The following is a 115343-nucleotide window of genomic DNA, read 5'->3' on the forward strand; positions in this document are numbered from 1 at the left end:
TAGATCACCCCACCGCCCAGGCTCAGGCGGATGACGCCCACCACGATCACCAGGCCGTTGAGCAACAGGCCGGTCTTGGCCCGGCCACGGTTGCCGGCCGAGGTGAACAACAAGGCGATGGCCGCGATCAGCGCACCAAAGGCCGCGAACGGGATCAGAAACCAGTTGCCCCAGCCCAGCAGCGGAATGAAGGCCAGGACCATCCACAGCAACGCCACAATGCCCCACAGCAGGCTGATCAATCCCACACATCACCTCGCACGTGTCTCGGAAGGCGCCCAGCTTAGCGGCGCCGGTGCCGGCGCGCCGTAGGCGGGTGGTCACCGTGACCAATGGCGGCTTGGCGGCGGGCTCACATGGGCCGGCCTAGGGTGTGCGCAAAGTCCGGCGCGATTCAGTCCAGGCGCCGGATGATCACTGCCATTACCCACGGGGGGCCAGGTATGAATATGCAGTCACGCATCAGGCAGGTGGCCATCGGTGCCGCCGCAGCGGCCTTGCTGGCTGGCTGTGCGAGTAGTTCCAAGGTGATGCTGGGCCAGCCACGCGCGCCGATCGACCCGGCGCAGGTGCAGGTTTACTCCAACGCGCCAGTGGGCTCGGTCGAGATCGCCCAACTCGAATCCACCAGCGCCGCCGGCTTCGGCACCCAAGGCCAGACCGATGCCGCAGTGCTACGCCTCAAGCGCGAAGCCGCCAAGCTCGGCGCCAACGGCGTGGTGATCGTCGGCGTGGGCTCGGAACGCTCCGGCGGTGGGTTGTCGGTGGGCGGTGGCAGCTACGGCGGCCGCGTCGGCGGCGGCCTGGGCATCGGCATTCCCACCACCCAGAAGCGCGCGGCGGGCATGGCGATCTGGGTGCCGGCCGGGGCCGAGCAACGTGACGCACCGCAGTCAGCGCCGCCTGTGCGCTGACATTCGGCAGCTGTCGAAGCGCATCAGCCGCCTGCAGTAATGCGCGGAAACGATGGACGGTGCAGCGATGCGGTGCTCGCGCGTGGTTCGTAGCATTGATGGCAGCTCGCTACGTTTGTAGCAGCCGCTCTTAGTTTTTACGTGATACGCCAGACCAGGGCGCAGCGCCACACTCAGTTGGACGAAGGCCTGCGGTGCAGACGCGATGCCTGCAGGCTGCAGGCATCGCGTCCCTCCTGACGACTGACTACACGCTGATCAGCGCTTGGACTGCTGCACTGGAATGAACTGCTTCTCCACCGCCTGGGCCAGCTGGTCCGGCGGCAGCAGGCCCTGGTCGAGCAGGAAGTTATTGAAGGCCAGGCGGTCGAACTTCTTGCCCAGGGCCAGTTCGGTGCGCATGCGCAGTTCCAGGATGCGGGTGTAGCCGTAGAAGTAGCTGCCGGCCTGGCCGGGGGCGCGCACGGTGTAGCGGTCCAGTTCCTGGCGGGTCATGGCGGCCGACAGGCCGACGTCGTCTTCGAGCACCTGGCGGGCGCGTTCGCGATCGATCAGGCCCAGGTTGAGCATCGGGTCGAGCATGGCGCGGGCGGCGCGCAGCAGGCGGAACTGCAGGGCGATCAGCTGCCCATCGAGCGGTTCGTACGGCACCATCTCGGCTTCGGCGTACAGCGCCCAGCCTTCGACGTTGACCGAGTTGAAGGCGAACATGCTGCGCGCCAGCGATACGCCGCGCTCCACCATCGCGGTGAACTGCAGTTCGTGCCCCGGGCGGCCTTCATGGGCGCTAAGCGTCCAGGCGGCCGAGCCGAAGTTGAAGTCGTCGTACTGCTCTTTCTTGCCACCCTCCGCGCCGGGGTTGCCCAGCGGCAGCACGAACTGGCCCTGCTGGCCGGTGTTGCCGATCAGCGGTGCGGGCAGGAAGTGCGGTGCGGGCTGCGCAGCGCTTTCGGCAGCACTGCCCAGGCGCATCTGCATCGGCCGCTTGGGCACATCGACGATGCGCTGCTGGCGGATGATCGGGTCGATCTGGTCGATCACGCCGCGGTAGTGGGTTTCCAGCTGGTCATCGGCAATGGTGTTGCGCTTGAGCGCGCGGATCACCTGCACGTAGTCCTCGCCCTGCACGCCTTTGGCCTTAGCCACCAGCGGCGCCAGCTGGCGCATCGCCGAGCGGGTTTCCATGAACTCCAGCTGCGCGCGCTGGATCAGCTGCTGCGGCGCGATGTCGATACCCACCTGCTTGAGCTGATAGGCATACAGCGGCTCGGGCAGGCGGGTGTCCTTGCGCGCCTTTGGCAACACAGTGCTGTGGGTCCAGCTGGCATAGTCCTTGAGCTGGGTGGACATGGCCTTGAGCGCCTCGTCGGCGCCGGCGATCTTGTACTTGGCAAACAACTCGCCGATGCCGGCCACATAGGTGTCCACGTTCGCCAAGGCCTGCTCGACCTCGCGCTCGGTCGGCTGCAGCAAGGTCTTGTTGCCCAGCTGCTCCTCGTAGCGCTGGCGCGCCAGGGTGGTGGTCGGGGTGGTGCCCGGGACCAGACCCACGTAGCGCTTGAGACGGTCCAGCGCCTTGGCGCGGCGATCCGGCGCGGTCTGGTCGGACAACAACCCGTTGAGACCACTGAAGACCAGCTGCGGCGCATCGTTCCATGGCAGCAGGTAGCGCTCGTTGAGCTCGCTGCCTTCGATGTTGTCGGTGGCCGCACCGATCATGATCTGCAGGTCCTGGCGCACGTTGGGATCGCGCTCGCTGGCCAGCTTGGCCTGCAGCGCGGTGCGCGCGGCGGCCATCGCCTCGCGGTAGCGCTTTGCGTTGTTCGGACCCAGATCGACCACCTGATCGTCGTAGCCGGGCACGCCGAAGAAACTGGCGTATTCCGGCTGGAACGGTGCCTGGGCGCTCAGCAGGAGTTGCGCGCAGCCGTTGCTGGTCTTGACCCATGCCGGAGTGGCGGGTTGGGCTGCAGGTGTTTGCGGCCTGTCTTTTGCCGCAGCATATGTCGGCACTGCCAGCACGAGGGAAATCGCAAGTAGAAGTGGCTTCATTGGATGATTCATTTTAAGGATGAGCCGACCCTACCCTGGGCAACAAGCCCCTACAAGAGCTCTGTGCCGCCAGCACTGTAAGGCTCGCTGCCCCCGCCTCCAATGCCGCCCAAGCCTGCAACATCGGACGGGGAACGTTCTTCCTTTTGTGCTCAGTAACCCCGAGAGCTGGCATGAGAACCTCTCATGCCAGGACGCAGCTGCACACAAGCGAGCTTTGCCTTACCATATGTCGCCCGTACACTTCAAGCCTCAGCACTTTTAAGGAATTGTCATGAAACGCTGGATAGGGATGTTTGCACTTCTGCTGTTCACTCAGGTAGCTAGCGCAGCGGGACAAAGTGTCTACCAAGAGCTCGTGTGCCGTAAGAACGATCCTTTCGTGTTTTGCACGCAGGGATGCAAGGACGAAGATAAAAATTGGACGCCGATCGACCCAATTTCAGGCACGTGGGTCGCTGTTCCTGGCTATTGCCCGTGGCCAACAAGCACGGGGCCCTGCTGTGTCGGTAATGTCTGTTTTCAGGTGTGGACGCAGACTGCAGTGACTGCCGTCGGCCAGTACATGAGCATCTGCCCGCAGGCAAAAAAACAAGGCCAGTGGAAAGGCAAAGAAAAACCGGAGAATGTTCCTTTCGACCATTGAGTACCACCATCTAAGTGGTGCCGCGCTTGCCTACCCTGGCGCAGCAATTGCTTGTTGTGAATCAGCAATGCTGCGCCAGGTGAAGGATCGATCGTCACTAAAGCCTGCGAACCTGTGCGCTTGTGGCGCTGTCTGTTTCGAAAGCTGACATGCGCAAGCGCATGCATGCAGGCCCACCGCAGTTGCTAGATCTGACTTCGCTGCGCAAATATCTGGCGTCCAACCTCTCGTTCGCACTGTAGCGCGCACTCGCTCTGCCAAGCCTAGCGTGCTGAGCTGCTCAGGGCTGCAGGCAACGCGCCAGGAACGCTTCTGCCGTCTTGTAGCGATGCAATGCGGTCTTGCCCGACAACCCATGCTTGGCGCCGGGATAGGTCATCAGTTCGAATGGCGTGCCGCGTTGTTGCAACCCGCTCATCAGCGCGGTGGAGTTGGTGAACAGCACATTGTCGTCGGCCATGCCGTGGATCAGCAGCAGCTTGGCGCGCAGGCCATCCAGGTGGGTGGCGATGCGTGCCTCGCGATAACCGGCCGCATTGCCGGCAGGCAGGTCCATGTAGCGCTCGGTGTAATGGGTGTCGTACAGGCCCCAATCGGTGACCGGTGCGCCCGCCACCCCGCAGGCATACGCCTCGCTGTGCTTGGCCAGCAGCATCAAGGTCATGTAACCGCCGTTGGACCAGCCCTGCACGCCGATGCGTGCCGCATCCACCCAGCGTTGCGTCTTAAGCCACGCCACGCCCTGCAACTGGTCGTCTACTTCCACCGTGCCCTGCTTGCCGTACAGCGCGCCACCGAACGCGCGGCCACGCCGCGGGGTGCCGCGGTTGTCCAGCGAAAACACCACGTAGCCACGCTGCGCCAGGTATTGATCGAACAGTGCATCGCTACGACCGGGCCAGTCATCGACCACGGTCTGCGCGGCCGGGCCGCCGTAGACATACACCACAACCGGATAGCGTTTTGACGGGTCGAAACCGGCCGGCTTGATCAGCCGGTAGTGCAGCGGCGTGCTGCCATCGGCGGCAGTGAGCGTGCCGAATTCCACCGGGCGCTGCGCCTGGCGGTATTTGGCATAGGGATGCTGCGGGTCGGCCACATCGTTCTGCAACAAGGTGGCGATCTTTTCGCCATTGGCGCGAAACAGTTCGATCTGCGGCGGGGTGGTGGTGTTGGACCACGTATCGACATACACGCTGGCGTTGTTGGCGAAGCTGGCCGCATGCGTGCCGTTGGATGCCGAGCGTTTTTCGATGGCGCCGCCGCCCAGTGGCACCGCGTAGATGTGGGTTTGCGTCGGCGAGTCCTTGCTGCCGGCGAAGTACACCAGGCCAGCCTGCTCATCGACCGCCAGCAGTGCATCCACCACCCAGGCGCCGGAGGTCAGCGGTGTGAGCGTGGTGCCGTCCTCGGAGGCAACGTACAGGTGCTCATAGCCGCTGCGTTCGGAGTTGCAGAGAAAGCGGCCGTCCTTGAGAAAGCGCAGATCGTTGGTGAGCGGCACCCAGGTCGGCGAGGTCTCGGTGATCAGCACACGCTGCTGACCGCTGGCCAGCGTGGCTTCGATCAGCTGCAGGGTTTTCTGGTCGCGTGACTGGCGCTGAAAGGTCAGCCGCTGCGCATCGCGCCAGTCCACCCGCGCCAGGTAGATGTCCGCTTGCTTGCCGAGGTCGATCCACTGTGGTTTCGCTGACGCGCGCGGGGCGATCACGCCGAGCTGCACGGTGACATTCGGTTGGCCGGCCTGCGGATAGCGCTGGTCGATCACCTCGGTGTGGTCGGCGTAGACCTCCGGGCGCTTCTGGATGGGCACGGCGGATTCGTCGATGCGCGCGAAGGCGATCGCCGAATCGTCCGGTGCCCACCAGTACCCGGTGTGGCGATCCATTTCTTCGTCGGCGACGAATTCGGCCACGCCATTGCCGATGGTGTCGCTGCCATCGCGGGTCAGTTGCAGTTGTTTGCCGCTGGCAAGATCGATCACCCACAGATTGCGCGCCCGCACGAAACTGACAAAGCCACCCCTGGGCGAGAGCTTGGCATCGGTGGCGAAACCTTCGCCATGCGTGAGTTGGCGCACCGCGGCGCTGCCGGTCTTGCGCAGGTCATACAGATACAGCTCGCCGCCCAGCGGGAACAGCAGCGCGTGCGCATCCGGCGCCCATTGGTAATCGACAATGCCGGCGAAGGCCGCGATGCGTTGGCGCTCGCGGCGGGCTTTTTCGGCATCGCTCAGGGTCTCGGTGCCAGGCAGCAGCACCTTGGAATCCACCAGCAGCCGGGTCTGGCCACTGGCGATGTCGTATTCCCACAGGTCCAGCTGGTTGCGGTCGCTGTCCTTACCGCGCAGGAAGGTCACCCGCGAACCATCGGGCGCGACCTTGGGCTTCATCAGCGTCGGGCCAGACAACGGCAACGGGCCGGTGATGGCCTCTAGGGTGAGTTTTTCGGCGTGGGCGGTGGCGACAGTGCTGAGCATGAGGGTAAGGGCGGCGAACAGGGCGCGCATTGAAGATCCTGTCTGGAGACAGCACACAGGATGCGGGCGCGTGGAGTGTTTGAGAAGCGCAGTGGTGGCGCGTGTGTGCGATGAGGGGCGGTGTCTGCGGCGGTGCGCGTGTGCTGCAGCGTGATGCTGGGGTGTTGTGGTTGCGCTGTTTTCCGGCGAGCAGGGGTGCCTGTGGGCTGGTGGTTGCAGTTGGCGCGCTGCGGATGCGGGGTGCGCATTTCAGACGGCGCACGTTGCGGGGGCGGTGGGTCTGGCGCCACTTGCGTACCCTCACCCCAACCCCTCTCCCGGGGGGAGAGGGGCTAGAGCTGCCGGATTGTGTCGTGCGCGGTTGGTGTATGCGCGTGCCGCTGCCAACCCCTGATGCTGCTTGCTGTTGCTGCTTGTCTTTGTTGCGTGCTGATGCGGTTTTGCGGTGGTTCTTGCTGCGCAGTTGCAACAGTCGCCGCTCTCACCGCACGGCCTGTTGCGCGACCGCTGCTACCGCTTTGCCTCAGCGCTTGCCGAACAGGTGCTTGCGCTCTTCCTCGCTCAGCGGCTTGCCGGCATCCGGGTTGACCTTGTCCTTCAACGCGTACGCGCGCTGGGTGGCCGGGCGGGCGGCGATGGCGTCGTGCCAGCGCTTCACATGAGGGAACGCGGCGTAGTCCGGCTTGAGGTCGCCATACACTTCGATCCACGGGTAGCTGGCCATGTCGGCGATGCCGTATTCCGGGCCGGCCAGGAACGCGTGCTCGGCCAGGCGCTTGTCGAGCACGCCATGCAGCCGGCGCACCTCGGCGTTGTAGCGTTCGATCGCGTAGGGAATCTTTTCCGGCGCATAGACAGTGAAGTGGCCCATCTGGCCGCTCATCGGGCCCAGCCCGCCCATCTGCCAGAACAGCCATTCCAGCGCAGCGATGCGGCCGCGTGCGTCGCGCGGCAGAAAGCGCCCGGTCTTCTCGGCCAGGTACAGCAGGATCGCGCCGGACTCGAATACGCTCAGCGCCGCGCCGCCCCCGGCCGGTGCGTGGTCGACGATGGCCGGCATCTTGTTGTTGGGCGAGATCTGCAGGAAGGCGGGCTCGAACTGCTCGCCCTTGCCGATATTGACCGGCTTGAGCGTGTACTCCAGCCCGGCCTCTTCCAGAAACAAGGTGACCTTGTGGCCATTGGGGGTGGGCCAGTAGTACAGGTCGATCATCAGATGCTCCAGTTCGGAAGGAATCCGCACGCAGCGGCGCGCCGGCAACGTCCGATGGTACGGCCAAGCGTAGCCAGGCAACGGTGCCCAATGCCGCGCCGGCTGGAACGATGTGTGACGCGATTGGCTCGCGGCCGATGCTGCAGTGCAAGTTGACTTGTTAAGAGCCGCGCTAACAAATGCACGACTGCTTAATTAACCTTGCCTGTCCAGGTCGGACCGGCGTTTTGTTCATTTGGGGAAGAAACACCGTGAGAGAGCCACGCACCTTGCCGCGTACGCGACGCCTGACGTCTGCCTTGCTGTTTGCACTGTCCGCACCGCTGGCCGCGCAAACCGCGCCGGCGCCGCAGTCGGCCTCGACCGTCCCCGGCTCCAGCCAGGCCGACCCCGCCACGCTCGATACCGTGCAGGTCAGCGGCATCCGCGGCAGCCTCACCTCGTCGATGAACGTCAAGCGCGATGCGCAGGGCATCGTCGACGGCATCGTGGCCGAGGACATCGGCAAGTTCCCCGACACCAACCTGGCCGAGTCGCTGCAGCGCATCAGCGGTGTGTCGATCGATCGCTCGCTGGGCGAAGGCTCGCGTGTCACCGTGCGTGGCGTCGGCCCGGACTTCAACCTGGTGCTGTTGAACGGCCGGCAGATGCCCGGCGCCAGCATCGAAGAATCCAATGCCTCCAACTCGCGCGCGTTCGACTTCGCCAACCTGGCGTCCGAGTCGATCTCCGGCATCGAAGTGTTCAAGACCAGCCGCGCCAGCACGCCCACCGGCGGCATCGGCGCCACCATCAACATCAAGACCGCCCGGCCGCTGGACAACCCGGGCATGCATGCCAATGTGGGGCTGAAGGGCGTGCACGATGCGTCCAACGAGAATCTGCCCGGCCGCCTGCAGGGCGATGCGCTGACGCCGGAAATTTCCGGCATCTTCAGCACTACCTCGGCCGATGGACGCTTCGGCGTGTCGCTGAGCGGCAGCTACCAGGAACGCGACTTCGGCTACAGCCAGGTCGGCGTGCCCAACGGCTGGCGTTCGTTCCGCGGCGATTCCACCGCCTACGGCACCATCCCGCAGCCGGGTGCGCCGGGCTCGGAGAACATCACCAACCGTCCCGGCCCGAACGACATCTACTCGGTGCCGCAGAACCTCAACTACCGCGTGGTTGGCGTCGAACGCCAACGTACCAACGGTCAGCTGGTGCTGCAGTACAAGCCACTGGACAACATCACCACCACGCTGGATTACACGTACTCGGAAAACAAGATCCAGCAGCAGCGTAATGAAATGTCGGTGTGGTTCAACTATGGGCCTTCGGCCAGCGCCTGGACCAATGGTCCGGTCGCCGGCCCGGTGACCTATTCGGAAATCGTCAATCCGGCCACCAGCGATCTGGCCACCGCCGGCTCCAACGCGGCCACGCGCAACCAGAACAAGTCGCTGGGCTTCAACGTGGATTGGGCGGTGAACGATCAGTTCAAGCTCAACTTCGATATCCACCGCTCCACGGCCGAAGCCGGTGCGGACAGCCCGTACGGCTCGAGTAATTCGCTGGGTGTGTCCGGCTTTTACCGCGGCACCTCGGTGGTGGATTTCAGCAAGGATTTCCCGGTGTTGCAGCAGCAGTTGGGCTTTGGCCTGAACGGGCTGGACCCCTCGCGCACGCTGGTCACCGGCTCGGCGTTCCGCAACAGCTACATGAAGTCGGAGATCGACCAGGCGCAGGTCAACGGCGACTTCACCTTCGAAAATTATTCGCAGTTGAAGTTCGGTATCGGCAGCACCGAGGTCAAGAACCGCTCGGCGTTCTCCAACGTGCAGCGCGATACCTGGGGCGGCAACGGCACCGCGGCCGACTACCCGGACGATCTGTGGATTCCCAGTTCGTTTGCGCAGTATTTCGATGCGATCGACGGCAGCGGCAACCCGTCGCAGTTCAACCAGCTATTCCTGTTCGACTTCGAACGCGCACGTCAGGCCGCCGCGCAAGTGGCCGGCGACGATGCGCTGTACCGCATCTCGCCGGTGTTCACCACCGACCGCCGCGTGACCGAAAAATCCAAGAACGCCTACCTGCAGTGGAACAACAGCTGGGACGATCTGCGCGTGCCGATCAGCCTGGCCGCCGGTGTGCGTTACGAAGAAACCAAGGTGGACGCGCAGGCACTGGTGCCGGTGGCAGTGGGCATCGACTGGGTCGCCAACAACGAGTTGCCGATCCGTGTGGCCAACTCGGCGTTTGCCAGCGGCAGCGGCAAGTACGAGTACTGGCTGCCCAGCCTGGACCTGAGCTTCAAACTCACCGACGACCTGGTGCTGCGCGCCAGCTACGGCGAAACCATCGGCCGACCCGGCTGGGGCGATATCCAGGGCGGGCAGACGCTCAGCGAGATCGCGCGCGTAGAAGGCGGCACCGGCCAGGAAGGCAATCCCGGCCTGAAGCCGCTGCTCTCGCACAACATCGATTTCTCGCTGGAGTGGTACTACAGCGATGCCAGCTACGCCTCGGTGGGCTTCTTCCGCAAGAACATCGACAACTACATCGGCGTGACCACGCGCAACGACACCTCGCTGGGATTGAACACCCCGGTGGGTGGCGCGTACTGGAACGAAGCGCTGGGCAACGGCTGCGCCTCGGCCGACCTGACCTGTATCCGCAACTACATCTTCCGCAACCGCGGCGGCGCACCCGGCGTGGTCCGCGGGGCCGACGATGCCAACGGCAACGCCACTGGCGTGATCAGCGGCCAGCCCGGCGACCCGGTGGCAAACTTCGCCATCACCGCGCCGGCCAACCAGCGCTCGGCGTCGCTGGACGGTTGGGAATTCAACCTGCAGCACATGTTCGGCGACAGCGGGTTCGGCGTCTCGGCCAACTACACCATGGTCGACTCGGGCCTGACATACGACAACTATGTGATCGGCGAGCAGTTCGCGCTGGAAGGGCTGAGCGATTCGGCCAACGTGGTCGGCTTCTACGACAGGGACAAGTGGCAGGTGCGTGCGGCCTACAACTGGCGCGACGAGTTCCTGGCCGCGCGCTTCGATGGCAGCGGCCAGCCCAACCCGGTCTATACCGAAGCCTATGGTCAGCTGGATCTGAGCATCGGCTACCAGTGGACCGAGAACCTGTCGCTGAGCCTGGAGGCGATCAACCTCACCGACGAGGTGCAGCGCCAGCACGGCAGGCAGTCGAACCAGATCGTCTATGCCACCCAGACCGGCCCGCGCTACATGCTGGGCGTGCGTTACAAGTTCTGGTGATGCGGTTCTGATGCGATTGCTGTGTTGATCCAATGCGTCTCCCGGCAGCCTGGCTGTCGGGAGACGTACATGGCCGTTGCGGCCGGCCCTGCGGCGTTGCGCCATGGGGCTTGCCGTCGCACGGCGATTCGTTGAAGCATGGGCCACGCGCCCCGCGTGCTGTGCCATTCCCCATGACCGATCCCGTGCTGTTGAACAATCTCGATCACCGCGACCTGCGCGTGATCACCACACACGGCGCCGCCTATGGCGACAACGTGATGTCGGCCGCCACTTTTCCGCTGGAATTTCGCCAACTTCAGGCGCAATACCCAATCGTGTTCCATCGCGATGCCGATGGGCAGTTCCAGCCGCTGGCCCTGCTGGGCCTGCGCATGGGCGAAAACCTGTTCCTGGACGGCGCGCGCTGGGATGCGCCATATGTGCCGCTGGCGATCCAGCGCCAACCGTTTTTGATCGGCCAGCAGCCCGACGGGCCGATGGTGCATGTGGATCTGGACAGCCCGCGCATCAGCACCGCCGAAGGCGAGCCGCTGTTCCGCGAGCACGGTGGCACCACCGAGTTTCTGGAGCGCATCAGCCAGGTGCTGCGTACGCTGCATGACGGGCTGCATGCCACGCGGGACTTCATGGGCCGCGTGCTGGCGCACGACCTGCTGGAACCGTTCGTGTTCGAGGCCACGCTGGACAACGGCGTGGAATGCCGGCTCGCCGGCCTGTATGCGGTGCACGAAGAGCGCCTGCGCGTGCTGGGTGACGAAGCACTGCTCAGCCTGCACAAGCATGGCGATCTGGAACCGCTGTACATGGCGGTGGCCTCGATCGCGCAGTTCCGCCACCTGCTGGACCGCATGAACCGCCGCCATGCCGGCTGAGCCGCGCCCCATCGCCGAACTGCACGGGCTGGATCCACTGCAACTGGATCCGGCACTGCTGCGCTCGACCACGCCGCTGGTGTTGCGCGGGCTGGTGCGCGACTGGCCGCTGGCCCGCGCCGGTGCGCAGTCTGCGCAGGCCGCCGCCCAGTACCTGCGCAGGTTCGACCGCGGCGAGGCGGTGGTGGCGCAGGTCGGGCCACCGGAGATCGCAGGGCGGTTCTTCTACAACGCCGACATGAGCGGCTTCAACTTCCGGCCCGAGCGGGTGCCGCTGGCGGTGGTGCTGGAGACCCTGCTGCGCGATCTGGAGGTAGCGCAGCCGCCGGCGATCTACGTGGGCTCCACCACGCTGGACACCTACCTGCCCGGCCTGCGCGCGGACAACCCCATCGCGCTGCCGCAGGCCGAGCCGCTGGCCAGCATCTGGATCGGCAATCGCACCCGCATTGCCGCCCACCAGGACCTGCCCGACAACCTCGCCTGCGTGGTGGCCGGGCGCCGCCGCTTCACGCTGTTTCCGCCGGAGCAGCTGGCCAATCTCTACATCGGCCCGCTGGATCTGACCCCCGCCGGCCAGCCGGTCAGCCTGGTGGATATCACCGCGCCGGACCTGGAGCGCTTCCCGCGCTATGCGCAGGCGCTGGAACACGCATTGGTGGCCGACCTGGAACCGGGCGATGCGGTGTTCATGCCCAGCATGTGGTGGCACCACATCCAGGCACTGGACGGCTTCAACGTGCTGGTCAATTTCTGGTGGCGGCAAAGTCCGGCCTACATGGATTCGCCAATGAACGCGCTGATGCTGGCGCTGCTCACCATCCGCGACCTGCCGGCCGAACAACGCGCCACCTGGCAGGAAGTGTTCCGCCATTATGTGTTCGACGCCGATGCCGACACCGCCGCACATCTGCCCGAGGCCGCGCGCGGCGTGCTCGCCCCGATGGACGACGCCCGCGCCCGCGCCTTGCGCGCGCGCCTGCTGCAACGCCTGAATCGCTGAGGATCTCCCATGCACGCCCCTGTCCCCTCCGAGTCGCAACGCCTGGTCCGCCGCGTGGTCATCGCCGGTGGCGGTACTGCCGGCTGGATGGCCGCCGCCGCGCTGTCCAAGCTGCTCGGCCGGCAGTTGCAAATCACCCTGGTGGAATCGGACGAGATCGGCACGGTGGGCGTGGGCGAAGCCACCATCCCCAGCCTGGTGACCTTCCACCGGCTGCTGGAGATCGACGAAGCGCAGTTCATGGCCGCCACCCAGGCCACCTTCAAGGTGGGCATCGCCTTCGAACATTGGCGCGATGTGGACCGCCACTACATCCATTCCTTTAGTCACACCGGCACCGACCACTGGAGCGCGGGCTTCCAGCACTTCTGGCTGAAGGCACGCGCACGCGGCGTGGCGCGCGACTTCGGCGATTACTGCCTGGAGCTGCGGGCCGCGCAGGAAGGCCGCTTTGCGCATCTGCCCAACGGCGGCATGAACTACGCCTATCACCTGGACGCCGGGCTGTACGCGCGCTTCCTGCGCCGCTTCAGCGAAGGCTTCGGCGTGCAGCGCATCGAAGGCCGCATCGGCAGCGTGCAGACCGACGCGCACAGCGGCGACATCGCCGCCCTGGTGCTGGACGACGGCACCCGCATCGAGGGCGACCTGTTCCTGGATTGCACCGGCTTCCGCGCGCTGCTGATCGGCCAGACGCTGGGCGTGGGCAGCGAGGACTGGTCGCGCTGGTTGTTCGCCGACAGCGCGCTGGCCGTGCAGACCGAATCGGTGGGCGCGCCAGTGACCTTCACCCGCGCGCGCGCCGATCGCGCCGGCTGGATGTGGCGCATTCCACTGCAGCACCGGGTGGGCAACGGCATCGTGTATTCCAGCCGCTACATGGACCAGGACAGCGCCGCCCAGGTGCTGGAACACAACCTGCAGGGCCGCGCCCTCACCACCCCGCGGGCATTGCGCTTCACCCCCAACCAGCGCCACCGCGTGTGGGAAAAGAACTGCGTGGCGCTGGGCCTGGCCAGCGGCTTTCTGGAGCCAATCGAGTCCACCAACATCCATCTGATCCAGCGCGGCATCGTCCGCCTGCTGCAGACCTTCCCGCAGGTCATCGACCCGGTGGACATCGCCGAATACAACCGGCAGGCGGCCGAGGAGATCGCGCATATCCGCGATTTCGTGATCCTGCATTACCACGCCACCGACCGCCGCGACACGCCGTTCTGGCGCGATTGCGCCGGTATGGACATCCCCGACAGCCTGCGCCATCGCATGGAGCTGTTCCGCCAGAGCGGGCGCGTGTTCCATCAGGGCAATGAGTTGTTCGCAGAGAATTCCTGGATCCAGGTGATGCTGGGCCAGGGCATCGTGCCGCGGCACCATCACCCGGTGGCCGACCTGATGGGCGATGCCGAGCTGAGCCAGTTGCTGGAGGGCATCCGCCAGCGCGTGGAAGCCACGCTGGCCCGCCTGCCGCCGCATGCCGAGTTCCTGCGCCGCTATTGCCCGGCCCCGGCACTGCCCGCGCCCTTGCCACAGCCGGCACCGGGCACGCCGCTGGCCGCACCGGCCGCCTGAATTTCGCGGGCATCTCGGCAACCCTTGGCTTAGACCGCCCCAGCAATGCTAGATTGCGGCATTGCCGACCCTTGCGGGAACAAGGGCCGGCGCTCACCGCAGCAACGTTATCTTTCGCACTCGGGGTAAGGGGGACGCATGTTGGATCTGACACAGGGCCGTATGGCACGCCGGATCGCGCCGGTCATTTTGCTGGTTGGCCTGGCCGCCTGCTCCAAGCAGGAAGAAAAACCTGCCGCCACCGCGGGCACCACGCCAGCGGCACCGGCCACCGCGCCGGCACCTACGGCGGCCACCGCGGTCTCCCCGCAGGTGCAGTCGATGGCAGCCGATCAGCTGCGCGAATCGGCCACCAAGGCGCTGCAGGACAACCGCATGTACGCCCCGGCCGGCGACAACGCGGTGGAGTACTACCTGGCGCTACGCGAGAAGCAGCCGCAGGACGCCACCGTCAACAGCGCGCTGACCGACCTGATGCCGTACACGCTGATCGCCGCCGAACAGGGCATCAGCCGTGAGGAGTTCCCCGAAGCGCAGCGCCTGATCGCGCTGATCGAAAAGGTCGACCCCAAGGCACCGGCGCTGCCGCGTCTGAAGAGCGGCCTGGAAACCGGCATGAAGACCGCCGCCAACCGCACCGAGCAGGACGCCGAACAGGCCAAGAAGCTGGTTGAAGACAAGGCCAAGCAGGCCGCCGAGCAGAAGCGCCTGGCCGAGCAGCAATCGCGCGAGGCCGCTGCGGCCCAGCAGATCGCCGCCCAACAGGAAACAGCGCGCCAGCAGGCGGCCGAAGCCGAACGCCAGGCCGCCGCCAAGCGCCCGGCCGAGCCGGCACCCACGCCCGCCGCACCACGCCCGGCGCCGGCCGCTGCAGCCGCCGCCCCGGCGGCCGCGTCGCTGCGCCCGATCAGCACCCCGGCCCCGCGTTATCCCCCCGAAGCCCTGCGCGCCGGTACCTCCGGCGAAGTGCTGGTGGAGATCACCGTGGGCACCGATGGCTCGATCACCGCCTCGCGCGTGCTGCGTGCCAACCCGCCGCGCGTGTTCGACCGTGAAGCCCTCAACGCCGTGAAGCGCTGGCGCTTCGAACCGGTGGCCGCGCCGGTGACCACCCGCCGCACGCTGTCATTCAACCCGGGCGGCTGAGTGAGTGGTTGGGTGCTTGCAGGGGCTACGCGCGGCTGAGTTGGTACGTTGGTCATTGTTGATGGCCAATGGTTGATGGTTGCTGACGATTGATGCACTGCACTTCTGGCAAATACCAGGCGCCCAACAAAAAACCCGCAGCGATGCGGGCTTTTTGTTGGCTGGCCATCCGTACCCTCATCCGCCCTTCGGGCACCTTCTCCCGAGGGGAGAAGGATTAAAGCCCCTCTCCTGCGGGAGAGGGGTTGGGGTGAGGGTACGGCGGCAGATTGGACATCACGAACTGCATCGGCAACAGCAACGTTCAATCATTCAACATCAACATCTGTAACAGGCATTCGCACCAACAACCCGTACCCGCATCCGGCGCTGCGCGCCGCCTCCTCCCGACGGGAGAAGGACCATTAGCCCGAAATCGCCAGCCGCTCCTGGTGATATCGACGCACGGCGGCGTACCACAGCACCCCCGCCAGACCGAACCCGGCCAGCAGGTACACCGCCCAGGTCTGCGCGTTGATCTGCTCGTGGCGGATCACCTTCAGCAACATCTGGTTCTGCGCCAGGAACGGCACCGCGAAATGCCACAACTGCGTCTTCAGCGGATAGGCCATCAGCGCGTAACCGGGCAGCATTGGCAGCAGCAGCAGCCAGGTCATGTGCGCCTGCGCTTCCTTCATGCTCTTGGCGGCAGCGGCCAGATAGGTCAGCAGCGAGGTCCCGATGAACAGCATCGGCACCAGGATGAAGAGCATCTGCAGGATCGGCACGAAGCCCACGTTGAGCTGGCGCCCCAGGTTGGAGCTGGACAACTGCGCGCTGAGCTTGAAGGCAAGCAACGTCAGCAACAGCGACACCATGCCGATCACGCAGGCTGCGGCGATCTTGCCACTGACGATCGCACTGCGGGGCGCGGGCGTAGCCAGCAGCGGTTCCAGCGACTGCCGTTCGCGTTCGCCGGCGGTGGCGTCCAGGATCAACGACGCGCCGCCCAGGAACGAGGTGATCACCAGCAGCACCGGCAACAGCATCGCCATCATCTGCCCGCGCTTGGCCTCGGCGGTGGCCAGGTCCTGCGCGGCGATCTCCAGCGGCCGCGCCACCTGCGCATCGATCCCGCGTGCGAGCAGACGCAACGCACCCACTTGCTGGCTGTAGCCGCTGAGAGCGGCCTGCAGGCGCATCGCCGGCACGTCGGCTTCGCGGCGCGTGCTGTCCTTGATGATCTCCACCAGCGCCGGCCGCCCGGCACGCCAGTCGTCGGCGTAGTGCGCACTGATGCGCAGCGCCACGTCCACCTCCTGGTCGCGGATGGCGGTGGTCAGATCGGCCGGCGCGTCCACTGCGTTGAGCCCTTGCGCGGCGAGAAAACGCACCAAATTAGGCGCGTGCTCGCGGCCAAGCACCGGGATGTCCAGCGGCTTGTCGATCTGCGTGCGCACGCGGCTTTCGCTGAGCGCGCCCATGCCCAGGATCAGGATCGGATACAGCAAGGGCGACAACAACAACGCCAGTGCCAGGGTGCGGCGGTCGCGGCCGATGTCGCGCAGTTCCTTGCGCAGTACGGTGCCCAACGTGGCGAAAAATGACATCTTGCTCATGCGTGCAGTCCCTCGTCCGAACCGATCGCCTTGACGAAGGCGTCTTCCAGGTTGTCTTCGCCGGTGGCCGCGCGCAGCTCATCGGCGGTGCCGGCAGCCACCACGGTGCCCTTGGCAATGATGACGATGCGATCGCACAGCGCCGCCACCTCCTGCATGATGTGACTGGAGAAGATCACGCAGCGCCCTTCGGCGCGCAGCTGCTGCAGGAAGCCGCGCATCGCGCGCGTGGTCATCACGTCCAGCCCGTTGGTGGGTTCGTCCAGGATGACGTTGCGCGGGTCGTGCACCAGCGCGCGTGCAATGGCGGTCTTGGTGCGCTGGCCCTGGCTGAAACCTTCGGTCTGCCGGTCCAGGATGTCGTCCATGTCCAGTGCATGCGACAGCAGGCGCGTGCGCTCGGCAATCTGCGTGCGCGACATGCCATGCAATTGGCCGAAGTAGGCGATGTTCTCGCGTGCGCTCAAGCGCTTGTACACGCCGCGCGCATCCGGCAACACGCCCAGCGCGCGGCGCACCGCGACCGGGTCGTGCGCAGCATCGACGCCATCCACGCGGACGCTGCCCTGGTCGGGCGTCATCAAGGTGTAGAGCATGCGCAAGGTGGTGGTCTTGCCGGCACCATTGGGGCCGAGCAAGCCGGTGATCTGGCCATCGGCGGCGTTGAAGCTGACCCCGTTGACCGCCTTCACCAGGCCGGTCTTGGTCTTGAAGGATTTGTGCAAGCTGTCGACGACGATCATGCGTGCGCCTCCGTGGCGTGGTCGGTGCGGCTCATGGTTCCCATCCGTTGAACGAGGTAAACGCGGGCACATCGGTCAGGCTGTCCACGCAGCGCGCGTCCAGGCCCTTGGCATCGGCGGTCTGCAGGAATTGCCCCAGCACCTTGGGCATGCAACCCAGCCGGAACACACCGTGGCTCTGCCCGGGCGCGATCAGATGCCGGCCGTTGGGCAGGCCTTGCAGCACACGTGCGGCGTAGCGCGGCGGGGTCACCGGATCGAGCTGGCCGGATAACAGCAGCACCGGCAGCGTGGAGCGGAATGGCGCAAATGCCGCCGCCGGAGTGGGCTTGGACGGCCATGTCTTGCATGCTGCGAAGAACATCTCCGCCACCTGCGCGCCCAGCAAGGTGTCGTCCTGCGCAGCCGGCGCGCGATAGCGCCCCGCATCTTCACTGCACAGCACCGACCACTGCATCGGGCGATTCATCTGGTCGGCCATGTCCGAGCCGCTCATCTGCGCCAGCGCCATCAACGACGCGTAGCGCCCCGCAGCGGCTTCGTCCAGCACCAGCGGCAGCAGCGAGGCGGTTTCCGGCGCATACGAAAACCCGAACGCCAGGGCGGCTACGGTATCGGCGTTGACCTCCTGGTGATGCAGTTCACCGGTGCGTGGGTCGCGGTAATCCACCGGTGCCGGCGCCTGGCGCAGGCGCTCCACCACCTGGCGCAGCTGGGTGCGCGTGTCCACCGGGAAACGCTTGGCGCAGGCTGGCTGCGCCTTGCATTGGGTGGTCTGCAACGCGATCGCGTCTTCAAAGGTGCGCGCAAATTCGCCGCCAATGACCAGATCGTTGGGGGCCACGCCATCGAGCACCACGGTGCGGGTGTGCTGCGGGTAGCGCGCCGCGTACTGCTGCGCGACGCGCGTGCCGTAGGAGCCGCCGATCAGGTTGATCTGTTGCGCGCCCAGCGCCTCACGTACCGCATCCAGATCGCCGATGGCTTCGCTGGTGGTGAAATAGCGCGGGTCGGCATCGTTGCGCAGCCCTGCAGCACAGCGCGCCGCATAGGCGCTCAGCTGCTCGGAGGTGGCGGCACTGTCGTTTTCCAGCACCAGCGGCGTGCCGTCCGCATCGCGGCATTCCAGCGGATGCGAGCCGCCGGTGCCGCGCTGATCGACCAGAAAGATGTCGCGTTGCTTGCGCACTTCGCGCAGGCCCATGTCGACGATCGCCGCCACCTGCGTAGCCGATTGCCCGGGCCCGCCGGCGATGAAGAACACCGGGTCCGGCGCGTGGCTGGCGCCTGCGTCACTTTCCAGCCAGGCGATCTTGAGCGCGAGCTTGCGCCCGTTCGGCGCGGCCGGATTTTCCGGTACCTGCAACTGTGCGCACTGCGCCTCGATGTTGCCGGCGGCGCTGCCGGAGCTGAGCGTGCATGGCGAAAACTGCAGGCGGCCGTAGGCATTGCCCGCCCCCGTGGTGGACGCGGCCTGCCCCTTGCCCGTGGCCGCCACGGCGCCCTCGCCCGCGCGCTGGCAGCCGCCCAGCGCCACTGCCAGCGCAAGCACCAGCGTCATTGTCCTGACGTGCTTTGCCATTCCCGCTGATCTCCGTGTGATCCATGGTCCTGTGACGCTGCATCCGGCCCGACGTGACCGTTGCGGCTACTGCCCGTCTTCAAACAGGAAGACGTGCTCGATCGATTCCCCAAACAGACGCGCGATGCGAAACGCCAATGGCAGGCTGGGATCGTACTTGCCGGTCTCCAGTGCGTTGATCGTTTGCCGCGACACGCCCAGCTGCTCGGCCAACTCCCCTTGCGACCAGCCACTGGCCTCGCGCAGTTCCCGCACGCGGCTGTTCATTGGTAGCGGCGCGCGTTGACGCCCTTGGTGATGCCGTAGGTGGCGCACAGGACCGGGAACACCCACAACATTGCGACCGTGGCCGGGATGTCGATCAACTGCGCCGCCTGCAGGAACCCGCCGGTCATGTACGCAGCACTCACCAGCCCGGCAGCGATGGCGATCGATTCCAGTTCGATCCGCCGCTGCATCTCGTCCGAATCACGCACGAAGCGCGCCACCGCACGAATCACCAGCATCAACAACAGCGCAGGCAACAACGCGATCAGCGTGCGCGCCCAGTGCGGCCCCACGCGCGCAAGAAGCGTTGGCCAGCACAGCATCACCGCCACGTACAACAGCATCGGGATGCCGAATTCACGGTAGTAACGCCGCGCCAGCGCCGGCACTACACTGTCGCGCATGCCGCCGGGTGACAGCCACAGCATCAGCGCCATCAACAGGCCCGCCGCCCCCATACCGACGCACAGGCCAATCAGATACTGGCCCAGCGGCAGCACCCGCCAATACCCAAGTGCACCGCCGCCGAGCAAGCTCAGGCTGATGCCCAACGCCACCAGTGCACTGCGTTTGCAGCCGCTCATGCGCGTTGCGCCTTTCCGGATGTTGCGTGCAATTGCAGTGCATCAGCGTGCGCGTGGTTGCGGCGACGCGGTGCTGCCGGAGGCACTGACGCCCAGTGCGGTGGGAGGTGCTGATGCATGCGACATGCCTGTCAAGTTCACTTGACAGGCACAATGCGCGGCACCGGGCGGACTGTCAAGCGTCCTTTACATGTTGCGCGGCTCGGCAGGCGGCGCATGGGCGTCCTGGCTGCCATGGATCACGGATTGGTGGAGCACGCGCCAGAGCTGAGCGTTGCGGGTCCGGGCATGCACGAATTCGACGTGGGAGCGGCTTCGAGGCGATCGTGACGTCCCGAAGACGAGGGAATATCTCCGGAGCCGCCGAGTCAAAACCTTCTGCCCCAGCGCCGCAGCGCGCGTGCCGGCAGCGATGCGATTGATGAGTCGTTGTTCGCGGCCACGCGATTGCATGCAACGCTTCAATCGGTGCATGCAGCGCGCGCCGCGCTACTTCAAATACGTCTTGAGAATCGCCGCCACCTCGTCCACGGCCTGCTCGCGCGTGCCGCGCGCGTCCGGTGCAGCGACATGGTGCTGCAGGTGCTCGGTCAGCAGCTCCACCATCAGGCCTTGCGCAGCACCGCGGAAGGCGGCGACCTGGGTCAGCAAGGCGGTGCATTCCACATCCTGCGCCAGCGCTTTCTCCAGCGCCTCGACCTGCCCGCGAATCTTGCGGACCCGCGCGAGCAGCTTGGATTTGTCCTGAGTTAGATGCGCCATGCAGATACCCCCCAGGGGTATTTCGGATACCATCGGGGGGTATCTTAGTCAGGCCGCCTCGCCCATGTCGAACACCCCGCCCCTCCCGCACTGTGCGCAACCGCAGGCCTTTGTGGGTGGCAACCCGCTTGCCGAGCGCAGCACCCGCAAGGCGGTCGTGCTGACCGCGCTGATGATGGTGGTGGAGATCGTGGGCGGTTGGGTGCTCAACTCCATGGCCCTGCTTGCCGACGGCTGGCATATGAGCTCGCATGCGCTGGCACTGGGCTTGGCGTTGTTCGCCTACGCATTCGCGCGCCGCCACACCCGCGACGGGCGCTTCGCGTTCGGCACCTGGAAAGTCGAAGTGCTGGGCGGCTACTCCAGCGCAATCCTGCTGTTGGGTGTGGCCGGGTTGATGGCCTTCCAGTCGGTGGAGCGGCTGGTCTCGCCCAAACCGGTGCATTACCCGGAAGCCACCGCGATCGCGGTCGTCGGCCTGCTGGTCAATCTGATCTGTGCGTGGTGGCTGCGCGATTCGCATGGCCATGCGCATCACCATGATCACGCGCATGGGTATGGACATGCGCACGGACATGGACCACATGGCCACGCGCACACGCACGGCCACAGCGATCTGAACCTGCGCGCGGCGTATCTGCACGTGGTGGCGGATGCAGCCACCTCGGTGCTGGCGATCGTGGCGCTGGTGGTCGGCATGCGCTGGGGCGTGACCTGGATGGATCCGCTCATGGGCATCGTTGGTGCGGTGCTGGTCACCGTATGGGCCTGGGGGCTGTTGCGCAGCACCGGCCGGGTGTTGCTGGATGCGGAGATGGATGCGCCGGTGGTGGAGGAAATCCGCGAGGTGATCGCTGCACTGCCCTACGCCGCACGCATTGCCGACCTGCATGTGTGGCGCATCGGCACAGACCGCTACGCCTGTCTGATCAGCCTCGTCACCGAAGCCACCGTCGCCGCAGAAGCCATCCGCGCGGCGCTACAGATCCACGAAGAACTGGTGCACATCACGGTGGAAGTGCAGCGCCCCGAGGGCGCTTCTGCAGCGGTGTAAGACGCGTAATGCGCCGTGCGATCGCGCATGGCAGCAGTGCATCGCCCATCGCCGTGCAACGTGCGCTTGAGCGCGCTTTTCAGCGGGCGCAGCAGTGCGTGCGCAGCCGTCACACGTGCACGAGTGCGCTACGCTTGCGCATCACTCATGCCCGGGAGCCGCGATGCGCTTGACCCTGTTACTGGCCACCACGCTGGCATGTTGCACGGCAACCGCGGCCTCGGCGCAACCTGCCGCGCAACGCGAGATCCAGTTGGACATCGCCAGCGCCGGCGCATCGGTGGATCGGTGGATCGGTTCTATGCGCTGTCGGTCGGCTCGGATTTTCCAGGCACCTTGATCCGCGACGACACCCAGGCGCATCTGCTGCCCGCAGTGCAGGAACTGGGCTTTCGCTACATCCGCTTCCACGACGTGTTCCATGACGTGCTCGGCACGGTCAAGGAGGTCGATGGCACGCTCGTGTACGACTGGACGCAGCTGGACAAACTCTACGACGCACTGCTGGCCAAGAAGATCCGCCCATTCGTCGAACTGGGCTTCACCCCGACCGCCATGAAGACCTCCGAGCAGACCCTGTTCTACTGGAAGGGCAACACCTCGCATCCGGACCCGGCCAAGTGGACGCAGCTGATCGATGCATACGTGCGCCACATTCGCGCACGTTACGGCGCGGATGAAGTCCGCCAGTGGTATTTCGAAGTATGGAACGAGCCCAATCTCAAAGACTTCTGGGAGAACGCCGACCAGCAGGCCTACTTCGATCTGTACGCCAACACCGCGCGCACCATCAAGGCCATCGACCCGCAGCTGCGCGTGGGCGGCCCCTCCACCGCCGGCGCGGCATGGGTGCCGGAGCTGCTGGCCTTCGTGCAGAAAAACAAGCTACCCATCGACTTCGTCACCACCCACACCTATGGCGTGGATGGCGGGTTTCTCGATGAAGACGGCAAGCAGGACACCAAGCTCTCCGCCTCGCCCGAGGCCATTGTGGGCGATGTGCGGCGCGTGCGCGCGCAGATCCAGGCCTCGCCATATCCGGATCTGCCGCTGTTTTTCACCGAGTGGAGCAGCAGCTACACGCCGCGCGATTTCGTCCACGACAGCTACATCAGCGCGCCGTACATCCTGACCAAACTCAAGCAGGTGCAGGGCGTGGTGCAGGGCATGAGCTACTGGACCTATACCGACTTGTTCGAAGAGCCCGGCCCGCCGCCGACGCCCTTCCACGGCGGCTTCGGGCTGATGAACCGCGAAGGCATCCGCAAGCCAGCCTGGTTCGCCTACAAGTATTTGAATGCCCTGCAGGGGCGCAGCCTTGCGGTGGACGATGCGCACACGCTCGCCGCAGTGGACGGCAAGCGCATTGCCGCGGTGGCCTGGGATTGGCAGCAGCCGGTGCAGGCGGTGAGCAATACGCCGTTTTATACCCGCCAGGTGCCGGCAAGCGACAGCAAGGCAATCGTGTTCCGGTTGGCGCATGTGCCGGCGGGTACCTATCGGCTGCAGGTGCGCAAGACCGGCTACCGCCGCAATGACCCGCTGTCGCTCTACATCGACATGGGCATGCCCAAGCAACTTGCTGCAGACCAGCTGACCCAACTGCAGCAGGCCACGCGCGATGTGCCCGAGCAGGACCGCCGCGTGCGCGTGGGCGCCGAGGGTGCGGTTGCGGTCACGGTGCCGATGCGCAGCAACGATGTGGTGCTGCTGACGCTGGAACCGGCAACGCGCTGAGCGTTGCCGCCTCCCTGCCCTGACGCTGCGCCTGCACACATGTTGCAGGCGGCCGCCTCAACGCACCGCGCTCAGGCCGCAGGCTTGGGCGGTGACGCGCTCACGTATTTCTCGCGGCGGATCTGTGCATTCGGCAGGCCTGCCTCGCGCAGCGCCACCGCGCAGGTGTCCACCATGTCCGGGTTGCCGCACAGGTAGGCGATGTCGCCATCGGCCGTCGGCGCGAACTCGGCCAGATGTTGCTGCACGTAGCCATGCCGTACGTCGGCATGCGGCTGTTCGGGCAACTCGCGCGAGAAGCACGGCACGTAGCGGAACTGCGGATGCGCATCGGCAAACGCGCGGAAATCATCGCCGTACAGCAGCTCAGCGGGCGTGCGTGCGCCTTGCAGCAGCACCACCTCCAGCCCACGGCTGGCGATTGCCTCGGCCAGCAGCGGCAGCATCGAGCGATACGGCGTCACCCCGGTGCCGGTGGCGATCAGCAGGTAGCGCCGGTTGTGGTCGCCCGGCAGCAGGCAGAACTTGCCGTAGGGGCCGCTGGCCTGCAGCTGGTCGCCAATCTCCAGGCCCTCGAACAGCGCGGTGGCCGAGCCGCCGGGTACGAAACTCACCGCGATCTCCACCGCCTCGCCCGGTCCCAGCGCGTGGTCGTGGATGGTCGCCAGCGAATAGCTGCGCTTGGCATCGGTGCCATCGGCGTACTGGAAATGGATCTGAATGAACTGCCCGGGCTGGAAATCCAGCGGCTGCCCGTCATCACGCAGGAACTGGCAGTGGGCCACGGTGGGCGCGAGCATGCGCCTGTCGACAAGCTTGAGGGGGAATTGAACGGGCACGAACGGATTTAGGACAGTCTGTGATCGGGGCGAACCCCCACGGGCTTCTATAATAGCGGCTGCAACTCGCTGCGCCGTCACGCTGACGCGAAGGACCATCTTGAATTCCCCATCTCCGACCGCGGCACCCGCCCTGCGCGTGTGCGACCTGCGCAAGACCTACGACAACGGCACCCAGGCGCTCAAGGGCGTGTCGCTGGACGTGGCGCCTGGCGACTTTTTCGCCCTGCTCGGCCCCAACGGGGCGGGCAAGTCCACCCTGATCGGCATCATCAGCTCGCTGGTGAACCTCTCGCAGGGCCAGGTCGAGGTCTTCGGCACCGATCTGGTCCGCCACCGCAGCGATGCGATGCGGCTGATCGGCCTGGTCCCGCAGGAAGTGAACTTCAACCTGTTCGAAAAGCCCTTCGACATCCTGGTCAACTACGCCGGGTTCTACGGCATGCCGCGCGAGCAGGCTGCCGCCCTGGCCGAGGCCGAGCTGCGCCGCGCGCATCTGTGGGAAAAGGCGCAGGTGATGAGCCGCACGCTCTCCGGCGGCATGAAGCGCCGCCTGATGATCGCGCGCGCCATGATGACCCAGCCGCGGCTGCTGATCCTGGACGAGCCCACCGCCGGTGTGGATATCGAGATCCGCCGCGACATGTGGCGCGTGCTCAAGGAGATCAATGCCGCCGGCACCACGATCATCCTGACCACCCACTACCTGGAAGAGGCCGAGCACCTGTGCCGCAACCTGGCCATCATCAACCACGGCCAGATCGTCACCCAGGGCCCGATGCGCGAGCTGCTGGCCAAGCTCGACGTGGAAGGCTTCCTGTTCGATATCGATGGTGAGTTGCCGGCGCAGCTTCCGGTGATCGAAGGCACCACGCTCACCGCGATCGACGGCCATACACTGGATCTGGACATGCCGCGCGCGATGGACCTCAACCGCGTGTTCGCCACCCTGGGCGATGCCGGCATCCGGGTGCGCTCGATGCGCACCAAGAGCAACCGGCTGGAAGAATTGTTCGTCCGTCTGACCGGGCCTGGCGACACCACTGTTGCCACGCCCCCTGCTGCAGCGGCGCCAGCGCGCCCGGCAGGCCACCCATGAGTTCCCCGGAGCCTTCGATGTCTGCTGTCCCCGCTACCTCCCGCCAGCGCAACTGGGTTGCACTGGGCACCATCGTGCGCCGCGAAGTGCAGCGCATCCTGCGCATCTGGGGCCAGACCCTGGTGCCGCCGGCCATCACCATGACGCTGTACTTTTTGATCTTCGGCGGGCTGATCGGCTCGCGCGTGGGCGACATGGGCGGCTACACGTACATGCAGTTCATCGTGCCGGGCCTGGTGATGATGAGCGTGATCCAGAACAGCTACGGCAACATCAGCTCCAGTTTCTTCGGCGCCAAGTTCGGCCGCCACGTGGAAGAACTGCTGGTCAGCCCGATGCCCAACTGGGTGATCCTGTGGGGCTACGTGGCCGGCGCGGTGCTGCGCGGGGTCATGGTGGGCGCGTTGGTACTGATCATCGCCATGTTCTTCACCCCGGTGCGCATCCCGCACCCGCTGGTGACGCTGACCACGGTGCTGCTGGGCGCGACGATCTTCTCGCTGGCCGGCTTCGTCAACGCGGTGTACGCCAAGAAGTTCGACGACGTGGCCATCGTGCCCACCTTCATCCTGACCCCGCTGACCTACCTGGGCGGCGTGTTCTATTCGGTGAAGCTGCTGCCCGGCTGGGCCGAAGCCGCCACCCACGCCAACCCGATCTTCTACATGGTCAACGCGTTCCGCTACGGCCTGCTCGGCAGCTCCGACGTGCCGATCTGGGTGGCCTACGCGCTGATGCTCGGCTTTGTCGCGGTGCTGAGCGCGTTGGCGCTGTGGCTGCTGCGGCGTGGCGTTGGACTGCGGAGCTGATGGCGCAATTCAGCGACTACATCGTCTTTGTCGATGAGAGTGGCGATCACGGGATGGCGAGTATTGATCCTGCCTTCCCATTGTTTGTGCTGTCGTGCTGCCTGATCAGCAAGCGCGATTACATGGCAACCGTTGTGCCTGCGATCCAGCGGATCAAGTTCGCGACGTTTGGCCATGACGCCGTCGTGCTGCATGAGCGCGAGATCCGCAGGGATATCGGGCCGTTCGCAGTGTTGCGTGATCGCGACAAGAAACAGGCACTTCTCGATGCGCTGACAGACGCATTGGCGCTGGCGCCGATGACGATCTTTGCCGCTGTGATCGACAAGCGCCGCCTTCAGGATCGCCAGCGCGGTGAAAACCCGTATGAAATCTCGATGCGCTTCTGCCTTGAGCGGATGTATTACAAACTCAGCAAGCAGGGACAGGTGGCGCAAGCGGGAGAGCCGTTGACCACGCACGTGCTGTGCGAGGCACGTGGGCGCAGCGAAGACCAGGATCTGGAATTGGCGTTTCGCCGGATCTGTGGGGGAGACAATTTCTCTGGCATAGAGCTGCCATTCGATCCGGTGATCTGCGACAAGAAGAGCAATGCGATCGGGCTACAACTTGCGGATCTGATCGCTCGCCCCATTGGCGTGCGGCAGCTGCGACCGGAGCAGCCAAATCGCGCCTGGCAGGTGATTGAGCAGAAACTCGACAAGAATCCGGCAGGTCGTTACCTGGGCTATGGCCTGAAGTGTTTCCCATAAACAAAAGGCCCCAGCGAGTCCGCCAGAGCCTGATGCCGACCGAGAATCCCCGATCCGGCTGAAAGCTTAGCACCGTGTCCGGCATGTACCAAACATCACACTGAACGGAGATCCTATGCGCATTCTGATCCTCGGTGCCGGCGGCACTGGCGGCTACTTTGGCGGGCGGCTGGCGCAGGCTGGCGTGGATGTCACCTTCCTGGTGCGTGACGCCCGTGCGGCGCAGCTGCAGGCGCAGGGCTTGCGCATTCGCAGCCCCCTCGGCGATGCCGATCTGCCGGTGGCCACGGTCACCGCGCAGGCGCTGCCCGCGCTGGTGGCGCAGCAGCCGTTCGATCTGGTGATCCTCAGCTGCAAGGCCTACGACCTGGACAGCGCGCTGGAGGCGATTGCGCCGGCGGTCGGCGAGCACACCACGGTGCTGCCGATCCTCAATGGACTGCGCCATTACGCGGCGCTGGACGAACGCTTCGGTGCGGCCCACGTGCTTGGCGGGCTGTGCTTCATCAGCGCCTCCAAGGGCGCCGATGGCGAGATCCTGCACCTGGGCAAGCCGGCCTCGCTGACGTTTGGCGAGCGCAGCGGCGAGGCGGCCTCTGCACGCGTGCAGGCGTTTGCCGCCGCCTGCGCGCAGGCCGGCATCGACCATGTGGCCAGCACCCAGATCGCGCAGGAGCAGTGGATCAAGTACAGCTTCCTCACTGCGCTGGCGGCGGCGACCTGCCTGATGCGTGCGCCGGTGGGCGCGATTGTGGCCACCGACGACGGCCGCGCCTTGATCAACGGCCTGTACAACGAATGCCTGTGGGCCGCCGATGCCGCCGGCCAGCCGATTCCCGAACCCGCACGCGCCAAGGCGCTGCAGACGCTGCTGCAGGTGGACTCGCCGCTGAAGGCCTCGATGCTGCGCGACCTGGAGGCCGGGCAGGATGTGGAAGCGGCGCAGATTGTCGGCGACATGCTCAAGCGTGTGCGCGAGACCGGGCGCAACGCGCCGCTGCTGATGGCGGCGAATGTGCATCTGCAGGCGTATCAGGTGTTGCGGCATAGCTGAGGTTGTTGGGGTGTGCGGGGCGGTTGTTGGGCTGCGTGTAAACCGTACCCCCATCCGCCCTGCGGGCACCTTCCCCCGATGGGGGAAGGGTTGTAGCGCTCTGGGTCGATGTCGATACGTCGAGGTGGCGTTGCGCATCACTGCACGTGAAGCGCTGCCATGCGCGGCGCGCGCTCAAGATCGGCATTGCCATTGCCTTCGCGCCGTAACGACGCGATGCACACGATGCTCTGCCTCCCTTCGCCCGTGTCGCCTCCGATGAAACTGCTCAGCCACCTGTTCCGTGCCGGTCACTTCGTGATCCTGGCGTTCTTCGTGCTGTGCGCCTGCGGGCTGGTGGGCATGGCCGCGCTGGAGCTGTGGCATGGCTTCACCCCGGGCGGCGACATGGTGGTCCGCGACCGCTTCAACGTGGTGTTGGAAGCCATCGGCCTACTCACCGTGGCCTTGGTGACGCTGGAACTGGGCCAGACCATCTTCGAAGAAGAGATCCTGCGCGACGTCAAGGTGAGTGGCCCCACGCGCGTACGCCGTTACTTGTCGCGCTTCTTCGTGGTGATCGTGATCGCGCTGGCCATCGAAACGCTGGTGTCGATCTTCGAGCTGATGCACGACGACCCCGCCAAGTTGCCGTATGCCGCCTCGGTGGGCTTCTGTGCCGGCCTGCTGCTGATTGCCTGGGGCGTATTCGTCAAACTCAATCGCAGCGCCGAAGAGCTGGAACCCGAAGCGATGGCCGAAACCAAGCGCGAAGACAACGAAGTGCAGGAGTAAGCAAGGCGATTACCGCGGATGCATTCGCCAGATCGGCACGGCTGCTAGGCGTCTAGATCGGCCACGCGTCAGTGCGGTGCTTGCCGGCGTTCCGCACATGTCTTGCGACACCGTGCACATGGTGTTCGTCACGCTGGGCTCCCGGCGCAACAACACGACAGCGTCGCAAGGCATCACCGCACCTCGTTGGTGTTTAAGGTCGCGTAGTTGCAGCGGTGGCCTTTGCTGGCATCAGCAGCCGCATTCCCTCGCTGGATTCATCGCCGCCGCGCGCCAGGGGCGTCTGCCTCAGTACGATCGGTGGGCGGCGCTCGCGAGGCGACAGCAATCTGATCGATCCCGCCTTGAGCGTGGTGATGCTGCCTGCCGCATCGCCACGGCCCACCGGTTGGCCACTGCTGCGGGGCTGGTCGGCAGCAATGGCCTGCGCAACCTCGGCTACCACACCCCAGACCTGCACGCGGTCGCCGCTGCGCACACGGGTGCCCAAGCGCAGGGTGAACTCGCCCTCGCCGGGCATCCCGATGCCGGTGTCGTAGCCCTGGTCGAGCACGAACAGCGCGTCGGAGGTGGCGTCCACGCCATCGCCTTCGTCCTGCACGAACCAACCGATCGGCCTACTGCGGGTGCCCTCGCCCACCGTCTCGGCGACTTCCTGCGCAAGATCGTCCTCATCGCCGGCCAGGCTGCGGGTCACGATGCCTTCGATGCGCACTTCTTGCCCCAGCAGCGGGCTGATGGCACCCGCGCCCTGCACGCGACCGATCAGCACACGGTCCGCGTCCATCGGCACGACGGCCTGGTCACTCTCGCCCGGCAGCGGCAAGCGGCACGCACTCAACACTGTGAGCACCAGCAAGGGTGCTCCCCAGCGCACGCGGTGGCGGTGTTGCATCACTCGACTTCCTTGTGGAGACACTGCAGCGGGCCGTTGGCTGCATCGCCAACGGCGCGTGGTTCGACGCTAGGCTGCTGGCAGCGCCGGCACCGAGGTCGGCTTGCCGTCGTCGCCGAGCGCGATCATCACGAAGTGGCCGCGGGTGCACAGTTCGCGTGCGCCGCTGAGCAGATCTTCGGCGATCAACTCCACTTCCACCTTGATCGAACTGCGCCCCACCGAGACCACGCGCGCGATGGTCTCCACCATCTGCCCCTGGCGGATCGGCAACTTGAAATCCACCTGGTCCGAGCGTGCGGTCACCACGGTGCGGCGCGCATAGCGCGAGGCGGCCAGGAACGCGGCCTTGTCCATCCACGCCAGCGCCTGGCCACCGAACAGCGTGCCCATGTGGTTGGTGTGGTTGGGGAACACGATCTCGGCCATGCGCGCTTCGATCGGTGGAGGGGTCTGCGGGCTGTCGGACATCGTGGGATCCAGGAAGAAGGTGGAACAAACGGTGCGCGGGCGATGCGGCCGCGGCGGCTGTGTGGCATGCACGCATTCGACATGCCTTGCGTGTCGAAGCACAACGATAGCCTGATCCGCGCGATGTGCAGGCGACGGCGCTACGCAATGCGAGGCATTCGTGCTGTCTGGGCTTCGTCACGACTGCGCTGCGGCTGGCGGCTGCGGCTGGAGCACGAACAACCACACGCGCTGCGTGTCACCACATGCCAAGCCGGGGTGTCGGTGCAAAGGTGCAGCGAATGCAGCGAATGCAGCGAATGCAGCGAGAGCGTACGCGGGACAAGCACCCATCGGCTGCCGCGGCCGGGTCCGCTCCTACGAGAGCGGATTCCCCACTAGCGTCGGGTCACGCGTTGCGTGCACAAGCACGCGCCGCACCAGACCTCGCTCAAAGGCTGGTCTTGACCGCGGTTTCCACCTGCGCCGGCGACTGGAAGCCGGGCAGGCGCGCCACCTCGCTGCCGTCGCGGTACAGCGCCAGGGTCGGCGTCTGGCGCAGACCCAGATCGCGGAAGAATTCCTCGCCCACCACTTCCAGCTTGACCTTCAACAAGGCCACGCCGGCAGCGGCATCGCTGGCGGAGAACTTGTCCAGCGACATGTCGAGCATCTTGCAGCCCGGGCAATTGTCCTTGTAGAAATCCACCAGCGCGCGCGGATGCGCGGCGAGGACTTCGGTGTAGTGCTCAGGCGACGTGACGGTAATGGTCTGCATCATGGGGATCGTTCTTGCATTGGGCCAGAACCTCGTCGGTCCAGGCGGCGATAGCGTGCGCATCACGCACGCCGTGGGGCATCTGTTCGATGGTCAAACGCGGAAACGGGCTGGCGAAGAACTGTGCGATGCGATGCACCGCACCGCAAAAATAGTCCTCGCCCCACTGCGTTTCGCCTGTGCCGAACACGGCCACCTGCGGTGGCTTGCCCAGCGTTTCAACCAACTCGACGATAAAACGTTTCATCTCCGACGGCGTACGCCCGCCGTTGTCGGTCCAGCTGCCCAACAGGAACAGGTCGTACTGCCCCGGCGCATGCGGCACCTGTTCCAGCCGCTGCACATCGGTCTCCAGCCAGGTCACCGTGTGCCCGGCCGCCTCGCAGCGCAAGGCCACACTGCGCGCAACATCACGCGTGTTGCCGCTCAACGATGCCAGGGCGAGCAGGATGTTCATCATTCGGGAGTTACTTGTCAGACTACCAATTTCAACTCTTCGAGCCTAATAGCCATAGCCTCATTACTCACGCCAAAAAAATCAGACAAAGAATTAAAATTTCGCCCGTTGAAATTAGAAGCGCTTGCCAGATGCCGAGAAACATGACGAAGTGTTGGGAAAAATTCTTCAGCCTCCCACAAAGGCCGCCCCATCAAAGCAACAGAAGTCTGCTCATTAAGCACGAATGGTCCAAGGAAGCGCCAACCAAATTCTTCACACACAAGCCGTTCTGGCATCAAAAAAATCGTTGCAAACGCGTCGGCTTCGCGCTCGACTGGATTTCGTCCAATCTTCGTCCCCTTGAGCGGACGATCGCGATGAAGCCCAGAAAGATGTGGATGAAGCACAGCGTGCCCAATCTCATGAGCGGCAGTGAAGCGTGCGACACTAGGCTCTATGTCTCGAGCAAGCTTAATAGTTCGACTCGACTGATCAATCAAGCCAGCTACAGCGATTTGGCTGCGACCTTGCATCATCCAACCAAGACTTGGCACTTCTTGAAATCCATAGCCAAGTATTTTAGCTGCGAATTCTGGACATAGAACATCGATTGGACGAACACTAGAACCAAGCCCAAACTCATTCCTTCTCACCCAGAGATCACGATGGAGGCCGCGCACAGCAAGCTTAATAGACTCTTCGCTGGGAGCTCTATCGACTTTGACCTTACGCCTTACTTCCCTATCAGCATAGCGATAGGGGTTTTGGTGACGAGCAAGCTCTCGTGCGCCTTCCAGTTCCTCAATGTGAGCATACTGATTACCAAGCAGAATCCTGCTTGCACTGATCTCTCGGTCGATTTTGTTAACCATGATTACCTCAAGGTAAGATGAGAACAGGCAAACTTTTAAGCAAAATCTAAAAGAGCTACATCCAACTCACAGATCGTCGAACCCATTATCCGAATTGGTCTTCTTGTACGAAGCATTACGCATTTCGAAGAAGTCGGTCTTGGTTTCGGTGAAGTTGTCGGCGTAGGCCTTGATCCACGGCATCACGTTGTCGTTGGCGCCTTCGTACAGCTTCTCGATGCCGAGCATGCCGGCCATCTTGTTGGCGCGGTACTTCACGTAGCGGATCATTTCGTCGACGTCGATGCCGTCGATGCCGTCCAGCACTTCAGCCGTCCACACCGTTTCCAGGTCGATCGCGTGCTCGAAGGCCTTGTGCACGTAATCGGTGAGCTGGTCGCCCTGCAGCGCCTGGTTCTCGCCGATGATGGCGCGGATCAATTCGCTGATGAACTTGGAGTGGGCCAGCTCGTCGCGGTTGATGAAGCTGATGATCTTGCCGGTGCCGGTCATGCGGTTCTGGCGGACCAGATTGTAGAAGTACGCAAAGCCGGAATAGAAGTTGATGCCTTCCAGGATCGAGGACTGGATCAGCGCGCGGATCAGCGTTTCGGCCGTCTTGTCGCGCATGAAGTCGTCGTAGGCGCCCATGATCGGCGCATTGCGCTTGATGATGGTCGGGTGCGTGCGCGCGATCTCGAACACGCGGTTCTGGTCGGCCAGGCCGGTGATGGAGGCCAGCACGTAGCTGTAGCTCTCGTTATGGATCACTTCCTGCTGGCCGATGATCGCGGCATTGGCATGCGCGGCCGGGTCGGTGATGTATTCGGCGACGTTGTAGATGAAGCGCGTCTGCGGCGAATCCAGCGTGGCCAGCAAGCCGATGATCGAGTCATAGGCATTTTTCTCGCGCGCCGAGAGCTCGTTGTACTGGCGCGCATCGCCCTTCATGTCCACTTCGTCGGGGATCCAGAAGTTGGTCGACAGCTCCTTGTACGCCCGATAGAAGGACGGGTACGGAATGTCGTTCCAGTTGAGGATGCCGGACGTGGAGCCATTGATGATGGCAGTGGAGCGATTGGGGTGACGCGGCTCCAGGATCTTGATGCGCTCAAGCGGTGTTGCGGACATGGGTCTTTACTCGTCTTTCAGGCGTCGCGCGTCCACATGGGAACGGCGACAGCAAAATCGTGCTGGAGAAAAGCCCCCCTGAGTCAGGGGGGCGCGCCGAAGGCGCAGGGGTGTGGATGCTGATGAGCCGGGGCCCGCGGTTCGCAGGGCGAACCGTGGGGAGCTAAGCGCGAATGCGCTTAGCTCGAACACCACTCACATTCACTGATATCGATATCGTTGGAGCGCACGTAGTACGTGGTCTTCAAGCCTTCACGCCAGGCGGTCATGTGCAGATCCAGCAACGTACTCGCACGGATGGTGCTGGGCACATAGAAGTTGAAGCTGATCGACTGGTCGATGTGGCGCTGGCGACGCGCGTTCTGGCGCACGCTGGCGAACTGGTCGACCTTGTAGGCGCCCTTTTCGTAGTACGGCCACGTGTCCAGCGACAGGCCGGGCGCGGCCACGGGGCGACGGAAGTCCTTCTTTTCTTCGTAGTAGAACGCGCTGTAGATCGGGTCGATCGACGCGGTGGAGCCGGCGATCTGCGCGGTGCTCATGTTCGGCGCCACGGCCAGCATCCAGGCGTTACGCACGCCGTTGACCGCCACCTGCGCGGACAGCTCCAGCCACTGCGGGCTGTTGTAATCGCGCGCACGGAAGTACTCACCGGTATGCCAATCGCTGCCGCGGAACACGCTGTAGGTGCCCTTTTCCTTGGCCAGCTCCATGCTCGCCTGGACGGTCAGGTAGTTGATGCGCTCGTACAGCTCGTCGCTGTAGTCCTCGGCTTCCTTGGCATTCCAGTGGATCGCCTTCTGCGCAAGCAGGTGATGCCAGCCGAACGTGCCCAGGCCGATGGCGCGGTACTTCTGGTTGGTGATGGTGGCCTGCGGCACCGGCAACTGGTTCAGATCGATCACGTTGTCGAGCATGCGCACCTGGATCGGGATCAACCGCTCCAGCACGTCGGCGCCCAGCAGATCGGCCTGGTCGGCCTGCACGGTGATCGCGCGGCCCAGGTTGATCGAAGACAGGTTGCACACCACGAAGTCGCCGGCCTTCTTGGTGGTGACGATCTGATTGCCGCTGATGATTTCCTGCATCATCCGCGTGGGGCTCATGTTCTGCAGGATCTCGGTGCACAGGTTGGACGAATAGACCATGCCCTCGTGCTTGTTCGGATTCTTGCGATTGACTTCATCGCGGTAGAACATGAACGGGTTGCCGGTTTCCAGCTGGCTGACCATGATCCGCTTGAAGATCTCGATCGCCTTGACGGTCTTGCGGGTGATGCGCTCGTCGGCAACCACTTCCTCGTACTTCTTGCGGAAGCTGCTGTTGGCGTCGCCCTTCTTCTCGTCATAGAAGTCCTGCAGGTACCAGCCCTTGATGCGCTTGACTTCATGCGGATCGAACAGGTACCAGTCGCCGCGGCGCTCGACCGCTTCCATGAACAGGTCCGGGATGCACACCGAGGTGAACACGTCGTGCGCGCGCAGACGCTGGTCGCCGTTGTTCAGGCGCAGATCCAGGAACGATTCGATGTCGCGGTGGAAGATGTCCAGGTAGACGGCGATGGCGCCCTTGCGCTGGCCCAGCTGATCCACCGACACGGCGGTGTTGTTGAGCTGCTTGATCCACGGCACCACGCCGCCGGACGAGTTGGACACGCCGCGGATCGCCGAGCCCGACGAACGCACATAGCCCAGGTACGCGCCCACGCCGCCGCCGTGCTTGGACACGCGCGCCACGTCGGTGTTGGAGTCGTAGATGCCCTGCAGGCTGTCGTCGACGGTGTCGATGAAGCAGCTCGACAGCTGCCCGCCGACCTTGCCGGCATTGGCCAGCGTCGGGGTTGCCACGGTCATGTACAGGTTGGACAGCGCCCAGTAGGCCTCGCCCACCAGCTGCATGCGGCGCTCGCGCGGCTTCTCGTCCTGCATCAGGTACAGGGCGATGGTCAGCCAGCGCTCCTGCGGCAGCTCGAACACGCCGCGCGAGTTGTCGGTGGCCAGGTAACGGGTGGCCAGCAGGTACAGGCCGTTGTAGGCGAACAGCGTGTCGCGCTCGGGCGCGATCATCTTGCCCGCCTCGATGAGCTCTTCCTTGGAATAGCTCTTGAGGATGTCGTTGGAATAGACGTTACGGTCGGCCAGGCTTTCCTGCAGGCCCACGAACGAGCCGTACTTCTGGCCGGCGTCGTAGAAGCGGTTGCGGCTGGCGCGCTTGTACAGGCGGCGCAGATACAGACGCGCAGCGAAGTGCTCCCACTCCGGGGTGGTCAGATCGACGCGGGCCTCGGCCTCGCGGATCAGGTGGTCGACCAGGTCGTCGGCGTTGACACTGTCCTTGCGCTCGACGAAGCCGAACACCGAGCGCTTGTAGTCGCCCACGTCCAGCTGCGGGAATTCGGCATGGATCTGGTCGATGGCGCGCTCCAGGCGCGCCGGCTCGAACGGGATCTTGCGGTTGCCGGCTTCCTTGGTGATCCAGGTGGAGACGGTTTGTTCTTCGATGGTCTGTGCGTGCATTGCAATGGCTTGGCGGGGGGGCGGCACGACGTCCGACGGGTCACTCAACTCCGGGTGTGCGGGGCTGGGCACGGTCACACTGGCGGGAGCGCTGGTGGGTGCAAGGGTACCGGCGGCGATCGCGGCAAGGGTGTCGTTGGTGGTCATGCGTCCTCCATGCGTAGGCACACGGACCCGCCTGGGGACGGGGTGCGGCCGGATCCGGATTCCCTGGACAGCGATGGCGGTGCAAGGCGCGCAGCACGCAAGACCTGTGGTCCGCGGCGACATCGCCCTCACCCGCCATCTCCTCACCGGAGATTCCACGGCCGCCACCGCGCGGTGTGCTGTCGCGTGGTGGTCGGTGGCGAAACAACCGCAGCGCACCGGCCCCACGCAGTTCGCTCCACGGCACGGCCCTGGATGACTGAATGAAACCGATTGCGGCTGCGGCGAGGAGGCTCATCAATCGCGGGATGCCCGCTGATTGTGCTCTTTCAGGTCCGGCCGCTTTGGGCGGCCAACCACCGACTCCCCCAAGATAGTGGGGTGCTCCCGAGGGGTCAACACATAATGTGGGAAAAACCCGCAAACCCTTGTGGCGCAAAAGCGCCATCTGACGAACGGTCGTTTCGGCGCGCCCAACTGCCCAATCCGAGTGCGCAGTCAAGGCCTGGAGCGGCGTTTTTGCCGACTGGTTGGGTTCGGTTAGGTCAGCCGCGGCACAGGCCGATGCTGAAGCTGGTCACAGTTGGGTGTGGCTATGTCAAGCGTCACCGCAGGCTTGGCGGCTTGCGCTGACGAGTGACATGCCCGCTGCACGCGCTAACCCTTCTCAAGCCAGGGAGCGCCCTAGATAGACATCGACCCGGGCGGTGGACAGACAACGGAACGGTGTCAGGTGGCCAGCCCAGCGTGGGGAGGAAAATTCCCCAACTGCCGCATCAAGACGGGAAGCGGCTTGCTCTACTGGGCATTGCGGTCGAGGGCTCGGTGCCCCCGCCGCTCGCGGGACACTCCGTGAACCCGTCCCTGGGGGCTCGGTGGCGGCATCCATGCCGCCACACGGTCCCGCAAGCGGCGAGGACACCGCACCAGAGGGTTGGTCGGTCGCTTCTTTTATGAAAGCCATGCACACCGACGTTCTCGACTGGTCCTTGCCCGCCCACCGTCGCGGGACCTTACGCGGCATGGATGCCGCGTAAGAGCTTACAAGGACGTACTTGCAGCGTGTCCCGCGATGGTGGGCGGGCAAGGACCCTGCAGCCAAGCCACAGAAGGAGCGGCGCCGGTCCGTCAGCAGCACCCATCCGACAGCCACGAAGGCGCTCCGTAGCCGCTTTTAAGCGGAGCGCGGCCCGTGGCGGGATCAGATCTCGGTCGGGCCGATGTGGTGGCGCTTGCGGTAGCGGATCGACGACCACACCGAGGCGGCGATGAAGGCCACGCCGATCAGGCCGGTCAGCACTTCCGGCACGTGGTAGACGGTACCCACCAGCATGATGATCGCCAGCACGCCGATGGCGTAATGCGCGCCGTGCTCCAGGAACACGAACTCGTCCAGGGTGCCCTTGTGCACCAGGTAGACGGTCATCGAGCGCACGAACATCGCCCCGATCGCCAGGCCCAGCATGATGATCACCACGTCGCGGGTGATGGCAAAGGCGCCGATCACGCCGTCGAACGAGAACGAGGCGTCCAGCACTTCCAGATACAGGAAGGCGGCAATGCCCGAGCGCTTGGCCGGGCCCATGCTGCCGTCTTCGCTCTCTTCGGCCTCGAACAAGGCATCCACGCTACCCACCAGCAGATACAGCAGGATGCCGCCCAGCCCGGCGAACAGCACGCTCTGGAACACCGCATCGGGCAGGAACAGCTTGGTGCCCAGCAGCACCGACACCGCCACGATTACCGACATCGCATCGGCCTTGCCCAGCTTGCCGACCAGCCGCTCCACCGGCCCGAGCCAATGCAGCTTGCGGTCCTGGTCGAACAGGAAGTTCAAAAACACCAGCAGCAGGAACATGCCACCGAAGGCGGCGATGGACGGGTAGTGGTCGGTCAGCACCTGGCTGTAGCGGTCCGGCTCCTTCAGCGCCATTTGCATCACCGGCACCAGGCCCATGCCGGTGGCCACCGACACGATCACGATCGGGAACACCAGGCGCATGCCGAACACGGCGATCAGGATGCCCACGGTGAGGAACAGCTTCCGCCAGAACTCGTTCATGTGCTTGAGCACACCGGCGTTGACCACCGCGTTGTCGAACGACAGCGACACCTCCAGCACGCTCAGCACCAGGCACAGCCATAACGCCTGCCAGATGCCCATCGACGAGGTGTGACCCCACCAGGCCGCCAGGCCCAGGCAGATCGCAGTAACCAAAAACGACATTCTGAAATCGCGAAACATTGACACTCCCAGGCGGGCCGAGACGACAGCCGGACGGCGACACCAGGGCAAGGCCTGGCCGGTCCGGCATGCGGTGGAGGATGGGGGACCGCGGCGTGACGGGGAGTCAGGCCGGGCGTGGCTCGCCCATTATAGGGAGTGTCACCGCCATCAGGGTCGGGTCGTCCGGATCCGGGCGCACGCCGAAGCCCAGGCTCTGGCACATCGCCAGCATGGTGCGGTTCTCGCGCAGCACCTGGCCTTCGATCAGTTTCAGGCCCAGCCAGCGCGCGTACTCGATCATGATGCGCATCAGCTGCCAGCCGATGCCGTGGCCCTTGAGGTCGGAGCGGATCAGGATGCCGTACTCGCCACGCGCGTAATCGGCGTCGGCATGCAGGCGCACCGCGCCGAGCATGTCGCCGGTCTTGGGGTCGATGGCCACCAGTGCGATGGAGCGCGCGTAGTCGAGCTGGGTCAGCCGCGCGATGAATTCGTGGCTGAAATGCTTGACCGACTGGAAGAACCGCAACCGCAGGTCTTCGTCGGTGACCCGGGCGAAGAACGCGCGGAACAGGGCGTCGTCTTCGGGCCGCACCGGGCGCACCAGCGCGTGCGCGCCATCGCCCAGCGCGATGCGACGCTCCCATTCCTTGGGGTACGGAAAGATTGCAAACCGCGGATGGCCGCGGCCCTTGTGCAGCTTGCGCACCGGCGCCACCGCCACGCGCGCGTCCAGCGCAATCACGCCCTCGCGGTCGGCCAGCAGCGGGTTGATGTCCAGCGCGGTGATTTCGGGGATGTCGGCGGCCAGCTGCGCCAGCTTGACCAGCACCAGCGCCACCGCGCGCTCGTCGGCGGCCGGCACGTCGCGGTAGGCCTTGAGGATGCGCGAAACGCGGGTGCGGCCGATCAGTTCGTGGGCCAGGCGCAGGTCCAGCGGTGGCAGCGCCAGCTCGCGGTCGTTGATCACCTCCACCGCGGTGCCACCACGGCCGAACACGATGGCCGGGCCGAACACCGGGTCATCGGCAATGCCGGCGATCAGTTCGCGCGCCTTGGGCCGCAGCACGGTGGGCTGCACGATCACCCCTTCGATCAGCGCATTGGGGTGGGCGGCGCGGGCACGCGCCAGGATGCCGGCCGCCGCCTCGCGCACCGCTGCCACGCTGGACAGGTTCAGGCGCACGCCGTCCACGTCCGACTTGTGTGCAATCTCGCTGGAGAGCACCTTCAAAGTGACCGTACGCCCCATTGCCAACAATGGGTCGGCCAGCAGCGCGGCCTCGTTGGCGGTGGCGGCCACCTGCACCGGCACGATCGGGATGCCGTAGGCGGCCAGCAGGCGGTTGGTGGCGACCGGATCCAGCCAGCGCTGGCCGGCGGCCAGCGCTTCGTTGACAACCGCTCGGCCGACGCCGGCATCGACCACGAAATCTTCCGGCAGGCTGGGCGGGGTTTCCATCAACGCCGCCTGCGCCTCGCGGTAACGCACCAGGTGGGTGAAGCCGCGCACCGCGTCCGACTCGGTGGCGTAGGTGGGCACGCGTGCGGCGTTGAGCGCGGCGATCGCCGCGTCGTCCTGGCCCAGCCACACCGCAAACACCGGTTTCTCGCGCTGGTAGCGGCTGCGCTGTTCCAGCGCGCGGGTCAGCGCCTTGGCCGCATCGGCCGAGGAGGTGAAGGCGGTGGGCACGTTGACCACCAGCAGCGCGTCGTTCTCCGGATCGTCCAGCAACGCTTCGATCGCGGCCGCATAGCGCTCGCCATCGGCGTCGACAATGATGTCCACCGGATTGCTGCGCGACCAACCTTCGGGGAGCGATTGATCCAGCCGCTCCAGTGTCTTGGCCGACAGCTCGGCCAGGGTGCCGCCGCGCAGCAACAGCTGGTCCATTGCCAACTGCCCCACCCCGCCGCCATTGCTCAAGATCGCCAGCCGGCGGCCGGGGAAACTGCCCAGGCGGCCCAGCGTTTCGGCCGCGGCGAACAATTCGTCCAGCGCCCCCACCCGCAACAGCCCGGCCCGCGCGAACGCGGCGCCATACACCGCATCCGAGCCGGCCAGCGCCTGCGCGTGGGTGTCGGCGTTGGGATCAATGCGGAACTGCCGCCCGGACTTGACCACCACCACCGGCTTGGCGCGCGCGGCGGCGCGTGCCGCCGACATGAACTTGCGCGCATCGCCGATGCGTTCGACATACAGCAGGATCGCGCGGGTGCGGTAGTCGGTGGCGAAGTAATCCAGCAGATCGCCGAAATCCACGTCCAGCGTGTCTCCCAGCGAGACCACCGCCGAAAACCCCACCGAACGCGCCACGCCCCACTCCACCAGCGCCGCAGCAATGGCGCTGGATTCGGAAATCAGCGCCAGGTCGCCGGCCTGCGGGCAATGCGCGGCGATGCTGGCATTGAGCCGCGCATGCGGGGCGATCACGCCCAGGCAGTGCGGGCCGAGGATGCGCATGCCCTTGGCGCGCGCCGCCGCTTCCACGCGCGCGGCCGGCGAGCCGGCACCACTGCCCAGGCCGGCAGTGAGAATGATCGCCGCTGCCACACCACGCCGCGCGGCGATGGAGACGATGCGCGGCACGATGCGCGCCGGCGCGGTGATCACCACCAGGTCCGGCACCCAGGGCAGGTCGGTCAACCGTGCCACCGTGCGCACGCCGTCGATTTCGGTATAGCGCGGGCTGACCCAGCCGATCTGCCCGGGAAACCCGGCCGCGCGCAGGTTGCGCACCACCGCGCGCCCGGCCGAGCGATCGCGCGGACTGCCGCCCACCACCGCGACGGTGGTGGGGCGGAACACCTGTTGCAGGTGATACGTACTCATCGTGCAGAAGATGCAGAAACCATCGCGCTACGGTACACGCAGTGGCGTGCGAGGGCACCGTTGCGGCCCGTGTGTGACCGTGCGTTGCTGTGGAGTGCGATGGAGTTGCTCCACTGCGTCATGGTCGTCGGACCTCTTGGCTGCAACGCATCGGACGCGGCAACGGCCTGCCCGTGCGCACGCAGCCGTGGCGGTGCGGGCAGCGCCGTTACTTCACAAATGTCGAGGTGCCCTGCCGGCAACGCGTCGCGCCGTAGGCCATCGTGTAACTTTCGTCGAAGCAGCGCAGCAGGCCAACCAGCACTTCCGGATTGGGTGGCGAACGCGCCTTTCCTTTATCTCAAGACGGCCGGGCACGGCCCGCAAGATCATGGGCCTTCCTGCCCGTGTCCACGTCCCTGCCCGGCCTTGCAGCGAACCTTACAACAAGGTTCCGCTGAGAATCGCCGCGGCAATGCTGAAATAGATCACCAACCCGGTGACATCCACCAAGGTGGCCACGAACGGCGCCGAGGCACTGGCGGGATCGAAGCCGAAGCGTTGCAACACGAACGGCAGCATCGAGCCGGACAAGGAGCCGAAGGTGACGATGCCCACCAGCGCCGCGCCGATGGTGAGCGCCACCATCTGCCAGTGCGGGCCGTAGTCGTACAGGCCGGCGTTCTGCCAGATGGCGATGCGCACGATCGCCAGCACGCCCAGAATCGCGCCCAGCGTGAGCCCGGTGGGCAACTCGCGCAGCGCCACCTTCCACCAGTCGCCCAGGCGGATTTCGCGCAATGCCAGCGAGCGGATCAGCAGCGAGGTGGCCTGCGAGCCGGAGTTGCCGCCCGAGCTCATGATCAACGGAATGAACAAGGTCAGCACCACCGCCTTGGACAGCTCGTCCTCGAAGTGCTGCATGGCGCTGGCGGTGAGCATTTCGCCCAGAAACAACACGCTCAGCCAGCCGGCGCGCTTCTTGATCATCTGCCCGAAGCCAATCTGCATGTACGGCTTGTCCAGCGCTTCCATGCCGCCGAACTTGTGCACGTCTTCGGTGGATTCGGCGATCAACGCATCCAGCACATCGTCCACGGTGACGATGCCCAGCACGTGGCCGCAGGCATCCACCACCGGGATCGCCAGCAGGTCATGGCGGCGGATCAGCCGCGCCACTTCTTCCTGATCCAGGGCCGGGTCTACGGTGACCGGCGGATTGACCTGCGCCACCTCCAGGATCGGTGCCTCGGCCGCGCCGGTGATCAACCGGCGCATGGTCACCACCTGCTGCAGCACACGCGTGTGCGGATCCAGCAGATAGATCGCATACACGGTCTCGCGGCTGCGCTCCACATCGCGGATGTGCTGCAAGGTGCGTCCCACCGTCCAGTCCGACGGCACCGCCACGAACTCGGTGGTCATCAGCGCACCGGCGGTGTTGGGCGGGTAGCGCATCAAGGCCTGGATCGACAGCCGCGCTTCTGCGCTGAGCCGCCACAACAGCGGCTCGCGTTGATCGGCGTCCAGGCCGTGGAAGATGTCGGTGGCGCGGTCGTCGGCCATCTGCCCGAGCAGCACGGCGGCATGCTCGGCCGGCAGCTGCGCAACCAGCGCACTGGCATCGCGCAGCTCGGGTTGTTCGAGCAGCTTCACCGCACGCGGCTGCGGCAACACCGCCAGCAGATGCGCGGCGGCGTCGCGGTCGAGGGTGTTGAGATATTCCACCGCATCGGCCGTGTTGAGTTCGGCCAGGGGTGCGGTCAATGCATCGACGCCTTGGGCAAGGCGCAGGGTTTCGTTGTACATGGGGGTTCGCCTGGTGACGACCGTCGTCGATGACAGCCGGCGAACCTGAAGCCTCAGGCGCTCGTCAGCTGGGTCATCGACCCGGGTCTAGGGTGACTGTCGCTGGACATGAGAGTGAGCTCCGTAAGTGCGGCCGAGCGGATGCCCCGGTCGGTGCGCGGCGCAGTCTGCGCGCATGTGTCCGCCTGGTCAATGCCTCGCGTGCGGCGCGCTTAAGTGGGCGTTGGCAGGGCAATCGCGTGCTGCACGCAGCCAGCGTTGTCACGCGTCGCGACGATTGGCAGCGGCGTTTCGCCTGCAACAAAATTGCGACACGCACAGATCCTGCTGCGTCGTGCACATAGGCGCGGGGCATGCGCAGCGGCAAGGCGCAGCGTTGCCATCGGTTGCCGTTGCATCCTGCACGTAGATGCGCATGCGCCGATCGGCCGCAGTGAACCGGCTGTCGCAAACCTGTGCTGTGCGGCACGGCAATCGGTACAGTTCGCTTCCCGGCATCGCCGTTCCCGCACAGCGTTTGCGGGAGCCGCACCGGCCATCGCATCCGCGCCACTCCGTTGCTTTGCCAGGAACCTTTCATGCCGTCTTTCAAGTCGTTTTTGTTACATCGCGCCAGTCCCGTGTGCCTATGCGTTGCCGCTGGTTGGGGCACGGTGGCGATGGCGCAGACCGTGTTGCCCGACGCCACGCCGGTGCACGCGCATGAAACCACCCAGCATGACGGGCACGAGTGGGGCTACACCGGCCCGGAAGGCGCCGAGCACTGGGCCGAACTGGCCAAGGAAAATGCGCTGTGCGGCAATGGGCAGCAGAACAGCCCCATCGATCTGAAGGACGCGATCGACGCCACGCTGGGCAAGCTGCAACTGGACTACGGCGCCGTGCCGCTGGTGGTGCGCAACACCGGCCACTCCATCCAGCTGGATCTGCATGCCGGCGGCACGATGCGGGTCGGCGGCAAGCAGTACGATGCCCTGCAGCTGCATTTCCATCATCCCAGCGAGCACCTATTGAATGGCCGGCGCTTTCCGATGGAGGCGCACATCGTGCACCAGGGCCCGGACGGAACGCTCGGCGTGCTGGCGATCTTCTTCGAGACCGGCAAGGCCAATCCGGCCTTCCAGCGCGTGCTCGATGCCATGCCGAACGACAAGAACCAGACCCGGCAGGTGGCCGATGCGGTCGTGCGCGCCAGCGATTTTCTCCCGCCCGCCACTCAGCGCAGCTTCTACCGCTACGAAGGCTCGCTGACCACCCCGCCCTGCAGCGAAACGGTGGATTGGGTGGTCTTGAGTCAGCCGGTGCAGGTGTCCAGGGAACAGATCAACGCGTTCGAGCGCGTGTACCCGTTCAACGCGCGCCCGCTGCAGCCGCTGGATCGTCGCTTCCTGCTCAAGAGCCACTGAGCCCGGCGCAAGCGCGCCGCCTCCATCGCAGCGCGCTGAACACTGTTTGCTCCTAGCTCCGCGTCTACTCGCTAGACCGACAGCCGACGTCCGTTGTGCGTTAGCTGTCGGGTTGGCTGCCTGCCTTGCGTGGCATAGCGGAGATCAGCGCGTTGCACGCGTGCGGATCGCGCGCGGCGGCTTGCGTCGTCGTGCCGGGGTTTGGGGGACGGGCACGCTCCGCTTCCACCGCACGCAACAAGAGCACTCGGCCGCCATTGTCTGAAGGCGGGGTCAAGGCTCAGCCGTGACGGCCGCTGTCAACGGCCCCGGCACAGGCATGCAAGCCGGCTGCCTGCCTTGCGCGGCATAATGCGCACCTCAACGGAGAGTGCAACATGCATAGCGGCGGCCTCGAACTGGCCTTGGTCCTGATGCTGGCGGCGATCGTGGCCGTGCCGGTGTTCAAGCGCTTCGGCCTGGGTGCGGTGCTGGCGTACCTGGTTGCCGGCGTGGTGCTCGGGCCCGATGGCGTGGGCGTGGTGCAGGATGCCGAACGCATCAGCGGTGCAGCCGAGATCGGTGTGGTGATGCTGCTGTTCGTGATCGGGCTGGAGCTGTCGCCGGCGCGGCTGAAGGTGATGCGCCATTCGGTGTTCGGCGCCGGCACCACCCAGGTGGTGATGACCGCGCTGATCCTGGGCGGCCTGCTGATGGCCGGGCAACTGGGCTGGAAAACCTCGCTCATCGTCGGCGTGGCGCTGGCGCTGTCGTCCACTGCGGTGGGCCTGCAGCTGCTGGCCGAACGCAAGGCGCTGGGCAGCGATTACGGACGACTGGCCTTCGCCATCCTGCTGTTCCAGGACTTGATCGCCATCCCGCTGCTGGCCGCCATTCCGCTGCTGGGCGGCAGCAAAAATGCCACGCTGGACTGGCAGGACGTGGCCAAGGCGCTGGTGGCGTTGACGCTGGTCATCCTGTGCGGCCGCTTCGTGCTGCGGCATCTGTTCAATGTGGTGGCGCGCACGCGCATGCCCGAGGTGTTCACCGCCAGCGCCTTGCTGGTGGTGCTGGGCACTGCCTGGATCATGCAGGAGGCCGGCCTGAGCGCCAGCCTGGGCGCCTTCATCGCCGGCGTGCTGCTGGCCGATTCGGAATTCCGCCACGAGCTCGAATCGCAGATCGAGCCGTTCGAAGGCTTGCTGCTGGGGCTGTTCTTCATTTCGGTGGGCATGGGCATCGATCTGGACCGGGTGGTGTCCGAACCGTGGTTGATCGCCGCCGGCGTGGGCATCTTGCTGCTGGTCAAGTTCGCGCTGCTGGTGGGGATCGGCACGGTGGCGAAGCTGCCGCTGCGCAGCAGCCTGATGCTGGGTGGCGTGTTGTGGCTGGGCGGCGAATTTGCGTTCGTGGTGTTCAACGAGGCCGACCGCGTCGGCCTGCTGGACGCCGCCAACCACGACCGCCTGGTCGCCATCGTGGGTGTGTCGATGGCGCTGACGCCGCTGTTGCTGCTCGGCATCCAGCGCGTGCTCAATGGCCCGCTGCGTATCAAGGTGCCCAAATCCGAGCGCCCCTACGACACCATCGATACGCAGACGCCCAAGGTGCTGATCGCCGGCATGGGCCGCTTCGGCCAGGTGATCGCGCGCCTGCTCACCGCGCGGCACGTGCCGTTCGTGGCGCTGGAACACAACCCGGACACGGTGGAGGATCTACGCCGCTTCGGCAGCCAGCTGTACTACGGCGACCCGACCCGCCCGGAGCTGCTGCGCGCCGCCGGTGCCGAGCGCATCAAGGTCTTTGTGATCGCGGTGGACGACCCGGACACCAACATCAAGACGGTGCGGCTGATCCGCCGCCTGTACCCGAACGCCACGGTGCTGGCGCGTGCGCGCAACCGCCAGCACGCCTGGAAACTGATGGACCTGGGCGCCGAGCCGTTCCGCGAAGTGTTCGCCTCCAGCCTGGAGTTGGGCGGGCGCGTACTGACCTCACTGGGGCTTGGCGAGGCCGACGCGCAGGAGCACGTCACACGCTTCCGCCACCACGACGAAGACCTGCTGCGCCGCCAGCATCTGGTCTACGACGACGAAGCCAAGGTGATCCAGACCTCGCGCGATGCACGCGAAGACCTGATGCATCTGTTCGAAGCCGACGTCAAGGCCGAAGTGGATCCGGAGCCTGCACCGGTTACGCCCGAGCGATAAGACACGCAAGGGCGCATGCAATCACGCGCGCTTAGTCGCAGTTGAGGGAAGCCCGTAGGAGCGCGCTCGCGCGCGATGCGGCGTTACCGCATCTCTATCCGTACAGAAGCCCAAAACCGGATGCTCCCGTTCCAGAGCGACATCCCAAAACAACCTCAATTCGCCATGGGTCCGCATCTCCCATGCACGCCAGCCGCACACACGTAGGAGCGCGCTCGCGCGCGATGCGGCATTCCCGATAAGGCCTCATCGCGCGCAAGCGCGCTCCTACGCACTCTTTCCGCGTCTCTACGAAGCGCTCTTCTTGACGGCTTTGGTTGCCGGCTTCGTCGCCTTTTTGGTGGCGCGCTTGGTGACCGCCTTGGTGGTCGCCTTGCTCGGCGACGCCGCTGCTGCAGATTTCCCGGCAACCGCGGCGCTGCGCTTGGCAAGCGCCTTGGCGACTTTTTTCGCAGCCTTCTTGACTGCCTTCTTGGCGCTCTTCTTCGCCGGTGCCGCCGCACCCGCACGTGCCTCAGGCGGGCGACGCGGCGGCGGTTTGCGGCCCGGGGTGAGCGCACGCCAGGCGTGCCCGCCATTCATCGCCAGCAACGCATCGGCCGCCGACGGGCCGGCACTGCCAGCCGCGTAATTGGGGAAGTCACTGGGCGGTTGCTTCCACGCATCCAGGATCGGCTGCACGATGCGCCACGCGCCTTCCACCATCGCCGCATCCTGGAACAGGCCAGCCTCGCCATTCATGCAGTCCTGCAGCAGACGCTCGTAGCCAACGGTGTATTCCTTCGGGAACCAGTCGCGGTAGCGGAAGTCCATCCGCACCGGCGCCAACGCCACTTGCGCGCCCGGGCGCTTGACGTCGAACTGCAGCGAGATGCCTTCGTCGGGCTGGATATGCAGCACCAGCCAGTCGGGGCCGTAGCCGCCCACTTCGGTGCTGCGGAATGGCGCCAACGGTGCAGGCTTGAAGCGGATCGCAATCTCGGTGGTGCGTTCGCGCAGGCGCTTGCCGGTGCGCAGATAGAACGGCACGCCGGCCCAGCGCCAGGTGTCGACCTGCAACTTCATCGCCACGAAGGTTTCGGTTTCCGACTCGTCCGGTACCGTGTCTTCTTCGCGGTATCCCGGCACGGCGCTGCGATTGACCGCACCGGACGCGTACTGCCCGCGCACCACGTCTTCGGGTTTGATCGGGCGGACCGCTTCAATCACCTCGGCGCGGCGGCGATGCATCGCCTCGGTGGTGAACGCGGCCGGCGGCTCCATCGCAATCATCGCCAGCAGCTGGAACAAATGGTTGGGCACCATGTCGCGCAGGCAGCCGGTGGGATCGTAGAAACGCCCGCGCCCTTCCACACCGATGGTTTCGGCGGCGGTGATCTGCACGTGGTCGATCCGGTCGCGGTTCCACACCGGCTCGAACAGGCCATTGGCGAAGCGGAATGCCAGGATGTTCTGCACGGTTTCCTTGCCCAGGAAATGGTCGATGCGGAACACCTGGTCTTCGTGCAGCACGCGCGCAACTGTGGCATTGAGATGCTTGGCACTGGGCAGGTCGTGGCCGAACGGTTTTTCCACGATCACCCGCCGCCAGCCGGCGCCCTCGCGCTGCTTGACCAGCCCCGCCTCGCCCAGATTCAGCAGCACCGGCTCGAAGAAGCGCGCGGCGGTGGCGAGATAGAACAGCACATTGCCGCGGGTGCCATAGCGCTTGTGCAGTTTTTCCAGCACGCCGTCCAGCGCTTGGTAGGCACGCAAGTCGGTGAAGTCGCCGCGCACGTAATGCATGCGCTCGCGCAACCAGTCCCAGGTATCGGTATCGAATCCATCGGCCTGGAACTCGGCATCGCGGCTGCTCAGCAGCTCGGTCATCGCCTTGCCCATGTTGGTGCGCCAGGCACGCTCGGTAATGTCGCCGTGGTCCATGCCGACAATGGCGAATTCCTCGCCAAGTGCACCGGCGCGGCGCAGGTTGTACAGCGCCGGCATCACCAGGCGCCGGGTCAGATCACCGCGCGCACCGAACACCACGATGATGCACGGCGGGGTGGTCACTTGCTCACTCATGGATGCGTCTCCTTCTCGCCCATGCGTCCATGCAGGCGCAATGCCGCATTGACCAGGGCCACGTGGGAATACCCTTGCGGGAAGTTGCCAAGCATGCGTTTGCTGCGAGGGTCGTACTCTTCGGCGAGCAGGCCCACGTCGTTGCACAGCCCGAGCAGGCGCTCGAGCAATGCGCGCGCCTGCTCGGTGCGGCCAAGCAAGGCGTAGTTTTCCACCAGCCAGAAACTGCAGGCGATGAAGGTGCCCTCGCCGGCCGGCAGGCCGTCGGCACTGTCGTCGGCGCGATAGCGTTCGACCAGCCCATCGATGGTGAGATCGCGCGCGATGGCGTCGGCGGTGGCAGCAATGCGCGGATCATCCGGTGGCAGGAAGCCGACGATGGGAATCAGCAATAACGAGGCATCCAGCCGATCCGAGCCGTAGCTCTGCACGAAATACCCATCCAGGTGCACGCCTTTTTCCAGCACCTCGGTGCGGATTTCTTCGGCGATGCGGCCCCAATGCGCGCGTTTTTCGGCGCTGGCATTGGTGATGCCGTCGCGGCAGCCGCAATCGAAGGCCAGCCATGCCATGACTTTGGAGTGCACGAAGTGGCGGCGTTCGTCGCGCACTTCCCAGATGCCTTCGTCGGGTGTGCGCCACAGGTCTTCGAGCATTTCCAGGAAATGCTCCAGCAGCGAGGCCGAAGAACCGTCGTCATCGGCCGGCGGCGGTACGCCTTTTTCGCGTGCGTAGTGAAACGCGCCGATCAGTTCGCCGTAGACGTCGAGCTGAAACTGGTCTACCGCGCCGTTGCCGATCCGCACCGGGGCCGAGCCTTCGTAGCCGGGCAACCAGTGCGCTTCCCATTCCTGCAGGCGACGCTCGCCGGCGATGCCGTACAGCGCCTGCAGCTGATCCGGCGAACCGGCGATGGCCCGTTGCACCCAATCGCGAAATGCCGAGGCTTCATCGCGGTAGCCGGCCTGCAACAACGCGATCAGGGTGAACACCGAATCGCGCAGCCAGCAGTAGCGGTAATCCCAGTTACGCGTGCCGTCCAGGTGTTCGGGCAGCGAGGCAGTGGGCGCGGCGACAATGCCACCGGTGGGCAGATAACTCAGCCCCTTCAGCACCACCAGCGATCGCTTCACCTGCTGCGTCCACGGCCCCACATCGGTGCACCGCCGCGCCCAGCCGTGCCAGAACGCGGTGGTGCGCTGCAGGGCTTCATCCGGGTCGATGGCCGGCGGCACGGTCTGGTGCGACAGGCCGTGACTGAGCAGAAACCAGGTGCTTTCGCCCTCGCGCAGGGTGAAGTCGGTTTCGGTGCCCAGGTCCTTGCCTTGCAGCGTCTGCGGCGTGCGCAGTGCCAGCTGATCCGGACCGGCAATGGCGCGAATGCCGCCATCGATGCTGGTCACCCACGGCACCGTGCGGCCGTAATTGAAGCGGAAAGTCAGGCGCATGTGCATGGGCACTTCGCCCTGTACGCAGCGCACCATGCGCACCAGATGCTGATGCACCTCGCCGTCGTCGCTGGCCACCATGAAGTCGACCAGTTCCACCGTGCCGGTGTCGGTGATGAGCCGGGTGCGCAGCACCAGGCTGTCGTCTTCGTAGGCGCGCTCGCTGCGGAAATCGGCGGCCGGTGCCAGCGCCCATTGGCCGTGTTCCGGCGTGCCCAGCAGCGAGGCGAAGACTGCATCGGAATCGAAGCGTGGCAGGCACAGCCAGTCGATGGTGCCGCAGTGGTCGACCAGGGCCGCGCTGTGGCAATTGCCCAGCATGGCGTGGTCCTCGATACGGACGCTCATCGGGTGGGCGCTTCCTTCGTGCGAGTCAAACACCAGTGTTGCACGCGAGGTGTCGGGATCGGGTTACGAATGCACCGGCAAACGCAGCAGTGGTGGCACCGTGTGTTCCAGCCGGCGGATCAGTTCCGGCTGCATGTAGGTGTAGTCGTCGGGAATCTGCAGGCAGGCCACACGGCAGTGCCGCAGGTGCGCAGCGAAGCGCCGGCGCAACAGCTGCAGATGGCGGCGCTCCATCACCAGTACCAAATCGCTGTCGTGCAGCAGCTCCGGTGTGACCGGTTGCTCGGCATCGGGCGCCAGCCCGGCCGATTGCGTGAGCACATTCGGCCACTGCGCGAAGACGTGCTCGGCGGTAGGGCTGCGCAGCCGGTTGCGGCTGCACACGAACAGCACCCGCAACGGCGCGAAGGCGCGCTGGCTCAGCGGCCTTCGCGCAGGAAGCGCGCCATCGACGACACCCCCGGCAACGCCGGTTCGAACTGGCCAGCCACGTCGATGAAGCCGCGCATGATCGCAATCTCGCGCGGGGTGCGGTTGAGCGCGTCGCGACGGTCCGAATCGGCGCCGGCACGCAACAGGCGCTGCACCAGCAGGGGCAGCCCATGCAGGGCCGCCAGATGCAGCGGGCCGAAGCCGCGTTGATCGGCCACGTCCAGCGCCACGTCTTCGTCGAGCAGGCGCTCCACACCGGCCAGCACCACCTGCTCGTCGCAGGCGGTGCCAGGTTCAGCGCGCGCGCCCAGCAACATCAGCAGCGGGCTGACCCGCCCGCCGGCCAGGTAATCCGGGTCGGCGCCGGCCAGCAGCAAGGTGTCCAGCAGCGCTAGCAGGCGGATCTTGTCGCGCGCGGTGAAGCCGTACAGCGCGGCGCAATGCAGCGCCGCCAGGCCCTGGTCGTCGTTGGCATGCACCTCGGCACCAGCGGCGAGCAGGCGCGCCACGATGTCCGGCAGGCCCAGCGCACAGGCCAGCATCAGCACGGTGACGCCACCGGGCAGGCGGTGTTCGATCTGCGCGCCGGCCGCCAGCAGCGCCGCCACGATCTCGGTCTGGCGCATGCTCACCGCCGCCGACAATGGCGTGGCGCCGCTGTTGGCGGCACGCTGCGGGTCCGCGCCACGGCCGAGCAGATGGGTCACCACGGCCAGATGGCCGCTGCCGGCTGCACGCAGCAGTGCGGTGCAGCCCTGCGCGTCCACCGCATCCACCGGCAGGCCGAGGTCGATGAGGCGCCGCACCGCATCGGTATCGCCGGTCATCGCCGCGGCCGGCACATCAGCCTCGCGCAGCGTGCGGCGTGGCAGCGACCAGATGCGCCAGTCCAGCCAATCGGCCAGATCGCGCCGGCCGATCGACAACGCCACGCCCAGCGGGGTCTGCCCGTCGGCGGCGCGCGCTTCCGGCGAGGCACCCTGCTTGACCAGCAATTTGAGCGAGGCCTCGCGGCCCAGCGCGGTGGCCAGATGCAGCGCGGTCATGCCGTGGCTGTCGCGCGCTTCGCGGTCCACGCCGTGTTCGAGCAGCCACTGCTGCAGGCGCAACCAGCCCAGGCGCACCGCCAGCGACAGCGGCGGGTCGCCAGCGGCCGACGGCGCGAATGGGTCGGCGCCGCGTTCCAGTAATTCCAGCGCGAACTGTTCCAGCCCGCGCGAGGCCGCATCGTGCTGCACGCAGGCGCTGAGCAGGCGGGTCAGCCCGCCGGCACCGGCCGGCGAGACGCCGTGGCGCAGCAACACCTGCAGCGCCGGTATCGCTTCGACGCCACGCGAGAGCAGCGCGAACATCGGCACGTCACCGCAGGCATCGCGCACCTCGGCATCGGCCCCGTGGCGCAGCAGCCAGTCGACCGCGTCGGCATTCAGGGCCAGGTGCGCGTCGTGCAGCAGGCCGCCCAGTTCTTCCGGGCCGCACAGCCTTGCCAGTGCAACCAGGCCATCGCGCTGGCCCAGCTGCAGGCCTTCGCGCAACAGCACCAGCGGCGGGCGGTCCGGTAGTTGCGTGGTGGGACCGACACCGTCGCCGTGCGCGTCACTCACCGCCGAGGGCAGCGGATAGGCCGGATCGAGCAGGCGCACGATCGCCCAACGGCCTGCTTCGGCGGCCACGTCCACGGCGCGGCGGCCGTGCATGTCCTGCGCATCTGCGGGGACGTCCAGCTCCAGCAGGCGCCGGATCAGCGCTGGCGACACGGTGTCGGCAGCGCAGGCCAGCATCACCGCATTGCGGCCGTCGCCATCGATCGCCAGCACGTCGGTCTTGCGCGCCACCAGCCGCTCCAGCACCGCGCTGCGGGCCTGGCGGGCGGCATCCAGCCACGGCGTGCGGCCGAGCAGGTCGCGCGCTTCCAGATTCGCGCCGGCCGCCAGCAGCGCCTCGACGATGTCGCCGTGCCCGGCCAGCGCGGCTTCGTGCAGCGCACTGCGGCGCTGGCGGTCGCGCGCATCCACGCGCGCCTTGTGCTTGAGCAGCAGTTGGACGCCGGCCGGGTCGTCTTCCTCGGTTCCGGCGGCCGCCAGCAACACCGGCGCACCACCGGCCGGCTCGGACTGCGCGCCGCGTTCCAGCAGGAACTTGGCCAGGCGCCAATTGCCGACCTGGCAGGCCATTGCCAGCGGCGAGTGGCCTTCGTTATTGAGCGCATCCAGTCCGGCGGCGGCATCGCGCAGCAGCGCGGCCACGCCGGGGTCGGAACTGCGCACCGCGTGGTGCAGCGGCGTGTTGCCGTCGTTGTCGGTGGCGCGCGGGTCGGCGCCGTTGGCCAGCAGCGTCATCACCGCATCCGGGCGGCCATGCCAGCTGTCGCGGGTGGCCGCCAGCAGCGGGGTCATGCCGCGGTGCGGCTGGTTCACATCTACGCGCCGGGTGATCAGTTCGCGCAACAGGCGCAGGTCAGGCAGCACGGCAGCCAGCGCCGGCAGGCTGCGTTGATCGCGCCATTCCGGCAGCGGCAGCGCCTGCGGGTCGGCGCCGGCCTCGAGCAGTTGCAGCGCCCGATCCACGCGCCCGCCGCGGGCGGCTTCATACAGCTCCGGCACCAGCTGGTGCTGGGCCACCGGTTCCAGCGGGCCGGGTTCGGCCGCGGCTTCGGAGAAGAAATCCGCGGCCTGACGGGGCGCCAGTGTCTCGGTGCGCGCCGGCGGCACGGTGCGCTGCAGCACCAGGTGGGCAGCCGGCAGCAACACGCTCGCGGCGACCGCCAGGCCCCAACGCAGTCCGCCGGACAGACCGCCCGGCCATGCCAGCGCCACGCCCAGCCCGCACACCGCCAGCACCAGGGCCGCGACCAGCAGGCCCCGCCAGGCATGCAGTTCCTGCGTGGCCAATGCATGCCAGCGTGGCGTCAGCGGGCCGCCGTCGCGTTCCACCTCGCCCCACAGCGGCCAGGTACGCCACAGCCCCAGCAACGCGGCGCTCACCGCCACACTGAGCGCCAGCGCGGCGGCCAGGCTGCCGCTGTCGCGCAGGGCGGTCAGCGGCCAGGTGATCAGCGCGCCGAGGGCGAGCAGGCCAACGCCCCACAGCGTCAGCAAAGGCGGCAGGCCTGGCAGCAGTGCGCGGGGGTGGGACGGCAACGCGCGGGTGCCGCGCAGCCACGACACCGCCAGCGCAAAGGCCGGTTGCGCCAGCCACAGTGCCAGCGCGGCAACAACGCCGCCCACGCCGCCGAGCAGGGTGAGCACCACGCCGGCCGCAGCGGCCAGCCCCGCAGCGCGCAGCCGCGCGGCTCGCTGCGGCTCAGTCATAGTCGCACTCGCCCGCCAGCACCACCGTCTTCGGCAATTGCAGATAGAAGCCGTGGCTGGCCAGCGCCGCGCGCACGGTGTTCGCGTCGGCCTGCGCCAGACGGCGCTCCGGCGTCAACGCCACGTCCAGCACGAACGCGAACGGCGCCAACCGCGCCTGCACGTCGGCAGGAATCACGGAGAAATCGTCACGCGTGGCGAGATAGACGAACGTGTCCTGCTTGCGTTGGCTTTTATAGACGTAGGCGTGCATGCGCGCGTGGTCGCGCTCTAGGTGATGTGGGTCGCAGGATTGTGTCCCAATTGCGGCCATGGCGAAAGCGCGGCACGCGCGGAAAATCCCAGTCGCGTCAGCCACATGACCGTCACGTTCAGTTGCGCCATCAACGGGTGGCCTACCCGCCACCGATATACTGCGGTCACTTTTTGCCAGCCAGACCACCGTGAGCCAAGCGCATCGTTCGTCCCAGATGGCCCCGGTCGCCATCACTGCCTTCACCGCCACTACTGCGCTCGGCGCCGGATTGGACGCCCAGGCCAGCGCGCTGCGCGAACGCCGCAGCGGCATGCGCCGCAACGATTTCGGCCCGCAGCCGCTGGAATGCTGGATCGGCCGGGTTGCCGGCGTGGAAGACGTGGTGCTGCCAGACGCGCTGCAAGGCTGGGACTGCCGCAACAACCAGCTGGCCTGGCTGGCCCTGCAACAGGACGGCATGGCCGCCGCCGTGCAGGCCGCCGCCCAGCGCTATGGCGCCGAGCGCGTGGCGGTGGTGATGGGCACGTCCACCTCCAGCGTGGGCGCCAGCGAAGAGGCCTACACGCGCCTGGTCGAAGACGCCCACGGCCTGCGCTTCCCGGACGACCTGCAGCGCCCGATCGTGCACACCCCGCATTCGCTGGGCGATTTCGTGCAGCACGCCACCGGCCTGCGCGGGCCGGCGATCACCGTGGCCACGGCGTGTTCGTCCAGCGCCAAGGTGTTCGCCCAGGCGGCGCGGTTGATGGCGGCCGGCGTGGTCGACGCGGCCCTGGTCGGCGGCGTGGATACCTTGTGCGGCAGCGTGTTGTTCGGCTTCAACTCGTTGCAGGTGGTGGCACCGCAGCTGTGCCAGCCGTTCGACGCACGCCGGGTCGGCCTGAGCCTGGGCGAGGCCGGCGGGTTTGCCCTGCTCGAGCGCCCCGCCGCCGCGCCGGACGCCGCGCAGTGGTTGTACGGCTATGGCGAATCCAGCGATGCCCACCACATGTCGGCCCCGCACCCGCAGGGCCTGGGCGCGCAGTTGGCGATGCGTGGCGCGCTGGACACCGCCGGGCTGGATGCCGCGGCGGTGGGCTATCTCAACCTGCATGGCACCGCCACGCCGGCCAACGACAGCGTCGAGGCGGCCGCGGTGGCAGCGATCTTCCCCGACACCCTGCATGCCAGTTCGACCAAGGCCTGGATGGGCCACACGCTGGGTGCGGCCGGCATCGTGGAGTCGGTGATTGCGCTGCTCGCGCTGCGCGACGGCCTGCTGCCGGGCACGCTCAACAGTGCGGTGCCCGATCCCGCCTGCGGCCCGCAGATCCGCTTCGATAACGCCCATTCCCGGATTCAGTACGCAATGAACAACTCCTTTGGCTTCGGCGGCAACAACTGCTCGCTGCTGTTCGGGCAGGCACGCTGATGTTGACGGCCACCATCGAAGGCATCGGTTTCTGGACCCAGGGCCTGCCCACCTGGGATGCGGCGGTCGCGTTCGCGCATGGCGCTGACCTGCAGGACACCCCGACCCGTCCGTCCCCCCAGTTGCTCGCTCCCAACGAGCGCCGGCGCGCGCCGGACACCGTGGCGGTGTCGCTGGACGCCGCGCTGGCCGCCTGCCACGCCGCCGGCCGCGACCCCACCACGCTGCCATCGGTATTCACCTCCACCCACGGCGATCTGGCGATCACCGACTACATGTGCACCACCCTGGCCAGCGACCCAACGGCCATCTCGCCGACCAAGTTCCACAACTCGGTGCACAACGCCGCCGCCGGTTACTGGACCATCGGTGCCGGGGCGATGACCCCGACCACCGCGCTCAGCGCCGGCGCCGGCAGCTTCGCGCAAGGCCTGCTGGAGGCGCTGATGCAACTGGGCGCCGGCGCCGAGGCGGTGTTGCTGGTGGGCTACGACGCGCGCTCGATCGGGCCGCTGGGGCGGGTGTCGCCCAGCGAAGGCCTGCTTGGCGCCGCACTGGTGCTGGGTGCGCCCGGCCAGGCCGGCAAGCCGCAGCTGGCACTTCGCTTCGACGACGGCGTGCCCACGCCGGGCGATGGCCCGCTGGCGCGCCACATGGCCGCCAACGCCATGGCGCCGATGCTGCCGCTGTTCGACTCACTGGCCGCAGGCGGCACCCACACCGCGCTGTACGCCGGCCCGGGGCGCGTGCTGCAGGTGGAGGTGCAGCCATGAGCCGCATCCCGCTGAGCCGCGACGACACCGCGATCCTGGTGCCGGCCTTGAACGAGTCGCTGCGCATCCGCGAGGTGGTCAACGACGCGCTGACCTATTGCTCGCAAGTGATCGTGATCGACGACGGCTCCGATGACGGCACCGCCGATTGCATCGCCGATTTGCCGGTCACCCTGATCCGCCACCCGCAGCGCATGGGCAAGGGCGCCGCACTGCGCAGCGGCTTTGCCGAAGCCCAGCGGCAGGGTATGCGCGCGGTGATGACGATGGACGGCGACGGCCAGCACAAGGCCGCCGATTTCCCGCGCCTGCTGGCTGCGGCGAACCGCCACCCGGGCGCAGTGATCGTGGGCGCGCGCATGCGCAAGCGGGCCACCCAGCCCACCATCCGCCGCATCGGCAACGACTTCGGCGACTGGGGCATTGCCTGGGCCTGCGGCTTCCGCCTGGTCGACAGCCAGAGCGGCCAGCGCCTGTATCCGGCCTCGGTATTCACCCTGCCCGACGTGCCCGGCGAAGGCTTCGTGTTCGAAGCACAACTGCTGATCTCCGCCGCGCGCCAGGCCGGTGCACGCGTGGTCGCGGTGCCGATCGAAACCCGGTACGCGGGCACCTCGCCCGGCACCTTCCGCAAGAGCCATTTCCGGCTGGTCCGCGATCTGTGGAACATCACCTCGCACGTGGTCAAGCAGGTGTGGGCTTACGGCCATATCTGGCGCGAATACCGCCGCGTGCGCGCACACCCGGTGCTGATTGACGACCCGGACGGCGAATTTGCTACTGTGCGCGCGGTCACCAAGAGCAATCCATCCACATGAGTGCACAACGCGCAGATGTCGTGATCACCGGCGGTGGCCTGGCCGGCCTGAGCCTGGCGCTGCAGTTGCGCCAACGCGATCCGGCACTGGCCATCACCGTGCTGGAACGCCGCGCGCACCCGGTGCGCGAGGCGGCCTTCAAGGTCGGCGAATCAACTGTGGAGATTGGCGCGCATTACTTCGCCGATGTGCTCGGCCTGCGCGAACATCTGGAAGCGGAGCAGATCCGCAAGTTCGGTTTCCGCTTCTTCTTCTCCGACAAGCGCGAGGACATCGACCGCTGCACCGAACTGGGCGTCAGCAAGATCCTGCCGACGCCGTCATGGCAGATCGACCGTGGCCGCTTCGAGAACTTCCTCGGCGAGCGCGCGCGCGCGCAAGGCATCGTGTTTCTGGACAGCTGCAGCGTCAAGGGCGTGGACCTGAGCGACGACGATGCCAGCGACCACAGCGTGCGCTACGAACGCGGCGGCGAAGCCGGCACGCTCAACGCGCGCTGGGTGGTGGATGCCAGCGGCCGCGCTGGATTACTCAAGCGTAAGTTGGGCCTGGCGCAGGACAACGCACACGACGCCAACGCGGTGTGGTGGCGAGTGGAAGGACTGATCGACCCCAATGCCTGGTCGCAGGACAGCAGCTGGCTGCAGCGCTGCACGCCGCCGGACCGCTGGCGTTCGACCAATCACATGTGCGGGCCCGGTTACTGGTTCTGGCTGATTCCGCTGTCGTCCGGTGCGCATTCGCTGGGCATCGTCTGCGATGCGGCGATGCATCCGCTGGAAACCATGAACACCCATGACAAGGCGATGGCCTGGCTGCGCACGCATCAGCCGCAGGTTGCCGCCACCCTGGACCAGACCGATTACCGGCTGCAGGACTTCCTGTTCCTGCGCAACTTCTCGTACGGCTGCAAGCAAGTGTTTTCCACCCAGCGCTGGGCGCTGACCGGCGAGGCGGGCGTGTTTCTGGACCCGTTCTATTCGCCTGGCAGCGACTTCATCGCCATCTCCAACACCTACATCTGCGAACTGATCGGCCGCGACCGCGCCGGCCGCTCGCTCAGCCCCTACGTGGAGCTTTACGAGCAGCTGTATTTCTCGTTCTACGAAAATACCTTGAGCCTGTATCAGGACCAGTACGCCTTGTTCGGCGATGCACAGGTGATGCCGGTCAAGGTGATCTGGGACTACACCTATTACTGGTCGTTGCTGGCGCCACTGTTCTGCAGCGGGCGCATCGCCGACCTGAGCCTGCTGGCGCGCATGAAGGCAGACTTTTTCTATGCGCGCGACATGAATCTGGCCATGCAGCGCGTGCTGCATGACTGGGGCCAGCACAACACCGCGCTGGGCACGGTTACCGGTGACGGCCGCCTGCTCGATCAATACCTGATCGGCTGGTTCAATGAACTCAACGGCGCACTGCACGACACCTTGGACGACGAGGCATTTGCCGCGCGCATCCACGCCAACATCGCGCGCATGGCGGTGCTGGCCCGCGAGATCCTGGAACAGGCCCGCCAACGCCACACCGCCCTGCCCGACCACGGCCTGGCCGCACTCACCGCCAACGCCGTCGGCGACCCGATCCTCACCGCCGCGTGGTATGCCGACGCCGCGTAAAGTGCACAGAACGCGCCTAACCGGCGCGTTTTTTGTCGGTGCGGCCGCAGCCTAGCGCTAGGCCATGATTTGCCAGCGTGGCCGCAGCCCGTTGCGTCACGCATGCGAATGCACGCAGGTGTGGGCAACAGCTCGCTTGTTCCCGACGGCTTGAATTCAGCCCATGCCGCCGTTGATGCCAATCACCTGGCCGTTGATGTAACCAGCAACATCCGAGCACAGGAACGCCACCAGCGCGGCAACTTCGTCGGGTGTGCCAACGCGGCCAGCCGGCACCATCTGCTTGATCATCTCCGGCGCGAAGCTGTCGCCGACCATCTCGCTTTCGATCACGCCCGGTGCGACCACGTTGACGGCGATGCCGCGGCTGGCCATCTCGCGCGAAAGCGATTTACTGGCGCCATGCAGCGCGGCCTTGGCAGCGGCGTAATTGGTCTGGCCGCGATTGCCCAGCACCGCCGCCACCGACGACACGCTGACGATGCGGCCCCAGCGCGCGCGCGCCATCGGCAGCAGCAGCGGTTGGGTGACATTGAAGAAACCGTGCAGCGACACATCGATGACCCGATGCCACTGTTGCGCGTTCATGCCGGCCATCGGCGCGTCGTCGTGGATGCCGGCGTTGTTGACCACGATGTGGATCGGCCCGGCCTCCAGCAACGCCGCTAACGCATCTGCGCTGGCCCGCGCATCGGCCACATCGAAGGCGACCGCTTCGGCACTGCCGCCCGCGGCCACGATGGACGCCACCACTTCCTCGGCCCGGGCGAGATTGCGATTGGCATGCACAATGACGTGCCGGCCCTGCGCCGCTAGCTGACGGCAGATCGCACCGCCAAGATCGCCGCTACCGCCGGTGACCAGCGCACGGCGCTGTGGAACAGATGTGCTCATGGAAACCTCGTCGGGGCCGCAATTGGCAGCAGCAAGCGCACCATCCTAGCGATTCACGCGCGTCGCCGGAACCGCCGCCCTACGTAGGAGCGCGCTTGCGCGCGATGACGCGTTACCGCGAATGCCTATCGTGCGCGAGCGCGCTCCTACGCCAAGTTAGAACGATCGATTAGGCCTGCGCGGCGCCCAACATCACCGTGGCGCGCCCTTCGGCCAGCAGCTGCTCGCCGTGGGTGAGCCGGAAGCTGTATTGCTGGCTGTCCTCGCCCTGCAGCAACAACTGCGCTTGGCAGGTGATCGCATCGGGCAGGTCATCGAGATAGGCCACGTGCAACTCCACACCGCGCAGCGCCACCAGCATGCCCGCGCGCACCGGTTTGCCCGATGCCTGGCCCAGCAACCCACCGTGCACCGCCATCGCCTGCGCGCCGTATTCGCACAGATGCAGCGCGCGCAGGCGTCCATCGGCACGCAACGGGTGCTCGGCACTGTGATGCGCGCGGCTCTGCACCACGATGCGCTGCGCGTCCCAGTCCAGCACCGCTTCCCACAGGCACATGGCGCCCTGGTGCGGAATCAGCGCCGCAATCGCCTCACGTCCGAGCATCGCTCACCTCGCCTGCGGTGCGCTCCAGCGCCGGCTCTCGCGACACCAGCAACGCCAGGATGAAATTGAACAGCACGCCCAGGGCGACCGTGCTGCCAATGGCGCGCAGCACCGGGATGCTGGAGGCCGCCAGCAACGCGAACACCAGCAGCGTCATCAGGCTGCAGACGATCAGCGCGTGCAAGGTGCGCAATTGATCGGCGTGATCATCGCCGGCATGGTCGAAGAACAGCGCGTAATCCAGGCCCAACCCCGCGGCAAGGATCAGCGCGATCAGATGGAACAGGTTGAGCTCCACGCCCATGCCGCGCAGGATCGCCAGAATCAGCACGGTGGTCAGCGCCATCGGCAGCAATACGCGCACGATACGACGCGGGCTGCGCAGCGCAATCGCCACCGTTGCCGCCAGCAACAACGCGGCCAGCAGCAGCGCACCGAGTACGCGCCCACGGTAGGCGGCGACCAACGATTCGGACGCCTCCTTCAGATCGAGCAACTGCGCGCCGCTGCCCTGCACGGCGCTGGCGATGACGGCCGGATCGCGCAGACCGGTGAGCGATACCAGCGCAGTGCTGCGGTCGCTGCGCCCCAGCAACAGGCCGCCGACCGACGTCGCCAGCGGCGAGCCAGCCAGATCCTTCGGCGTCAGCGGCGCGGCCTGCTTGGCGGTCTGCAGATCCTGCAGGAACGGCGCAAACACATCGCTGCGAAACGGCGTGGCTGCCACCGCTTGTTGCAGCAGCGCGCTGGCTTGGGTTGCATCGGGCAACGCGGCCTGGCGTGCCTGCTGGGTCTTGGCGCTGGGCAAGTACCGCGCGGCCATGTCGTAACCGACCAAGGCACCCTCACGCACCAACGCATCCAGACGCGGCCGCAAACGCTCGCTGGCCTGCAGCGCGGCTTCGTCCGATGGCGCGGACAGCGCCAGCACATACCGCACATCCGGTGCGCCCAGTTCCTGGCGCAAATGGGTGTCCTGCGCCAGCGCCTTGGGCGGCACCGGAGTGAGTTTGGACAAGTCGTTCTGCCAGAACTGCCCGGGCGCAAAGGCAATCACCGCGATGCCCACCACCGCAATCACCGCCAGGCTGAGGCGCGGACGTGGCAACCGCGCAATCGCGCGCCACAGCGCGGCCAGCAGGCGCGAATCGGCATAGTCGCGCGGCGCCGGATCGATCAACCACGGCAGCAGCCAGCGCGTGGTGACCGCCGCAGTGGCCAGGCCGGCGATGGTGAACACCGCCAACTGGCGCAGGCCGTCCACACCGGAAAACAGGAAGGTCACATACGCAATGCAGGTGGACACCACGCCGGTGGCCAGCGTGGGCCACAGATGCCGCGCATTGGCGCGTGGATCCAGGCCCGGGCGTTGATGACTGAACAGGTGAATCGGGTAGTCCTGCACTACGCCGATCAAGGTGAAACCAAAGGCCACGGTGATGCCGTGCACACCGTCGAACAGCAACGCCACTGCGCCCAGGCCTGCCAGCCCGGCGCTGGCCAGCGGCAGCACGCCGAGCACCGGAATTTTCCAGCTGCGGTAGGCCACCAGCAGCAACAACACCAGACCCACCGTGTCCAGTGTGCCGATCCACTGCGCCTCGCCCTGCGTGCGCGCGGTAATTTCCACCGCGAACGCCCCCGGGCCGGTCAGCGTCATCCGCGTGGCAGTGCCGGCGCTGACCTTGGCAAAGGCCGCCTGCACGGCGTCGTAGGCCAGTTGCTGGCCGGTCGGGTCGAAGCCGGCGGCACGCGTCTGTACCACCAGCAGCGCCGAGGTGCCGGCACGGTCGAACCACACCTCATCGTGTGTCTGCGGCGCGGCGGCTGGCTGCAAGGTTTCGGCCAGATGCAGCACTTCCAGCGTAGGGTCACGCGGCAGCAGCGGTTCCACCATCGCGCCGGCGGGCGAACCCAGATCCTGCACGCGCGCCTGCAGCGCCGTCTCCAGCGCAGCGGCATCCAGGGGTGCGGCATCGAAGCTGTCGCTGAGCAGGTAGCGGTACGGCAACAGGCGCTGCGGAATCGCCTCCAGGCCTGCGCTACCGCCATTGCCGACCAGCTCGAACAGGTCCGGCTGCGCGGCCAGTGTGCGATACAGCGCGCGCGACTGCGCCGCCAAGGTCGCCGGGTCGCTGTTGGACAGCGACATCAACAACAGCCGCGAGCCAGGGCCTTCGCCGAGTTCTTCGATCAACAGCTTTTGCGCCGGCGTGCGCGGAGCGGGCATGAATTTACGCAGGTCACCGGAGACCTTGAGCGTTTCGCTCAACCAGAAACCAGCCACCGCCAGCAGCGCCAACCACAGCAGCGCCAAGCCGATGCGCCGGTTGGCATTTAACTCAAACGCCATGTGCCAGCTCCCGCTGCGTGGCCGAACGTGCACTGGCCGCACGCGCGGCATCGGGCAGCAACAGTGCTTTCAGTTTGCTGAGAGCGGGCATGAACTTCCTTAAATCGCCCGACGCCTTGAGCGTCGCGCTTAACCAGACACCGGCTATTGCCGGCACTGCCAGCCACAGCAGCGCCAAGCCGATGCGCCGGTTGGCGTTCAATTCAAACGCCATGTGCCGGCTCCAATGTCATGGCACCACGTGCACCGGCCGAGAGCGACATCAAGAGGTGCTGGCGCTGTGCGCTGCCGATGGGCGCGATCACGCCGCCGGGCCGTGGCACAGGGTGGTGAGCGCCGCCGCGTCGGTCACGGCCGCCGCATCGCGTGCCGCACCGGCCAGCAAGGTGCGCTGCACGTCGCCCTTGACCGGCACACTCTCGATGCAGCGCAGCTCATCGCCATGCCCGTACAGGCGCAACTCGCGCACCTGCTTGGCCACGGCCGCATCCTTGGGTTGCAACTGCAGCTGCCAGGCCTGCGGCCGGCCCTGCCCGCTGACGCGGTACTGCTGTTCCAGCAAGGCGCGGTCGCCAGCGAGCAGTGCGCCGAAGCCGGACTTCAAGCCGGCCAGTTCGGGGACGCGGCTCAAGGAAAAACGACGCGGCGATTTGCCTTCGCGTTCCAGCACGCCTTCGTCGCCGCGCAAGGTGGTCGTCTCGCGATACGGCGCGCTGACCTCGCGCACCAGGGTTTGCGCATCCGGGCGGCGGTAATGGCCCTGCACGCGCAGCGGCGACTTCAGCAGCGCCGAGCCACGCAACTCCACGAACTCGGTGCTGACCGGGGCCGGGCGTGCCAGGCGTTGCAGCACCTGGCCTACATCCAGCGCCTCAGGCGGTGCGGCGCATAGCGGTGCGGCGCTGAACAGCAGTATCAGCATCCACGGCAGGGTGCGGCGCATCGGCATGATGGGTGTTCCAGAAATCGTAGAAGTTGAACCAGTTGTACGGCGCGTAGCGTGTGTAATGTTCCAGCCTGGCGGCGTAATCGCGCATGAGCACGGCCAGCACCGGCGCACGCTGGCGACGCGGCACGTCCAACCCTTCGCTGAAGGTCTCGAACGCCAGCTCGTAATGGTTGCCGCCGCGGTACAGGCCGAAGGCCAGCACCACCGGCACCTTGAGCGCAGCGGCAATCAGCCACGGCGAGGTTGGGAACATCGCATTACGGCCGAGGAACATCGCCGGCAACGCCGGGTCGCCCTCGCGCGGGCGATCGATCAGCAGCGCCACCAGCGCGCCGGCGTCGGTGGCTTCCTTGATCGCCATGACGATCGAGGTCGCATCCATCCCGGCATCGATGATGTTGGCGGCCAGCTGCGGATTGAGCGCGCCCAGCAGATCGGTCATGGCGCGGTTATGCGCCTTGTCCAGCACCACCTTGACCTGCACGTCCGGGCGTTCGGTGGCCAGCACACGCAACGCATCGAAACTGCCCAGGTGCGAGCCGAAGATCAGCACCCCACGGCCGCGGTCCATCTGCGTGTGCAGTTGATCCAGCCCGGTGATATCGACCTGGAAGCGCTGCATCTGGCCGCACAGCATGTACACGCGGTCCAGGATGGTGGAGGCAAAGGTATGAATATGGCGCGCCACATCGCGCACCGTGGCCGGCCGGCCCAGCACACGTGCCAGGTAGGCGCGCGAGGCGGTGCGCTCGGGCCCGCGCACCAGCAGGAAGTACAGCGTGATCGGATACAGCAGCGCGCGCCCGACCGAACGCCCGGCGTGCCGGGCAATGCCACGGATCAGCCACAGCGCGAAACGGCCGCCGCCCTCGGGGCGTTGTTTCCAGTGATTGCTCATGCCGCCGCCTCCGCCACCAGCTCGCCACTGACCAGCAACTGGCCGTCGCGCTGCACGCGGAAGCGCCAGCGCGGGCCATCGCCTTCCAGCGTTACCGAGGCCGTCTGGCCAGGCAACAACGGTTGCACGAACTTCACCTGCGGCAAGCGTGCCGGCGCACGCGCACCGTGCACCGCTTCCACGGCCCGCAGCACGTGGTCGAGCACCACCACGCCAGGCACCACCGGGCGGCCGGGAAAATGCCCAGGCAGGGAGGGATGATCATGCGGTACGACGAAATCCATAAGCGTGGAACTCAGATCCTGGGTTGAAGCATTGCAGCCACCATACGGTGTGCCTGCTCGGTCAATTGTTGGCGGTCCGGCGCGTCTGGCCCGGTGACCGGGATGGGGGCGCCGATGCGCACGCGGATCACACCGGGCCTGACCCGGAACAGCCCGTCCACCGGCAACACCTTGCCGCATCCATCCACGGCCACCGGCACCACCTGCACACCAGCATCGATAGCGGCCTGCAGTAGCCCGGCCTTGAATGGCAATAGTGCGCCTGTGCGGCTGCGCGTGCCTTCGGGAAACAGACACAACTGTTGGCCATTGCGCAGCAAGGCGGCTGCCTGCCGACGCACCATCGCACCGGCGCGGCGGCTGTCGCGGTCCAGGAACAGCATGCCGGTGGCGCGCGCATACCAGTTCACGAACGGCACCTTGAGCATTTCTTCCTTGAGCAGGAAGCGCAGCGGCACTGGCAAGGCGTAGAACAACGCGCAGATGTCGATGATCGACTGGTGGTTGCTGACGAACAGATAGTTCTTGGACCAGTCCACGCGCTCGCGGCCTTCCACGATCACCTTGGCACCGGCGCCGCGAAACAGCACCGGCGCCCACATCCAGGCGCCCATGCGCAGCAGCCGGTCCGCATCGCGCGTGATCGCCAGCAGCACCAGCGCATACACGATCCCGCCAGCGGTAAACGCCAGCGTGAATGCGAATTGCAGGAGGTTGAACACAGCCCACGCCAAGCGCGACGGCATCCTTGCCAACGGCATTTTTGTCTTGTCCCCGAAAATGTGCACGTACGTCGGTGCCCCTGGCTACACCGTCAGCGTAGCAAATCGCGCCAGAATTCCGGCCCGAGCTGCGCCATCTGGCGCAAGAAGTCGGGCAGATTACGATAGGGGCGCTGCGGAAACCAGCGGCCGCGCAACAGATATTCGCCAACGAAGAACCCGCCGACCACGCCATAGGCCAGCAGATTGGCGAACAACGAGGCGCGCGCGTCGCTGATCGGCAGCGGTGAGGCGTAGCCCAGCTGCGCCAGCACGCCACTGGGTTCGGCGCACAGCCCCAGCACCAGATTGACCAGGGTCAGCAGTGACAACAGCACCGCCCAGCCCAGCGTGAGCCGGCGCGTGTAGGTGTATTGCGCAGGGGTGATCGGCATGCCCGCCTGGCGGTACAGCCCTTCGACGATGCGGGTGATCAGCGGCGTGCGCCCGCGGCGCAGGCTGCGGCCGAAGAACCAGGCGATCCAGCCGGTGAACACCACCGGCGGCGCGGCCAGCAGCAACATGGCGTAGGGCGAGTGCCACAGCGCGCCCAGCCCCACCAGGATCAGCGCCGCCAGCGCCCACGCCCACACACGGCGGCTGGCCAGCGGCTCGATCAACACCATGGCCAGCAGCAGGCCGCCAGCGATGACGGCCAGGTCCGAGCGATGCGTGGCGTTGGCCCAGTGCGCCAGCGGCGAATACGCCACGGCCAGCAGCACGCCCAGCCCCAACACCCACGGCGCCGCCTGCGCAGGCGGCGTGGCCGGAACCTCAGGTGGTTTTGTTGGCTTCGACATGCGCCGACAATGCGCGCAGCGACGCGAAGATGCGACGGTTCTCGTCGTTGTCCGAACGCAGCTGGAAGCCGTAGCGCTTGCTGATCGCCAGCGCCAGTTCCAGCGCGTCGATCGAATCCAGCCCCAGGCCGGTATTGAACAGCGGCGCCTCCGAATCGATGTCGGCGGGCTGGACGTCTTCCAGGTTCAGGCTTTCGACCAGGAGTTCGGCCAGTTCACGTTCGGCAGCGGTTTGCGAGGACATCCAGGGAGCTTCCAGGCTGAGGGGTGCGGGTAACGATTGCGGTGATCGGCGCCAGGACATAACTGCCCCGGGCCGCCGGGCAGGCTATCATGACTCAATGACGCTCGCCCGCTGCAGGTTCGTTCCAGGATGACTTCCACTGTTGTTCGCCCCACCCCGTCCGCCATGCCGGCAGCCGGGCAGGCTCCCGGGCCGGAGTGTCCGGATGTACTGATCATCGGCGGTGGCCCCGCCGGTTGCGCCGCCGCCATCGTGCTCGCGCAGCAGGGCTGGGCCGTGACCCTGCTGGAAAAAGAGCAGCACCCGCGCTTCCACATTGGCGAGTCGTTGCTGCCGATGAACATCCCGATCCTCGAACGCCTGGGCGTGCTCGAGCAGGTGCGCGCCATTGGCGTGCTCAAGCGTGGCGCCGACTTTCCCAATGATGCCGGCGGCTACAACACCTTCCGCTTTTCGCATGCGCTCGATGCCAAGGCCGACTACGCCTTCCAGGTGCCGCGTGCGCAGTTCGACCAGGTGCTGTTCGCGCGGGCGCGCGAAGTTGGCGTGGATGCGCGCGAACAGGTCAAGGTGGAGAGCGTGGCGTTCGATGGCGAGCAGCCGGTGCTGCAGGCACGCGGCGTGGACGGCGTGCAACAGTTCCGCCCGCGTTATCTGCTCGACGCCAGCGGCCGCGACACGTTTATGGGCAATCGCCTCAAGCTCAAGCGCGCCAATGCGAAGCACCAGTCGGCAGCGGTGTTCAGCCATTTCCGTGGGGTGACCCGGCGCCCGGGCGAGGATGCCGGCAACATCAGCATCTACCGCCATGCGCACGGCTGGATGTGGCTGATTCCGCTCCCGGACGATGTGATGAGCGTGGGCGCGGTCTGCTACCCCGACTACATGAAGACGCGCAAGGGCGACAGCGAAGGCTTTTTGCTGCGCACGCTGGCGTTGAATCCGGAAGTGGCCGCGCGCATGGCCGATGCCGAGCGCGTGGCGCCGGTGCACGCCACCGGCAACTACGCCTACGAATGCACGCGCATGAGTGGCCCGCGCTGGCTGCTGCTCGGCGATGCCTACACGTTTGTCGACCCGATGTTCTCCTCCGGCGTGTTCCTGGCCATGCACAGCGCCGAACGCGGCGCGGCCATGGTGGATGCGGTGCTGCGCGCGCCGCAGCGCGAAGCCAGCCTGCAGCGCGCGTTGTCGCGCGAGCTGGCGCGCGGCCTGAGCGAGTTCAAGTGGTTCATCTACCGCTTCACCTCGCCCACTATGCGCGCACTGTTCGCGCAGCCGCAGAACGTGTGGCAGGTGGAACAGGCGGTGGTGGCGATGCTTGCCGGCGACGTATTCGACAGCCCCAAGGTGCGCCGCCGCTTGCGCGTGTTCCGCGCCATCTATTCCGTCACCGCGCTGTCGATGCTGCCGCGCGCCTGGCATGCCTGGCGGCATCGCCGGCGCCAGGCCCGGCTCGGCTTCGACGGTGACACCTTGCACAGAGACGCTCCATGACCGCGCCAACGCTCCAGCCCAACCAGACCGTGCGGCATCCGCGCCTGCAGGTCGACTATGTCGCGCAGACCGATCCCTCCACGCTGCTGCAGGATGCGCAGGTGCTGGCGGTGTTCGGTTTCGGCGATGCCGCGCCGCGGCTGGACGACCCACGCTATTTGCGCGTGCCACTGCAGCCGTACGCGGCCGATGTGCTGGAAGTCTGGCGCACCGACGCACCGGTGCGCAGCGGCCGCGACGGCAACATTGCCTGGTCCAGCGACGGCCGCCTGCAGTTCGGCGTGATCGAGATCGATGAGCAGGAGGTCGAGATCGAAGAAGCCGCCGCCAAGGCTTATGCGGAGATCACCGCGTTCGTCTCCGGCAGCAAAACGCCGCGCCTGCTGCGCATCTGGAATTACCTGGATGCGATCACGCTGGGCAGCGGCGACCGCGAACGCTATCGGCAGTTCTGCGTGGGCCGTGCGCGCGGCCTGGGCGCCTTCGATGTTGCGCAGTTGCCCGCCGCCACTGCCGTGGGCCGCTGCGATGCCGAGCGCATCATCCAGATCTACTGGCTGGCCGCGGCCGACGCCGGCACGCCGCTGGAAAATCCACGCCAGGTCAGCGCTTACAACTACCCGCGCCAGTACGGCCCGCAGCCGCCAAGTTTTGCCCGCGCGATGCTGCCACCGGCCGGCGGCGACATGCCGCTGCTGCTCTCGGGCACCGCTGCCGTGGTTGGCCACGCCTCCATGCACACCGGGCAGCTGCTCGCGCAGCTGGAAGAAACCTTCGCCAATTTCGACGCCCTGCTCGGCGCCGCGCGCCAGCACGCACCCGGCCTGCCGGCGCAGTTCGGCGCCGGCACCCGCCTGAAGGTCTACGTGCGCGAACGCGACGATCTACCCAAGGTGGCCCAGGCCCTGGACGCACGCTTTGGCGACGCGGTCCCGCGCCTGCTGCTGCACGCGGTGATCTGCCGCGACGAACTGGCAGTGGAAATCGACGGCGTGCACGGCTGAGTCACGGCGCGCACTGGCTGATGCACGTGGTGGCCCGCGGCGGCACGCGCAAACACCTCAGCTACTGAGCAACCCCAACACCAGATCGCGCGGCAGCTTGCCGGTTTCGTTGCGTGGCAGGGCGGCGAGCTTGCGCAGGCGGCGCGGGAGGAATACCGGGTCGAAGCTGCCGCGCAAGGCGGTGAGGATCTGTGCCTCGTCCAGGCTCGGGGCCACCACCAGCGCGGCGATGCGGCCCACCGATTGGCCGTGTTCCGGCGCGAGTTGCACGATGGTGCCGTCGACCACGCCCGGCACGGCGAGCAGGCGGCGGGTGAGATCTGCGAGCGAGGCGCGTTTGCCGGCGATTTCCAGCAGATCGGCCTGGCGGCCACGCACCTGGAAACGGCCATCGGCGGCCACGTCCATCATGTCGGCCAGCAGCACCGGGCTGGCCAGATGCGGCGCGTGCACCGAGGTGCCGGCGGCCTGCGATTCCAGGCGCACGCCGGGCAGCGGCGTCCAGGCAGCTTCCACGGCGGTACGCCGCACCGCAAACACGCAGGTTTCGGTGGAACCGAACATCTCGCGCACTTCCCCGCCAAAGCGCGCTTCGGCGGCGGCCGCCACCTCCTGCGCCAGCGGTGCGGTGGCCGAGACGATGCCTACCAGCGGCGGCAGGTGCACGCCCGATTCGACCAGCGCGCGCAGATGCACCGGCGTGGTCACCAGCACGCGCGGTTCGGGAATCTCCGCAAGCGCACGTGCCACATCGTCGGGGAAGAACGGCCGGCCGGCATGTACCGCCAGTGCGGTCACCATCGGTAGCAGCACCGACAACTCCATGCCGTACATGTGTTGTGGCGGCACGGTGGCCACCACGTGCGGCACCGCGTCGGTGTGTGCCCACAGGCTCTGCAACGCCACCAGATCCTGCCGCGTGCTGGTCAGGAAACTGCCCCAGGTCTTGGGATTGGGTTGCGGCGCGCCGGTGCTGCCGGAGGTGAAGCCGATCGCCACCAAGGCATCGTCGGCCAGCATCGGGACCGGGCCTTCCAGCCGCGGCAAGTCCGCCGGTAATTGCCAATAGCGCGGGGGCGCCAGTTCCAGCGCCAGATCGCCCAGGCAGTACGCATCGGCGTGGCGCGCCTGCACTTCGCCCACCACCGCCGGCGCGCGCGAAGACGGCAGCAGCGACACCTGCCCACGCACCGCGCAGGCATAAAACGCCACCATGAAGCGATAGCGGTCCTCGCACAGGTTCACCGCGTGGCGGCCGTCGGGCAGCAACTGCGCCAGGCCATGCACGTGTGCGATGAAGGTGGCCAGGTCCACCGCCTGCCCATCGCGCCACGCCAACGGCCGGCCGGGTTCGCCAACGGCCAACGGATGGGACAGCGGAGTGGACGGACTGGGCATGGGCACCGGTGATCGCAAAAGCGCGCTAGCTTGGCGGCCCCCTGCGCTGCTGGCAAGTCGGGGCATTCCTGGCATTGGCTGATAGTCGGCGCTCATGACGGCGCGTGTTCGCGGCAAGGTCGCAACTTCGCTGCTGTGTGCAGGGCGGCGTGGCGCCGGAAAGCGCTGATTGGAAGCATGGAGCGCTTGGCACACGCCCTAATATGCGCCGTATAAATATGGACGCATCGCCGACGCGTGATTCGTGCAGCAATCCCGCGCTCGTCGCCGGATGAGCGTCAATGCAAGCGCTCTGCTGCTGGCCCACCGACACACGCTGCGATCATGAAACGCGGTTGATCGCCACAATTCCCGGCACGCGCGCCTGTCTCAATCGCGGCCGCCTCGCACGACAACGCAGTCCGCAGCGCAGCTCTAGTCCAGCCGGCTTCAATCACAGCAATCACCACCAATGACCCGCACACAGACGCCATCACGCATGACCTGTGGCCCAGCCCCGTGCGGAAACGAACTGCTAGGCTTGCCCGCTCTACTTGCGTTTCGATCCTGCCCGATGCCCAGATTGTTGCCGTTGTCCCTCCTGTTGCTGGCCGCCACTGCGCAGGCGCAGTCCACCGCACCGCTCACCATCGAACAGGTGATGGCCGACCCGGACTGGATCGGGCCGTCGGTCGAGCAGGCCTGGTGGCAATGGGACGGCAAGCAGGTGCAGTACCAGCTCAAGCGCGAAGGCAGCCCGGTGCGCGATACCTATCGCCAGCCCGCAGCGGGCGGCACCGCCGCCGAGCGTGTGGCCGACACCGCGCGTGCGGGGCTGGATGCCGCCAACCCGAGCTACGACGCCGGCCGGCAACGCATGCTGTTTACGCGCAACGGTGACATCTTCCTGCGCGATCTGCGCTCCGGGGCGCTGACCCAGCTGACCCGCAGCAACGAGGTCGAATCGCGCCCGCAATTCGCCAGCGATGGCGGTGCGATCTGGCGCGCCGGCAACAACTGGTACCACTGGCGTGCCGATGGCGGTACCGCGCAGGTGGCAGTGGTGAAGGCCGAGCGCGATCCCAACGCCGCGCCCAAGGCCGATGTGCTGCGCGAGCAGCAACTGGCCACCCTGGCCACCTTGCGCCGCGACCGCGAGCAACGCGAGGCGCTGCGCACCCAGGACGATGCCTGGCGCCGCGCTGACAGCACCCGCGCACCGGCACCGGTGTATCTGGGCGATGAGGTGGAGATCGTCGACAGCGCGCTGTCGCCGGATGGACGCCATCTGCTGGTGGTCACCCAGGCCAAGGGCGCCGACGAGGGCCAGGAGGGCAAGATGCCCAAGTACATCACCGAATCCGGCTACGAGGAATTCCAGGAAGTCCGCACCCGCGTTGGCCGCAACGCCCCGTTGGCGCACGCGCTGTGGCTGGTGGACGTGGCTGCCGGCAGTGCCAGAGCGCTGTCGTTCGACCCATTGCCCGGCATCGCCACCGACCCGCTGGCGGCGCTGCGCAAGGCGGCCAAGAAAGATCCGCTCAAGGGCAACCGTGCCGTGCGCGTGGAAAGCGACGGCGATGGCAGCGGCCCGGCCGTGCACTGGAGCGATGACGGCCGCAACGTGGCGGTGGAAATCCGCGCCGTGGACAACAAGGACCGCTGGATCGCCAGCGTGGATCTGGACGATGCCAAGCTGCAGCCGCGCCATCGCCTGAGCGACAGCGCCTGGATCAACTGGGGCTTCAACGAATTCGGCTGGCTGCCGGACAACCGCACGCTGTGGCTGCTGTCGGAAGAATCCGGCTATTCGCAGCTGTACACGGTGGACGGCAACGGCAAGCCACGCCAGCGCACCCGCGGCACATTCGAAGTATCCGCACCGGTGCCCAGCGCCGATGGCAGCGGGATGTTCTTCCTGTGCAACCGGAAATGGCCGGGCGATTACGAGGTGTGCAAGCTGGATCTGCGCACCGATCAGCTCAGCGAAGTCACCGCGCTCGACGGCGTGGAAGATTTCAGCCTGTCGCCGAACGGCCAGCAGGTGCTGGTGCGCTATTCCGGCAGCTACCTGCCCCCGCAGCTGGCGGTGGTGCCGGCCGCTGGCGGCCAGGCCACGGTGCTCACCGACACGCGCACCCCTGCCTTCAAGGCGCAGCCGTGGATTGCGCCGCAGTACGTGCATGTGCCTTCAAGGCACGGCGCCGGAACGGTGTGGGGCAAGTACTACGGCCCGCAGCATCCCGAGCCCGGCAAGCAGTACCCCATCGTGATGTTCGTGCACGGCGCCGGCTACCTGCAGAACGTGTCGGCGCGCTACACGCCGTATTTCCGCGAGCAGATGTTCCATAACCTGCTGGTGCAGCAGGGCTACATCGTGCTGGATCTGGACTACCGCGCCTCCGAAGGCTACGGGCGCGACTGGCGCACCGCGATCTACCGCAACATGGGCCATCCGGAACTGGAAGACTATCTGGACGGCCTGCAGTGGCTGGTCGACACCAAGCAGGGCGATCGCGCGCGTGCCGGCATCTACGGCGGCTCCTACGGCGGTTTCATGACCTACATGGCGCTGTTCCGCAGCCCGGGCACGTTCAAGGCCGGCGCCGCGCTGCGGCCGGTCGGCGACTGGATGCAGTACAACCACGAGTACACCTCCAACATCCTCAACACGCCCGACCTCGACCCGCAGGCCTACAAGACCTCCTCGCCGATCAACTATGCCGAGGGCTTGCGCGACCATCTGTTGATTGCGCACGGCATGATCGACGACAACGTGTTCTTCAAGGACTCGGTCGACATGACCCAGAAGCTGGTCGAGCTGCACAAGGACAACTGGCAGGTGGCGCCGTATCCGCTGGAGCGCCACGGCTTCACGCGGGCCGATTCGTGGCTGGATGAGTACAAGCGCATCCTCAAGCTGTTCAACGAACAGGTGAAGCCGTAACGGCAGCGGTCTTGCCAGGGCGATGCGTCGTGCATCGCCATGGCGTGGAGGTAATGCCGGCATTGCGTTCGCCGCCCTCCACACTGGTGCGGTTACACAGTGCGAGCGCCAGCGCGTTTGATTCGCAGATAACCGCGTGCGTGGGGGCATCAGCGTGCTTGCCAAAGCGTCCGAATGACGCGACCGCATGTACAAGCGCACCAGGGCGCGATAGGACTTTTCGGTAAAGCCCCATCGCGCCCAGGTGCGCTCCTACGACGGAATGCTGCAGCTAAGAGACATCCGCGAGATCGGCCACCCGCGCGTTTGGTTCGCGGGAAATCGCATAGGTGGGGGTCTGTTCTCATCGGCGTGCTTGTGCAGAGTGTCCGAATAACACGAATCACCCGTACAAGCGCACCTGGGCGCGATGGGACTTCCCGGTAATGCCTCATCGCGCCCAAGTGCGCTCCTACGATGGGATGCTGCGGCTAGGAGGAACACGCGAGATCGGCTGCCAGCGCTGCGTCGACCGATGATCGGAGCAGCGTATGCAGACCACGCGTGCGCGCACGGCAGTGACGCTGCAACGCACTCACCCCACCCTACGTGTCACGCATTAAGCTTGGTGCAGGATCGGCAGCAGGCGTGCGTGTATGCGCCCCGTGCGCCGGTCCGCTGCCTGACCGGTGCGCCACCGGCCGCGCGGCGCCATCCACTCCTCAATCGGCGCGTAGAAGGGATCGCGATGGGCCTGTGGGACCGTTTGTTTGGACGCAAGACCCCGGCGACACCGACGCCCGCCGCAGCGCAAGCCGCGCCTGCCGCGGATGCAGATCCCGCTGCCGACATCGATCCACAGCTGCAGCCCGCGCTGGCGCTGTTCCAGCAGGGCGATCACGTCGGTGCCTACAACGCCGCAGTGGCGCATCTGGACGTCGGTGCCGATGCGCACCGCCTGTGCGCGATCTCGCTGAGCGCCCTGGGCCGGTACCACGAAGCGTTTCCGCATTGGCTGGCGTTGTTCGAGGTGGAGCAGAGCGCGCACAACGCGCTGCAACTGGCCACCACCTCGGTGATGTGCAACGAGATCGACCGTGGCGAAGCCTGGCTGATGAAGTTCGACCAGTTGAACGAGCAGGAACGCGCCACCTCGCCGGCCACCGCGCGTACCAATTTCCTCAGCGCGCTGACCCAGGCCGGCCACGGCGAGCATGCATTGCCGCACCTGGAATGGCTACGCGAAGCGTATGCCGGCATGTCGATCACCGATGGGCATTTCCTGTTCGTCCGCGGACTGCCGTTCTTCGAAACGTTTCTGGAGCGCAGCACACCACTGTTGCGCGTCTGCCTGCCCGCCGATGCGCTGGCCGACTGGTATCTGCAGATGCAGCCGGCGCTGGATGCACCGGGCCAGGCGGCAGTGGCCGCGCACGTCGCCTCACTGCAATGAACCGCACGCCGGCACCGGCAACGCGCGGCGGGTTCGTCACGCCAATGGCGTGGGTGTCGCTGCTACTGGGCGTGGCCAGCGCGCTGACCAACCTGCTGCAGATCCTGCTGATCGTGCTGGTGCCCGGCTCCACCGCGCTGCCACTGCCCCCGGGAATGCGCATGCCCGCCTCCTGGCAATGGCTGATCGACCATGGGGTGAGCCTGTCGGCGCTGGGCGTGGTGCTGTCGGTGGCCTTCGCCTGGATGAGCTGGGCCTTGCTGCAGCGGCGTGAGTGGGCGCGGATCGGCTTCGTGCTGGTGCTGGTGATCACTGGGCTGCTTAATTTCGGGGGCTTGGCCCTGATCGGGCCGCTGTTCGATGGCCTGCAGTCGATGCTGCCGGCCGACATCCTGCACAGCCCGGAGTGGCCGCAGATGCAGGCGCGCCTGCAGACCACGCGGCTGATGGCGCTGCTGCTGACCGGCATCGGTGCGCTGGTGATCGCGCTGTTTCAGTGCGCCCTGGCGTGGCGGCTGTGTGCGCCTGCGGTGCGCGCGGAGTTTGCGGCCTCGCCGCGGGGCTGATCGTTCGCCTGGAATCACGGCTGGGAGCGGCTGTCTTTAATCGAAGAGACCTCGCGTGCGTGGCGCCCGCGTCGCCTGCGGGACGTGCCGTCGATCCAGCCTGGAAAACGCCTTCGCGGCCTCCCTGCCGCCCAAGCCCCTGCGCGCAGTGATGGCACCGCACCTCACGGTGGATCGGGCGTGGTGGCGACAACCTGGCGGCCCTGCACGCGAACGACCAGACGACCCACCGCGTCGCACCGCGACACCTTGGCGCGTGTGCGAAATGCACGCAGCGCGGTGCACCGCTTAGAATCGAGGCATGAACGAATTCGACCGTGTACGTGACTATCTGACCGATCTGCAGGACCGCATCTGCGCCGCCGTGGAAGCCATCGATGGCAAGGCGCGGTTTGCCGAAGACCTGTGGCAGCGCGCGGAAGGCGGCGGTGGGCGCACCCGCATCCTGCGCGACGGTGCGGTGTTTGAGCAGGCCGGCATCGGCTTCTCCGACGTGTCCGGCGCGCGGCTGCCGCCCTCGGCCAGCGCGCATCGGCCCGAGCTGGCCGGCGCCACCTGGCGCGCCTGCGGGGTGTCGCTGGTGTTCCACCCGCACAATCCGCACATCCCGACCACACACGCCAACGTGCGCTACTTCCGCGCCGAGCGCGATGGCGAGATGGTGGCGGCCTGGTTCGGCGGCGGCTTCGACCTGACCCCGTTCTACCCGGTCGACGAAGACGTCATGCACTGGCACCGCACCGCACAGGCGCTATGCGCGCCGTTTGGCGAGGAGCGTTACGCCGCGCACAAGCGCTGGTGCGACGAGTACTTCTTCCTGCGCCACCGCAACGAGACCCGCGGCGTGGGCGGGCTGTTCTTCGACGACCTGGGCCAGGACTTCGAACGCGACTTTGCCTACCAGCGCGCGGTCGGGGACGGCTTCCTGGACGCCTATCTGCCGATCGTCGAACGCCGCAAGGACACGCCCTATGGCGAAGCTGAGCGCGCCTTTCAGCTGTACCGGCGTGGCCGCTACGTGGAGTTCAACCTGGTCTACGACCGCGGCACCCTGTTCGGTCTGCAGAGCGGTGGCCGCGCCGAGAGCATCCTGATGAGCCTGCCGCCGCAGGTGCGCTGGGAATATGGATTCCAGCCGCAACCGGGAAGCGCCGAGGCACGCTTGGCCGATTATTTGATTCCGCGTGATTGGCTCGGCTGATTTCCAAACGCGTCACCGATGAAACACAGTGTTGATTCACGGATTAAATCGGCCCTATTTAAATTTGTGATTGCAGACGAAACCAGTCGCCCCGTCGTTCGATGAACTGGTTATGTTGCGCTGCACGCAGTGACGCGTGCATTGTGGGTCTCAGCACGCTCAGTAAAAGCGCCGCAGAGTGCCATCCGCCACCGCCGCTGCGCTGTAGGCGCTGAGCCCGATTCACCGCTGTACCGCTGCGGCATATGGCCTGCGTGAGAAATCGCAGGCAACAAAAAGCCCCGCAGACCAGGGGGAGGTCGGCGGGGCCAGGGAACGGAAACTTGGGGAGGAGTTTCCGCTCCGAGATCTGCTCCAGGGGATGGGAGAGATCTGCCGACAGGCGTTGCGCCCGTCGAGTGATATAACACCATTTTCTACATTGATGGATCGTGAAGATCGCCGTTAAGAATTTGTAGAATTTAGCGGTTATTCAGTGCTGCGGCGCGGTGCGAGTTTCTGAATATTCTGATCTGCGTATTCAGCATACGAGGCATGCGCTGCACCATCAATGCGCCTCGTCCCAGTTATCGCCCACGCCCGAATCGACCACCAGCGGCACGCGCAGGCTGGCAGCTGCGGACATGCGTGCGGTGACCTCGGCCAGCAGGGTGTCGACGAAGTCGGCGTCGGCCTCGAACACCAGTTCGTCGTGCACCTGCAGGATCATCAGGGCGCGCTGCGCGTGATCGGCAATCCAGCCATCCACGCTGACCATGGCGCGCTTGATGATGTCGGCGGCGGTGCCCTGCATCGGCGCGTTGATGGCCGCGCGCTCGGCGCCGGCGCGTTGGCCCTGGCTGCCGGCGTTGATGAAGTCCAGGTACAGCCGGCGGCCGAACACGGTTTCCACGTAGCCCTTGTCGCGGGCCTGCTGCCGGGTGGTTTCCATGAAGTCACGCACGCCCGGGTAACGGCTGAAGTACAGCGCGATGTAGTCCTGCGCCTCGCCGCGGCCGATGCCGAGCTGGCGGGCCAGGCCGAACGCGCTCATGCCGTACATCAGGCCGAAGTTGATCGCCTTGGCGGCGCGGCGCTCATCCCCGCTGACCGTATCGATGGTGCGGCCGAACACTTCGGCGGCGGTGGCACGGTGCACGTCGGCGCCGGATTCGAATGCGCCGACCAGGCCGGGGTCGCCGGACAGGTGGGCCATGATGCGCAGCTCGATCTGCGAGTAGTCGCAGGCGATCAGCTTGCGTCCGGCCGGGGCAACAAAGGCGCGGCGGATGCGGCGGCCGTCTTCGGTGCGGATCGGGATGTTCTGCAGGTTGGGGTCGGACGAAGACAACCGCCCGGTGGCCGCGCCGGCCTGGTGGTAGCTGGTGTGCACGCGCCCGGACTGCGGGTGGATCATCTCCGGCAGCTTGTCGGTGTAGGTGCTGCGCAGTTTGGCCAGGCTGCGGTAGTCCAGGATCACCCGCGGCAGTTCGTGCTGGTCGGCGATGGCTTCCAGCGCCTCTTCGTTGGTCGAGGGCTGGCCCTTGGGCGTCTTGACCACGGCGGGCAGCTTGAGCTCGTCGAACAGCAGCGCCTGCAACTGCTTGGGCGAATCCAGGTTGAAGGTGCGCCCGGCCAGTTCGGTGGCCTTCTGCTGGGCGGCGAGCATGCGCTTGGACAGGTCCGCGCTCTGGCGGCGCAGTTCGGCTGCGTCCACGCACACGCCGTTGGCCTCGATGCGCTCCAGCACGCCCACCAGCGGCATTTCGATGTCGCGGTAGACACTCTCCAGCGCCGGCTCGGCGGCCAGGCGCTTGCCCAGCACCTGGTGCAGGCGCAGGGTGATGTCGGCGTCTTCGGCGGCGTAGCGGGTGGCGTCTTCCAGGCTGACCTGGGCGAACTTGATCTGCTTGGCACCCTTGCCGCAGATGTCTTCGTACTTGACGGTGTCGTAGCCAAGGTAACGTTTGGCCAGGCTGTCCATGTCGTGGCGGGCACTGCCGGAGTTGAGCACGAAGCTCTCCAGCAGGGTGTCGTCGGCGTAGCCGGCCAGGGCGATGCCGTGGCGGCGCATCACGTGCAGGTCGTACTTGCCGTGCTGGCCGAGCTTGCGCACTGCCGGGTCGGTCAGCAGCGGCGCCAGCTGCGCCAGCGCCTGCGTGCGGTCCAGCTGGGCCGGTGCGCCGGGGAAGTCATGGCCGAATGGCAGGTAGGCGGCCTGGCCGGGCTCGGCGGCGACGCTGAGGCCGATCAGGTTGGCCTGCAGCGCGTCCAGGCTGTCGGTTTCGGTATCGAAGGCGAACTGCCCGGCCGCGCGCAGCCGCGCGATCCAGCTGTCGAGCTGCGCCTGGGTGAGGATGGTCTCGTACTGGCCGGGCGCCGACAGCGCCGGGTCCAGCTCCACCGGAGCGGCAGCCGGCGCCGACACGAAACCGGTGCCGCGTGCACGGCCAGGCTCGGTGCGCGCCACCGCCATCGGTGCGGTCAGCGCGCCGGCCTCGGCGGCGGCGCCACCGAGTTCGCGCAGCGCCTGTGTGAAGCCGTAGCGCGCGTACAGCACCGCCAGCGCTTCGGCGTTGGGCTCGCGCAGGTCCAGCGCGCGCGGGCCGCTGGCCAGGGTCACGTCGGTCTTGATGGTGACCAGTTCGCGGTTGAGCGGCAGCCGCGGCAACGCGGCGCGCAGGTTCTCGCCGATCTTGCCCTTGATCTTGTCGGAGTTGGCGATCACGCCATCGAGCGAGTCGTACTCGGCCAGCCATTTGGCGGCGGTCTTGGGGCCGCACTTGTCCACGCCGGGCACGTTGTCCACGGTGTCGCCCATCAGCGCCAGCAGGTCCACGATCTGGTTCGGGCGCACGCCGAACTTGGCGATCACCGCCTCGTCCGAATCCATGCGGCTGCCGCTCATGGTGTTGACCAGTTCGATGCCCGGGCGCACCAGCTGCGCGAAGTCCTTGTCGCCGGTGGAGATGGTGACGGCCAGGCCGTCGCTGGCGCCTTGCAGCGCGAGCGTGCCGATCACGTCATCCGCTTCCACGCCGTCGATGCGCAGGATGTCGATGCCCAGCGCATGCACGATGTCGCACATCGGCTGCACCTGTGCACGCAGGTCGTCGGGCATCGACGGGCGGTTGGCCTTGTAGTCGGCATACAAGTCATCACGAAATGTCTTGCCGGGCGCATCCACCACGAACGCCACATAGGCCGGGCGTTCCTTCAAGGTGGCACGCAGCATGTTGACCACGCCGAACAACGCACCGGTGGGCTCGCCCTGGGCATTGGTCAGCGGCGGAAGCGCGTGGAACGCGCGATACAGGTAACTGGACCCGTCGATCAGGACTAATCTGCTCATGCCGTAATTCTACGCTGCACGCCCACGCCACACCCGGCCAGCGCATACTCGGCGGCGACCTCACACGGACCATCACGATGAAGAGAGCAAGTCTTTTGCTGTTGCCGCTGCTGCTGCTCGGCGGCTGCGCCACCACCGGTGGCGGCGGCGATGTGCCGGCCAACGCGGATGTCACCAGCAAGACCATGGGCAACGGCGACAAGGTCGACGAATACCGCGTCAACGGGCAGCTGGAAATGGTGCGCGTGACCCCCGCACGTGGCGCGCCGTACTTCCTCTACGACCGTGACCATGACGGCCATACCGACGCCGAGCGTGACAAGGTCAACAAGACGTATTGGCAGTTGTATAGCTGGTGATTGGGAAGCGGTGATTCGGGATTGGGGATTCGCTAGGCGAAGAGCTTAGCGATTGCGTCGCCCGGCGCTTGTTTGGTGCGTCCTGAAGGCGTCAAACGGTTTAGCAGCTGCGGGCCAATCTGGCCCGCAGATTTCGGGCGACGAAGCACTGAAGCAGGCGTGCTGGGCGAGCGGATCCGGCAATCCTGCAGTGGCGGCGAGCGGCGGGTAACGCCACTGCTGTGCCCTGCGGCAGCTGACAGTGGTGAGCATATTGCTCAGCTGTTCTCCAGCGGGCCGGTGACGCGTTGCAGTTCATCGACCCGCCTGGCGCCAGTTCCTTCATCAGCGCCAGGACGTCGCAGCCAACCAGCCGCTGCGCGCGCCGCAGCAACATCGGCACCGGGCTGGACGGCTCGTTGCGCGCGTAATAGGCGCAGATCTCCTCCAGCCGCCGCATGACATCGTCCGGGCCGGCGATTCCCCAGTGCGACGCGCCGGGCTGCCCGCAGCGGTGGCAGTGCCATCGCCTGAATGCTCGGTGCTGTCGGCGGCCTCTCCCGTGCTGCCTTGCCGCGCCTGCCAGTGCGGCAGCACGAAGCGCTACAGATCGCGCAGGTCGGCCAGCAGCGGACGCAGGTCCGGCGCGGCGGTGCCGAGCTGTTTGGTGAGCAAGGCATCGATCGCCCGTGCGGTGGCGGCGGCGTCGGTAATCGCCTTGGCCGAGGCCGCCAGCGTGTCGAGCGGGCAATCCAGGCAGCAGGCCTCGATCTCGGCCAGGCTGGGCACGGCCTGCCCTTCGGCCAGCTTGAGGCTGCCGTTGGCGGCGCGCAGGTCGCGCAGGCTGAAGCGGCCCAGCCGCGGCGACTGCACGAAGGCGGTGGTGCGCAATGCGCCGAGCAGGCCCATCGGGTCGCTCAGGCCCACCAGCGCGTTGACCCGCGCGGTGGGGTCGTTGTCGTCGTCGGCATCCAGTTGCGGGTGCACGCTGTCCCAGTGCTGGCCGAGCAGGCCGTGGATCAGCGCCAGGGCGTCTGTCCAGCCAGGCAGGCCGCGCAGCCGCAGCCAGGCGGCGCCGAGCTTGCTGGCGATGCGCAGGTCGCGGCTGCGCCTTGCGTGCGATGAGGCGTTCCGGGTAATGCCCATCGCGCCCGTGGGCGCTCCTACGATGATCCGCACGCATCACGCTGCGCATGCTGCTGAGCGCGGCTGTTGCCGAGTTACCTCAGGCGAATAACGAGCTGCACGCCCTGCGTAGGAGCGCGCTTGTGCGCGATGAGGCCTTCCCGGTAATGCCCATCGCGCCCAAGGGCGCTCCTACAAACGTTCTGCACGACTAGCCTGGACTTGATTGATCATCGCGCTCGCATCAACGCATCAACCGCAATCTCAACGAATCACCAGCACCGGAATCGTGCTGTGCGTCAGCACCTCCACCGTCTGGCTGCCGAGCAATACGCGGCTCATGCCGCGGCGGCCGTGCGAGGTCATCACGATCAGGTCGCTCTTGCACTCCTCGGCGGTCTGCACAATGCCCTCGGCCGCAAAACGGTCCAGCACGTGCCGCGCGGTCGCCTTGAGGTTCGCAGCGATCGCCAATTCCACAGCCGGGCGCAGGATCTTTTCCGCAGCCGCTTCGCGCTCCTTGCGATAGTCCGGGCTGGCTTCGTACCCCACGCTCCAACCCATCGCGTCGTACATGCCCATCGCCCACGGCTCGGAGACGGTGACGATATCGACCTTGGCGCCAGTGGCCTTGGCCAGTTCCAGACCCTGAAACAACCCGCGGTGGGACAGCTCGGACGCATCGATGGCGATCAGGATACGTTTGTACATGGTGGCCTCCTGGAATGCCGGCACATCCACCGGCGGAAATCAGCGTGACAGCGCGGCGTAATAGTCGCCTTGAGACAGATCAATGCAGCGGGAAACGCAGTCAGTCGGTCGGCGTCGCCTGCGGATCAGTGCGCGCCATGCGCACACGCGCAGGATTCCCCACCGCAGTGGCGCCTGCCGGCACATCGCGGGTGACCACCGCACCGGCCCCGATCAACGCATCGTCGCCAATGCGCACGCCCGGCAGAATGATCGCGCCACCGCCAATCCACACATTGCGTCCCACGTGAATCGGGCGGCCAAACTCCAGCCCGCTGGCACGATCGATCGCATCGCGCGGATGGTCGGCCGCGTAGAACTGCACTGCCGGCCCGATCTGCGTGCCATCGCCGATGCTGACCTCGCACACATCCAGGATCACGCAATTGAAGTTGAGAAAAACCCCCGCACCCAAACGGATGTTGTAGCCATAGTCGCAATGGAACGGCGGGCGAATCACTGCACCCGCGCCCACCTCGGCCAGACGTTCGACCAGCAAGGCATGGCGCTGCGCAGCGGGCTGTTGCGCAGCGGCGTTGTAACGCGCCATCCACGCGGCGGCGGCAGCCTGATCGGCCTGCAGTTCGTCATCGGCCGCGTTGTACAGCTCGCCTGCGAGCATCTTCTGTTTTTCGGTGCACATCGGGCTGTGTGCCTTCATAAAGTCGGTTCGACCGCAGCTTGTCATGAAAGCTGTGGCGAATGCATCGAGCAGCGCACCACCGCGTTTGGCTGTCTGGATCTTCTGACCTGACTCGTTGCCTGTGCCGTATAGAACCAGTGAGAGATCACTGGCTCGGCCCTAGTAGCGCCAAGGAAGGTGGCGAGCAATTGCCAGGCGGCTGTTAAGGGCGCGCAGAAGCCGCAATATTCGCATCGTCAGATGCAGATGCGTTGTGACGCGGCGGCGGCATAAGTAATACTCGCTCCGGCAGTGCCGTTCCACGCTGTGCGCTCTCAAGGATGACCCCATGAAAAACGTTTTTACGTTTGCCTGGCCGCGCTGCTTGCGATCTGCTGCAGCGCACCCGCTTACGCCACCTCAAGCCTTTCCTTCGAAGGCGGCGGCTACGCAATGACATTTGAAGTCGGCAACGACGGCCGCCCTGTTATCGCCAGCATCCATTTCTACGCGCCGGGCGACTGCAAGGGCGTCCCATTGCAGAACGACTTCGAGGTAAAAACCTTCGATACCAAACGCAGAGTATTGCGGTTGATTTACCCGGGTGGCGGCCAGGGAGTGCCACCATTTGCACTAGTTGTGCTCGCGGACAAGTCGACGCTCACCATAGGAGGTAAGCGAATCAACTCCACCTTCAGCTGGGAAATGTCGGCGTACGGCACCAAAGTCGATGCAATGCCATCTCCCATAAGGCTGGTCGTCAAGCGATGAAGCAATCTCGGCGGGCTTGGTGAGCTCCGACATCAGCCAGCCTTTCCGCCCTACCGATAAGCGCCAGCTTGCCCTGATAGCTTCACCCAGGCGACAGGATTGGCGCTGGTAAGGGCTCGCCTACACCACCGTCAGATTCGCGTACGCCATCACCAGCCACTTGGCGCCCACTTCATCGAATTGCACCTGCACGCGTGCATGCGCGCCGGCGCCTTCGTAGTCGACAACCACGCCGCCACCGAACTTGGGGTGTTCGACATTGGCGCCGAGCTTGATCGGCGCGGCGTCGACCACGGCGTGTACCGGGCCGCCGCGTGCGGCGCCCAGCGAGGCAGTGCGCGAGACCTGCACCTTGGGCCGCACTTCATGCAGCAGGTCGCGCGGGATCTCGCGCAGAAAGCGCGACGGCACGTTGTAGTTGTCCTGGCCGTGGATGCGCCGCGATTCGGCGTAGCACAGCACCAGTTTCTGGCGCGCGCGGGTGATACCCACGTAGGCCAGGCGGCGTTCTTCTTCGAGCCGGCCGCTTTCTTCCAGCGAGCGTGCGCTGGGGAACAGGCCATCTTCCAGCCCGACCAGGAACACGATCGGAAATTCCAGGCCCTTGGCCGAGTGCAACGTCATCAGCTGCACGCCTTCTTCGCCGGCCTGCGCCTGGCCTTCGCCGGCTTCCAGCGAGGCGTAGGCGAGGAAGGCCACCAGTTCGGTCATGCCCTGGCTGTCTTCATCGTCCGGGCGGGTGAAGCGCGAGGCCACCGAGACCAGTTCGTCCAGGTTCTCGGTGCGCGATTCCGAATCCAGCCCGCCGCGGCTTTCCTTGGCCCAATGCTCGCGCAGGCCCGAGCGCATCAGCACATGGTCGATGCGCTCGGCCAGGTCCATCTCGCCGGTTTCGGCCTGCAGCTGGCCGACCAGGCTCAGGAACGTAGCCAGCGCATTGCGTGCACGCGCCGCGAGAGTATTTTCCTGCGTGCACAGCATTGCCGCTTCCCACAGCGACAGCGCATTGGCGCGTGCCAGCCGGCGCACTTCATCCAGGGTGCGATCGCCAATGCCACGCGTGGGCGTGTTGACCGCGCGCTCGAACGCCGCATCGTCGCTGCGGTTGGTGAGCATGCGCAGGTACGCCAGCGCGTCCTTGATTTCGGCGCGTTCGAAAAAGCGCATGCCGCCGTACACGCGGTACGGCAGTTGTTCGGCAATCAGCGCTTCTTCCAGCGCGCGCGATTGCGCATTGCTACGATAGAGCACCGCCACTTCGCCATAACTGCCGCCATCGCGCACCCATTGGCGCGCACGCTCGACTACATAGCGGGCCTCGTCGACTTCGTTGTAGGCCGCGTACAGATCGATCGGGTCGCCATCGCCGGAATCGGTCCACAGCTGCTTGCCGATGCGGTCCGGGTTGTGCGCGATCACCGCATTGGCCGCGCCCAGAATATTGGCGCTGGACCGGTAGTTCTGCTCCAGCCGCACGGTCTGCGCACCGGGGAAGTCCTTGAGGAAGCGCTGCACGTTCTCGACCTTGGCACCGCGCCAGCCGTAGATGGCCTGGTCGTCGTCGCCCACCACGAACACGTGGCCGGTCTCGCCGGCCAGCACGCGCACGAAGGCGTACTGGATGGCGTTGGTGTCCTGGAACTCGTCGACCAGAATTTCGCGGAAGCGGGCGCGGTAGTGCGCCAGCAAGGCCGGGGTGTCGCGCAGCAATTCGTGCGCGCGCAGCAGCAGCTCGGCGAAATCCAGCAGGCCGGAGCGGTCGCAGCGTTCCTGGTAGGCGGCGTACACCTGCCGGCGCACCTCGGTCCAGTCGTCGTTGGGCTCGGGCTGGATGTGTTGCGGGCGGCGGCCTTCGTCCTTCTGCTCGTTGATCCACCAGCTCATCTGCTTGGGCGGATACTTGGTCTCGTCCAGCTCCAGCGACTGCACCACGCGCTTGACCAGCCGTAACTGGTCGTCGCTGTCCATGACCTGGAAGCCTTCCGGCAGCCGCGCGTCCTGCCAGTGCAGGCGCAGCAGGCGATGGGCAAGCCCATGGAAGGTGCCGATCCACATCCCGCGGCTGCCGTTGCGCAGCTGCAGGTCGGTGCGGTGGCGCATTTCGCCTGCGGCCTTGTTGGTGAAGGTCACCGCGAAGATGCCGTGGTTGGGCACGCCCTGGACTTCATTGAGCCAGGCAATGCGATGGATCAGCACGCGCGTCTTGCCGGAGCCGGCGCCGGCCAGCACAAGGTAATGCCCCGGCGGCGCGGAAACGGCCTCGCGCTGGGCGGGGTTTAAATGATCGAGCAAATGAGAGACATCCACCCGGGCATTTTACCGGTTGTGGCGTCGCTGCGGCTGAGATTGGGATGAAGGGGTTTGGGATGCGAGGCTTCGCTCGGACCCTCATCCGCCCCTTCGGGGCACCTTCTCCCGATGGGAGAAGGGAACAACGCCCCTCTCCTACGGGAGAGGGGTTGGGGTGAGGGTACGGGGCGAAGCCACTACGAGTGGTGGGTAACACGAGAGCTTCGCTCGCACCCTCATCCGGCGCTTCGCGCCACCTTCTCCCAGCGGGAGAAGGGAACAACGCCTCTCACCGCCCAAGCAATACCAGCACATCCCGCGCAATCGCCGTTGCCTGCTCACGCAGTTCCGGTACCGCCAGGCTTTCCCATAGCGAGCCGATGCGCAGGCTGCCGATCACCCGCAGGCGTGGATTGGGGCGGCCATCGGCATCGAGCAGCGCGCCATTGGACGCGGTGTCCACGCCGATGCCATGCGGGCCGGGCGTGGCGATGCCCTGGCCCAGCAGCTGCTGCAGCAGGCCGTTGCGCATGGCCTGCACGCGCATTTCCACGCCGGTGGCGTTGATCAGCGTCTGCACATCCAGCTGCAGCGCATGCCCGGCGCCGGCGCCGGCGCTCACCCGCACACAGGCACCGGCCTGGTACGCCACATCCAGCCGCGCGCGATGCAGTTGCAATTGCCCGCGCGCCTGCATTGCCTGCAGGTGCGCATGCACCGGCGCGGCGATGCGGTGGCGGTGCACATCCCAATAGCGCACCACATGCCGCAAGAAGCGGCGCTGGTCGGCGGCCGACAACGTCTGCCATAGCGCCTGGCTCAACGGGCGGATGCGCTCCATCACGCTCTGCCAGGGCAGGCCCTGCGCGGCCGCGTCGCGCGCGTGCCGGCGCAATGCGCGCATGCGCGCGCGCAGGGGCAGTGCCAGCAGCGGTTGCGGGTCGAACGGTGCCGGCGTGGCGTGTGCGTGCGGCAGCGGCAGCAAGCCGTGCCGCGAGACCACGTGCACCGCGCCGCGGTGCTGCTGCGCGGCCAGGGTGACCACGCTGTCGGCCATGCTCAACCCCGAGCCAATGATGCACACCGCCGCGTCCTGCGGGATCTGCGCCACTGAGGGCGTGTCCCAGGCTTCCACTCGCTGGCCGGGCGCCAGGCCGGCGGCGCCGCGCAATGGCAGCGGCCGCAATGCATTGCCCACCGCCAGGATCACGCTGGCAGCCTGCAGGTGCTGGCCGTCATCCAAATGCAGCAGTGCGCCTGCGGCGTTTGGCTGCAGGTCGCGTACGCGAGCGCTGCAGACGGTGAGTGTGGCGGGGCTGTGCGCGCAGGCCTCCTGCAACCGAGCACGCAGGTACGGCGCATACAGGCAGCGGCCCACGAACTGCTGCGGCAGTTGCGCCGCGTCCAGCGCCGGGCAGGCCTGCGTGGCCTGCAGGTAGGCGACAAAATCGCCTGGCAACTCGGCCAGCGCGCTCATCCGCGCGGCCGGCACATTGAGCAGATGCTCGGGCCGCGCCGTGGCGTAGGCCACGCCTTCGCCCAATGCCGCGCTGGGCTCGATCATGACGATCTGCAGCGGCGCGGTGGCCTGGCGCAGCAGCTGCAACGCCACCAGCACGCCGGACGCGCCACCACCGACGATGGCGATCGCTGCATCGCCGGGTACACGCTGTTCGTTCATGCCGCAATTGTAGGCGATGACCACGTCGGGCCCATGACCACCGGTGCAGCGGCAACCGACATGTGAGGTGCTGGATTCGCTGCGAGACAGTTGACTGCCGGGTGAGGTCACAGCCCCACGCGGCGTAGCTGTAAGCAGCACCCAGGCCGGTACTGGCCGGCGCCACGCTGTGGGTGGGCTGCTCTCTATCACCCGTGGCAGCAGCGTGCGTGCATGCACTACGCCAACGCTTTGCGAATCAGGCCACCATGCTGCCCGACGCTTCAATGCCAGACCTCACCGCGCGACAGCCATCCAGCCGCCCACTACATCAGCGCATCCGCCAGGCGTGCGATGCCTTCACGGCTTCGCCGCCAGGCCGGGCGGCGGCGCCACTGCGCGATGTCCACCGGCTGCGACTGCGCCAGGTAATCCTGCTCGATCTCGCGCAGGCGTAGCACCACGTTACGGTCGTAGCAGAGCATGCCGATCTCGGCATTGAGCGCAAACGAGCGAATGTCCAGGTTGATCGAGCCCACCAACGCAATGTCTTCATCCACGCTCAGATGCTTGGCGTGCAGAAAGTGCGGCCGGTATAGCGCAATCTTCACTCCACAGCGCAGCAACTCTTCGAAATAGGCTTCCTGCGCCCACGCCGCCAGCCGCTGGTTGTTGTGTTCGGACAGGATCAACTGCACGTCCACGCCAGACATCCCGGCGATGCGCAACGCACTGAGCATGGCTTCGTCCGGCACGAAATACGGCGTGACCAACACCACCTTGCGGCGCGCCAGATGGATCACCGCGTTGATTGCATCGCGTGCGTTTTCGAACGGATACGCCGGCCCGCTGGGCAGCAACTGGGTGGCGATGTTGTCGTCGTACACCGGGGCGTCCGGCCACACGTCCAGGCGCTGCCCGGTTTCGGTGAACCAGTCGCTGGCGAACACCGCTTCCAGGTGGTTGACCACCGGCCCGCGCACGCGCGCGACCAGTTCGCGATTGGGCGCGCCGGCGATAAAGCCGGGCGCGGCCAGGTTCTGCGAGCCGACAAAGCCGACCTGGTTGTCGATCACCGCAATCTTGCGGTGGTTGCGCAGGTCCATGCGCCCGCTGCGGCGCCAGCGCAGCCCGCCGGGCAGCAAGGCCAGCACCTCCACGCCACTGGCCTGCAAACGCTGGCGATAACGGCGCAGGCCACGCTTGGCGCCCATCGCATCCAGCAGCAAGCGGCAGCGCACGCCGCGTGCGCAGGCGCGTTCCAGCGCAGCCACCACCGCCTCGCCCACCGCATCGTCGAACATCAGGTAATACAGCAGATGCACGCGTTCCTGCGCCTGGTCGATCGCGGTGATCAGCGCCTGCAGCGAGGCCTCGTAGTCGTCCAGCAGTTCCACCGCATTGCCCAGCGTTGGCATGAAATCGCCCTGCCGCTCGATCAACGGCACCACCTCGGCGCTGCTGGTGTCCGGCTGCGGGGTCCAGCGCAAGGCGTGCAACGGCAGCTGCTGCTCGCGGATCACCTGCGAGGCCGTGGCCTGGCGCTGCACGCGCTGCCGCGACAGCCACGGGTGGCCGAACAACAGGTACAGCGGCAGGCCAACCACCGGCACGAAGCCGATCAGCAGCAACCAGCTGCGCGCCGCCCCAGGCGTGGTGCGGGTGGGGATCCACAGCAGCGCGGCCAGGCGGATCACCCAGTCCAGCGCCAGCAGCCAGGTCCCTTGCAACCAGTCAGGCAGCATCGGCATCGGGTCTCTTCAAGGGGAGCCCGATTCTGACCGGGCCGCGCATAAACGCAACGGCCCGGACGCCGCCGCGCAATGCCGGAATGGCCCGGCTGCGGTATCGGCCGGCAGCGCGCGGTCGGCGCACACCTGGCGCACGGTCTGCACGAAGGCCGACTGCGCGCGGGTGGGGTGCCAGTCGGCGCGTGTGGTCAGGCCAATCTGCCGGCGCAGCTGCGGCACCGCCAGGCCGATCTCGCACAGCAGCCCGGCGCGTTGTTCGAACAGGAACTGGTCACGCGACATCACGGTCAGCCAATCGTCTTCCAGCAGCAATCCGCGGATCACCAGCACCGACCCGCATTCGATGCGCGGCGGCGGCGGCTCCAGTTGCTGGTCGCGGAACATGCGCTCCCAGCGCGCGCGCAGCGGCGTGCCCGTGGCCGCCACCACCCATGGGTAGTCCAGCAACTGCGCGAAGGCGTAGGCATGCCCGGCCAGCGGATGCCCGCTGCGCGCCACGATCACCGCCGCATCGTCGAATAGCGCGTCCTGCACCACGTCGTGCACGGGCAACGGCTCGCGCAACGCGCCGATCAACAGGTCCAGCCCGCCCTCGCGCAGCTGCGCCAGCAACTCGGGATACGGCCCTTCGACCACGCTGACGGTGGCACCGGGGTGGCTGCGTGCGAAGCGCGCCAGCGCCCGCGGCAGCAATACAGCGCGGGCAAGTGGCATCACCCCCACCGTCACCCGCCCGGCGTGCTGGGAGCGCAGCGCGGCCACCTCGTCCAGCCCGGCGCCCAGCTCCGCCAGGGCGAGCCGCACCTGCCGCAGCAGCCGCAGCGCCACCGGCGTGGCGTGCACGCTTTTGCCGCGGCGCACGATCAACGGCACTTCGACCACATCGGCCAACGTCTGCACCGCGCGGTAGATGGCTGGCTGCGAGACCCCGGTGCGCACCGCCGCCAACGAATAGCTGCCGGCCACGTCCACCGCCACCAGTGCCTGCAGCTGCCCCAGCGACACCCGCCGCTCCAGGCCCGGGCGGGCCGGCAGCCGCAGCGCGCGCCGGGCCACCCGCAGCCCGCGCCCCAGATGCGCCAATGCGCGCACCACCCGCGGTGCCAGCAGGCGCGTGGCCTCGGTGCCGGCCATGCCGCCGGGGTGGCGGTCGAACAGCCGCACGCCCAGTTGCTGTTCCAGCCGCGCGATGGCCTGGGTGAGCGCCGGCTGCGACAGGTTCACCTGTGGCGCGGCGGCGCTGACGCTGCCCGCTTCGGCCACCACATGCATGGCATACAGGTGGCGCAGGTTGATTTCGAAGGGTGTCGACATGCTCTAACTATAAGCAGAACCAATAGACATACCTTAAATTGATCTTGAGCCAGCAGGCGCTCCACCAACAGACTCGGCGCATTGCTAACGAGGATGGATGGATGAGCCAGGTCGTCACCGACATCGCGCGTGCCCCGGTCGCGGTCGTGCAAGGGTTGGCGCAGGCGGGCGTGGCCACCGTGCACGAAGCCATGGGCCGCAGCGGGCTGCTGCATCACCGGCTGCGGCCGATCTATGCCGGCTGCCGCATCGCCGGCACCGCCGTCACGGTGTCGGTCCCGCCGGGCGACAACTGGATGATGCATGTGGCGATCGAGCAACTGCGCGACGGCGACCTGCTGGTGGTCGCGCCCACCAGCGAGTGCTACGACGGCTATTTCGGCGACCTGCTCGCCACTTCGGCGCAGGCGCGCGGCTGCCGTGGGCTGATCATCGACGCCGGCGTGCGCGACGTGCGCGACCTCACCGCGATGGGCTTCCCGGTGTGGAGCCGCGCCATCTGCGCGCAGGGCACCATCAAGGAGACCCTGGGCGCGGTGAACGTGCCGCTGGTCTGCGCCGGGCAGCTGATCCAGCCAGGCGATGTGGTGGTGGCCGACGACGACGGCGTCTGCGTGGTGCCAAGCGCCCAGGCGCAGGCAGTGCTGGCCGAAGCCCAGGCACGCGAAGCGCGCGAATTGATCAAGCGCGAGCGGCTGGCGCGCGGCGAACTGGGCCTGGACATCTACGCCATGCGTGAGCGTCTGGCGGCGAAAGGCCTGCGCTATGTCTGAGGGCGTGCGCGCGATGTGGATGCGCGGCGGCACCTCCAAGGGCGGGTTCTTCCTGGCTGCGGACCTGCCGGCCGACACCGCCGCGCGCGATGCCTTCCTGCTGCGCGCCTATGGCTCGCCGGACCTGCGCCAGATCGATGGCATGGGCGGCGCCGACCCGCTCACCTCCAAGGTGGCCGTGGTAAGCCGCTCCGCGCGCGAGGATGCCGATGTGGACTACCTGTTCCTGCAGGTCTCGGTGGACCAGGCGCAGGTCAGCGACGCGCAGAACTGCGGCAACCTGCTGGCCGGCGTGGGGCCGTTCGCGCTGGAGCGCGGCCTGCTGCCCGCACAGGACGGCCAGACTGCGGTGCGCATCTTCATGCGCAACACCGGTACCGTGGCCACCGCCACCGTGTGCACGCCGGGCGGCCAGGTGACCTACACCGGCAACACCCGGATCGATGGCGTGCCCGGCACCGCCGCGCCCATCGCGCTGGCCTTTGCCGAGATCGCCGGTTCCAGCTGCGGCGCGCTGCTGCCCACCGGCAACCCGGTGGACCTGCTGGACGGCATTGCGGTCACGCTGATCGATAACGGCATGCCCTGCGTGGTACTGCGTGCCAGCGATGTGGGCATCCGCGGCGACGAAGACCGCGCCACGCTGGATGCCGATGTCGCGCTCAAGGCGCGCCTGGAAACCCTGCGCCTGCAGGCCGGGCCGCTGATGCGGCTGGGCGATGTGGACACCGCCACGGTACCGAAATTGATGCTGGTCTCCGCCCCACACAACGGCGGCGCGATCACGGTGCGCTCGTTCATTCCGCATCGCTGCCATGCCTCCATTGGCGTGCTGGGTGCGGTCACCGTGGCCACCGCCTGCCTGCTGCCCGGCACGCCGGCGCACGCGCTGGCACAGCTGCCGGGCGGCACCACGCAGCAGCTGGAGATCGAACACCCCAGCGGCGCCAGCAGCTGCCTCATTGCACTGGACGCGCACGGCAACGTGGTGCGCGCCGCTGTCGTGCGCACCGCCCGCAAACTGTTCGATGGGGTGCTGTTTGGCTAGTCAGCGGCCCATGTCATTCACGCCGGCCGATGACGGCACGGCCGGGGGCTTGATGCAACTGCCGGCGCACTCGGCAGCTCAGGCGCTACCGTCTACGCGATGTGCCGCCTGCAGCGGCTATCGCCTGCGTAAACGCGCGTATGTAGGCACCTGCCGATCCCGCGCGCCCGGCTGCAGCGGCTGCAAACAACCGCGCGATGCGCACGTTCCCTCATATCAGACGACCCGATGATCATCGACTGCCACGGCCACTACACCACCGCACCTGCTGCGCACGATGCGTTCCGCAAGGCGCAGATCGCCCATCACGACGACCCGCAGCAACCGGCCCCGCAGTACCCGCACATTTCCGACGATGCGCTACGCGAGAGCATCGAACAGCACCAACTGCGATTGCTGCGCGAGCGTGGCGCGGACATGACCATTTTTTCGCCACGCGCCAGCACCATGGCCCACCACATCGGCAACGAAGCGGTGAGCCAGGCCTGGACGCAGCGCTGCAATGACCTGATCGCGCGCGTGGTGCAGTTGTATCCGCACACCTTCATCGGTGTCTGCCAGCTGCCGCAGTCGCCGGGCGTTCCGATCAGCCACTCCATCGCCGAGCTGGAACGCTGCGTCAACGAACTAGGCTTTGTCGGCTGCAATCTCAATCCCGACCCGTCCGGCGGGCACTGGAACGGCGTACCGCTCACCGACCGTGCCTGGTACCCGTTCTTCGAGAAGATGGTGGAGCTGGATGTGCCGGCGATGGTGCATGTGTCCGGCAGCTGCAATGCCAACTTCCACGCCACCGGTGCGCACTACCTCAACGCCGACACCACCGCCTTCATGCAGTTCCTGGAAGGCGATCTGTTCCGCGACTTCCCGAACTTGCGCTTCATCATTCCGCATGGCGGCGGCGCGGTGCCTTACCACTGGGGGCGCTTTCGCGGGCTGGCCGACATGCTGGGCAAACCGCCGCTGGCCACGCATGTGATGCGCAATGTGTTCTTCGATACCTGCGTGTATCACCAGCCGGGCATCGACCTGCTGTTCGAAGTGATCGACATCGACAACATCCTGTTCGGCTCGGAAATGGTGGGCGCGGTGCGCGGCATCGACCCGCAGACCGGGCATTACTTCGACGACACCAAGCGCTACATCGATGCACTGACCATCTCCGATGCAGACAAGCGCAAGGTGTTCGAAGGCAACGCGCGGCGGGTCTACCCGCGCCTGGATGCGCAACTGCGTGCGCGTGGGCTGTAGCGGTGTTCCCTTCTCCCATCGGGAGAAGGTGCCCCGCAGGGGCGGATGAGGGTACGTGCGAAGCCTCTGGCACTCCAACCACTGCAAGTGGCTTCGCTTCGCCCCGCACCCTCACCCCTACCCCTCTCCCGCGGGAGAGGGGATGCCGTCCGCCGAGGTAGTGGCCCAGGAGAGGTAGTGGCCCAGGAAGTGTGCGGATTTAAACCATTGTTGCGATCAAACCCCGCAACCCTCCGCAAACGCAAAAACCCCGCCTCGCGGCGGGGTTTTTGTTGGAAGCAGATCGCGTAATCGGTGGATTACTTGATCTTGCCTTCCTTGTACATGACGTGCTTACGCACGACCGGGTCGTACTTCATCATTTCCATCTTCCCCGGAGTGTTTTTCTTGTTCTTATCCGTGGTGTAGAAGTGGCCGGTAGCGGCCGAGGAAATCATACGAATCTTGTCACGCTTGCCTTTTGCCATGACTGCTTACTCCTCAGACCTTTTCGCCGCGCGCACGCAGCTCTTTCAGAACGGCATCAATCCCGTTCTTGTCGATGGTGCGCAACGCATGCGCGGAAACACGGAGCTTGACCCAGCGGTTTTCGCTGGCGACCCAGAAGCGGCGCTCGTGCAGGTTGGGCAGGAAACGACGACGGGTTCTGTTGTTTGCGTGGGAGACGTTGTTACCCGTCTGCACACGCTTGCCGGACACTTGGCATACGCGGGACATTGCGCACCTCGATAAAGTTTGGTGTCTTCCTTAGCCAGGAAAACGGCGGCCCCGACAGCGCTTGGCTGCCACGCAACGTTGGGAATCAAGTACTTACGCTGGGAGCAGGCCGGCACCCCATCGCGTTGGGTGCCGCCGCCCGGAGCGATCCGGGCACAGCGAGCCGCGCATTATGCACGGCATTTCCTTGTGCCGCAAGCACTTAGGCCGGCCCGTACCCCTCCCTCGCGGCGGCCGTCCAGACGCCTCGCGTATCAGCACGGGCGGCGCGCTCATGGCGTGCCCCCGTGCTGCGGCGCCGTCATCGCTGCGGTGCGTGGGGCGCGCTCGCGGTGCAGCCAGCGGTACAGCACCGGCAACACCAGCAAGGTGAGCAGGGTCGAGGAGACGATGCCGCCGATCACCACCGTGGCCAGCGGGCGCTGCACTTCCGCACCGGCGCCGACATTGAAGGCCATCGGCACGAAGCCCAGCGCCGCCACCAGTGCGGTCATCAGCACCGGCCGCAAGCGCGCCAACGCGCCTTCGCGCAGGGCCTGCTCCAGTGGCATGCCTGCATCGCGCAGGCCGCGGATGAAAGCGATCATGACCAGGCCGTTGAGCACCGCCACGCCCGATAGCGCGATGAAGCCCACCCCGGCCGAGATCGACAACGACAACCCGCGCAGCGCCAGCGCCACCACGCCGCCGGTCAGTGCCAGCGGCACGCCGCTGAACACCACCACCGCATCGCGCAACGAACCGAACGACCAGTACAGCAGCGCGAAGATCAGCAGCAGCGTGGCCGGCACCACCCAGGCCAACCGCTGGCCGGCGGAGATCAGCTGCTCGAAGGTGCCGCCGTAGCCGATCCAGTAACCGGTCGGCAGCGCCACCTCGGCCTGCACACGCTGCTGCACCTCGGCCACGAAACTGCCCAGATCGCGGTCGCGCACATTCGCGGTGATGACGATGCGCCGCTTGCCGTCTTCGCGATTGATCTGGTTCGGCCCGAGCACGCTCTCGATCCTGGCCACCTCGCGCAACGGCACCGTGGTCGGCGCACCGCTGCGCCACCCGGCCGCGCGGCTGGATTCATCCGCATCGTTGCGCTCGCCATCGCCCTGCAGCGGAATCGGCAGGTCGGCCAGCGCGGTCGGGTCCTGGCGCAAGGCTTCCGGCAGGCGCACCACGATGTCGAAGCGGCGGTCGCCGTCGAACAATTGCCCGGCCGGTCGCCCGCCCACCGCCGCGGCCACGGTGTCCTGCACCACGCCGGGATTGAGGCCGTAGCCGGCCAACGCATCGCGATCGGGCACCACGGCCAGCATCGGCAGTCCGGTGGATTGCTCCAGGCCCACGTCGGCCGCGCCAGGCACGCTGCGGGCGACGGCCTCGATCCGCCGACCCACCGTCACCAGCGTGTCCAGGTCATCGCCGTACAGCTTGATCGCCACATCCGCCCGCACGCCGGAAATCAGCTCGTTCATGCGCATCTGGATCGGCTGGGTGAACTCGTAGTTGTTGCCGGGCAATTGCCGCACCGCCGCTTCGATCTCGGCCACCAACTGCGCCTTGGGCTTGCGCGGATCCGGCCATTGCTCGCGCGGATGCATGATCAAGAACGTATCGGCCACCGATGGCGGCATCGGGTCGGCGGCCACTTCCGCCGTGCCCAGCTTGCCGAACACGTGCGCCACTTCAGGAAACTGCTTGATGCGCCGCTCCAGCGTGGCCTGCATGCTGATCGCCTGCTCCAGGCTGGTGCCGGGAATGCGCAGGGCATGCAGGGCGATGTCGCCCTCGTCCAGGTTCGGGATGAATTCACTGCCCAGCCGGGTGGCCAGCGCCGCACACAGCACCACCGTGGCCAGCGCACCAATGCCGACCCAGCGCGCATGCCGCAACACGCGATCCAACAGCGGCGCATACACCCCGCGTGCCCAGCGCATGGCGCGATTTTCGTGCTCGGCCACCTTGCCGCCGAGCAACAAGGCGATGGCCGCCGGCACGAAGGTCAGCGACAGCAGCATCGCGCCGGTGAGCGCGAGCACCACGGTGACTGCCATCGGGTGGAACATCTTGCCCTCGATACCGGTGAGCGCGAACACCGGCAGATACACCGCCGCGATGATGCCCACACCGAACAGGCTGGGGCGGATTACCTCGGCAGTGGCCTCGGCGGTGAGGGCAAAGCGCTCGTCACGTTCCAGCACGCGGCCCAGCCGTGCCTGCGCCTCGCCGAAACGGCGCAGGCAGTTCTCCACGATGATCACTGCGCCATCGACGATCAGGCCGAAATCCAGCGCACCCAGGCTCATCAGATTGCCCGACACCCCACCGCGCACCATGCCGGTGAGGGTGAACAACATCGCCAGCGGGATCACCGCGGCGGTGATCAGCGCGGCACGCACATTGCCCAGCATCAGGAACAGCACCACGATCACCAGCAACGCGCCTTCGATCAGGTTCTTGGCAACGGTGACGATGGTGCGGTCCACCAATGCGGTGCGGTCGTACACCGGCACCGCACGCACACCGGCCGGAAGACTGGCGTTGGCCAACTCCAGCCGCTGCGCAGCCGCCTGCGCCACCGTGCGGCTGTTGGCGCCCACCAGCATGAACACCGTGCCCAGCACCACTTCGGTTCCGTCCTGCGTGGCGGCACCGTTGCGCAGCTCGCGGCCTTCGCCCACCTGGGCCACATCGCGCACCCGGATCGGCACACCTTCGCGCCGATCCAGCACGATCGCCCCGATCTGCGCTATGTCATCCACCTGCCCCGGCACCCGCACCAGGAACTGCTGCCCGCTGCGTTCGATGTAGCCGGCACCAACGTTGCGGTTGTTGGCCTCCACCGCCTGAGCCACATCGTCCAGGGTGAAGCCCAACGCCACCAGACGCGCCGGATCCGGGGTGATATGGATCTGCCGTGCATGCCCGCCGATGGTGTTGACCTCGGTCACGCCAGGCACGTTGCGCAACTGCGGGCGCACCACCCAATCCTGCAAGGTGCGCAGATCGGTCGCGGTCCATGCACTGCCATCGGCCTTGCGCGCGTTTGGCTTGGCTTCGACCGTGTACATGAAAATCTCGCCCAAGCCGGTGGCGATCGGGCCTAATTGCGGTTCCAGCTCCGGCGGCAATTGCGACTTCACCTGCTGCAGCCGCTCGGCCACCTGCTGCCGCGCAAAGTACAGATCGGTGCCATCGGCAAACACCGCGGTCACCTGCGACAACCCGTAGCGCGACAAGGACCGCGTGGACTCCAAGCCCGGCAGCCCCGCCAGCACCGTCTCCAATGGAAACGTCACCCGCTGCTCGGATTCCAGTGGCGAATATCCCGGCGCCGCCGTATTGACCTGCACCTGCACATTGGTGATATCCGGCGTGGCATCGATCGGCAACCGCGAAAAACTCCACGCACCGATCGCAATCAACACCCCGGTCAACGCCAGCATCAACCACCGCTGCGCAATCGCAAACCCAATGATCTTAGTGAGCATGGCGGGCACCTCCACAAAGGTGCTGCGTACATGGCGCAGTGATTGCGCCAACAGCACGCCTGCGACTTATCCCGCTAGAAAACCCAGCACTGCCCCAATCACTGCAGTAACCGCTGATGCAGCGAGCGTCTTTGTGATCAGCGTTGTAATTGGCATTGCTATTGTTGGTGTTGCTGTTCTTGTTGCTGCTGTGGCTGTGGCTGTGGCTGTGGCTGTTGCTGTGGCTGTTGCTGTTGCTGTTGCTGTTGCTGTTGCTTTCGATCTTGCCGTTGCCGTACCGGGGCCCCTTCCGCAGCGGCGGAGACGGTGGGCAAACCCCACCGGGGCGGCGCGCACGGATGCGCGACGTTTTCGGCAGGGACAGGATGTCCCTTCCGAAAATTCCCGCCGGCTCCGCGCACCCGAAGGGCGCGTAGGCGGGGTGTGCTTTCTTTTGGTTACGTTTCTTTGCACAAGCAAAGAAAAGTGACTCGCGCCCGAGAGGGCGTGAAAGCCCCTGCCGTTGCACCGTCCGAAAAGAACCAACACCGCTCGTTTCATTTTCAGCTCGACGGCCGAAGCAAGAAACCTCGCACACGCCATGGTTTGAGCTGTCACGAAGCACCGGCAAACCCAACTGAAATGCCAGCGCAGCGGAGGAAACAGCAGACACGCAATGATCAATGATCATGCGATGCCCCCGACTTCTCGATATCCGCCTTCACCAGATAACTCTGCTCCACCACCACCACATCCCCCGCCACCACCCCCGACAGCACCTCCACCTGCTGCGCATCGCGCGCACCCAGCGTCAACGGCCGCACCTCGTAGGTCTCGCCCACCTGCACGAACACCACCTGCCAATCGCGGAACTGTTGCAACGCGCTCACCGGCATCACCAACTTGGCCGGCTGCTGCGCCACCGTCACCCGCGCCTTCACTGCCGACCCTGGCCGCCACAGGCCATCGGTATTGCGCAGCACCGCGCGCGCCACCGTGCTCTGGCTGGCCGTTGCCGTGCCTGGCAATACCCGCTCCAACGTGGTCTGCGCCACCACACCGTCGCTGATGCGGGTCACGGTGACCGGCGCGCCGGCGGTGATGTGCCCGGCATCGGCGCCGAAGATGTGCAGGTCCACCCACAAGGTGGAGAGGTCGGCGATTTCGAACAGCGCCTGGCCTTCGCCGGCATTGCTGCCCACGCTGGCGTTGCGTGCCAGCACGGTGCCGCTGATCGGCGCGCTCACGCTGTAGGTGGTCAGGCTCAGATTGCTCTCCACCGTGGCCAGTACCTGCCCGGCGCGCACCTGGTCGCCCACGTTGGCGCGCAGGCTGCGCACCGGGCCGGGGAAGCGCGCGGTGGCCTGTGCCTGCCCGCCTTCGGCCGGCGTCAGCAGGCCCTGCACCTCATGCTGGTCGGCAATGCTGCCAGCGGCCACCGGTGCCACGCGAATGCCACTTTCCTTGGCGATCGCCGCGGCGATCGTGGTGCGGCCTTCGTAACTTTCATAGGTCCAGCGATGCGCCTTGCCTTGCACCTTCGCGCGCAGCTCGACATCGAACGAATGCGGCTCGGCCACCACGCTGTCGGCCAGCAGGCGGCCATCGGGGCGTGCGCTGAGCCGGTGCACTTCGGTGGCGCCGCCCAGACGGGTCAGCCGCACCTCCACACTGCCGGCGGTGGCCGGCAACGGTTTGCCATCGCGGTAGAGCCAGGCCTGGTAGGTGGGCGGGGTGCCGTCTTCGGCAATCGCCAGCTCGACGCTGTCGCCGTCCTGGCTCAGCAGGCGCCCGCCATGGCTGCCTTTGGCGGCTTCCTCGGCGTGCCCCTCGCCGCCGTGTTCTGCGGCATCGCCGGCGTGCGCGTGTGCGTCGTCGCCGTCACGGCCGCAGCCGCCCAGCAGCAGCGCCAGCAACAGCGGCGCGATCCAAGAAGTCGTGGTCATGGAAACAGGTCCTGTGAGGTGCCCGCGCAGTGCGCCGAAGGCAGCAAGCGATGAAGAACAGTGCGTGGAGGTGGTGCGCGATGTGTGCGTCTGCAGATGTGCGCGTGGCAGCACGCGCAGGCGTGACGCCGCTGCAAGACAACCGGTGGTGATGCGTGCAGGCAGCAGTGCGATCAGCCTGCTGCGGCACTGCAGGTGCCAGATGTGCAGGCTCATGGCGTCACCTGCGCGGGCAAGACAAACGGCTGGCCGGTCAGGCGCTGGATTTCGATCAGCGCGGTCTGCGCCTCCGATGCGGCGGCCAGTTGCTGCTGGCGTGCGTCGTTGTGCTGCGCCTGCAATTGCGCCCAATCCAGATAACTGGTGGCGCCGGCGCGGTAGGCGCGTTCGGCAGCAGCATCGGCGCGGGCGAGTGCGGGCAGCACGTCCTCGCGCATGCGGCTGACTTCCAGCTGTGCGGCGCGGTAGCGGCCGTGCGCGTCCGCCAGCGTGGTGTAGAGCACCAGCACCTGCGACTGCCGTTCGATGTCCAGCAACGACAGCTCCGCTTCGGCCGCGCGGATCTCCGGCTGCGCACGTGCCGCGCTGCCCAGCGCCAACGACACCCCACCGACCAGCGCGGTGGCATCGCTGCCCTGCAGGCGGCGCACGCCCACCTGCCAATCGAGATCCGGGCGTGCCTGGCTGCGGGCTAGCCGCACCCGTGCCTCGCGCACGCGCTGTTCGTTGTTCAAGCGCGCCAGCTCGGGCGTGGCATCGAGCAGCTGCGCCAGCACGTCGAAGTCGGGAATCGCCGGCAGCTGCAGCGGGTCGCCGGTGACTGCGGCGAAGTCGGGCGTGCGTTCGCCCCACAACACCGCCAGCTGCCGACATGCGGCCAACCACTCCTGCTGCGCGCGATCGCGCTCCAGTTCCGCACGCGCCTGCAGCGCCTGCGCGGTCAGCACCACCGATTCGGGGGATGCGCCGGCCTGCAGGCGCTGACGCGCGGCCCGCACGGTGCGCTGCCGTTGCGCCAGCGTCTCCAACGCCACCGTCTGCCGCTGCGCCGCCAGGCTGATGGCCAGATAGCGCCGCGCCACTTCGGCCAACACATCCAGCCGTGCCAATGCGCGTTGTGGTGCCAGCGCGTCGATGCGCGCCTGGGCCAGGGTGCGGCGCGCGTCGAGCTTGCCGCCGCGCTCCAGCACCCCGGCCAGGGTGACGGTGAGTTCGGCCTGGTCCAGCGCGCGCGCAGGTCCGGTGCCGAACACGTTTTCGACCTGTGCGCCCAGGCGCAACGGCGGACGCAGGGCGTCGCGTTCGGCTTCGGCGGTGAGGACCGCACGCTGGCCATCGGCCAGGCGCAGATCGGGATGCTGCCGGGCAACGCGCGCAATGGCGTCGTCCAGGGTCAGCACGGGTTTGGGCGGTACGTCCTGCGCCATGGCGCACGGCACGACCGCGAAGACGGCAAGTGCCGTCAGTCGCAACCACATGAGGGTGTCTCCGGAATCGGGATCGATGGACAGGCCGGCAGCTGCCGGCGATGCATCACGCCGCGATCGGGGGACGCAACAGGGTCTCGATCAGGTGCGAGCGGTAGACGCTGGGCAGCGGCGCCGGCTGCGCCTGCGCGCTGGCCGGCAACGGGCCCCACGCTGCGGCCGACAACAGGGCCGGGCTGTGCCCGTGGCAATAGCCGCTGTGCATCAGGGCATGCAGCAGGCCGGCGCCATCCTGGTCGCCGCCCGCATCGGCTTCGTCGGCACCGTCGTGGCCATGCGCGGCGGTGTCGTCCAGATGTGCCTGGTCATGCGCCAGGGCATGCACGTCGCCCAGCGCACAGGCGATGGGCGCGACCAGCACGCCCATCATCAGCACCGCCAGCGCCATCAGGCGCAGCAACGGGTGCAACAGGCGGGCGCGGCGAAGCAACATGCCCGCAGCGTATAGAGGCCGGGGGGGGTTACACAATCGCAGTGCGGGTGTCTTGTCGCTTTAGGCGTAGAAACACCGATGCCGGTGTCGGGGTGCGCCTGACGGGTGGACGTCGGTTGGGGATCGGTACGGCTTCGCGGCCAGGGCCGCTCCTGCGTGGAGCGGGCCACTGGTGCCGTCTTTCCTGTGCAGGCCGCCGCGTGGCTGCGGGCCCGGGCGATCACGGCGCGGTGGTCGGTGCCGGCTTCTGGTCGGCCGGGCGGGCCTTGCTCTGCGCGATGAAGGCGCGCACCTGCTGTTCCAGCACCGGCAAGGTCACCGAGCCCTGGCGCAGTACCACATCGTGGAAGGCCTTGATGTCGAAGCGCTCGCCCAGCGCCTGTTCGGCTTCGGCACGCAGTTTGACGATGGCGATCTCGCCGAGCTTGTAGCTCAGCGCCTGCGCCGGCCAGGAGATGTAGCGGTCCACCTCGGTGGTGACTTCGTGCTCGCTCAGCGCGGTGTGGTCGCGCAGGTAGGCCAGCGCCTGGTCGCGGCTCCAGCCGTCGTGATGCACGCCGGTGTCGATCACCAGACGGCAGGCGCGCCACATCTCGTAAGTGAGCCGGCCGAACTCTTCGTACGGCGTCTCGTAGATGCCCATCTCCTGGCCAAGCTTTTCGGTGTACAGCGCCCAGCCTTCGCCATAGGCGGAGATGTAGTTTTCGCGGCGAAAGGCCGGCTGCTCGCCCTGTTCCAGCGCCAGTGAGCCTTGCAGCGAGTGGCCAGGCGAAGATTCGTGCAGGGTGAGCGCGGGCAGGTTGTACAACGGCCGCGACGGCAGGTTGTAGGTGTTCACCCAATAGGTGGTGGCGCCGCCGCGCCCGGCGGTCCAGAACGGGGCGATATCGTCCGGCACCGGCTTGATGGTGAAGCGCCCGCGCGGCAGCGTGCCGATGAACTTGCCCACCTGCCCGTCCACGCGCTTGGAAATCCACGCGGCGCGGTCCAGCAACTCCTGCGGAGTCTTGGCATAGAACTGCGGATCGGTGCGCAGGAAGGTCAGAAACTGCGCAAAGCTGCCTTTGAAACCAACCTGTTGGATGATGGCGTTCATCTGGGTCTGGATGCGCGCCACCTCGTCCAGGCCAATCTGGTGGATCTGGTCCGGGGTGAGATCCAGCGTGGTGTATTCGCGGATCTGCTGGCGATAGAACGCCTTGCCGTCGGGCATGGCTTCGGCGGCCAGGGTGGTGCGCGCCTTGGGCACGTAGTCGTTGCGGAAGAAGGTCAGCAACCTGGCGTACGCCGGGATCACCGCGCCGCTCACGGCCGCCTTGGCCTGCGCGCGCAGCTGCGCCTGCTCAGCGGCGGGGATCTGCGCGGGCAGCTGCTTGAACGGTGCGTAGAAGGTGGACTCGGTGGGGTCGCTCACCTGCGCCACGGTGGCGATGGAGCCATCGCGCCCGTCCAGCACCGCGCGCGGCACGCTGAAGCCGCGGGCCAGGCCGGCGCGCATGTTGGCGACCTGCTGGTCGAAATAGCGCGGCACGTCATTGAGGCGGGCGATGTAGGCGCGGTATTCGGCGGCGGTCTTCATCGGCCGCTGCGCCATGAAGCCCAGGTTGGACCAGAACGAGCTGTCCGAATTGAACGGCATCTCGTAGGCGCGCAGGCGCACTTCGGCGGCGAGGTTTTCCACCTGCGGGCGGTAGATGGCGTAGTTGACCTGGTTGGCCGGCGAGAGCGTGGCCGGGTCGATGCCGTCGAGCTGCTTGAGCACGCCGTCCCAGACCGCCAAGCGCGCCTGCTGCGCGGCCGGGCCAACGTCGGGCAGGCGGGTGTTGTCGCCGGTGGTGTCGGTGTCTTCGTCGGCCTGGCCGGTCTCGGCCTGCCGCCATGCCCATTCTTTCTCGTAGATGGCGCGGAAGCGCGCATCGGCTGGCGCTTCGGTGCGCAGCGTGGCCGGCGCGTTGGCCGCTACCGGTGGCGCGGCATCGGCGCTGAAGGACAGGCCCAGCAGGGCGAACGAGAGTGCGGCGGCAAGGGGAGATGTCACGTGCGGGCAACCTGCGGTCGAATCGAACCTCCGATCATCGCAGGCACCGGGCCGGCTGCCATGGGCCGGAAGTCCCAACGCGTGCGTCAGGCTTGCGGTTGGGCTTGCTTCCATCCGCGCCGCCGCGTGTGCGGCCACGCCAGATCAGTCCTTGTGCACCACCACCAGGTGGCGCTCGCCGTCCAGGCCGGGCACCTGCAACGGATGCACCTCGCCCACGCGCCAGCCGGCGGGCAATGCGGCGATTTCCTCGTGCGGGTAGACGCCCTTCATCGCCAGCAGGCTGCCGCCCGGGCGCAGCAGATGCCCGCCAACGGCGATGATGCCGGCCAGCGTATCCAGCGCGCGGGCGGTGAGATGGTCGTAGGCGGCCGGTTCGTCGACGGCTTCGGCACGCGCCTCGGCCACGCGGGCATTGCCCAACGCCAGGTGCCGCAGCGCCTCGCGCATGAAACGCGCCTTCTTGCCGTTGCTTTCCACCAGCGTCACCTGCAGCTGCGGGCGGGTGATCGCCAGCGGGATGCCGGGCAGCCCGGGGCCGGTGCCCAGATCGGCCAGCGTGCCGCTGACGATGTAGGGCTGCATGGCCAGCGAATCGAGCAGATGGCGGGTGACCATCTCGCGCGGGTCGCGCACGGCGGTGAGGTTGTAGGTCTTGTTCCAGCGCACTAGCAGCGTCAGGTAACGCAGCAGCGGCGCGGCAAAGTCCGCATCCAGGGATTGGGCCTGCAGGCCGTTGGCCAGCGCGGCAGAGACATCGGGGGGAAGCGCAGCATCATTCATGCCGCGATTATCGCAGCTGGCAGTGGCGCGGCGGGATTGGGGATTGGGGATTGGGGATTGGGGATTGGGGATTGGGGATTCGGGATTCGGGATTGGGGATTCAGGATTCGGGATTCGGGATTCGGGATTCGGGATTGGGAAGCGGGAAGCGGGAAGCGGGAAGCGGCTGTAGCAGCACACGAGCACGTTGCACACCGACGCCAGCCAGCCCGTAATTCATACCGTGTCGGGTGCGACACAGCGGCGCATCCCCGGCGCGGCCTGACGTGTTCGGTGGGGGACGCGTATCCGGCCGCCCGGCATCAGCGTGATCCCGGTCACGCGACTTCCGCCAGTGCCCTTGGCGGACACGCGGCGGTCAAACAGCCGCGCTACACCTGCAGGCAGCCGCCGCTGACTGAAGGACATCCCATGTCTGCCTCCGATCCCGCCCGCCGCCGCCTTCTGCAAGGTCTGGGTGCCGGCCTGCTGTTGCCGGCCACAGCCGGCTGGTCTACACGCACGTTGGCGGCGCCGTCCGGGCGGCCGCTGATCACCGATGGCGTGCAAAGCGGCGATGTGCAGGAGGGCCGCGCGATGCTGTGGAGCCGCTGCGATCGCCCGGCGCGGTTGCGGGTGGAATGGGATACGCGACCGAGCCTGCGCCATGCACGGCGGATCGACGGCCCGTTGGCGCTGCCCACCCAGGATTTCACCGCACGCGTGGACCTGGCCGCGCTGCCGCCGGGGCAAGACATCTTCTACCGGGTGCGCTTTGAAGATGCGCACAGCGGCGTGTTGAGCGCACCGGTGCATGGGCATCTGCGCAGCGCGCCGCAGACACGCCGCGATGTGCGCTTTGTCTGGAGCGGCGACACCGTGGGCCAGGGCTTCGGCATCAATCCGGACATCGGTGGCATGCGCATCTATTCGGCGATGCGCGCACGCAACCCGGACTTCTTCCTGCACAGCGGCGACACCATCTATGCCGATGGCCCGGTCCCGGCCGAACTCACGGTGGAAGACGGCAAGCGTTGGCGCAATCTCACCACCGCCGCCAAGAGCAAGGTGGCCGAGACCCTGGACGAATTTCGCGGCAATTACCGCTACAACCTGCTCGACGACCATCTGCGCCGCTTCAACGCCGAGGTGGCGCAGGTGTGGCAGTGGGACGACCACGAAACCACCAACAACTGGTCGCCCGGCAAGCAGCTGGATGCGCGTTACCAGGTGCACGACATCGAGGTGCTCGCAACGCGCGCACGCAAGGCCTTCCTGGAATACGCGCCGATGCGCGGCGTGCGGGCCGACGGCGATGGGCGCATCTACCGCAAGATCAGCTATGGCCCGTTGCTGGATGTGTTCGTGCTGGACATGCGCAGTTATCGCGGTGCCAACAGCGACAACCTGCAACCGACACCGGGCGCAGATGCCGCGTTTCTCGGCCCGCAACAACTGGCCTGGCTGCAGCGCGAACTGGCCGGCTCGCGCGCGCAATGGAAAGTGATTGCCGCCGACATGCCGATCGGGTTGCAGGTTCCCGACGGCCAGGATGCGGATGGACGTGCGCGCTGGGAAGCCATTGCCAATGGCGATCCGGGCGTGCCACGCGGCCGCGAGCAGGAGATCGCCGCATTGCTACGTTTCATCAGCACCGCGCGCATCCGCAATACACTCTGGCTCACTGCCGACGTGCACTACTGCGCGGCGCATTACTACCATCCGGATCAGGCCGCGTTTCAGCAGTTCGAACCGTTCTGGGAATTTGTCGCCGGCCCGCTCAATGCCGGCAGTTTCGGCCCGAATGCACTGGATGCCACCTTCGGCCCCACGGTGGTGTTCCAGAAGGCGCCACCGGCACCGAACACCTCACCGTTGGCAGGCTTTCAGTTCTTCGGCGAGGTGGAGATCGACGGCCACAGCGGCGTGCTCACGGTGACCTTGCGCGACCTCGATGGCGTGGCGCAGTTTCGCCAGCCGATCCTGCCGCATGGTGCATTGCAGCCTCACACCGCCAACGGGTAACAGGCCAGCGCCGCGCGGCAGTCGGGCGCGGCCAGCCATTCGTGCAGCTGCCAGCGCGCAGCCTCGCCCAGCGCCGGGTCGCACCAGTGCAGCTGCAGCGCACCGGAAGCATCCGGTGCAAACGCCAACCGGTGCAGGCCGAACGACAGCCCGTGGCCATGGGCCTTGAGCAGCGCTTCCTTGGCGCACCACAGGCGAAAGAACAGCGGCTGTTGCGTCTCGGCGGGCAGCGCCGTCAGCCAGGCGATCTCGTCCGGGTGGAAGAACCGCTGCGCGATGTCCAGCAAGCGGGGGCGTTCGCGGATGCGCTCCAGATCCACACCCAGCCGCACGCCGTGGCCCAGCCCCACCAGCAGGTGATCGCCGCTGTGGCTCCAGCCGGTGTCCCACTCGGGCAAGGCCGGCTGCAAGGTCGGCCGCCCACGCGCGTCACGCTGCAGCGGCACCTGCGCCGGGTCCAGTCCCAGCGCCTTGCCCAGCAATTCGCGCGCCTGCGGCTCGCCGCGTTCGCCGTGCCGATGCGCACGCCGCCAGACCTGGGTGGTGCCGAATTGCCAGTGGTCCGCCTCCGCTGCTGGCTGCATGCCGGACGCCATCACGTGGCCTGCACCAACCCGAACCGCAGGCCGCGCCGTTCAGCGCGCTGCACAGGCGTTTCACGGCCGGCTGCGTTGAATGGCGCCCACGCACCAGCTCCGGTGCGAACGAACGAGGAGAGTGGCGGCATGGGCATCATCATCTGGTTGATCGTCGGCGGGATCGTGGGTTGGCTGGCCAGCATCATCATGCGGCGTGATGCGCAGCAGGGCATCATCCTCAACGTGGTGGTGGGCATCGTGGGTGCGTTGATTGCCGGTTTCCTGTTCGGCGGCGGCATCAACCAGGCCATCACGCTGTGGACCTTCGTGTGGTCGCTGGTGGGCGCGGTGATCCTGCTGGCCATCGTCAATCTGTTTACCCGCGGCCGCGTGCGCTGAGTCCAGCGCAGTGCTGTGAATACAACGCCCGGGCTTGCCCGGGCGTTGTTGTTTCAGCCGGCCAGGGGCTCACTGCGGCGCAACGCGATCGGCCGGGTGATGGATGCCGTCTTCCACCGGCACCGTGATGTTCAACGCGTATGGGTTGACGCCCTCCAGGCAGCCGACGTTGTAGCCGTATTCGTTGGGATTGGAACGCCGGCGGTGATGCGTGTAGATGCCGCACACCCCGCAGAAATAATGCGCGGCTGCATGCGTGTTGAACTGGTACAGCCGCAACACGTCCTCGCCTTGACGCACGTGCAGGCCTTGCAGCGGCACCGAGGCCACGATGGCCCCGCGCCGGCGACACATCGAGCAATCACAGCGGCGCGGATCCACCAGGCCGTGCGGCAGGTCCAGATCGATCTGCACCGCCCCGCAGTGGCAATTCAACCGATGCACGGCGCCCAGCGTGACATCGCCCACCTTGTGCGTGCTGCGCCGTAGGTGCCGCTCGCTCATGCGCCTGCCTCGGCCAGCAGCACCCACGCCGGTGCGTGGTCGCTGGGGCGCTCCCAGGTGCGCGGTTCGCGGTCGATGCCCGCTTCCACCGCGCGGGCGCGCAGCGCATCCGACACCAACGTCAGGTCGATGCGCAGCCCCAGGTTGCGGCGGTAGGCGGCCTGGCGGTAATCCCACCAGCTGAAGTGGCCGGCATCGTGGTGATGCAGGCGAAAGGCATCGTGCAGGCCCAGCGCCAACAGCTTGTGCAGTGCGCCGCGCTCGGCGGTGGAAGTGAGGATGTGGTTGTCGCTCCACACCTCCGGCTCGTACACGTCGCGCGCGTCCGGGGCGATGTTGAAGTCGCCCAGCACCACCAGCTGCGGGTGGCGCTGCAGCTCCTGCGCGATCCAGTCGTGCACCGCCTCCAGCCAGCGCAGCTTGTAGGCGTACTTGTCGGTGCCCACGTCCTGGCCGTTGACCACATACAGATTGATGATGCGCACGCCATCGACGGTGGCGGCAATCACGCGCTGCTGCACGTCATCGAACCCGGGGATGCCCATCTGCACCTCCAGCGCCGGCGAGCGCGACAGGATCGCCACGCCGTTGTAGGTCTTCTGCCCGCAGAACACGCTGCGGTAGCCCAGCGCGGCCAGTGCCGCATCCGGGAACTTGTGGTCTTCCAGCTTGGTTTCCTGGATGCCCACCACGTCCGGCGCAAAATCCGCCAGCCACTGTTGCAGGTGCGGCAGGCGCACGTTGAGCGAGTTGACGTTCCAGGAGGCAATCTTCATGGCGCGGACCGTGGTTCAAACCACCAATGGTACCGCGCCCTCGTCCATGGCCCGATCCGTCCACCCGCCCACGACGCTCAAGGCTTCCCGTCATGGACGCGGTTTGACCACCCGGTATTGGCTGCGCTCGCCGCTGCGTGGCCCGCGCGCATCGACATTGGCGCACAAGCGGTCACCACATAGAACGACATCGCTGTTGGCCACCGCCTGCAGCACCTTGGCATCGAGCCGGTAGCGCGTCAGGTCCCGGCGCGCTTCGGTCAGCAGGTACACACTCGAGGCACAGGCCAGCACCGTCGCAACGATCAACCCGGCGCAGGTGATCCAGGCACGGGTGAGCCACCGCCTACGCAGCGCTTCGTGCGCGGTTTCCACCGCCTGCAAGGCCGTGCCGGAGCGCGAGATCACCGCATCCAACCGGCGCGCGGCGGGCGCGAGACTGCTATCGAGCGCCTGCTGCCAGGCCTGCTGCAGCTGCGGCACCGCGCCGCCGACCAGGCGATTGATGTCATCGCCGTTGCGCGCAGCCAGGGCGCGCAGCGCTGCCATGTCCCGCTCCAGCGCCGCATGCTGGCGCTGGTCGCGCGCTTCGATGGTGGCAGCCAGCGTGCCCAACGCCCTGGCCAGGTCCTTCAGCTCTTCCTGGTGCATCCGTCGTCTCCGTCACCGTGCATCGCCAACGCGCATCCGCCTTGCCGCACATACCGGTGCCTACCCGCCACCGCTGCCTCCACCACCGCCGCCCCCTCCTCCGCCATCACCGCCACCGCTATCGGCCGCGGCCATCGCCGGCCCCTGGTGCATCAGGCTCATCACGCGTACCGGCCCGTGCGCCATCTGCACATCGGCCGGCTGCATGTCGGCCGGGGTCCAGGTCACCTGGTTGGTCACCGCCTCCTGCTCGCGCTGCTGCATCAACGCCTGCCCCTCCTGCAGCAGCGCTTGCCCTTCGGGCGAATGCCGGATCCGCTCGGCCGCCTTGAATACCCCCGCCTCGTCGTGATTGCGCAGCGCCTGCAGCATCGCGTCGATGTCCGCATCGCCGGTCCGCAGCGCCGTCGGCGCGTGCGGATCCTGCTGCGCAGCCGTGCGGCCCTGGCCCAGGACCTGACGGGCCTGCTGTTCTTCCGCATCGATCCGCGCCTGCAGGCTCGGCACCACCGTCTCGGTCATCAGGTGGCGTTCCAGCGCCTCGTGCAGCGAGCGTTGGCCATGCACCGACAAGGTAGCCGTCTGCGCCACATTGCCAAGATTGTGCGGGGTGCTGGGCGTGAACCGGAGTTGGGTGGCAGCACCGGCGGCCAGCAGCGCACCTTCCAGCGCACCGGCGCTGGGCGCATGCGCGGTGAGGCCGGCGAGCGCATCGCCGCTGGCATCCAGGGTGCGATTCAGGCGACCGCCAACAGCGTCCAGCACCTGTTGCGGCAGCGCCGACGCGGTACGCACCCGATCCGCGGCGGCCGTTGCCATGCCCGCGGTCGTGTGCATCAAGGTCTCTGCCTGCCGCGCGCTATCTTCGCGCAGCCGCGCGGCGTGCTGCTCGGCCTGCTGGCGGTCCGCCTGGGCCTGGCGCTCCAATGCCTGGGCCTGCTCCAGCAGGGCGGCCTGGGCGGTATCGGGCAACCAGCGTGCGGCACCGCGCAGTGCGACCGCGGCGGTGTCCTGCGCCTGCGCCTGGGCCTGGGCCTGCACCGCCCAGCGTTGCGCGCTGGCATCCAGCTCGCCGGCAACCGCACGGCCTGCGGCCAGGCCACGGCCCAGCGTGGCGCCGCCGGCTTCGAGTGCTGCACCCGTAGCGCTACCGCCATGGCGCACGGCCGCACCCCCCATCTGCATGCCGCGCGCCGCGCCGTCGCCGGCCGCATCCAGCGCCGCATCGCCCGCCCGCCCCAGCGCGGCGCTGTATTCGCCCAGGCCACGTCCGATCTGCGCACCGGCAGCGCCGGCCCGCAACACGCCCAACGCCGGGCCGGCCAGGTACAGGCTCTCCTGCAAGGTCAGCGCCTGCGCGCGGTCCACCAACGCGCCATCCTGGCCCTGCATCTTGGCCGGCAACACCGGCTCGATGCGGCCGGCGGCCAGCGGCAGCTGCTGCAGCAACTGGGCGGTATCGCCCTGCGCCAGCCGGTCCACGAACGCATGCACCGCCGGCTGTGCATTCACCGGCACATCGCGGGTCAGCGCGTGGTCGAGCAAGGCCTGCCCCTCCGGCAAGCTGCGCATCAGGGTGGCGGTGTCGCCCATCACCGCCGCCAGCTGCTGACGCCGCGCCGCATCCAGCCGGTGGATATTGTCCTGGATGCCGTTGTTGAGCATTTCGCCCTGGACTTGATAGGCCACGACGGTGTTGGCGGTGTCGTAGGTCGGCAACCCATTCGCCAGTGCGAATCGCTGCGCAGTTACTGGGTGCAAGCCCGCTGCATTGAAGGTGGTGGCCGGTGCGCCACTGACGGCCGAGGCAGCCGAGCCCATTCCACCACCGAGAGAATGACCGGCGATCTCGAAATCGACCCTCTGCTCTTTCAATGTCGCTGCCAACTGCATGGCACGGTCGTAGTAATCGGTCTGCATGCCGACCGACTGCGGGAAGTTGTTGGCCAGAAAATCCTCAGCGCTGGTATCGCGCAGACCATTGGCGGTCGCCACTTCGCCCGCTGAGCCTTTGTAGACCACGGTGGGCTTGTAGCCAGGTCCGAGGATCGCCGGATCTGGAATGTAGATTTCGGCGCGGAAGCCGGATTCGCGCGGCCGCAGCCGTTCAGCTAGTTCTGCATCTTTCGTAGCGTATAACTGCGGAACACTCCTCCGAAGTTGATCGAAATCTTCGCCCCCACGCATCCATCCAACAGGGGCATCACCGATCCCCTTAGCTGAGTCGTAGACATCGTCTGCCAGCGAAGCCATCTCGTGCGCATGATAAAGCTGTTGAAGCTCAGCGGCGCGCGATGCAGCCTCCGCAGTGCCACTGGCATGCAAGTCCTCCAACAGTTGCTCGCGTTGTCTGTGCAAGTCTGGCGTTTGCATGCAATCAATCCTTGTGCATGGAGGTCAAAGCAGCGGGATGTCTTTTTCTTCCGTTGGGAAGTGGAACGCCTTGCGCATACTCCGATAATTTTCTGGCAATGGAGGGCGCTCATATCCCCGCTTCAACAGCCATTGCTGGCACTGTCGCTGCCACTGCGGGTCCTTGGGATTGCCCGGATGCCAAAAGATGGCCTCAATTATTCCAGAGTCTTTGAGATGGACAGGGTTGCCATAAGCGAACTCGATGGTTGGATCTGCACCATGCTGCAGAAGCCAGTAGACGAAGTCGAAGCCACCGCGGATTGCATAGGCGGCCGTAATGCTATTTCCCATTCCCGCAACCGCGTTTATGTCCGCACCGCGCTCGACAAGAAGCTTTATGTTGTCCCATTTGTTCTGCTTGATAAACGCGTGGAATAACAGGCTCTCGTTGTTCGCATTCCGCGTATTGGGATTACCACCATGATCCAGCAGCAACTTGAGATAGATCGGGTCGTCCTGCTCGGCTGCCCAGACCATTGCATTACTGACATTGGTCTGATTTCGTCCAGGCTCCGGGGGATAGGGCTTGGCCACATTCGGATCGGCCCCATTCTCCAGCATCGCCTTCAACCCGGCCGGGCTGTGGGTGAAGATCGGCCAGAACAACAGCGGATGGCCGTCCTTGGAGAAGATGGTGTCCGGGTTCAGGCCCTCCACCTTCATCAGTCGACGCACTTCCTCGACATCGCCCTGCTCGGCCGCCAGCGCCAGCGCCAGGGCCCTGGGATCGGTGAAGTTGCGCTCGGGCGCATAGCGCGATTGCGCAGCAGGCGAACAGCCGGTGATGGCCAGCAGCACCAGGCAACACAACCGAATGAACAAATGCGATGGCTTCATGCGCGCCTCCGTTGCGGCTGATTGCATAGGGACTGAATGGTAAGCCAGTTGGCCGCTTGCAGCGCAGGAGCTGCGCTGCATTTCGTGTGCGCTGCGTCTTCTCGACGTTGCGGTGCCGGCTGGGTGGGCGTTTGCATTCGATCAATCCTTGCGCATGGAGGTCACAGCAGCGGAATCTCTTTTTCTTCCGAGGGGAAGTGGAACGCCTTGCGCATACTCCGATAATTTTCTGGCAACGGAGGGCGCTCATATCCCCGCTTCAACAGCCATTGCTGGCACTGTCGCTGCCACTGCGGGTCCTTGGGATTGCCCGGATGCCAAAAGATGGCCTCAATTATTCCAGAGTCTTTGAGATGGACAGGGTTGCCATAAGCGAACTCGATGGTTGGATCTGCACCATGCTGCAGAAGCCAGTAGACGAAGTCGAAGCCACCGCGGATTGCATAGGCGGCCGTAATGCTATTTCCCATTCCCGCAAGCGCATTCACGTCCGCGCCACGCTCGACAAGAAGCTTTACGTTATTCCATTTGTTTTGCTTGATAAATGCATGGAAAAGCAGTGTCTCGCCATTTGAATTGTAGGTATTTGGATCCCCGCCGTGATCGAGCAGCAGTTTGAGATAAACAGGATCATTTTGCTCGGCTGCCCACACCATTGCGCGGTTCCGGTAACGTCCCTTGAACCGCGTCGTCTCCTGCAAAGGATGCAGTTGCCCAGCATTCGGATCGGCCCCATTCTCCAGCATCGCCTTCAACCCGGCCGGGCTGTGGGTAAAGATCGGCCAGAACAACAGCGGATGGCCGTCCTTGGAGAAGATCGTGTCCGGGTTCACGCCCTCCACCTTCATCAGCCGCCGCACTTCCTCGACATCGCCCTGCTCGGCCGCCAAGGCCAGTGCCAGGGCCTTGGGGTCGCTGAAGTTGCGCTCGGGCGCATAGCGCGATTGCGCGGCAGGCGAACAGCCGGTGATGGCCAGCAGCACCACGCAGCAGAACCGGATAAAAAAATGCGATGGCTTCATGCGCGCCTCCGTTGCGGCTGATTGCATAGGGACAGGATGGTAAGCCAGTTGGCCGCTTGCAGCGCAGGAGCTGCGCCGCACTTCGTGTGCGCTGCGTCTTCTCGGCGTTGCGGTGCCGGCTGGGTGGGCGTTTGCATGCGATCCATCCTTGCGCATGGAGGTCAAAGCAGCGGAATCTCTTTTTCTTCCGAGGGGAAGTGGAACGCCTTGCGCATGCGCTTGTAGTGTTCCGGCATCGCAGGCCGCTTATATCCGTGCGTGAGCAACCATTGCTGGCACTCTCGCTGCCAGCGGGGATCCTTTGGATTTCCCGGATGCCAAAAAATAGCCTCAATGGTTCCAGAGTCCATGCGATGCGTGGGGACCCCTCTATTGAACACCAATGTCGGATCCGCCTTGCGTTCCAGCAACCAATGGACCTGCTCGAACGCGCCACCGATTGCGTAAGTATCGATCAGTGTTCCGCCCATTCCTGCTAGCGCATTGACATCAGCACCACGCTCGACCAACAACTGAATGTTCGGCCACTTGTCTTGCTTGATGAGTGCGTGAAACAGCAATGTCTCGTTGTTTGCATTACGCGTATTGGGATCACCGCCATGATCCAGCAGCATTTTGAGATAGATCGGGTCATCCTGCTCGGCTGCCCAGACCATGGCATTACTGACATTGGTCTGATTTCGTCCTGGTTCCGGCGGATAGGGCTTGGCCACATTCGGATCAGCCCCATTGTCCAGCATCGCCTTCAACCCGGTCGGGTTGTGGGTGAAGATCGGCCAGAACAACAGCGGATGGCCATCCTTGGAGAAGATCCTATCCGGGTTCACGCCCTCCACCGCCATCAACCGCCGCACTTCCTCGGCATCGCCCTGCTCGGCCGCCAAGGCCAGTGCCAAGGCCCTGGGGTCGCTGAAGTTGCGCTCGGGCGAATAGCGCGATTGCGCGGCAGGCGAACAGCCGGTGATGGCCAGCAGCACCACGCAGCAGAACCGGATGAAACAATGCGATGACTTCACGCGCGCCTCCGTTGCGACGTGTCCGCTGGTTGAACGCGGTAAGGGTGACCGCTGCACCGCGCGGCCTGCCACTGATTGCCGTGGCAACGAACTGGCGAATGCAAGCGATACTGACGGACGCAGCATAACGCAGACGGGTGGCCTGGCAAGCGCATCGCGCGCGTACTTTACGGGTATAGCTGCATCGGCGGACCGGTGCGATGGCGCCACGGTGTGCCGGCCGGCGCGTCACCGAGGTTGATAAAAGCTTGGCGAACTCTCACCACGGGACGGCGGACGATATGGGAAGGCGTGCGTGGACGCGTCATCCACGCCGCGTCCATAAAGGCGGCCCCTGTCTGGCACCCGCTTGTCAGGTTTTGTCGGTGGCTTTCAGTCAGCAGGCGCGATGCGCACGCCCAGCTGGTTGGCCACCGGGCGCTCGCGGCCCGGGATGCCGGTGTGGATGGGGCGATTGAGCGCGCGCACGTCGCCGTCCACGCG

At 66.4% G+C, this 115343-nt stretch carries 93 protein-coding genes and 3 pseudogenes (1 of these 96 running past the window's edge); 34 read left to right on the top strand and 62 right to left on the bottom strand.

Annotated elements, in window-relative coordinates; genetic code table 11:
* Positions 1–242, bottom strand: a 242-nt coding sequence (locus ACD584_RS10910; protein ID WP_170873897.1) for a hypothetical protein, incomplete at its 3' end; no start/stop codon positions are given.
* A 201-nt stretch (positions 243–443) separates the two neighbouring features.
* On the opposite strand from ACD584_RS10910, the gene ACD584_RS10915 reads away from it, so the two are divergent.
* Complete coding sequence (locus ACD584_RS10915; protein WP_054088446.1) at positions 444–914, top strand: hypothetical protein; 471 nt, start codon at positions 444–446, stop codon at positions 912–914.
* 258 nt (positions 915–1172) lie between these two features.
* Here ACD584_RS10915 and ACD584_RS10920 read toward each other — a convergent pair whose 3' ends face one another.
* Positions 1173–2966 carry a DUF885 domain-containing protein gene (locus tag ACD584_RS10920; RefSeq protein WP_175611472.1) on the bottom strand — a complete coding sequence of 598 codons (1794 nt, stop codon included), beginning with the start codon at positions 2964–2966 and terminating at the stop codon, positions 1173–1175.
* A 274-nt stretch (positions 2967–3240) separates the two neighbouring features.
* Between ACD584_RS10920 and ACD584_RS10925 the strand changes: the two genes are divergently transcribed.
* On the top strand, positions 3241–3612 hold the full coding sequence (locus ACD584_RS10925; protein ID WP_076035796.1) for a hypothetical protein: 372 nt from the start codon (positions 3241–3243) through the stop codon (positions 3610–3612).
* Between the two features lie 280 nt (positions 3613–3892).
* Here the strand turns inward: ACD584_RS10925 and ACD584_RS10930 are convergent, their stop codons facing one another.
* Together ACD584_RS10930 and ACD584_RS10935 are read right to left on the bottom strand one after the other, a co-directional pair.
* Positions 3893–6121, bottom strand: coding sequence for a S9 family peptidase (locus tag ACD584_RS10930; protein ID WP_076035795.1), 2229 nt, complete (start codon positions 6119–6121; stop codon positions 3893–3895).
* A gap of 493 nt (positions 6122–6614) precedes the next feature.
* Positions 6615–7304 carry a glutathione binding-like protein gene (locus tag ACD584_RS10935; protein WP_070694624.1) on the bottom strand — a complete coding sequence of 230 codons (690 nt, stop codon included), beginning with the start codon at positions 7302–7304 and terminating at the stop codon, positions 6615–6617.
* 251 nt (positions 7305–7555) lie between these two features.
* On the opposite strand from ACD584_RS10935, the gene ACD584_RS10940 reads away from it, so the two are divergent.
* The 5 genes from ACD584_RS10940 (at position 7556) to ACD584_RS10960 (ending at position 15166) form a co-directional block, all read left to right on the top strand.
* Positions 7556–10570 (top strand): TonB-dependent receptor, encoded by a 3015-nt coding sequence (locus ACD584_RS10940; RefSeq protein WP_076035794.1) that lies wholly within the window; start codon positions 7556–7558, stop codon positions 10568–10570.
* Between the two features lie 173 nt (positions 10571–10743).
* The gene (locus ACD584_RS10945) at positions 10744–11445 is read left to right on the top strand and encodes a SapC family protein (protein WP_175611471.1); all 702 of its coding nucleotides are present in this window, start codon (positions 10744–10746) and stop codon (positions 11443–11445) included.
* Complete coding sequence (locus ACD584_RS10950) at positions 11435–12448, top strand: cupin-like domain-containing protein (RefSeq protein WP_076035793.1); 1014 nt, start codon at positions 11435–11437, stop codon at positions 12446–12448. Before ACD584_RS10945 ends, ACD584_RS10950 begins: the two co-directional genes overlap by 11 nt.
* Before the next feature lie 9 nt (positions 12449–12457).
* Positions 12458–14020, top strand: a complete 1563-nt coding sequence (locus ACD584_RS10955) for a tryptophan halogenase family protein (RefSeq protein WP_372357288.1) — start codon at positions 12458–12460, stop codon at positions 14018–14020.
* 138 nt (positions 14021–14158) lie between these two features.
* The gene (locus ACD584_RS10960) at positions 14159–15166 is read left to right on the top strand and encodes an energy transducer TonB (protein ID WP_115007612.1); all 1008 of its coding nucleotides are present in this window, start codon (positions 14159–14161) and stop codon (positions 15164–15166) included.
* Positions 15167–15570: 404 nt separating this feature from the next.
* Here the strand turns inward: ACD584_RS10960 and ACD584_RS10965 are convergent, their stop codons facing one another.
* The 6 genes from ACD584_RS10965 to ACD584_RS10990 form a co-directional block, all read right to left on the bottom strand.
* Complete coding sequence (locus tag ACD584_RS10965; protein WP_076035791.1) at positions 15571–16764, bottom strand: ABC transporter permease; 1194 nt, start codon at positions 16762–16764, stop codon at positions 15571–15573.
* Entirely contained in the window at positions 16761–17507 is a 747-nt protein-coding gene (locus ACD584_RS10970) for an ATP-binding cassette domain-containing protein (RefSeq protein ID WP_011039041.1), read from the bottom strand. Before ACD584_RS10970 ends, ACD584_RS10965 begins: the two co-directional genes overlap by 4 nt.
* 31 nt (positions 17508–17538) lie before the next feature.
* A complete protein-coding gene (locus tag ACD584_RS10975; RefSeq protein WP_076035790.1) occupies positions 17539–19089 on the bottom strand; it encodes an alpha/beta hydrolase in 1551 nt (516 codons plus the stop codon).
* Positions 19090–19155: 66 nt separating this feature from the next.
* On the bottom strand, positions 19156–19356 hold the full coding sequence (locus ACD584_RS10980; protein WP_076035789.1) for a helix-turn-helix transcriptional regulator: 201 nt from the start codon (positions 19354–19356) through the stop codon (positions 19156–19158).
* The gene (locus tag ACD584_RS10985; protein WP_116923862.1) at positions 19353–19940 is read right to left on the bottom strand and encodes a hypothetical protein; all 588 of its coding nucleotides are present in this window, start codon (positions 19938–19940) and stop codon (positions 19353–19355) included. Before ACD584_RS10985 ends, ACD584_RS10980 begins: the two co-directional genes overlap by 4 nt.
* 489 nt (positions 19941–20429) lie before the next feature.
* Positions 20430–20702 (bottom strand): metal/formaldehyde-sensitive transcriptional repressor, encoded by a 273-nt coding sequence (locus ACD584_RS10990; RefSeq protein ID WP_070693844.1) that lies wholly within the window; start codon positions 20700–20702, stop codon positions 20430–20432.
* 64 nt (positions 20703–20766) lie between these two features.
* Here ACD584_RS10990 and dmeF point away from each other — a divergent pair, with 64 nt between their 5' ends.
* Both dmeF and ACD584_RS11000 read left to right on the top strand, forming a co-directional pair.
* On the top strand, positions 20767–21756 hold the full coding sequence (gene dmeF / locus ACD584_RS10995) for a CDF family Co(II)/Ni(II) efflux transporter DmeF (protein WP_076035788.1): 990 nt from the start codon (positions 20767–20769) through the stop codon (positions 21754–21756).
* Between the two features lie 163 nt (positions 21757–21919).
* Positions 21920–23493: pseudogene (locus tag ACD584_RS11000) on the top strand (beta-xylosidase).
* Positions 23494–23564: 71 nt separating this feature from the next.
* Here the strand turns inward: ACD584_RS11000 and ACD584_RS11005 are convergent.
* Positions 23565–24431: a ferredoxin--NADP reductase gene (locus tag ACD584_RS11005; RefSeq protein WP_165349500.1), complete on the bottom strand. Its 867-nt coding sequence runs from the start codon at positions 24429–24431 to the stop codon at positions 23565–23567.
* 1 nt (position 24432) lies between these two features.
* Here ACD584_RS11005 and ACD584_RS11010 point away from each other — a divergent pair, with 1 nt between their 5' ends.
* From ACD584_RS11010 to ACD584_RS11030, 5 genes are all read left to right on the top strand, one after another.
* Positions 24433–25431, top strand: a complete 999-nt coding sequence (locus ACD584_RS11010; RefSeq protein WP_068574204.1) for an ABC transporter ATP-binding protein — start codon at positions 24433–24435, stop codon at positions 25429–25431.
* The gene (locus tag ACD584_RS11015) at positions 25428–26240 is read left to right on the top strand and encodes an ABC transporter permease (RefSeq protein ID WP_170873844.1); all 813 of its coding nucleotides are present in this window, start codon (positions 25428–25430) and stop codon (positions 26238–26240) included. Before ACD584_RS11010 ends, ACD584_RS11015 begins: the two co-directional genes overlap by 4 nt.
* The gene (locus ACD584_RS11020) at positions 26240–26992 is read left to right on the top strand and encodes a DUF3800 domain-containing protein (RefSeq protein WP_175611470.1); all 753 of its coding nucleotides are present in this window, start codon (positions 26240–26242) and stop codon (positions 26990–26992) included. The genes ACD584_RS11015 and ACD584_RS11020 overlap by 1 nt, the downstream gene beginning before the upstream one ends.
* A gap of 115 nt (positions 26993–27107) precedes the next feature.
* Complete coding sequence (gene panE / locus ACD584_RS11025; protein WP_076035785.1) at positions 27108–28046, top strand: 2-dehydropantoate 2-reductase; 939 nt, start codon at positions 27108–27110, stop codon at positions 28044–28046.
* Between the two features lie 258 nt (positions 28047–28304).
* Positions 28305–28820, top strand: a complete 516-nt coding sequence (locus ACD584_RS11030) for a hypothetical protein (protein ID WP_014506181.1) — start codon at positions 28305–28307, stop codon at positions 28818–28820.
* A gap of 193 nt (positions 28821–29013) precedes the next feature.
* On the opposite strand, the gene ACD584_RS11035 is transcribed toward ACD584_RS11030, so the two are convergent.
* From ACD584_RS11035 to mgtE, 10 genes are all read right to left on the bottom strand, one after another.
* Positions 29014–29715 (bottom strand): hypothetical protein, encoded by a 702-nt coding sequence (locus tag ACD584_RS11035; protein ID WP_076035783.1) that lies wholly within the window; start codon positions 29713–29715, stop codon positions 29014–29016.
* A 69-nt stretch (positions 29716–29784) separates the two neighbouring features.
* A complete protein-coding gene (locus tag ACD584_RS11040) occupies positions 29785–30186 on the bottom strand; it encodes an acyl-CoA thioesterase (RefSeq protein WP_011039053.1) in 402 nt (133 codons plus the stop codon).
* A 430-nt stretch (positions 30187–30616) separates the two neighbouring features.
* Entirely contained in the window at positions 30617–30943 is a 327-nt protein-coding gene (locus ACD584_RS11045; RefSeq protein ID WP_011039054.1) for a thioredoxin family protein, read from the bottom strand.
* The gene (locus tag ACD584_RS11050; protein ID WP_076037692.1) at positions 30915–31400 is read right to left on the bottom strand and encodes a flavodoxin; all 486 of its coding nucleotides are present in this window, start codon (positions 31398–31400) and stop codon (positions 30915–30917) included. Before ACD584_RS11050 ends, ACD584_RS11045 begins: the two co-directional genes overlap by 29 nt.
* Positions 31401–31417: 17 nt before the next feature.
* Positions 31418–32254, bottom strand: coding sequence for an ImmA/IrrE family metallo-endopeptidase (locus tag ACD584_RS11055; protein WP_076035782.1), 837 nt, complete (start codon positions 32252–32254; stop codon positions 31418–31420).
* 66 nt (positions 32255–32320) lie between these two features.
* Positions 32321–33364 carry a ribonucleotide-diphosphate reductase subunit beta gene (locus ACD584_RS11060; RefSeq protein ID WP_011270067.1) on the bottom strand — a complete coding sequence of 348 codons (1044 nt, stop codon included), beginning with the start codon at positions 33362–33364 and terminating at the stop codon, positions 32321–32323.
* A 179-nt stretch (positions 33365–33543) separates the two neighbouring features.
* A complete protein-coding gene (locus ACD584_RS11065; protein ID WP_011039057.1) occupies positions 33544–36027 on the bottom strand; it encodes a ribonucleoside-diphosphate reductase subunit alpha in 2484 nt (827 codons plus the stop codon).
* A gap of 1201 nt (positions 36028–37228) precedes the next feature.
* Positions 37229–38272: a DUF475 domain-containing protein gene (locus ACD584_RS11070; RefSeq protein ID WP_011039058.1), complete on the bottom strand. Its 1044-nt coding sequence runs from the start codon at positions 38270–38272 to the stop codon at positions 37229–37231.
* Between the two features lie 106 nt (positions 38273–38378).
* The gene (locus tag ACD584_RS11075) at positions 38379–41087 is read right to left on the bottom strand and encodes a bifunctional acetate--CoA ligase family protein/GNAT family N-acetyltransferase (protein WP_076035781.1); all 2709 of its coding nucleotides are present in this window, start codon (positions 41085–41087) and stop codon (positions 38379–38381) included.
* A 420-nt stretch (positions 41088–41507) separates the two neighbouring features.
* On the bottom strand, positions 41508–42875 hold the full coding sequence (gene mgtE, locus ACD584_RS11080) for a magnesium transporter (protein ID WP_014506170.1): 1368 nt from the start codon (positions 42873–42875) through the stop codon (positions 41508–41510).
* 578 nt (positions 42876–43453) lie between these two features.
* Here mgtE and ACD584_RS11085 point away from each other — a divergent pair.
* Positions 43454–44281, top strand: coding sequence for a carbonic anhydrase (locus ACD584_RS11085; RefSeq protein WP_076035780.1), 828 nt, complete (start codon positions 43454–43456; stop codon positions 44279–44281).
* Positions 44282–44658: 377 nt separating this feature from the next.
* Positions 44659–46470, top strand: coding sequence for a monovalent cation:proton antiporter-2 (CPA2) family protein (locus ACD584_RS11090; protein ID WP_042598002.1), 1812 nt, complete (start codon positions 44659–44661; stop codon positions 46468–46470).
* 288 nt (positions 46471–46758) lie between these two features.
* On the opposite strand, the gene zwf is transcribed toward ACD584_RS11090, so the two are convergent.
* The 5 genes from zwf to ACD584_RS11115 all read right to left on the bottom strand — a co-directional run bounded on the left by zwf (position 46759) and on the right by ACD584_RS11115 (position 54326).
* Positions 46759–48534: a glucose-6-phosphate dehydrogenase gene (zwf, locus tag ACD584_RS11095; protein WP_181921327.1), complete on the bottom strand. Its 1776-nt coding sequence runs from the start codon at positions 48532–48534 to the stop codon at positions 46759–46761.
* Positions 48531–50330: a glycoside hydrolase family 15 protein gene (locus tag ACD584_RS11100; RefSeq protein WP_076035778.1), complete on the bottom strand. Its 1800-nt coding sequence runs from the start codon at positions 50328–50330 to the stop codon at positions 48531–48533. The genes zwf and ACD584_RS11100 overlap by 4 nt, the downstream gene beginning before the upstream one ends.
* A 63-nt stretch (positions 50331–50393) precedes the next feature.
* A complete protein-coding gene (locus ACD584_RS11105) occupies positions 50394–50723 on the bottom strand; it encodes a low molecular weight protein tyrosine phosphatase family protein (RefSeq protein ID WP_076035777.1) in 330 nt (109 codons plus the stop codon).
* Between the two features lie 26 nt (positions 50724–50749).
* A complete protein-coding gene (locus ACD584_RS11110) occupies positions 50750–54073 on the bottom strand; it encodes an ankyrin repeat domain-containing protein (protein ID WP_076035776.1) in 3324 nt (1107 codons plus the stop codon).
* Positions 54066–54326: a YcgL domain-containing protein gene (locus ACD584_RS11115; protein WP_070693869.1), complete on the bottom strand. Its 261-nt coding sequence runs from the start codon at positions 54324–54326 to the stop codon at positions 54066–54068. Before ACD584_RS11115 ends, ACD584_RS11110 begins: the two co-directional genes overlap by 8 nt.
* 217 nt (positions 54327–54543) lie before the next feature.
* Between ACD584_RS11115 and ACD584_RS11120 the strand changes: the two genes are divergently transcribed.
* From ACD584_RS11120 to ACD584_RS11135, 4 genes are read left to right on the top strand one after another with little or no spacing between them, the layout of a single operon-like run.
* Positions 54544–55740, top strand: coding sequence for a beta-ketoacyl-[acyl-carrier-protein] synthase family protein (locus ACD584_RS11120; RefSeq protein ID WP_011039069.1), 1197 nt, complete (start codon positions 54544–54546; stop codon positions 55738–55740).
* Positions 55740–56513, top strand: coding sequence for a beta-ketoacyl synthase chain length factor (locus ACD584_RS11125; protein WP_076035775.1), 774 nt, complete (start codon positions 55740–55742; stop codon positions 56511–56513). The genes ACD584_RS11120 and ACD584_RS11125 overlap by 1 nt, the downstream gene beginning before the upstream one ends.
* Positions 56510–57331 carry a glycosyltransferase family 2 protein gene (locus ACD584_RS11130; RefSeq protein ID WP_076035774.1) on the top strand — a complete coding sequence of 274 codons (822 nt, stop codon included), beginning with the start codon at positions 56510–56512 and terminating at the stop codon, positions 57329–57331. The genes ACD584_RS11125 and ACD584_RS11130 overlap by 4 nt, the downstream gene beginning before the upstream one ends.
* Positions 57328–58953 (top strand): NAD(P)/FAD-dependent oxidoreductase, encoded by a 1626-nt coding sequence (locus ACD584_RS11135; RefSeq protein ID WP_076035773.1) that lies wholly within the window; start codon positions 57328–57330, stop codon positions 58951–58953. Before ACD584_RS11130 ends, ACD584_RS11135 begins: the two co-directional genes overlap by 4 nt.
* A gap of 156 nt (positions 58954–59109) precedes the next feature.
* Here the strand turns inward: ACD584_RS11135 and fabG are convergent, their stop codons facing one another.
* The 10 genes from fabG to xanC all read right to left on the bottom strand — a co-directional run bounded on the left by fabG (position 59110) and on the right by xanC (position 66743).
* On the bottom strand, positions 59110–59847 hold the full coding sequence (gene fabG, locus ACD584_RS11140) for a 3-oxoacyl-ACP reductase FabG (RefSeq protein ID WP_070693877.1): 738 nt from the start codon (positions 59845–59847) through the stop codon (positions 59110–59112).
* 169 nt (positions 59848–60016) lie between these two features.
* A complete protein-coding gene (locus ACD584_RS11145) occupies positions 60017–60454 on the bottom strand; it encodes a phosphotransferase (RefSeq protein WP_076035772.1) in 438 nt (145 codons plus the stop codon).
* Positions 60441–62807 (bottom strand): MMPL family transporter, encoded by a 2367-nt coding sequence (locus ACD584_RS11150; RefSeq protein ID WP_076035771.1) that lies wholly within the window; start codon positions 62805–62807, stop codon positions 60441–60443. The genes ACD584_RS11145 and ACD584_RS11150 overlap by 14 nt, the downstream gene beginning before the upstream one ends.
* Positions 62797–63021 (bottom strand): hypothetical protein, encoded by a 225-nt coding sequence (locus ACD584_RS11155; protein WP_076035770.1) that lies wholly within the window; start codon positions 63019–63021, stop codon positions 62797–62799. The genes ACD584_RS11150 and ACD584_RS11155 overlap by 11 nt, the downstream gene beginning before the upstream one ends.
* 87 nt (positions 63022–63108) lie before the next feature.
* Positions 63109–63756, bottom strand: a complete 648-nt coding sequence (locus tag ACD584_RS11160; protein ID WP_070693884.1) for a LolA-related protein — start codon at positions 63754–63756, stop codon at positions 63109–63111.
* A complete protein-coding gene (locus ACD584_RS11165) occupies positions 63680–64654 on the bottom strand; it encodes an acyltransferase (protein ID WP_011039079.1) in 975 nt (324 codons plus the stop codon). The genes ACD584_RS11160 and ACD584_RS11165 overlap by 77 nt, the downstream gene beginning before the upstream one ends.
* Positions 64651–64878, bottom strand: a complete 228-nt coding sequence (locus ACD584_RS11170) for a hypothetical protein (protein ID WP_228437987.1) — start codon at positions 64876–64878, stop codon at positions 64651–64653. The genes ACD584_RS11165 and ACD584_RS11170 overlap by 4 nt, the downstream gene beginning before the upstream one ends.
* Positions 64879–64949: 71 nt before the next feature.
* Complete coding sequence (locus ACD584_RS11175) at positions 64950–65699, bottom strand: 1-acyl-sn-glycerol-3-phosphate acyltransferase (RefSeq protein WP_011039081.1); 750 nt, start codon at positions 65697–65699, stop codon at positions 64950–64952.
* A 53-nt stretch (positions 65700–65752) separates the two neighbouring features.
* The gene (locus ACD584_RS11180; RefSeq protein ID WP_014506152.1) at positions 65753–66436 is read right to left on the bottom strand and encodes a ketosynthase; all 684 of its coding nucleotides are present in this window, start codon (positions 66434–66436) and stop codon (positions 65753–65755) included.
* A gap of 37 nt (positions 66437–66473) precedes the next feature.
* Entirely contained in the window at positions 66474–66743 is a 270-nt protein-coding gene (gene xanC / locus ACD584_RS11185; protein WP_014506151.1) for a xanthomonadin biosynthesis acyl carrier protein XanC, read from the bottom strand.
* Between the two features lie 165 nt (positions 66744–66908).
* Here xanC and ACD584_RS11190 point away from each other — a divergent pair, with 165 nt between their 5' ends.
* Together ACD584_RS11190 and ACD584_RS11195 are read left to right on the top strand one after the other, a co-directional pair.
* On the top strand, positions 66909–68240 hold the full coding sequence (locus tag ACD584_RS11190) for an NAD(P)/FAD-dependent oxidoreductase (RefSeq protein ID WP_014506150.1): 1332 nt from the start codon (positions 66909–66911) through the stop codon (positions 68238–68240).
* A complete protein-coding gene (locus tag ACD584_RS11195; RefSeq protein ID WP_057673586.1) occupies positions 68237–69244 on the top strand; it encodes a pteridine-dependent deoxygenase in 1008 nt (335 codons plus the stop codon). The genes ACD584_RS11190 and ACD584_RS11195 overlap by 4 nt, the downstream gene beginning before the upstream one ends.
* Positions 69245–69301: 57 nt before the next feature.
* Here ACD584_RS11195 and xanA2 read toward each other — a convergent pair whose 3' ends face one another.
* The gene (gene xanA2, locus ACD584_RS11200; protein WP_175611468.1) at positions 69302–70642 is read right to left on the bottom strand and encodes a xanthomonadin biosynthesis 3-hydroxybenozate--AMP ligase XanA2; all 1341 of its coding nucleotides are present in this window, start codon (positions 70640–70642) and stop codon (positions 69302–69304) included.
* Between the two features lie 553 nt (positions 70643–71195).
* On the opposite strand from xanA2, the gene ACD584_RS11205 reads away from it, so the two are divergent.
* The 4 genes from ACD584_RS11205 to hemF all read left to right on the top strand — a co-directional run bounded on the left by ACD584_RS11205 (position 71196) and on the right by hemF (position 76767).
* Entirely contained in the window at positions 71196–73568 is a 2373-nt protein-coding gene (locus ACD584_RS11205) for a S9 family peptidase (RefSeq protein WP_175611467.1), read from the top strand.
* A gap of 727 nt (positions 73569–74295) precedes the next feature.
* Positions 74296–75000, top strand: coding sequence for a hypothetical protein (locus ACD584_RS11210; RefSeq protein ID WP_076037690.1), 705 nt, complete (start codon positions 74296–74298; stop codon positions 74998–75000).
* Positions 74997–75566: a hypothetical protein gene (locus ACD584_RS11215; RefSeq protein ID WP_076035766.1), complete on the top strand. Its 570-nt coding sequence runs from the start codon at positions 74997–74999 to the stop codon at positions 75564–75566. Before ACD584_RS11210 ends, ACD584_RS11215 begins: the two co-directional genes overlap by 4 nt.
* A gap of 301 nt (positions 75567–75867) precedes the next feature.
* Positions 75868–76767 (top strand): oxygen-dependent coproporphyrinogen oxidase, encoded by a 900-nt coding sequence (gene hemF, locus ACD584_RS11220; protein ID WP_011039090.1) that lies wholly within the window; start codon positions 75868–75870, stop codon positions 76765–76767.
* 547 nt (positions 76768–77314) lie between these two features.
* Here the strand turns inward: hemF and polA are convergent.
* Positions 77315–80098, bottom strand: coding sequence for a DNA polymerase I (polA, locus tag ACD584_RS11225; protein WP_076035765.1), 2784 nt, complete (start codon positions 80096–80098; stop codon positions 77315–77317).
* A 77-nt stretch (positions 80099–80175) separates the two neighbouring features.
* Here polA and ACD584_RS11230 point away from each other — a divergent pair, with 77 nt between their 5' ends.
* Positions 80176–80457 carry a DUF2782 domain-containing protein gene (locus tag ACD584_RS11230; RefSeq protein ID WP_011039092.1) on the top strand — a complete coding sequence of 94 codons (282 nt, stop codon included), beginning with the start codon at positions 80176–80178 and terminating at the stop codon, positions 80455–80457.
* A gap of 257 nt (positions 80458–80714) precedes the next feature.
* Here ACD584_RS11230 and tssA read toward each other — a convergent pair.
* The 3 genes and pseudogenes from tssA to ACD584_RS11245 all read right to left on the bottom strand — a co-directional run.
* Positions 80715–81549, bottom strand: a pseudogene (gene tssA / locus ACD584_RS11235) (type VI secretion system protein TssA); the annotation flags it as partial.
* Between the two features lie 276 nt (positions 81550–81825).
* Complete coding sequence (locus tag ACD584_RS11240; RefSeq protein ID WP_011039095.1) at positions 81826–82272, bottom strand: universal stress protein; 447 nt, start codon at positions 82270–82272, stop codon at positions 81826–81828.
* Between the two features lie 100 nt (positions 82273–82372).
* Positions 82373–82954: a sugar O-acetyltransferase gene (locus ACD584_RS11245; protein ID WP_076037689.1), complete on the bottom strand. Its 582-nt coding sequence runs from the start codon at positions 82952–82954 to the stop codon at positions 82373–82375.
* A 432-nt stretch (positions 82955–83386) separates the two neighbouring features.
* Here ACD584_RS11245 and ACD584_RS11250 point away from each other — a divergent pair.
* Positions 83387–83641, top strand: a pseudogene (locus tag ACD584_RS11250) (hypothetical protein); the annotation flags it as partial.
* 183 nt (positions 83642–83824) lie between these two features.
* On the opposite strand, the gene uvrD reads toward ACD584_RS11250, so the two are convergent.
* The 4 genes from uvrD to ACD584_RS11270 form a co-directional block, all read right to left on the bottom strand.
* Positions 83825–86011, bottom strand: a complete 2187-nt coding sequence (gene uvrD / locus ACD584_RS11255; RefSeq protein ID WP_076035764.1) for a DNA helicase II — start codon at positions 86009–86011, stop codon at positions 83825–83827.
* Positions 86012–86282: 271 nt separating this feature from the next.
* Positions 86283–87674, bottom strand: a complete 1392-nt coding sequence (locus tag ACD584_RS11260) for an FAD/NAD(P)-binding protein (protein WP_070693911.1) — start codon at positions 87672–87674, stop codon at positions 86283–86285.
* A 305-nt stretch (positions 87675–87979) separates the two neighbouring features.
* Entirely contained in the window at positions 87980–89398 is a 1419-nt protein-coding gene (gene cls, locus ACD584_RS11265) for a cardiolipin synthase (protein WP_042597859.1), read from the bottom strand.
* Positions 89399–89413: 15 nt separating this feature from the next.
* The gene (locus tag ACD584_RS11270) at positions 89414–90718 is read right to left on the bottom strand and encodes a LysR substrate-binding domain-containing protein (RefSeq protein ID WP_070693914.1); all 1305 of its coding nucleotides are present in this window, start codon (positions 90716–90718) and stop codon (positions 89414–89416) included.
* 101 nt (positions 90719–90819) lie between these two features.
* Here ACD584_RS11270 and ACD584_RS11275 point away from each other — a divergent pair, with 101 nt between their 5' ends.
* The 3 genes from ACD584_RS11275 to ACD584_RS11285 all read left to right on the top strand — a co-directional run bounded on the left by ACD584_RS11275 (position 90820) and on the right by ACD584_RS11285 (position 93790).
* Entirely contained in the window at positions 90820–91491 is a 672-nt protein-coding gene (locus tag ACD584_RS11275; protein ID WP_076035762.1) for a 4-carboxy-4-hydroxy-2-oxoadipate aldolase/oxaloacetate decarboxylase, read from the top strand.
* The gene (locus tag ACD584_RS11280; RefSeq protein ID WP_068574225.1) at positions 91484–92539 is read left to right on the top strand and encodes a 4-oxalomesaconate tautomerase; all 1056 of its coding nucleotides are present in this window, start codon (positions 91484–91486) and stop codon (positions 92537–92539) included. Before ACD584_RS11275 ends, ACD584_RS11280 begins: the two co-directional genes overlap by 8 nt.
* Positions 92540–92767: 228 nt before the next feature.
* Positions 92768–93790, top strand: coding sequence for an amidohydrolase family protein (locus ACD584_RS11285; protein ID WP_076035761.1), 1023 nt, complete (start codon positions 92768–92770; stop codon positions 93788–93790).
* Between the two features lie 299 nt (positions 93791–94089).
* On the opposite strand, the gene rpmG is transcribed toward ACD584_RS11285, so the two are convergent.
* From rpmG to ACD584_RS11300, 3 genes are all read right to left on the bottom strand, one after another.
* A complete protein-coding gene (rpmG, locus tag ACD584_RS11290; RefSeq protein WP_002809462.1) occupies positions 94090–94257 on the bottom strand; it encodes a 50S ribosomal protein L33 in 168 nt (55 codons plus the stop codon).
* A 13-nt stretch (positions 94258–94270) separates the two neighbouring features.
* Positions 94271–94507, bottom strand: coding sequence for a 50S ribosomal protein L28 (rpmB, locus tag ACD584_RS11295; protein ID WP_002809459.1), 237 nt, complete (start codon positions 94505–94507; stop codon positions 94271–94273).
* 272 nt (positions 94508–94779) lie between these two features.
* On the bottom strand, positions 94780–97992 hold the full coding sequence (locus ACD584_RS11300) for an efflux RND transporter permease subunit (protein ID WP_175611466.1): 3213 nt from the start codon (positions 97990–97992) through the stop codon (positions 94780–94782).
* Positions 97993–98159: 167 nt separating this feature from the next.
* On the opposite strand from ACD584_RS11300, the gene ACD584_RS11305 reads away from it, so the two are divergent.
* Complete coding sequence (locus ACD584_RS11305) at positions 98160–98408, top strand: hypothetical protein (protein WP_228437990.1); 249 nt, start codon at positions 98160–98162, stop codon at positions 98406–98408.
* A gap of 243 nt (positions 98409–98651) precedes the next feature.
* Here ACD584_RS11305 and ACD584_RS11310 read toward each other — a convergent pair whose 3' ends face one another.
* The 5 genes from ACD584_RS11310 to rsmG all read right to left on the bottom strand — a co-directional run bounded on the left by ACD584_RS11310 (position 98652) and on the right by rsmG (position 104658).
* Positions 98652–99917 (bottom strand): efflux RND transporter periplasmic adaptor subunit, encoded by a 1266-nt coding sequence (locus ACD584_RS11310; protein ID WP_175611465.1) that lies wholly within the window; start codon positions 99915–99917, stop codon positions 98652–98654.
* Positions 99918–100129: 212 nt separating this feature from the next.
* Complete coding sequence (locus ACD584_RS11315) at positions 100130–101395, bottom strand: TolC family protein (RefSeq protein WP_076035759.1); 1266 nt, start codon at positions 101393–101395, stop codon at positions 100130–100132.
* Between the two features lie 55 nt (positions 101396–101450).
* On the bottom strand, positions 101451–101837 hold the full coding sequence (locus ACD584_RS11320) for a hypothetical protein (protein ID WP_016944268.1): 387 nt from the start codon (positions 101835–101837) through the stop codon (positions 101451–101453).
* 220 nt (positions 101838–102057) lie between these two features.
* Positions 102058–103875, bottom strand: coding sequence for a DUF885 family protein (locus ACD584_RS11325; RefSeq protein ID WP_076035758.1), 1818 nt, complete (start codon positions 103873–103875; stop codon positions 102058–102060).
* Positions 103876–104019: 144 nt separating this feature from the next.
* Entirely contained in the window at positions 104020–104658 is a 639-nt protein-coding gene (gene rsmG, locus ACD584_RS11330) for a 16S rRNA (guanine(527)-N(7))-methyltransferase RsmG (protein ID WP_011039110.1), read from the bottom strand.
* A gap of 411 nt (positions 104659–105069) precedes the next feature.
* Here rsmG and ACD584_RS11335 point away from each other — a divergent pair, with 411 nt between their 5' ends.
* Complete coding sequence (locus tag ACD584_RS11335) at positions 105070–106662, top strand: alkaline phosphatase (RefSeq protein ID WP_076035757.1); 1593 nt, start codon at positions 105070–105072, stop codon at positions 106660–106662.
* Here the strand turns inward: ACD584_RS11335 and ACD584_RS11340 are convergent.
* On the bottom strand, positions 106644–107258 hold the full coding sequence (locus ACD584_RS11340; RefSeq protein ID WP_161960424.1) for a 4'-phosphopantetheinyl transferase superfamily protein: 615 nt from the start codon (positions 107256–107258) through the stop codon (positions 106644–106646). The genes ACD584_RS11335 and ACD584_RS11340 overlap by 19 nt on opposite strands.
* Positions 107259–107387: 129 nt before the next feature.
* On the opposite strand from ACD584_RS11340, the gene ACD584_RS11345 reads away from it, so the two are divergent.
* Complete coding sequence (locus tag ACD584_RS11345) at positions 107388–107639, top strand: GlsB/YeaQ/YmgE family stress response membrane protein (protein ID WP_039404974.1); 252 nt, start codon at positions 107388–107390, stop codon at positions 107637–107639.
* 69 nt (positions 107640–107708) lie between these two features.
* Here the strand turns inward: ACD584_RS11345 and ACD584_RS11350 are convergent, their stop codons facing one another.
* The 8 genes from ACD584_RS11350 to ACD584_RS11385 all read right to left on the bottom strand — a co-directional run.
* Positions 107709–108143, bottom strand: coding sequence for a GFA family protein (locus ACD584_RS11350; protein WP_014506121.1), 435 nt, complete (start codon positions 108141–108143; stop codon positions 107709–107711).
* Positions 108140–108919, bottom strand: a complete 780-nt coding sequence (gene xth / locus ACD584_RS11355) for an exodeoxyribonuclease III (protein ID WP_076035756.1) — start codon at positions 108917–108919, stop codon at positions 108140–108142. The genes ACD584_RS11350 and xth overlap by 4 nt, the downstream gene beginning before the upstream one ends.
* Positions 108920–109009: 90 nt before the next feature.
* Positions 109010–109570: a hypothetical protein gene (locus tag ACD584_RS11360; RefSeq protein ID WP_011039116.1), complete on the bottom strand. Its 561-nt coding sequence runs from the start codon at positions 109568–109570 to the stop codon at positions 109010–109012.
* Positions 109571–109630: 60 nt separating this feature from the next.
* Positions 109631–111823 (bottom strand): phospholipase, encoded by a 2193-nt coding sequence (locus ACD584_RS11365; RefSeq protein ID WP_076037685.1) that lies wholly within the window; start codon positions 111821–111823, stop codon positions 109631–109633.
* Between the two features lie 144 nt (positions 111824–111967).
* The gene (locus tag ACD584_RS11370; RefSeq protein ID WP_228437985.1) at positions 111968–112822 is read right to left on the bottom strand and encodes an ankyrin repeat domain-containing protein; all 855 of its coding nucleotides are present in this window, start codon (positions 112820–112822) and stop codon (positions 111968–111970) included.
* 161 nt (positions 112823–112983) lie between these two features.
* Positions 112984–113844 carry an ankyrin repeat domain-containing protein gene (locus ACD584_RS11375; protein WP_228437984.1) on the bottom strand — a complete coding sequence of 287 codons (861 nt, stop codon included), beginning with the start codon at positions 113842–113844 and terminating at the stop codon, positions 112984–112986.
* 161 nt (positions 113845–114005) lie between these two features.
* Positions 114006–114860, bottom strand: coding sequence for an ankyrin repeat domain-containing protein (locus ACD584_RS11380; RefSeq protein WP_175611462.1), 855 nt, complete (start codon positions 114858–114860; stop codon positions 114006–114008).
* Between the two features lie 372 nt (positions 114861–115232).
* Positions 115233–115343 carry the final stretch of a phosphodiester glycosidase family protein gene (locus ACD584_RS11385; RefSeq protein ID WP_175611461.1) on the bottom strand. 1143 nt of this gene lie beyond the right edge of the window, so only the last 111 of its 1254 coding nucleotides appear in the window; its start codon lies beyond the right edge, outside the window; it ends in the stop codon at positions 115233–115235.

The sequence above is a fragment of the Xanthomonas sp. NCPPB 2922 genome, from assembly GCF_041520885.1.
In the GTDB taxonomy this organism is placed as follows: domain Bacteria; phylum Pseudomonadota; class Gammaproteobacteria; order Xanthomonadales; family Xanthomonadaceae; genus Xanthomonas; species Xanthomonas campestris.

Excerpts from the sequence above, each read along its gene's own strand:
- ACD584_RS11285 (WP_076035761.1), top strand. The coding sequence starts at position 92,768 with ATGATCATCGACTGCCACGGCCACTACACCACCGCACCTGCTGCGCAC.
- ACD584_RS10930 (WP_076035795.1), bottom strand. The coding sequence starts at position 6,121 with ATGCGCGCCCTGTTCGCCGCCCTTACCCTCATGCTCAGCACTGTCGCC.
- ACD584_RS11015 (WP_170873844.1), top strand. The coding sequence starts at position 25,428 with ATGAGTTCCCCGGAGCCTTCGATGTCTGCTGTCCCCGCTACCTCCCGC.
- ACD584_RS10920 (WP_175611472.1), bottom strand. The coding sequence starts at position 2,966 with ATGAAGCCACTTCTACTTGCGATTTCCCTCGTGCTGGCAGTGCCGACA.
- ACD584_RS11280 (WP_068574225.1), top strand. The coding sequence starts at position 91,484 with ATGTCTGAGGGCGTGCGCGCGATGTGGATGCGCGGCGGCACCTCCAAG.
- ACD584_RS10935 (WP_070694624.1), bottom strand. The coding sequence starts at position 7,304 with ATGATCGACCTGTACTACTGGCCCACCCCCAATGGCCACAAGGTCACC.
- ACD584_RS11060 (WP_011270067.1), bottom strand. The coding sequence starts at position 33,364 with ATGTCCGCAACACCGCTTGAGCGCATCAAGATCCTGGAGCCGCGTCAC.
- ACD584_RS11165 (WP_011039079.1), bottom strand. The coding sequence starts at position 64,654 with ATGAGCAATCACTGGAAACAACGCCCCGAGGGCGGCGGCCGTTTCGCG.
- ACD584_RS11030 (WP_014506181.1), top strand. The coding sequence starts at position 28,305 with ATGAAACTGCTCAGCCACCTGTTCCGTGCCGGTCACTTCGTGATCCTG.
- dmeF (WP_076035788.1), top strand. The coding sequence starts at position 20,767 with ATGTCGAACACCCCGCCCCTCCCGCACTGTGCGCAACCGCAGGCCTTT.
- fabG (WP_070693877.1), bottom strand. The coding sequence starts at position 59,847 with ATGAGCACATCTGTTCCACAGCGCCGTGCGCTGGTCACCGGCGGTAGC.
- ACD584_RS11005 (WP_165349500.1), bottom strand. The coding sequence starts at position 24,431 with ATGGTCCTTCGCGTCAGCGTGACGGCGCAGCGAGTTGCAGCCGCTATT.
- rsmG (WP_011039110.1), bottom strand. The coding sequence starts at position 104,658 with ATGAATGATGCTGCGCTTCCCCCCGATGTCTCTGCCGCGCTGGCCAAC.
- ACD584_RS11055 (WP_076035782.1), bottom strand. The coding sequence starts at position 32,254 with ATGGTTAACAAAATCGACCGAGAGATCAGTGCAAGCAGGATTCTGCTT.
- ACD584_RS11260 (WP_070693911.1), bottom strand. The coding sequence starts at position 87,674 with ATGAACGAACAGCGTGTACCCGGCGATGCAGCGATCGCCATCGTCGGT.
- rpmB (WP_002809459.1), bottom strand. The coding sequence starts at position 94,507 with ATGTCCCGCGTATGCCAAGTGTCCGGCAAGCGTGTGCAGACGGGTAAC.
- ACD584_RS11100 (WP_076035778.1), bottom strand. The coding sequence starts at position 50,330 with ATGAGCGTCCGTATCGAGGACCACGCCATGCTGGGCAATTGCCACAGC.
- ACD584_RS10985 (WP_116923862.1), bottom strand. The coding sequence starts at position 19,940 with ATGAGCGGCTGCAAACGCAGTGCACTGGTGGCGTTGGGCATCAGCCTG.
- ACD584_RS11205 (WP_175611467.1), top strand. The coding sequence starts at position 71,196 with ATGCCCAGATTGTTGCCGTTGTCCCTCCTGTTGCTGGCCGCCACTGCG.
- ACD584_RS11035 (WP_076035783.1), bottom strand. The coding sequence starts at position 29,715 with ATGCAACACCGCCACCGCGTGCGCTGGGGAGCACCCTTGCTGGTGCTC.
- polA (WP_076035765.1), bottom strand. The coding sequence starts at position 80,098 with ATGAGCAGATTAGTCCTGATCGACGGGTCCAGTTACCTGTATCGCGCG.
- rpmG (WP_002809462.1), bottom strand. The coding sequence starts at position 94,257 with ATGGCAAAAGGCAAGCGTGACAAGATTCGTATGATTTCCTCGGCCGCT.
- ACD584_RS11075 (WP_076035781.1), bottom strand. The coding sequence starts at position 41,087 with ATGAGTACGTATCACCTGCAACAGGTGTTCCGCCCCACCACCGTCGCG.
- ACD584_RS10965 (WP_076035791.1), bottom strand. The coding sequence starts at position 16,764 with ATGAGCAAGATGTCATTTTTCGCCACGTTGGGCACCGTACTGCGCAAG.
- ACD584_RS11320 (WP_016944268.1), bottom strand. The coding sequence starts at position 101,837 with ATGTTGCTTCGCCGCGCCCGCCTGTTGCACCCGTTGCTGCGCCTGATG.
- ACD584_RS11155 (WP_076035770.1), bottom strand. The coding sequence starts at position 63,021 with ATGGCGTTTGAATTGAACGCCAACCGGCGCATCGGCTTGGCGCTGCTG.
- ACD584_RS11335 (WP_076035757.1), top strand. The coding sequence starts at position 105,070 with ATGTCTGCCTCCGATCCCGCCCGCCGCCGCCTTCTGCAAGGTCTGGGT.
- mgtE (WP_014506170.1), bottom strand. The coding sequence starts at position 42,875 with ATGTACAACGAAACCCTGCGCCTTGCCCAAGGCGTCGATGCATTGACC.
- ACD584_RS11045 (WP_011039054.1), bottom strand. The coding sequence starts at position 30,943 with ATGCAGACCATTACCGTCACGTCGCCTGAGCACTACACCGAAGTCCTC.
- ACD584_RS11175 (WP_011039081.1), bottom strand. The coding sequence starts at position 65,699 with ATGCCGTTGGCAAGGATGCCGTCGCGCTTGGCGTGGGCTGTGTTCAAC.
- ACD584_RS11275 (WP_076035762.1), top strand. The coding sequence starts at position 90,820 with ATGAGCCAGGTCGTCACCGACATCGCGCGTGCCCCGGTCGCGGTCGTG.
- ACD584_RS10950 (WP_076035793.1), top strand. The coding sequence starts at position 11,435 with ATGCCGGCTGAGCCGCGCCCCATCGCCGAACTGCACGGGCTGGATCCA.
- ACD584_RS10970 (WP_011039041.1), bottom strand. The coding sequence starts at position 17,507 with ATGATCGTCGTCGACAGCTTGCACAAATCCTTCAAGACCAAGACCGGC.
- ACD584_RS11040 (WP_011039053.1), bottom strand. The coding sequence starts at position 30,186 with ATGTCCGACAGCCCGCAGACCCCTCCACCGATCGAAGCGCGCATGGCC.
- ACD584_RS11090 (WP_042598002.1), top strand. The coding sequence starts at position 44,659 with ATGCATAGCGGCGGCCTCGAACTGGCCTTGGTCCTGATGCTGGCGGCG.
- ACD584_RS10975 (WP_076035790.1), bottom strand. The coding sequence starts at position 19,089 with ATGGCAAAGCACGTCAGGACAATGACGCTGGTGCTTGCGCTGGCAGTG.
- ACD584_RS11110 (WP_076035776.1), bottom strand. The coding sequence starts at position 54,073 with ATGACTGAGCCGCAGCGAGCCGCGCGGCTGCGCGCTGCGGGGCTGGCC.
- ACD584_RS11020 (WP_175611470.1), top strand. The coding sequence starts at position 26,240 with ATGGCGCAATTCAGCGACTACATCGTCTTTGTCGATGAGAGTGGCGAT.
- ACD584_RS11375 (WP_228437984.1), bottom strand. The coding sequence starts at position 113,844 with ATGAAGCCATCGCATTTTTTTATCCGGTTCTGCTGCGTGGTGCTGCTG.
- ACD584_RS11230 (WP_011039092.1), top strand. The coding sequence starts at position 80,176 with ATGAAGAGAGCAAGTCTTTTGCTGTTGCCGCTGCTGCTGCTCGGCGGC.
- ACD584_RS11245 (WP_076037689.1), bottom strand. The coding sequence starts at position 82,954 with ATGTGCACCGAAAAACAGAAGATGCTCGCAGGCGAGCTGTACAACGCG.
- ACD584_RS11065 (WP_011039057.1), bottom strand. The coding sequence starts at position 36,027 with ATGACCACCAACGACACCCTTGCCGCGATCGCCGCCGGTACCCTTGCA.
- ACD584_RS11160 (WP_070693884.1), bottom strand. The coding sequence starts at position 63,756 with ATGCCGATGCGCCGCACCCTGCCGTGGATGCTGATACTGCTGTTCAGC.
- ACD584_RS11365 (WP_076037685.1), bottom strand. The coding sequence starts at position 111,823 with ATGGCTTCGCTGGCAGACGATGTCTACGACTCAGCTAAGGGGATCGGT.
- ACD584_RS11315 (WP_076035759.1), bottom strand. The coding sequence starts at position 101,395 with ATGTGGTTGCGACTGACGGCACTTGCCGTCTTCGCGGTCGTGCCGTGC.
- ACD584_RS11210 (WP_076037690.1), top strand. The coding sequence starts at position 74,296 with ATGGGCCTGTGGGACCGTTTGTTTGGACGCAAGACCCCGGCGACACCG.
- xanA2 (WP_175611468.1), bottom strand. The coding sequence starts at position 70,642 with ATGCCCAGTCCGTCCACTCCGCTGTCCCATCCGTTGGCCGTTGGCGAA.
- ACD584_RS11190 (WP_014506150.1), top strand. The coding sequence starts at position 66,909 with ATGCCGGCAGCCGGGCAGGCTCCCGGGCCGGAGTGTCCGGATGTACTG.
- ACD584_RS11345 (WP_039404974.1), top strand. The coding sequence starts at position 107,388 with ATGGGCATCATCATCTGGTTGATCGTCGGCGGGATCGTGGGTTGGCTG.
- ACD584_RS11150 (WP_076035771.1), bottom strand. The coding sequence starts at position 62,807 with ATGGCGTTTGAGTTAAATGCCAACCGGCGCATCGGCTTGGCGCTGCTG.
- ACD584_RS11070 (WP_011039058.1), bottom strand. The coding sequence starts at position 38,272 with ATGTTTCGCGATTTCAGAATGTCGTTTTTGGTTACTGCGATCTGCCTG.
- ACD584_RS11360 (WP_011039116.1), bottom strand. The coding sequence starts at position 109,570 with ATGCACCAGGAAGAGCTGAAGGACCTGGCCAGGGCGTTGGGCACGCTG.
- hemF (WP_011039090.1), top strand. The coding sequence starts at position 75,868 with ATGAACGAATTCGACCGTGTACGTGACTATCTGACCGATCTGCAGGAC.
- cls (WP_042597859.1), bottom strand. The coding sequence starts at position 89,398 with ATGCTGCCTGACTGGTTGCAAGGGACCTGGCTGCTGGCGCTGGACTGG.
- ACD584_RS11050 (WP_076037692.1), bottom strand. The coding sequence starts at position 31,400 with ATGAACATCCTGCTCGCCCTGGCATCGTTGAGCGGCAACACGCGTGAT.
- ACD584_RS11130 (WP_076035774.1), top strand. The coding sequence starts at position 56,510 with ATGAGCCGCATCCCGCTGAGCCGCGACGACACCGCGATCCTGGTGCCG.
- ACD584_RS10915 (WP_054088446.1), top strand. The coding sequence starts at position 444 with ATGAATATGCAGTCACGCATCAGGCAGGTGGCCATCGGTGCCGCCGCA.
- panE (WP_076035785.1), top strand. The coding sequence starts at position 27,108 with ATGCGCATTCTGATCCTCGGTGCCGGCGGCACTGGCGGCTACTTTGGC.
- ACD584_RS11310 (WP_175611465.1), bottom strand. The coding sequence starts at position 99,917 with ATGACCACGACTTCTTGGATCGCGCCGCTGTTGCTGGCGCTGCTGCTG.
- ACD584_RS11125 (WP_076035775.1), top strand. The coding sequence starts at position 55,740 with ATGTTGACGGCCACCATCGAAGGCATCGGTTTCTGGACCCAGGGCCTG.
- ACD584_RS11340 (WP_161960424.1), bottom strand. The coding sequence starts at position 107,258 with ATGGCGTCCGGCATGCAGCCAGCAGCGGAGGCGGACCACTGGCAATTC.
- zwf (WP_181921327.1), bottom strand. The coding sequence starts at position 48,534 with ATGAGTGAGCAAGTGACCACCCCGCCGTGCATCATCGTGGTGTTCGGT.
- ACD584_RS11240 (WP_011039095.1), bottom strand. The coding sequence starts at position 82,272 with ATGTACAAACGTATCCTGATCGCCATCGATGCGTCCGAGCTGTCCCAC.
- ACD584_RS10925 (WP_076035796.1), top strand. The coding sequence starts at position 3,241 with ATGAAACGCTGGATAGGGATGTTTGCACTTCTGCTGTTCACTCAGGTA.
- ACD584_RS10990 (WP_070693844.1), bottom strand. The coding sequence starts at position 20,702 with ATGGCGCATCTAACTCAGGACAAATCCAAGCTGCTCGCGCGGGTCCGC.
- ACD584_RS11115 (WP_070693869.1), bottom strand. The coding sequence starts at position 54,326 with ATGCACGCCTACGTCTATAAAAGCCAACGCAAGCAGGACACGTTCGTC.
- ACD584_RS11215 (WP_076035766.1), top strand. The coding sequence starts at position 74,997 with ATGAACCGCACGCCGGCACCGGCAACGCGCGGCGGGTTCGTCACGCCA.
- xth (WP_076035756.1), bottom strand. The coding sequence starts at position 108,919 with ATGAAGATTGCCTCCTGGAACGTCAACTCGCTCAACGTGCGCCTGCCG.
- ACD584_RS11120 (WP_011039069.1), top strand. The coding sequence starts at position 54,544 with ATGGCCCCGGTCGCCATCACTGCCTTCACCGCCACTACTGCGCTCGGC.
- ACD584_RS11145 (WP_076035772.1), bottom strand. The coding sequence starts at position 60,454 with ATGCTCGGACGTGAGGCGATTGCGGCGCTGATTCCGCACCAGGGCGCC.
- ACD584_RS10945 (WP_175611471.1), top strand. The coding sequence starts at position 10,744 with ATGACCGATCCCGTGCTGTTGAACAATCTCGATCACCGCGACCTGCGC.
- ACD584_RS10960 (WP_115007612.1), top strand. The coding sequence starts at position 14,159 with ATGTTGGATCTGACACAGGGCCGTATGGCACGCCGGATCGCGCCGGTC.
- ACD584_RS10955 (WP_372357288.1), top strand. The coding sequence starts at position 12,458 with ATGCACGCCCCTGTCCCCTCCGAGTCGCAACGCCTGGTCCGCCGCGTG.
- ACD584_RS11370 (WP_228437985.1), bottom strand. The coding sequence starts at position 112,822 with ATGAAGCCATCGCATTTGTTCATTCGGTTGTGTTGCCTGGTGCTGCTG.
- ACD584_RS11300 (WP_175611466.1), bottom strand. The coding sequence starts at position 97,992 with ATGCTCACTAAGATCATTGGGTTTGCGATTGCGCAGCGGTGGTTGATG.
- ACD584_RS11270 (WP_070693914.1), bottom strand. The coding sequence starts at position 90,718 with ATGTCGACACCCTTCGAAATCAACCTGCGCCACCTGTATGCCATGCAT.
- ACD584_RS11085 (WP_076035780.1), top strand. The coding sequence starts at position 43,454 with ATGCCGTCTTTCAAGTCGTTTTTGTTACATCGCGCCAGTCCCGTGTGC.
- ACD584_RS11350 (WP_014506121.1), bottom strand. The coding sequence starts at position 108,143 with ATGAGCGAGCGGCACCTACGGCGCAGCACGCACAAGGTGGGCGATGTC.
- ACD584_RS11195 (WP_057673586.1), top strand. The coding sequence starts at position 68,237 with ATGACCGCGCCAACGCTCCAGCCCAACCAGACCGTGCGGCATCCGCGC.
- xanC (WP_014506151.1), bottom strand. The coding sequence starts at position 66,743 with ATGTCCTCGCAAACCGCTGCCGAACGTGAACTGGCCGAACTCCTGGTC.
- ACD584_RS10980 (WP_076035789.1), bottom strand. The coding sequence starts at position 19,356 with ATGAACAGCCGCGTGCGGGAACTGCGCGAGGCCAGTGGCTGGTCGCAA.
- ACD584_RS11135 (WP_076035773.1), top strand. The coding sequence starts at position 57,328 with ATGAGTGCACAACGCGCAGATGTCGTGATCACCGGCGGTGGCCTGGCC.